This is a genomic window from Acinetobacter sp. YH16042 (genome assembly GCF_013417245.1).
GTDB lineage: Bacteria > Pseudomonadota > Gammaproteobacteria > Pseudomonadales > Moraxellaceae > Acinetobacter > Acinetobacter amyesii.
Genome location: NZ_VPEJ01000001.1, coordinates 173,015 through 287,277, shown reverse-complemented (window position 1 = coordinate 287,277; position 114,263 = coordinate 173,015). Strand labels below are relative to the sequence as shown.

Sequence of the window (114,263 nt, the reverse complement as noted above, 5' to 3'; positions counted from 1 at the left end):
TCATACGCAATATTTTATTACGCAAGACATTGGCTTGAATGGATTGGGTTTCTTGACTGGTCAATTCATCTGGAATTTTTAGCTTATCTGCATGATTAATAATGGTTCTGAAATACAGGCTAGCATTCATTGGGACACAGCCGCCGGTAGTGTGCCAAAGAGCCACGCGAGCATTTTCATCAGGCATAATCCGTGCAACCACTTTCGCTTGCAACGGAGAAAGTTTAGCTGAACTATTGGTCGTGCAATCACGTGTAGAGGTTTCTGGATATAGACCCGTGATATTGAGTGAATACCCTTCTAAACATTTACGTTTTTTACTTTTTAATGGGTCATAGGCGCAAACAGCAGGCACCATTTGCACATCCATCACATACCCTTTTACAACCGGTGCAGCCGAAAGCATAGACATACCAAAGCCTGCACCACTGCCGATGAGCAGTGATGTCAGTATTCGATAAGCAGGTCTAATGTCCATTTTCGGCATTCATCATTTACCCATATTGCGCCTAAAAACAGGCGCATCTTGCTTTAAAATTTATTGCGCATTCCGTAATGGAATCATTTGCATTCTTTTTTCAATCGATTGTGGCCCCTGACCCAATAAAAGGCCGTAATGGGTTGCATTGGTCATCACATGTTTTACATAGTCTCGAGTTTCCGTTAATGGAATCGATTCCGTATATTGGTCCGCTGCAATCGCTTGATACTCAGGCTGCCAGCGTCGAGCACGATTTGGACCCGCATTGTAGCCTGCAGTCGCTAATACTGGACTATTACTCAATTGACGTTGAATCATTGATAAATAGAAAGTGCCATAACGGATATTGGTATTCATATCCGTTAATGCAGCGGGGTTATAACTCTCCCCCATCTGACGAGCCACCAATTTTGCGGTGTCTGGCATAATTTGCATTAAACCACCGGCACCGACATGTGAACGTGCGCTAGTGACAAACCGACTTTCTTGACGCATCAAACCATAAGCCCATGCAGGGTCAATGCCGGCATTACGACTATGACTCACCACATAATTTTGATGCGGCATAGCATAACGTAAAGCATAATTATGCTGTTTGGTGGTTCGATCTGCCGCATAAATCGCCCGATCATACCACCCCATATCGGTTGCACGTTTAGCTGCGGCAAGAATCATGCCATCATCATGCTTTAAATAGGCTTGACGCACTGCCCAGTTCCATTCACGGTTAATATAGCTGTCAGATGCATTAATATTGCGCAATGCAAAGGCACGACGGAAGTGAATATCCTGACTGAGACGCTGCGCATCTTGTGACGAAGGCTGCACATTTGACGGAATATTGTTATAAGACTGACCAATTTTGTCACGTGCTAACAAATTATGGTAATCATCGCCAACGGCAAGCTTGCGATAAATTTCTTTTGCCGCACGTTTAGATGAGGCATCTCCACGTTGTTCAGATGCTCGTGCTAACCAATATTGCCAACGGTCTTCCTGCTTTTGCGAAACGCTCATCGCATCAATTGCACGAATGACACTTTCCCATGCGCCAAAACGAATGGCTTGTCGCGCATAAATCTCGGCTTCTTCTGCACTAAAAGGCAGTCCATAACTCAAATCAAGATAATTTAGAACTTCACGGTTGAAATTATTTTTCATTACCGTTGTACCACCGATATACCCGACACTACGGTATAGGGCTTTTTGCACATCGGCTGGTGTGCCTTCTGCTGCACGTTTCACCGAAGAAATCGCGCCATTTAAGTCGCTATCTGCCAAGCGACCCATCGCATAGATCAGGTATGCATGATCTTCAGCTGTGGCTTTGGGTGCAGACCATAAATAATTCAGTGGATTGGCTTGAATGGTGTTGAGTTGTGACAAATTAATATTTACGCCAATGGTTTGCGCAGTCGCAATCGCTTGTCCTGACTGACCCGCTCTTAACTGTCCCCACATCCGTTGATGGCGGTCATCTTGAGTCATTAAAGGACTCGACAGCATCATACGGCCCAAGCCCGTACACGAGTCAGGTTGTGAGTTTGTGGTCAACCATACATCTTTAAATTCTGCGTAGACCAGAGGGTCGCCCGACTTTGCGCGGACTTGAGCCATGGCACATGTTTCAGCACGGTCAGCATTAGTCACATATTGCAAGACAGGCTGTGCTGTAGCGAAATCAGCTTGTTTGACTTTTTCTTCAACATAATCTGCGGCTAATTTTTCTGCCATTGCCGAATTTGGATAGCGCTGTGCAAAATTAATAATGGCACTTGCTGGCTGTGAAGCCAAATTGTTATTCAGTAACCAATATTCTGGATAATAGCCCAAAACGTCATTTTGCATGGATGATTGGTATTGTTGTAATAAACTAATATTGCCTGCATTCGCAGCACGTAAAGCATCGTTAAACTGCTCATCTGCGGCTTGGGCAAACGCAGAAATTCCGGAGAGCCCGACACTCAAAGCAAGTAATTTAGCGTAATTTTTCTGTTTAAAATTATGTTTTAACATCCACTTGCCTTCTTTCATGTCATTCTGCTCAGTTACAGCACATCGAACTTTGTTTAGGAATTAGTTTAATAATTCTAAACTCTGCATTGTGTTCTGTTATGTAACCTTATGATTAGCCAATATTAATTTTCAAACATTTTTGCTTCATAAATCAATATGGCAGAGTTGTAATTTTAGGCTGTAAGTTTCTAGTAAATTACTGCTAAAATATTGCTCATTCTTAAAATCCCCTTTTTGACCTCCGCAGCTGCACAATTCAATTGATTGAATTGTCTGTCAGCCACGTATGGTTATTGATTTTCATAAAATTCCTTTAGGAGCCTACATGACGGTTCAAACCTTCATCCCGAATAGTGCCCAAGCTGCCCCAGATAACACTGTTACCCAGCCACAGCACACCCCAGCTCAAGATGGAGCAGTGAAAAAACTGTACATCGAAACGCAAGGGTGTCAGATGAATGAGTATGACAGTCAACGTATGGGCGACCTTTTAGGTGATTCTCACGGCTATGTGCTGACAAGCGATCCAAAAGAAGCGGATATTCTCCTGATGAATACCTGCTCTATCCGTGAAAAAGCACAAGAAAAAGTATTTTCTGAGTTAGGCCGCTGGCGCAAGCTGAAAGAAAAAAATCCTGACTTGGTGATTGGTGTTGGTGGCTGTGTTGCTTCTCAGGAAGGTGACAACATTCAAAAACGCGCACCGTATGTAGATATGGTGTTTGGTCCACAAACCTTACACCGTTTACCGCAAATGCTTGATCAACATACTGAGCAAGTGGTCAAACCAAAAAAAGAAAAAATTCAGTTGGTGGATATTTCATTCCCTGACATTGAAAAATTCGACTTTTTGCCGGAACCGCGTGTAGAAGGTTTTAAAGCCTTTGTCTCGATTATGGAAGGCTGCTCAAAATACTGTTCTTTCTGTGTGGTTCCTTACACACGTGGAGAAGAAGTATCACGTCCACTGGATGATGTATTGGCTGAAATTGCCACTTTAGCTGAAAAAGGCGTACGTGAAATTTCATTACTCGGCCAAAACGTGAATGGCTACCGTGGTGAAACCTTCGAAGGTAATATTTGCACCTTTGCAGAGTTACTGCGTTTAGTGGCCGAAATTCCGGGCATTGGACGTATTCGTTACACCACATCGCACCCGCTTGAATTTAACGATGACTTGATTCAATGCTACCGTGACTTACCGCAAATGGTTTCTCACTTGCATCTACCGGTTCAAAGTGGTTCGAATGACGTTCTACAAGCCATGAAACGTAACCACACGATTGATGTATATATCGATAAAATTGCTAAATTACGTCAAGTTCGCCCTGATATGCATTTATCTAGCGACTTTATTATTGGCTTTCCGGGTGAGACTGACGAAAACTTCGAAGAAACTTATCAATTTATCCAAGATATGGACTTCGATCATTCATACAGTTTCATCTACTCAAAACGTCCGGGTACTCCTGCCTCAGAACTTGAAGACACAACCCCTGAAGATGTGAAAAAAGAACGTCTTGCAAAAGTTCAACAATGGATTAAACAATCCAGTATCGATAAAACTGATGCAATGCTTGGGACCATTCAACGTGTCTTGATTGAGTCTGTTTCAGACAAAGATCCGAATTTGCTGATTGGTACTGCAGACAATACACGTTTGGTTAGCTTTATCGGTGATCCTGCATGGGTTGGGCGTTTTGCAGAGATTGAAGTGACCGATATTAAAACTTTGAAGTTTGTTTACGGTGAACTCTTGAATCTTGAGCCTGACGTGGCGTAATGTAAGCTTAATCGTCAGACCAATTTAAAGGAATTCTCTTGACTGCAGCGATTCGACGTACTGTAACTTTTGCTGGTATTCCACTTGACCGTTTACAAAGCATGCTCGGTGCCTATAACGGTCATCTCAAACAAATTGAACAACGTTTAGATGTCAAAATTTCTCATCGTGCAGATGCTTTTTTTGTCGATGGGGAAATCGATGCGGTAGAGAGAGCCGAAAGTCTCCTTCACCGTCTTTATGAAGAGTCCGAAACCAATCCACAGATTAGTGCGGACATTTTACACATGATGATTCAAGGCAGTCAGACTGACCGCGAAATTCAGGAAGACTTTTCTGAAAATGAGCACACCGGTTTAGATAATGTTTATCTACAAACCCGTAAAGGTCGGATCAACCCACGTGGTGCCAATCAAAAGCGCTACGTGCAACGTATTTTACAAAGTGATATTTCTTTCGGTATTGGCCCAGCGGGTACAGGTAAAACCTATCTCGCGGTCGCCGCTGCTGTAGATATGCTAGAACGCAACGAAATTCAACGCATTTTATTGGTTCGCCCTGCGGTTGAAGCAGGTGAAAAATTGGGTTTTTTACCCGGTGATTTGAGCCAAAAAATTGACCCTTACTTACGTCCGCTATACGACGCTTTGTATGAAATGCTCGGTTTTGAAAAAGTCGCAAAACTGATTGAACGTCAAGTGATTGAAGTTGCACCACTGGCCTACATGCGTGGTCGTACCTTAAATCATTCTTTTGTGATTTTAGATGAAGCACAGAACACTACCCCTGAACAGATGAAAATGTTCCTCACCCGTTTAGGCTTTGGTTCTCGAGCGGTGATCACGGGCGACATTACACAGGTCGATTTACCTCGTGGTCAACAATCTGGTTTGGCACATGCCTTACGTGTGATTGAAAAAATCAAAGAAATTCATATTACTCGCTTCCACTCTCGTGACGTGGTACGTCATCAATTGGTTCAAAAAATTGTTGAAGCCTATGAGGGATGGGACAGCGAACAACATCGCCTCACAGCTGAACAACGTGCGGAACGTAAAGTACGTCAGGAAGCCTTGGTGGCGGACAATGATGCTAAAGCTGATGGGCAGCATCAAGACGAAAACATTTAAGGATTCATTTTGAAACTTAATCTCTCTTTGCAGCAAAATTTTCAGTCACCTGAATTGGTGGTGAAACGTGCGCATATCAAAAAAGTCGTGGAAACGGCTTTACGTCATATCGATACACAAAGTGATTGTGAGATCGGTATTGCATGTGTGGACAATGATGAAAGCCACAAATTGAACTTGGAATATCGTGGTAAAGACAAACCGACCAATGTGTTGTCTTTTCCGAGCGATCTCCCGGATGAAATGGCGGCAGTTTTAGACTCATTTCCGATTGGCGACTTGGTGATTTGTATTCCTGTGGTTCTTCGTGAAGCACAAGAACAAAGCAAAGCACCCCTGACCCACTTTACGCATATGCTGGTACACGGTACGTTGCACCTCATGGGCTATGACCATGAAACCTCTGATAAAGATGCTGAAGAAATGGAAGCGTTGGAAATCGAGATTTTAGCCAAATTGGGGTTTGATAACCCTTATCTGGAAAGAGATTAAGAACAAAAAAAGCGAGCTACGGCTCGCTTTTTTTATCGTCATAAAAACCAAGGAAGGAAAGATATGCAATATGTCGTGATTTTTAAAGCACGCATTTGTACGCTTGATGAGCTGTATTTTTCGACTGCACAGCAGCTTAGAGACAAAGCCTTGGCACACTTTAACTGTCAACATTTTGAAGCGCTGACAGAGGGTAAGCATGAAATCGCCCTTTCCTACTGGAATACATTAGAAGACATTCGAGCTTGGCAACAAGATGCACAACATCTAGTGGCGCAGCAATTGGGAAAAAACCAATGGTATACGAATTTTAGCGTCGAAATCTGCGAAGTTTTGCGACGCTATCGCGACTGATTAACGCACCTCAAACTCTGCTTCTGCAGGATCGAAGCGCCAAGTACGCACAATACGAAGTTCTGAGATGTCTTTCATTTTGGCATCAAACAAACCAAAAGGTGCCGCCTTACGTACAGAGGTTTTTGCAGCTTCGTCCAATAAGTTTGAACCTGAACTTTCGATCAAACGAATGGCACGAATCCCGCCATTACTGTTCAAAATAACCATTAAGCGTACTTCACCGCGTAGCTGCTGCTGTTTTGCTGCTTCAGGATAATAACGGTTACCGTAAAATTCGACTTTTTCGCGAAATTTTTCCATGTAAGCAGCAGAAACATCTTGCTTGGCTTGAATACCATCAATGGTTTTAATTTTTTGCTGACGGCTAAAGTTTTGCTGGCGTTGTAAATATTGAGCTTCGATACTCGCCACCATCGCAGCCTTGGCCTGAAACTGACTATTCAACTCCTCAACGGCTTTTTTGCGACTGTTTTCTTCAGCTTGTTTTTGCCAACTCAAAGTTGTCATCAACACTTTATCTTCAAAACTGAGCTCTTTTTTTTGTTGCAGTTGCTCTAAAGCTTCACTTTTTTGCTCACCGGCTTTTTGTTCGATCATCGGTGCAGGCATGTCACTCGACATCCGATGTGACTCACGGAATGTCCCCGAGCCCTGCTGATCGGCTTGCGCTAAAAAGTCCGCATGTTCAATTTTTTCCGTCGTAGGACGTAAAGAAACTGCAATTTCTTTGGTGTTATAGTCAGCCTCTTGGGGCAGGGTAAATTGCATGGTTAAAAATGCCAAATGCAACACCGCAGCAAACGCCAACGCAGTTGCAAATATGGGATCTTTCCACCACTCTTTCATCAAGGGCATGAACGTTATTTTTTTCAGCATCTCATTAAACCGACAATTTGCCGCATTCCCCAAACTGCTTAAAACAGTATAAAATAAAACTCGTATTCATTTTTTGATGAAAACGAGAAATCCATCAACACATCGATAATGCACAATTAAAATCATGAAAATGGTGCAATTTATTTTGCTAAACTGCAAGATCAAAACCTTGTGTTTTTATAGAAATCGACAAGATACACATCGTCAAAAAACATAATTTGTCAGGATGCACTTCTTATGCAAACGCTAGTTTCCAATATCGCTAAACGTATACGTCAAGTGTACCAAAAAGCTGAAGGATTTATTGAAGATGAGCGTGAATTCCCAATGTCTCAAGTGTTTTTAAATGCGACATTTCAGCGCTTTGTGACCGATAATGTGAAAATGCTCAAAGACTTGCATGCTGACCTGCATGATGACTGGCTTCGACTGTATGCTACATTGGATTATAACGGGTTGATCATAACACTCTCTGTTGATTTAAAACTGGTACAGATGGAACTCAACAAACTAACGCAATTGATCGTATTTGAACAAATTAGTGATACACAAGTGATTGAAGCGAAGTATCCAAATGTTCTGTATAAGATGGGCGTGCGCATGGCGTTATGGTTCTATCAAAAAGTACTCAACCAAGATCCATTGGGTATGATTTTGGAAAAGCTCAATGTGATCAAAGTTAAAGATGATTTACTGTATTTAGACCTGAATCGCTGGCTCGGTAAAAGTCGATCGATTATCGACACACTGGGCAAAGTCCATGTCAACCATGCTGTTTTACGTGAGGCCGAATTGGTGGTGATTGGTAATGTTAATTTAACCGCATTGTTCACCAAGATGTCGCAAGAACGGATAGAAGACTGGGATGATTCAAATTTAAAAGACGATGAAGTCGCGCCAATTAAGCAAAAGGAAAGCTAGACTTATCCTGTACTTAGGCATCTTGAATCTATAAAAACGCTACACAATATATACATTAGGCACGGATTTGCGACGAGATTCTCCACAATCCAGCCGCATAATAAATATATCAGGTGGTTTAGCCCACCACACTTCTATTGAATAGGAAAACCATACTTATGGCACATTCACTTTTGAAAAATTTAGGTCTTGTTGCTGGGGTATCGACTACACTGCTTTTGACTGGTTTCTCAAGTCAGTCATTTGCCATGAGTCCATTCCAAGCCAACTACCAATTTAACTACAACGGCAAAAACTTGGGTTCTGCAACACGTACCCTAAAACAATCTGGGAATAACTGGACGTATGTTTTCGCAGCAAAAGCTGGTGCGATGGCCTCTGCAACTGAAACCAGTCGTTTTAGTTTAAATGGCAGCCAAATTCACTCGAACAGCTTTAGCCGCAGCAGCAAAATTTTGGTGCACAACAACACCATGAATATTAATTTTAATGCTGGCGCAAAAACCATTAATACCAAAAAAGATGATAAAGCGCGTTCATTTGCGTGGAAATCAGGTGTGTTAGATGAACTCAATGCTGAATTGCAAATTCGTGAAGATTTAAAAAATGGTGGTTTGAAATCGAATTACTACATTGCCGATGCCAAAGAGGTTGAAGCTCGTAAGTTCGTGAAACAAGGCACTGAAAAAGTGAAAACCACTTATGGAACTTTTGACACCGTGAAAGTCGTGATGCGTCATGACAAACCAGGCCGTCAAACGACTTTCTGGTTAGCACCAAAACTAGATTATCTACCTGTCAAAGTTTCCCACCAAGACAATAAAACCTCTTACGGTTTATTGTTAACGGGCTATAAAGGTGCAACAAATTAATTGATTTGATCAATTTCGCTTGCATTTTTCACGGTGCTTTTTAAAATACGCTTTTGCTTTAAAAAGCACCTGCCCCTCGAGGATTCTCCCGTGCACGCTCTGGAACAGAAAATCTTAGCTGAAGGTATCGTTCTCTCTGAAGAAGTTCTGAAAGTCGATTCTTTCCTGAACCACCAAATTGACCCTGTAATGATGCAGCAAATTGGTCAAGAATTTGCCCGTCTATTTAAAGATGCTGGCATTACCAAAATCATCACCATTGAAGCTTCAGGTATTGCACCTGCAGTTATGGCGGGTCTTGAACTTGGTGTTCCTGTGATTTTTGCACGTAAATATCAATCTTTGACCTTAAAAGATGATTTGTATCGCTCAAAAGTGTTTTCTTTCACCAAACAAACTGAAAGCACGATCGCGATTTCTAAAAAGCACATCAATGCTGAAGATAAAGTTTTAGTGATTGATGACTTTTTGGCCAATGGTCAAGCGGCTTTAGGTCTTGCAGATCTTATTCATCAAGCAAGTGCTGAAGTATTGGGTATCGGTATCGTGATTGAAAAATCATTCCAACCTGGTCGTGATATTTTGCTTGAAAAAGGTTATCGCGTTGAATCATTGGCACGTGTGAAATCGCTGGCGAATGGTACAGTTGAATTTGTTCGTGACTAGTTTGCGTTCAAAAGAAAAAAGAACACATCAGGTGTTCTTTTTTTTTCTAAAAATTTGCCATTAAGATGACATAAAGCGCACTTTTTAACGCTTTAGTTACAAGCAGACAAAACATCGGTGTGCAAAACTCGATAAAATTCAGGAAAATCGTCACATTTGATCGAATGGGTCAACTACTCATCTGTCAAATTACATTATGCTGCACCATAAATTCGGCCACTTTATTTTTTAAGGCTATGGAAAGTTATGAATACAGAAGATCAAAACATGGAACCGACAATTAAATGTCCAAAATGTGGATCAACCCATATTGAAAAGCGTAACCATGAACAAAACTTACAAAAAATTGGTGGTGTCTTACTCAGTGGTGCAGGAACTGCTGCAGGGACTGTCGGTGGTGCGGCATCTGGCGCATCTATTGGTGCTGCGATTGGTGGCGTGACTGCTGGCCCACTTGGCGTGATTATGGGCGGAACCATCGGGACTTTTGTTGGTGCAATTAGCGTCGGTATTACAGGCGGTTTTCTCGGACACCGTTTTGGTAAAAAAGCCGGCGTGATCGTCGATCAAAATATTTTTCTCGACTACCAATGTTTAGATTGCAAACAGCGCTTTGAAGTTGAGCAACAGCCTGAAGACGCTGCAAAGACTTCGGATCAAGACTAATTTGGATATAAAAAAAGAGCGCTTCAGCGCTCTTTTTTAATAGGTTATTGTTTTTCTAATATGTATTTCTAGTCTATTGAAATGCTATTCGAAAACCATGGCGAATCAATTATTTTGAAACATCAGTTAAAGATTTTGAGTCCACTTTAACTTGATCTTGTTTCGCTAAAAATTCTTTTTCTTCGACTTTTTCTTTTGCGGGAAATCCATACTGTATAAACTGGCATTGCCGTACACAAGGAAGATGCAGCCAATACGGAACACAGGAAAGTCATTAGAAAATTAACAATAGACATCACACACCCCAAAGAAGAAATTTAAATACAAATCATGTAATCAAAAAATAAAAATAACGCGCCCAAAGAGAGAGCAATATTCGACTCGAAACCATCACTGAGCAGGCTGTATTTAAAAACTTTCAATATATTGTTAATATCATTTATTTTTAATATTTCAGGAATAGTTCGACAGATTTTTTTATATTTTGGTCGGTATACAACGTCATAAATAAAAAGACGTCACACGTAAATAAAGCAAGAAAAGTGCAATATTTAAGCCTTTTCTTGCCCGTTCGCTACAAAGTTAGCGCAACTTCCTAGAGCAAGTAAGTATCAAATCAACTTTTTGACGACTTCGCCTAGGCGTTTACCCAGCTCTTCACACAAGTTACGCTCATCTTGACTCAATGACTGATCATGGCGTGGACCACTGACATGGCTTGCACCATAAGGTGTACCACCCGTTTTGGTATTTGATAATGCCGGATGGGCATTACTTAAACCCATAACCATCATTCCGTGATGAAACAAAGGCGGCAGCATGGTCAGCAAAGTACTTTCCTGTCCCCCATGCATTGAACCTGAACTGGTAAACACACAGGCAGGTTTGCCATGTAATGCGCCATTGAGCCAAAGCGCTGTGGTTTGATCCCAGAAATATTTCATTTCCGACGCCATATTACCAAAACGGGTCGGTGAGCCTAGAGCTAGACCTGAACAATGCGCTAAGTCATCTAAGCTACAGTAAATATCGCCTTCGGCAGGAATACTGGGCTGCACGTCAGTCACCACAGTAGATAAATTTGGAACGGTTCGTATTTTTACTGCCATTCCAGACGCTTCAATTCCATTGGCAATTAAATGTGCCATCTCACGTGTTGAACCATATTTGCTGTAATACAACACCAGTACATAAGCTTGCGTCATTTTTATAAATTCAATGAAAAAAGAAAACTATACGGTATTTTTCCTATTTTTTGGTTAAGCTAAGTGATGAAAATTGCATAAACATGACTAAAATAACTCGAGACTTGAAAGCATGATCGAAGCATTTTTAAAAAAACTTCCCTTTTACGACAAGAAATGGTTTCAGTTTGTTTTATTTGTCATTCGACGTTTTGAAGCCGATCGCTGCCGTGAACAAGCAGGATCATTAACCTATACCACCTTGTTTGCAGTAGTACCCATGTTGACCGTATTCTTGGTCATCATCTCCTCAATTAAAGCTTTAGAACCTGCTCGTCAACAGCTTCAACAATTGATTTATAGTAATTTTCTACCGAAAACGACGATTGCTTTCGATAAAGCACTGAATGCCTTCACCGATAAATCCAGTAACTTGACCGTGATAGGTGTGCTGTTTTTATTCATTACCACAGTCATGATGCTGACCAGTATTGAGACGGTATTTAACCGAATTTGGCGGGTGCGTGAGACACGTGGCGGCATAATTGGCTTCATGCGCTATTGGACTATTATCTCATTAGGCCCGATCTTACTGGGTAGCGCATTTGTTGTGTCATCTACCTTGGCCTCAATGAATGTCCTCAGCAATAATTTTGCCGGCTATGAACTGGATGGGGCTTTTCTGCTGTGGATCTTGTCTTTTTCATTGACCATTTTAGGTTTTTTCATTCTGTATTGGACGATTCCCAACCGTAGTGTGCCGATCAAGGCGGCGCTGATCGCGGGTGTCTTTAGTGCCGTGGTATTTGAATTACTCAAAAACCTTTTTGGTTTTGTCATGTCAAATTTCACCAGTTATCAAATCGTTTACGGTGCTTTTGCTGCGGTGCCAATTTTCCTACTTTGGATATTCCTTTCATGGAATATCGTGCTGATTGGGGTAGAAATTAGTTATGCACTGACCGCCTTTAATTCAGGCAAAGATCAAAAACGTCATCCTGTGATTATGTTGATGGATTTGCTGGAATTATTTTATAAAAAGCAAAAACTTGGTCAGAGCGTGACAGAAAAAGAAGCGCTTGAGGTTTTAGGGCGTGATGAAATTGGTCGCCTGCCGAGCTATATTTTATTATTTGAAAAGCAGCACCTGATTAAACGTACTGACGATGATCATTATGTATTGGTCCGTAATTTGACCCAAGTGGATTTCTGGAGTTTTTACAGTAAACTTCCCTATCCCCTCCCTAAACGCCAAGATTTAGGTCGCGTCGATCCAGATGATGTCTGGATGGAAAAAATTGGACCGCAACTGGTCGAATCGGATGATTATCTTGCGGCCAAACTCTCGATTCCGCTTGCGACTATTTTTGAAGAAAAATAACCTTAAATAAAAAGGAGAGCCGTAGCTCTCCTTTTTTATTTATGCATGTTCTTAGATCGCTGTACGCTGACGTCCCATCAATCTAGCTAACCATCGATGCAAGGTTACCGTCATCACCCCGACCATTACTAAGGCCGTCCCCAAGATAAAATTCAGCTCAATCGTTTCGTTTAAGATCAATACGCCAAAGACTAGACCAAAGATTGGAGTAAGGAATGAAAAAACGCCCAGACCATTGGCCAGATATTTACTTAACAGCCAAAACCACAACATCAGGCTAAAAAATGAAATAATGAGCACATGAAAAATCATGCTGCTGATGGACAGCACCGTCCAATGTACAGTCATTTGTCCTGTCAGCCATGCTACGGGTAATAAAAACACGCAACCACCGACTAACTGATAAAACAGCGTCTGAGTCGGAGGTGCATCAGAGAGTTTGGTGAGTCTTAATGAAATGGTGGTCAAGGCCCACATCACCCCAGCAAATAATGCCATCGCATCCCCCAACAGTGCTTGAGTGTTGACTGTAGTACTACTTTCACGTCCCATAAACGACAGGACAATACCTGAAAAGGCAATAAAAATACCGCCCCATTGGATTGCTGTGAGTTTTTCTTCAGGCAGTTTCCAATGTAAACCTAATGCCACAAAAATCGGTGCTGTATAGAGCAAGACAACAGTATGTGATGCAGAGGTATATCGCAGGGATTCTGCCACTAAAATAAATTCAGCTGAAAATAAAAACGCCAACTAGATACCCGGTAGCAAGTATTCGCGTGTATATAAATGTGTTCCCGGCTTGAGACGAATCAGTGGAAAGACCAACAGCGCAGCCAAACCCGATCGAATGGCAATTTGCATGATCGGCGCAATATCAACCGCGGCCAATTTCAAAATGATCTGTTGAATCCCTAAAATCATGCACAAAATAATCATCAGACCAGAAGCTTTTGCATCTAGCGCCTTACGCTGTTCCACACTCTTTACTCGACAATACGATAAGCAACACTATAGAACTGTCAGAAATAAAATATATACTTCAAAATAGACAAGTGATCTTCTTATTCAGGCAAAATTTCTCATGCGTCATAAAGCTCGTGCAGATCATACACAGTTCCAACAACTACCCACCAACGATGAAATTCAAGCAGCCCTGTGGATCAGTTTTCGTGATGATCCTGCACTGTCTGTTTATCCCGTCCACGGGCATGCTTGGGGTGAATTTGTCTATGCCTTTAATGGCGTGATGGAAATAAACATCAATCAAATAGACTATATTACCCCTCCACCTTATGGTATCTGGCTTCCCCCACATTTAGAACACAGTGGTTTAAATCGTACTGCGGTTTCACATGGAACCTTATATGTACATGAATCTCTATGCACCTACTTGCCGAAACAACCGGGGCTTTTACTCAGCTCACCTTTAGTTACAGCGATATTCAGCCATTTGCGTCTGTTGCATCAACATGCCGATCTCATGGAAAATACGGCCGAGTATCAACGCTTACTCCATGTGATCTTAGATCAACTGCGTCAAGCCAAACTGGTCAGTAGTTATTTACCGCATTCGGATCACCCTGCCCTCAAACAGCTGCTTGATTATTTACATCAACATCCTGCAGATCAGAGCACGCTTGAGCAATTGGCAAAGCGGATAAATATGACGGAACGTACTCTGGCGCGATATTGTCAAAAAGAACTCGGGATGTCACTGCATGAATGGCGACAACGTCTCAAAGTTATGAAAGCCATGTCCATGCTCAACGCAGGCCAAACCGTCGAAAATATTGCCTTAGAACTTGGCTATGCCAATGCCTCGGCGTTTATTAATATGTTTAAAAAATGGATGCTTTGCACCCCAGATCAGTTTAGAAAATCTGCCTTAAAGCCCTAAATTTGTTTAAATTTAGCTATAAGGGTCTCTATAAAGTGATTCAACAATCCGCTAAGATCAAAAAATCCACAAAGAATGATAATGACTCCATTTCGAATGAATAAAAAAACCATTTTAGCGCTGTGTTTATCTGCCGTATTTTTAACGGCTTGTAGTTCCAAAGAACAGCGTGAATTTAAATCTGCACTCAAAACCGCTCAAACGGGCGATGCGACTGCACAAATGAAAGTGGGTGATTTATACCTCAGTGGAACGGGCACAGAACAAAATATCGAACAAAGTGTACATTGGTACAAAGCTGCTGCGGATCAAGGCACTACGGACGCATTCGCATGGTTGATGACCCAAGCTTATCAAGGCAACCCGCATGCAGATCAAGTGATTCGAAAGATGCAGCAAGATGGCAATATTTTCCTTGCACACTGGGTGCTAGACCTTGCAAAAAAGACCCATGATCCTGCTGCTGAATATACCGTTGGTTGGATGTACGACACTGGAAAAGGCTTAATTCAAGATAAGCACCAAGCGCAAATTTGGTATGAAAAAGCAGCCAAACAAAAGAATGTCGAAGCGATCAAAGTCTTGGGAAATCAACATTATTTTTCTGAACATCCTTCGTCAACACCCGACAAAGCAGCTGAATATTTAAGCTATGCCGCAGAACAAGGGCAAGATGCTGACGCGGCGATGAAAATGGCACATTATTATCATTATGACATTCGAGATGGTGAAAAAGCGCGACAATGGTATGCCAAAGCAGGTGCATTGGGAGACACCGGCTCACAGCATATGGCCGACACCTATGAAACATGGAAAGACACTGGTCCTTTACAACCAAATGAGCCACCGCCATCAAGTAGCACTGAATAAATCAATCAAAAAAAGGCTGCATTAAGCAGCCTTTTTTGTATTTCTTTCACAGATTATTTGACAAAGGTTGTCCAGACATAGTCCTGATTTTTGCCTTTTAGGGTCATTTTCAACTGCTCACCTGACTGTAGTGCCGCGACACCTGCAGGCGTACCCGTCATGACCACATCACCCGCCTCAAGACTAAACACTTGGCTAATATCGGCCAACAAAGTACCCACATCAAAAATCAGCAAAGCAGTATCACCGTTCTGACACAATTCATCATTGACATGCAAGGTATAATGCACATCTTTCCAATCTTGAACCACCTCTTGGACATCGACCCAATCCGCAAGGATGCAAGAACCATCATAAGCTTTGGCACGCTCCCAAGGCTGACCTTTTTTCTTTAAATCATCTTGTAGATCACGTAAGGTCAGATCTAGGCCCAAAGTCACAGCTCCAACTGCTTCTAAGGCTTTGAGAGGATCAGTTTCAGCCGATAAAGGACGATCAATACGTAAACTTAATTCGCATTCATAGTGGCAACTGCCCCATGCAGGATTCCATGTGATGCCTTGCTCTAATGCGGTTAATGCACTTGGCGGCTTCATAAAAAGCACAGGACGGTCAGGAATTGCATTGCCTAATTCTTTGGCATGATCTGCATAACTACGACCGACGCAAACAATTTTAGATGGACGTGACTGCATACTACTCCCTGTTTTGTTATGAATAGATTGTCTTAGTGCTGAAAAGTATTGCTAAAAATCGCTTGGTCCGCAGTATCTTTAAATGCACTTTTCGGCACAATAATCACGGTTTTATTTTTCAGCTCAAGCATATAGGTCAATTTGCCTTCAGCAAAATTGGCCACTTCAGCATAATGGAAGATATTCTTACGACCATTGGCATGAATTTCTGCATAGTCTTGAAATAAATCAATACCTTGTTCACTTTTTCCTAATTGGTATTTTACAAACTGGCGTTTAAACATCATCGGTAAAAACCAATAACGCATGATACCTTGAAGAAGTAAAAAGAAAGCACCCAGCCCAACATAGTAGGCACCGACACCATTTACACCTAAGTAAAAACCCCAGATGATAATCCCAAGGCTAATGGCTGGCGTTAAAAAACGCGTAAATTGCTTTTTGCCAAAAGTAGCTAGTGCAAAACCATCCTGTGATTCTTCTAGATTTAAAAAATAGCGCAGCGATAATGCAGGTAGATTTTCAGACATAAGCGTATGAATATTTAAAAATGAATTGCGCTAAATACTACACCACAATTCAAACTTGCTTCATGCTTTTTAATGGTCGGTTGTAACACTTCACTACTTCCCTTCCACCTAGAAATACGTTAAAAACAGCAACAAATAAAAGATTGCATACGCAGGATGTGACATGCAGATAACAAAAATAATCATGGTGCTGGTGTTTCTGAGTGGACTGAGTATATCGACCAGTTGGGCCAAGTTCGTTCAATGGCAACCCCAGATCCCTAGTAGTTTGGACTTATTTAATGGCAATGCCAAAGCCTTGGCAAATCTTGCCGGTGATCACATCGTGATTTTTGCACATCCCTCACAGCAGATTAGTCTGCCCACGATTAAAGGAGGCCAAAAAGTCATTGGTAAATTTCAAAGTGCCGCCGTGGTTGTCCCAACCAACAGCAAAAATGTGGCGAGATTACTCAGTAATTATCCAAACTATGCCGGCTTATTTCCCACGCTAAAATCTGCTGAGGTTTTGCAACAGCAAGGTTCAACCAGCCAAGTTGAATATCGCATCCATATTCCAACACCAATTCCGGTTTTAAACTTTAAAGAAACCGTGGTGATGCAGCACCAAATTGATCACAACAGCATTAATAGTTTGATTCTAGAAGCACCAGTGCCCTTTGGTGCAGGAAAAATTGAATGGTTTGAGATCGATGCACAACACACCTTGATTAGTGTGACCCAATGGGGCGATTTAAATCAGCCCAAAGGTTTTTTGTTTAGCAAAATATTAAATGCCTTACCCGATGCCAAATTAGGGATTCCTGCGGGAACCAATGGTTTTTTACTCGAATCATTACAGCGCCGATTTAAAGCCTTTAGCAGTGAAACTCTCGCTGCAAATCAATTGCCTGAACTCAAATTGAATGCCTCTCAACTCGACAAAGTCACCCAATTAAGTCAAAGCTCGAAAGAACCTGTGTCCTTTATTTTGACAGCGCAGCGCGTTCCCTTTGGGCAAAATTATGAATTGATGCGCTTTAGCACCAGTTTTCAATATTATGCACAAGAGCCTTCGAGCTTACAGCGTTGGATTAATGTGTCTTCGTTCAAGCACTTATTTCCAAGACAAGTCAAACATATGCAAGTACAGAAAATTAATCCACACCTGATGGATGCCGACTATAAAATTTCGGTGGGTTTAGGTGTGATCAATATTCCCTTCGATTTTAAAATGCGTTTTAACTATCCCGATTTATTGCAAAATCAATACACCGCAACAGGTGGGGCCTTAAAGTTTGTCCGAGGTGCTATGCATATTCGCCCCTTACAACAAGGGTCGTTATTACAATTGACCAGTGCGGTGAAGATTGATGACAAAGCACCGTTTTTACTTCGCGCCATGCGCAGTATGCCGTATCACGACATGTTACCGGCTTTAGGGGGCAATACGGTCTTTGCACTCAAAGTTAAACAGAAGTTAAATTAGAACCTTAATTGATAAGCTGAATTTATTGTTTTTAGCTATATTTCAGACACAAAAAAACCGCAACATGTGCGGTTTTTTCAATCTTGATCAAGTTGGTGCGCTCAGAGAGATTCGAACTCCCGACCCCTTAGTTCGTAGCCAAGTGCTCTATCCAGCTGAGCTATGAGCGCGACGTCTTGATGAGGCTCATTATACGTGATTTTTATTTTTTGTTAAGAGCTTTTTCATATAAATTTAACTAAACGCACAGCAAATAAACAATTACTCTTTAAACACGTTCAAAATCATCCTGATTTACTTTTTTAATGGCTTTTGAATCACAAGTTTGAAATTTAAACTTAGCAATACTCACGTATAAATGCTCAAGATAGATAACAAATCTATCGCCATCATTGAATCACTGCTTTAACTCACTCAATTCTTTTTTAAACTTAGATTTAAAAAAATTGCATCACTATGAATATCTGAAAAAAGGGTTATCTATAGAAGATAAGCAAAATTGAAATTTACTGATGGGTAGTTTTATGAAATAGAACGCTTAATAGAATCCAAACAAAAGACAGCTATATCAAAGCGATAAATCACAAGCACAAAAAAACCGCAACATGTGCGGTAATTTGTTCAAGTTGGTGCGCTCAGAGAGATTCGAACTCCCGACCCCTTAGTTCGTAGCCAAGTGCTCTATCCAGCTGAGCTATGAGCGCGTAACTTGTGTCGTCTTAAAAGACTATGTTTTCAGATTTACTTATTGGTGCGCTCAGAGAGATTCGAACTCCCGACCCCTTAGTTCGTAGCCAAGTGCTCTATCCAGCTGAGCTATGAGCGCGACATAAGTAAATCGTGGCGGTGAGAGAGGGATTCGAACCCTCGATACAGTTGCCCGTATGCATCCTTAGCAGGGATGTGGTTTCAGCCACTCACCCATCTCACCGTAACGTGCCGCCATAATACAAAGATCATGATACGACTGCAAGCACAGTCGTTATATTTTTTTCATTTTTTTACTCAATTAGATATTTTTTAAACGATTTTCAAAAAATTAGTGCAAAATTAGTTCAGCACGCGCTGCTGTCCCCTACTTTTCAGCTTTAAACATTATAAAATATCGGCATAAAACACTTTATTGCAATCAATTGCGTGCAGTATCTGCTTGCATGACTTATGCTAATCCTAATCTTCTGATTTGAAGCCAAATACATATGAAAAACTGGGTCGACCCTGAAGCAAAAGCTGAAGCCGAACGTTATGACAATCCAATTCCAAGCCGTACTCTAATTCAAGAGACGATTGAACAACTGAAAACTGCAATGTCGCATGCCGATCTTGTAGAACATTTTGAAATTGCCGATCAAAAAAGTATTGATGCACTGAGTCATCGTCTGATTGCGATGGTTCGAGATGGTCAGTTGATGAAAGATGGATTTAAGTTCCAGCTTGCAGCTGAGCAACCGACTCATGAAGCAACGGTTTATATCAACTCAAAAGGTTTAGGCACAGCCAATATTAGCGGTGAAGATGACCTTTTACTTCCTGAACGTGAGTTGCGTCAGGTGTTTAATGGTGACCGTGTTAAAGTCCGCCAAACGTCGGTAGACCGTAAAGGCAAGGCATGGGGCTTTATTACTGAAGTTCTACAGCATCGTGTCAAAGAAATTATTGGTAAAGTGTCTGAGTATGAAGGTGAATATTTTATTCAGCCGGCAAATCCCAATGCACACCAACCGATTACTTTAGAAAAAGAATTAATCGAGCATGCCAAAGTCAAACTCGGCGACTCTGTGCGTATTGCGATTGACAGCTACCCAACCAAAGAAGAATTTGCGACAGGCCATATTGTTCAGTCGATGGCTGATAAAGTAGACACTGAAATTATTATTCCGCAAACCATTTTAGAGTTTGGTTTACCTTACGAATTCCCTGAAGCGGTACAACAAGAAGCTGACAGCTTTAAAGAACCCTCAGAACAAGACCGTGAAGATCGTGTCGACTTACGTGATTTAGCGCTTGTCACCATTGATGGTGAAGATGCCCGCGACTTCGATGATGCCGTGTATGCGGAAAAACGTCCGGGTGGTGGTTATCGTGTTGTCGTGGCAATTGCCGATGTCAGCCATTATGTACGTCCGGGTAAACCGCTCGATGACGAAGCTCAAGAGCGCGGTACATCGGTGTACTTCCCTCATTTTGTATTGCCGATGTTGCCTGAGGCGCTGTCGAATGGTTTATGTTCTTTGAACCCACACGTAGACCGTTTATGTATGGTCTGTGATTTAAACTTATCTCGCGCGGGTCGTGTCACTAAGTTTGAATTCTATCCGGGTGTGATGCATTCAAAAGCTCGTTTGACCTATACCCAAGTTGCCGAATATTTTGAGGGTAATAGTCAAGCCATTCCTGAAAACCGTGATGTGCGTAAATCGGTCAATACCCTATTCCAATTGTATCAAGTGTTGAAAGGCTTACGTGCTGAACGCCACGCGATGGAATTTGAAACCGTTGAAACTTATATGACTTTTGATGAGCTTGGCGGTATTAATGAAATCTTACCGCGTAGCCGTAATGATGCACATAAGTTAATTGAAGAATGCATGTTGTTGGCAAACGTCGCAGCGGCAGAATATGCATTAAAAAACGAAATTCCGATGCTGTACCGTGTGCATGAACCACCTGAGTTCTCACGTATTCAAAAGGTTCGTGATTTTGTGAAGTTATTGGGTCTTCCATTCCCTGAACAGCCGACTCAAGCTGACTATCAAGCCGTGATTGATGCCACTAAAGACCGTATTGATGCTCCAAGCATTCATGCCGTTTTACTCCGCTCAATGATGCAAGCTTATTATGGCGCGAACAATGCAGGTCACTTTGGCTTGGCTTATGAAGCGTATACGCATTTCACATCTCCAATCCGTCGTTATCCAGACTTGTTACTTCACCGTGCCATCAAAGCACAATTGAAGAAAAAGCCTTACCCAATTTCTGGTGCTTCGCTGGATGATGCAGGTGAACACTTCTCTGCGACCGAGCGCCGTGCTGATGAAGCTTCACGTTCTGTCACTACATGGTTGAAGTGCCATTACATGCAGCAGCATTTGGGTGAAGAGTTTGTCGGTACCATCAGTGCGACTGCTGAATTTGGCCTGTTTGTAACGCTCAAAGACTTATATGTTGATGGCATGATCCACGTCAGCCAATTGGGTGATGACTTCTTTGTCTATAACCAACCAAGTCAGAGCTTAATTGGTCAATCTCGAGGTCAAGTTTTCAGTCTCGGCGATGAAGTGAAAATTAAAGTTGCTGGTGTAAATCTAGAAGAGCGCAAAATCGACTTTGAATTGATTCAACAATTGAGCCATGCAGGTCGCGCTATTCGCGCACGTGCCCCTCGTGTTGCAAAACCTACAGCCAAAGAAGAAGTCTTTTCAGAACGTAAAACCAACGCTGCTGAAGATGGAGAACAGCCCATACGACGCAAAAAGTCGAAATCTAAGCCCAGTTCATTCGGTAAAAAGCCTGCTAAAAAATCTGCAAGCAAATCTGAAGCGAAGGCTAAAGATAAAGTGAAGAAAAAGTTAAAAGTAAAAAAGAAAAAATCCAATGCAAAATCATCTGCGGATTAAGGTTTAAATCAAGAGCGCTTCGGCGCTCTTTTTGATTCTTCAGGTCAGTAAAGGCTGAGTGACCTCTGCAGAAGATGAATAATTCCTGATTTAGTCTTGATTTAACCCGTAACAAACCCTACATCTATAAATAACTCAGGATTTATATGAAGTAGAAAATATGACTTTAGAAAAGGCAACTTTGCCCGTTCCTCAATTTGATCAAATTACCTTAGATCAACTCAAAGAAAAAATTCAAAATGCGATTCAACACGGTCAACAATTTCTAAATGAACTGACGGTTGTTCCAGATTCGGTACAAAAACAACTGAATACGTTAGAACAGGTCGATGATCTTGAAAACAATATGAGTGAAGCATGGGGCGTGCTCTCGCATCTAAATGCTGTGATGAATAATGCTGAAACTCGTGAACTCTACCAATCTTTATTACCCGGCCTGAGTGAATACTATACGCAGCTAGGTCAACACACAGCGTTGTATCAAACGTATCAGCACGTACATGACAACAGTGTATTTGACACGCTGCCTGCGGCACAGCAAAGCGCAATTAAACTTGCGTTACGAGACTTTAAACTTTCAGGCGTAGCCTTAGAAGGTGAAGCGAAAAAACGCTATGCAGAAATATCTGCACGCCTTTCACAATTATCATCAGACTTTTCCAACCACGTATTGGATGCCACCCAAGCCTACTTCAAACCTTTAACAGAAGCGCAGCTCAAAGGACTACCTCAAGGCAGCATTGAACTTCTGAAACAATACGGTCAGCAACGCGAACTCGAACAGGCTGTAGCAACACTCGACTTCCCGTCTTATATTGCCATTATGACCTATGCCGAAGACCGTGAAGTCCGTGAAGCACTCTATAAAGCCTATACCACACGTGCTTCTGATCAGGCAGACGCTGCTGAATTTGACAATACAGCAGTCATGGAAGAAATCTTGAAGCTGCGTCAGGAAATGGCTAGCCTGCTTGGTTTTAGCAACTACGCCGAATTGTCTTTAGCGAGCAAAATGGCACCCGATGTGGCAACTGTTGATCAGTTCCTAATTGAACTGGCAGAACATGCGCGTGCGCCAGCAGAGAAAGAAATCGCTGAACTGAAAGCCATTGCAGCGCAAGACGGTATCACTGAGTTACAACCGTGGGATGCCACTTTCTACTCAGAAAAACTCAAAGTTCAACAGTTTAATTTGTCACAAGAAGACCTGAAGCCCTACTTCCCTGCACCTAAAATTATTCAAGGCTTGTTCAGCATTGTAAATCGTCTCTATGGCATCAATGTGATCGAGCGTGAAGCGCCTGTTTGGCATCCTGATGCACGTTACTTTGAACTTGAAGATCAAGGCAACGTGATTGGCGGTTTTTACTTTGACCTATATGCACGAAGCGGTAAACGTGGCGGCGCATGGATGAGTGGCTTCCGTTCACGGATGCAAACTGAAAATGGTCTGCAAAAACCAATTTGCTACATGGTCTGCAACTTCACCCCACCTGTCGGTGAGCAAGCTGCTTTACTTACCCATGGTGAAGTAACGACGCTGTTCCACGAATTTGGTCATGGCTTACATCACATGCTCACTGAAGTCGACAACATTGCTGTTGCAGGTACACATGGAGTGGCGTGGGATGCAGTCGAACTACCAAGTCAATTCATGGAATTTTGGACTTGGGATCAAGAAAGTTTAGATTTACTCAGTGAACATATCGAATCAAAACAAACTTTACCAGCCGATCTGCTAAAAGCACTGCAAGATGCACGTTTCTTCCAGTCTGGGATGCAAACTTTACGTCAAATTGAATTTGCCATGTTTGACTTAAATATCCATAAGGCCAACCCTGCTTTGGACGCTGCAGGCATCCAACACACCCTAGATGATATTCGTCAAAACTATGCAGTTGCACCCACTACTTCGTACAACCGTTTCCAACATGGTTTCAGTCATATCTTTGCAGGTGGTTACGCTGCTGGTTATTATTCATACAAATGGGCAGAGGTTTTGGCAAGTGATGCCTTCGACCGATTCGAAAATGAAGGAATTTTTAATACTTCGACTGGCAAGTCGTTTAGACAATTTATTCTAGCAGTTGGCGGAAAAGATACGGCACTTGACGCATTTATCAATTTCCGCGGACGCGAGCCAAAAATAGATGCTTTGCTGCGTCATCAAGGTTGGACGAACGCATCTAAAAACGCTTAAACTAGGGACCTTAGTTAGATTCAAGGTAAGTATGATGACCATTAAACGACGCTTCATTGCAGGTGCAAAATGTCCAAAATGCCAAGCGATGGACCGGGTTGTCATGCTGACCTCTGGCGAAGACGAATGGATCGAATGCATTGATTGTGGTTACAGTGAAAATCGACCGACTCATGTCGATCAACCTGAACAACCTGCCGTGCCAGACGATATCGGTGTGATCCAATTTAAGCCACGTCAGCCTAAATAAAAATTAAGGTCACATAATGCTAGTAGATCAAAGAAATAATCCAAAACTGTTAGTTGGAATCATTGGGGGCTTAACGTTATTGATTGCTATCTTTTTTGCATATCAATGGTTAAGCAGCAGTACAGCTGATAAATCTGTACTTCAAGAAGAAATGGTCGCTGCACCGGCTAAACCGCCTGTTGCAGTCCCTGTCCAATCTGAAACTGAAGCATCAGTCCCTACCGCAGAGACTGACACCATTAAATTGGTCGAAGAAGACATTTTAGATGCAGCTGTGCCTGAAAATGCCTCTTTAGCCAAAGAAGAAATTGCCAAATTAGATGACATTCAACAGCAATTGAATGATCAGGAACAAAGCTTAAAACAGCAGCATTCAGATGCAGATGAGCTGATTAAACTGAAAGAAGAACAAATTAAATTACTCGAAGCCCAGTTAGCACAACAAGCAAAATAACCGACTTCTGCTACACCCTGCGTACTTATAGGCTAGAATATCATCAGATTTTTTAGCCTTTTTGTTATGTCCACTACTACACCACAGAATATCCCCAAAGCAATTGGCTTTCTCATGCTGTCAGCGCTGCTTTTTTCCATCATGGGGGTTTGTATACGCTACGCATCTCACACGGTAGATAATGCCACCATCGTATTTTTTCGAAATGCGGTTGGCTTATTGATCTTTCTCCCTTTGATCCTGCAAAAAGGGAGCACATTTTTTAGAACTGAAAAACTGTGGATGCATACATGGCGTTCAATCGTAGGCTTGGTGGCAATGTATGGCTTTTTTTATGCCATTGCACACTTAAAACTCTCCAATGCCATGGTCTTCACCTATTCCTCACCGATCTTTATCCCCTTAATTGCATGGTTATTTTTAAAAGAAAAAATGACCCTGAGTATGCTCATTGCCGCAGTCATTGGTTTAATCGGCGTGCTCTTCGTCGCAAAGCCCGATGCAGGAATGTTCAATCAGTTATCACTCATCGGACTGAGCGCAAGCTTCTTGGCAGCCATGGCATTTGTCACTGTCCGTGCGCTTACAGCAACAGAACCGCCTGAACGCATTGTGTTTTATTTCTGCTTTTTTGGCACACTTATTTCCATGATCCCAATGTTTTGGCTCTGGCGTCCCTATAGTTTAAAAGAGTTAGCTTTTCTGATTACAGCGGGACTTTTGGCCAATATCAGTCAAATTTTTATGTCCAATGCCTATAAGCTCGCACCCGCAGGTCAAATTGGCCCCGTGAACTATATCACGATTATTTTTGCAGGTATTTGGGGCTTTGTTCTTTGGCAGGAACTGCCAGACATTTACAGCCTATTCGGCTTTGCTTTTATATTTTTAGCGATTTTGCTCTGTAGTCCAATCCTACAAAATAAGTTTAAAAAGTCATAAAGATTCAAACCATTTACCATCAAATGCACAGCCCCTTATTCAATAAAAAAGCACCCGAAGGTGCTTTTTTAATGCTTCAAAATTAATTTATTGATACCAACCAAACAGCTTAAAGAAATACGGCAGATACGCAATAATCAACATTGCAGGGAACAGCACAATCAGCGGAAAAATCCAACGTTCATAACGGTAATAAAACGACAAGTGACGAACTTCAGCATCCGCTTCATTGACTTCAGCATCCCCTATCGACTGTCGGGCCAAGAGGTGGTTCAATGCAACTGGAGGCGTAACATAACCTAGCTCAAAACCAATGAGTGTAATCATCCAAAAATGCACAGGATGAATACCGTATTGATAGGCTACAGGAGCAATAGTTGCAGAAATTAAAATGACTGCGCCAAACGGATCCATAATCATACCCACAAAGACCATCAATCCGACAATCAATGTGATAACCAAAAAAGTACTGCTGATATCAGTTGGGAATAAACTCATGACTTCAGTACGCTCTAGCAATCCACCAACGCTTACCGAAAGCGCCATCAAAATAACCAAAGCACCGATATGTCCAACGGTTTCACTGGTCGAAATATGCATCGACTTCCAAAAACCAACTTGACGTAGAATCTGCATAGAGCTGGATTGAGCCACTGTATGATTCGCAGCCTGCCCATCATCTGTGCTATTGCCATGTAATCCTTCACGGTATTCTGCATGTGCAACCTGTGCGCCGGCTAAAGCAGGTTCAGCATTCGCACTATAATTTGCTGTTAGTGTTTCATCCCAATGCCCAACTGCTGACAATGGTGCTGGCTGATGACGTAATTTATCCACTAAAACGATCATCAGCAGAATAACAGGCATCATGACTGGTGCAGTAAATTCATTTAAATCTGTATTCAATAAATATTTATAGAACATCCAGATCAGCACGAAAATCACAATATAAGGAATAACGGCTAAGAAGGCACGTCCTGACTGCGGCGCTGCCACATTGGCTTGAGCAATACGGAACTTATGTTCTGCAAAAAATAACGACACAATTAAAAACATCGTAGATGTCAGCAAGAACGTATAAATACCATATTGATAAAGCAGATCCGTGGTCACTTCTTTATTTAGCGATGCAACAACCACAATCAATAAGCATGGACGTAAAACCACCCCAAGCGAACCGGACATTGCTGTTGCAGCCAAGGCAAATTGACGGCGTCCGCCAGCGTTCCACACTTCCTTATAAATAATCGCGCCTGCCGCAATGACAAAGATCCCCGATGCGCCAGTATAGGCTGTAGGCAATGCTGCTGCGATTAAAATCAGCCATGTTAAAGTCTCAGGAGCTAAGTTCCATGGGCGTAAAATATTCAAGAATAAATCTACGACACGGGTTTGCTTCAACAACATACCCGCCCAAATGAATAACGCTAGATTCAGGAAAATACTTGAAAACTCGACCAATTGCCCTAAATAGATGCCTTGCCCCATCGGGTAGTCCATAAAGAAGATAAAGGCGATACCTGTAATCAACGCCATATACGCATATAAAGGCACGCTTAGGAACGCGAAACTAAGACTACCGCCCTCTTTGGCATCTTTTGGCGGACTAAACAATTGCAAAACACTGATCAATGTCAGGATTGAGAACAGCGTCATCCACATCCAATAAATCAGTTCAGTTTCGGTGGTCATTGGAACTCCCGAATTTTTCACTGAATTGAATTGGCTGATACTTGAGTAGGTTAACAGTCCATTACCGAAGCTCATCATCAGGCTATAAACACGATAATCCTTCTTGGTTGCAGGACCGCGTAGACCAATATGATGAATTTTCAATGTCGCACTAATCGCAGCTATAACCACCATAAAAATCAACAAAATGGCGCGATTTTCAGTACCAAATTTAAAGATACCGAAGAAGCTTGTTTCAAAATTACGATAGGCGCGAATACTCGGATGCTTCTCCATATGTTGCATGGCTTTATCATAAAATTGATACTTTTCTTCACACTGCTGCACACTCGCTAAAATAGACGAACGAACGTCATTCTCAGATGCCGTACCAAAAAAATCAGCAAACTCATCTGCTGCATTGGCTTGCATTTGAGTTTTCACCAACGCATCGACATTCGGGTTACGGTCACATTCAGGCTTGGCAGGCTCAGCCCTTAAAAAAGAGTACTGCATACCTGTTGCAGGGTCACCATACAGTCGCTCTCCCATACGGAGCAACTGCCCATGGATCATCTCCCCTGTACCGATAATTAGTGTAAGCAGAAGCAAGATCAATACGACTAGAGTCGAAATCCATTCTGTCCAGACATAACGTAACAGACCAACGATGCTGGATATGTTTTGTGCATCATTTTGCATGAGTCTTCCTATTTTTATTTTGGAGCCTAGCTGGACTAAGCATCCTCTTCCTTATCGGTTCGAGAAGTTCCTTTCCCTGACCTAACTGTTTTATTATTACGTTTAAATTTGCATCAATATTCAAAACATTAAAATGACAATATGTATTTTCTTTTCGGTTTTTTTTGTCAACCCAATCACCTAAAGTGAGCTAACGATCCCAGAAATAATTGCCAACAAGATAGAACAAGGCGATGATAATGCCCCAAATCACCCCCAATAAATGTGCTTCGACTAAAATGGGGCTTCCAATTAATTCAGCCGTTCCCGTATTGCCCACGGTATTTTCCCACACCAATTTTGCCAAAATCAGCAACAATACAAAGGCTGCAAAATTTCGCTCCCGTCGATACATCAAATGCACACAAGCGACCGCGACATAGGCACCATGTAAGACACCAGATAATCCGGCATAGGCTTCAATATCGGGTAAGAAAAAATAGAAACTTAGACTGATTAAAGGAGATAAAATCAATAAAATGGCAACAAAATGCCATGTCGAAACTCGTGGGAAAATAAACGGTAAGCAAATAAAGGCCAATATATTTAAAACAAAATGAATCCAACCGACGTGAACCCAATGTGCGGTCCATAAGCGCCAAAAATCATGAAATAAGTCATCTTGCCAATAGATAAAATAATCTTTAAATACCTGTAGCGAGGCACAGATCGAAACGAATACGGCAAGAAAGACAATTTTCGGTATTAAAAATTGTAGTTTCATTTTCGCTCCTCCTGTACCTCACTTTTAAACGCTATTGCAAAGATTAATTTGCAGCTGTGCCACTGGTTTCAATATCACCACTAAACAAATCATCGAGTTCAGAACTATTGGCACTTTCATCCCAGAAATGTTCCATACCATCATCAGCCGTACGAACGCCTGTATGTTCAGTCCAATAACGATCTGAAATCCCTTTCACCATGGTTTCAGCCATGCTATCGATGAGCTTAAATTGTGGATTAACAGGTTTCTCATCGCTACGCGCTTGTGCAAAGGTACGTAAGGCATCACGGATTTTCGCATCATCGCCACTGGCCTGTGCAGCAACCGCATATAAAGCATGTGACAGTCTCACACCCTTTTGCTCACCAATTTGCGTAGATTGTTTCAATGTTTGGTATGGATCAGGTTTTCCATCACCTGCACCCGGCAATAACGTCCAGATCACAGCGCGGGTTGCATTTGGTGCGCCCCAGAATTTTTCATTATTCAGACATACCATACCGCGTTCAACAATCGCAGCAATGTCTTTTGGAACGTTTACCGCCCCACCTGAGTTAATATCATTGGTCATGGCCTGTAAGCCACTTAACATTCCCAACATATACACTGTTTGGTCAATGTCGCTGTTCATTTTTGGACAGCCTTCACCTAGACTTTTCTTATACTTCTTTTCAAAACGATCTTGAAATAATTGATAGCCGGTATATTGACGCTGTGCAGCAAGTGCCGCCCAACGCTTTTGCTCAACACGAGCATCCTGTGCTTCGGATACTTGGTTAGCTTTAGATGCACGTAAATAGCGTAACTCTGCATCCAAGGCTTTTTGTTCTGCACAAATCCCTGCTGCTGAATACATCAACACAGCCACACGTGTTGGGTCTGCGCCCATATCTTTGGTGGCCATAATGGCTGGAGTTAATGAATTACCTGAATTACACACCATTTCAGCATCTTCCATGGCTAAAATTGGTGGCACAATATGTTTTTCTGTAAATCCGAGTGCAACATTAGCACCGGTTTTTACAACCTGCGAACAACCCGCGAATAATGTACTTGTTATTGCTACAACTGCCACACCCTGGCATATTTTTTGGACGCTCGACATTTTCCTGTCCTCTATAATTGTGTTTATGTCCATCACGACAAACATATCAGAAGCAAAAAATGAATAAAAGAGTATTTGCTCTAATTTGCACGACACACTGTGCCATGAATCACGCTGAATGCAATTGACTGATTTTTTACAAAGACTAAATTTTAGGCAAAAAAAAGTAGCATAGCGACGGTTCGGCACATGCTACTTATTAACTGTGAAAGCGTTTGACTGCTTATTTTTGAGTTAACTGTTCCTTCAGCACTGTTCCTAGTCGTCCTATAACAATTGCTAACACAATCGCTATTACCAGAAACATCCAAGTTGGCATCATCATGATGATTTCCCTTAACGGCTGTTGGTAAGGCTAATATATAGGCAGAGAATCACCGCACAGCTTAAAATTGTCAGACAATTTAAATATTTTGCCAATAAATTTCAATCCTGTCAGACAAGATTATTTTACCCACAATATAAGATAATGAAATATGTGCATTTTATTGAATTTTAAAAATAAAGGCTGTCTAACAATTAGATCATTTTGGCCAATACTTTGAGTGATTTCCACTGTTTCAATGACAATTGATCGCGCCAAATAATCACTGGTTTTGCACGTGCATGCATAAAATACACCACAATATACATTTGATGATCCAAAATATGGCTTATTTGAACGCGTTGCACTGGGCGGTTGAGTCGTTGCAAAGACCAATCAGTTCCATCCAAATAATCTAGACTGGTGACGTGTAAATGCTTACGGAAAAACAATACATAAACCACCAGTCCAATGAGGAAAAATATCCCCCAAAGCATGGGTGTTAATAACTGATAAAGCAGCGTCATCAATACCGCAAAAATAAAAAACTGAAACGCATGCGATAAAAAACTGCGTTTCAGTTTGAATTGCCGATTATCCATGAACGTAATGTTTTAATTTTTGAATAAACGTTTTTAATTCAGGACGTGGCGGTTCACTAACTTCCATAAACCAATCCAACAAATCTGGATCTTCTGCAGCAACGAGTTCTGCAAACATGTCTTTTTCAGCTGCATCGGCTTGTAAATAGTAATTTTTGACGTAGGGATCAAAATAAACATCAATCTCTTTTAAACCACGACGTGCACGGTAGATCACTTTACGCTCTTCTAAGCTGATTTCATCAGTCATTGTCTTCCCCAATCGTTGAACCCGTCTAGTGTAACTCATCCACCCCATTGAAGTGGAGTGTTTTCACAGATTGACCGAATGCTTCATCGCATTTCCTGCTTTTGAATGTTCTGCACATTGAAGTCACACGCTGCATCTTATAAGTTGAGACAAAGCCATAAAAATGAATAGGATATTCAAAATGCAATCTGGAGCGATTCGCCCACTCAATAACATGCTGCCACGTCAATTATTTAATGCAGAACATGATGCATTTCGTGAAACAGTACGAAAATTTTATGAAAAAGAAGTTGTGCCCAATATCGAAAAATATGAAAAACAACAACATGTTGACCGTGACTTATGGAATAAAGCCGGTGCCATGGGCTTGCTTTGCCCGACCATGCCCGAAGCTTATGGCGGCTATGGTGTAGACCGACTCTATAGCATGATTCTGATTGAAGAGCAGGCCTATGCTATGGACTCCTCTACCGGCTTTTCACTGCACTCCGACATTGTGGCCAATTACATTCATAACTTTGGCAATGAAGAACAAAAGTTGCATTGGCTGCCGAAAATGGCTTCTGGCGAAACCGTGACTGCCATTGCAATGACCGAACCAGGCACAGGTTCAGACCTACAAGCGGTACGCACAACCGCTACAGAAGATGGCGATGACTATATTATTAATGGGTCAAAAATCTTTATCACCAATGGCTATTTATGTGACATGGCAATTGTGGTCTGCAAGACAGGTAATAGTGAAAAAGGTTCAGCTAATTTATCGCTAATTATCGTCGAGGCAGATCGCGTCGGTTTTAGCAAAGGCAAACCTTTAAATAAAATTGGCATGAAAGGTCAGGATACCTGTGAACTGTTCTTTGACAATGTCCGCGTCCCTAAAAGCAACTTACTTGGCATGCAAGGTATGGGCTTTATGATGCTGATGAAGGAATTGGCTTGGGAACGTATGTTGGTCGCGATTATTTGCCAAGCCGGTGCAGAAGCAGCCTTTGCGCACACTGTTCAATACACCAAAGAGCGTAAGGCATTTGGCAAGACCGTATCTAGTTTCCAAAACACCCGTTTTAAATTGGCAGAGCTACGCACTGAAATCGATTTTTGTCGAACTTATCTAGACCGATGTATGGAGCTGCAACTTGAGGAACAGCTCGGTATTGACGCAGCCGCAGCTGCTAAATACAAAATTTCAGAAATGTTCTCCAAAGTCGTGGATGAATGTCTGCAGTTGCATGGCGGCTATGGCTATATGCTTGAATATCCAATTGCACGGGCTTATATCGACAACCGTGCCAACCGTATCTATGCCGGTACCAATGAAATTATGAAAGAGCTGATTTCCCGTTCTTTATAACAACAAAGCCCATCATCGGATGGGCTTTTATATTCTTTCGATATCAACTTAAATCATTCACAAAATCACAGATGAGTGCAGCGACCAATGCGGGTTGCTCTTTGTGCGGCATGTGATGAAGCCCTTCCAAAATCTCTAGCTCTGCATCAGCTTTTATACCCGAAAAAAGTTTCTGAGCTTGTGCTGTCGTCCCGTATTCATCCAGTTCTCCATGGATGATCAAGCTTGGACACTGTACTTTTCCAACATAATCTTCGAGGTTCCATTGACGGAAACTTGGTGAAAGCCAAGTTTCCGTCCAAGCATCCAAAACCCATTGGGCTTTATCCCCATGGTATTTAGCCAAGCGTTCAAGCTGTCCCGGCTGCGCAAAACCTGTTTTGGCTTCACGTATACCCGATAATGTCAGTTCTTCCACTTCATACTGCGCAGCTATGGTAATCAGACCATGACATTGTTCAGGGTATGTAGTGGCAATGACGACTGACATTCCCCCGCCAACACTATGCCCCATCACGATAAACTGTTGAATGGAATAATGTTGAAGAAGTGCCTTAAAGCCCTGCCGCGCTTCAGCATAGACAAAATCTGTACTTAATAGATGAGGATTCGCTGACGATCGGCCAAAACCCAATCGATCATAGGCAATCACCGTTCTGCCAGACTCAGCAGCCAATTGCGCAGGAAAATCACGCCACAAATCCACACTCCCCAGTGAATCATGCATCAATATAATCGGAGCCAAAGTTGCATCATTATCTGCTATTTCAGGCTGCCAAGCTTTGGTATATAGCTCATAATCATTTAATTTTATAAATTCTGAATGTTCTTGATTCTTCACATTAACCCTGTGTGTTTTTCCTTGTTTTCAACATCATATATTTTTCAACAAATAAAGCGCATCAAATAAAACCCTAAAGTCACTCATTTAAAGCAAAAAAAGGAGCATCATGCTCCTTTTTTATGTAATAGACTTAAGAAACTAATCTGGGTTTAGCAGCCACTTGATCAGACTTTTTTTCAAATTTCAGCACTCCATCTTCAAATGAAGCATGCTTTAATTCTTTACGATCTGCCAAATAGTTATTGCTGACTTTCCACGGTGCATGTTTACCCTGTTTTGGCATCACATCTGCCGCACGTGCAATATAACCTGAAGTCAAGCTTCCCATTACTGTGTCTTCTAACAACTCGGTCGCATCGCCTTGTGGAATCACTTGGTTATAACCATTTTGATCCATATAGTTAATCAATTTACAGATGTATTCAGAAGCAATATCAACTTTTAATGTCCATGAAGCATTAATATAGCCAATAATCATCGCCATATTTGGTACATCACTGACCATCACGCCACGGTACAACATATGCTTAGAGGTATTTAATGGCTGACCATCGATTGTGGCACTGATGCCACCTAAAATTTGAATGTTGAGACCTGTAGCTGAAATCACCACGTCTGCATCAAGATGTTTACCTGATTTCAATTGAATGCCATTTTCAGTAAAACTTTCAATTTGATCGGTTTCAACAGATGCACGGCCTTCGCGTAAAATTTTAAACAAATCACCATCTGGCACCACACAAAGGCGCTGATCCCAAGGATTGTAATCTGGGGTAAAGTGCTTCATATCCACTTTACCTTTCAACTGCAACTCAATTGATTTTAATAAAAATTTACGGAGTAATTTAGGTTGCTTTTGTGCAACAGCATAAACAGCCCGTTGGACACCGATATTTCGTGCTCGGGTCAGTTTATAAGCAACATCTTCAGGTAATACTTTACGCATTTTGTCGTAAATGATGTCAATAGAAGGTACTGAGGCAATATAGGTCGGAGAGCGCTGTAGCATAGTCACATGCCCTGCACCGCCTTTTGCCATAGCTGGCACAAGGGTAATTGCTGTTGCGCCACTACCAATAATCACAACTTTTTTGCCTGCATAATTAAAATTTTCAGGCCAATGTTGTGGATGAATGAAGGTACCTTTAAAGTTTTCCTGCCCTTTAAACTCAGGTTGGAAACCTTGGTCATAATTATAATAACCCGTACAGCCAAAGACGAAATTTGCAACCCAGGTTTGTTGTTTCTTCTTCGCATCTTCAATAACAACAGACCATTTACGAGTTTGTGAATCGTAGTTCGCACTCACAACACGGTGCTGAAAATGAATTTTTTCTTTGATCTTATATTCATCAATCACTTCAGAAAGATAGCCTTTAATCGAAGACCCATCAGCAAGCACACTAGATTTTTTCCACGGCTTAAAATTGAAGCCAAAAGTTGACATATCCGAATCAGAACGAATACCCGGATATTTAAAAAGATCCCATGTTCCACCGAAACTTTCACGTCGTTCAATAATTTCAAATGAACGATTTGGACAATTTTTTGAAAGATGAGCAGCCAAACCTACACCAGAGATCCCTGCACCTACAATGAGAATATCAACTTGTTTTTCCATGTTGTTCTTTTAACCTATCTTAGATTTATATTTATTAAATCACATTTTTGACAATGCACAATGTCAAGTTTAAGCAAAAGGCGATTTATTTTTATCTTTTAAGGACAAATTGAATTATTGTCTAACAATATACAGCCAATACAAAACTGCAGGCATTAAAAAAGGTCGGTTAAAAACCGACCTTTTTTAGAACAACGTACGCTGCTCTTCACGAAATTAGTTAACTTCGCGATCTACTAGCTCAACGTAAGCCATCGGTGCAGCATCACCTGCACGGAAGCCCGCTTTAAGAACACGTAGATAACCGCCGTTACGTTCTTTGTAACGAGGGCCAAGAACGGTAAATAATTTACCAACAGTTGCAGCTGAACGAGTACGAGCAAACGCTAAACGACGGTTTGCTACAGAATCGACTTTAGCTAAAGTGATTAAAGGCTCAGCAACACGACGTAATTCTTTTGCTTTAGGAACAGTAGTTTTAATTAACTCGTGTTCGAACAAAGAATTAGCCATGTTTTGGAACATCGCTTTACGATGACTGCTTGTACGGCCTAATTTCACACCACTATTACGATGACGCATGGTGATAGTCCTACTTAATTAACGGCTACGATAAGCAAAGCGATCGTCCATGCGGAGGCTAGCCGGTGGCCAGTTCTCTAAACGCATGCCCAATTGCAAGCCTTTCGATGCCAGAACATCTTTAATCTCAGTCAACGATTTTTTACCTAAGTTAGGAGTTTTAAGCAACTCAACTTCAGTACGTTGAACAAGATCGCCAATGTAGTAAATATTTTCTGCTTTCAAACAGTTAGCAGAACGAACAGTAAGCTCTAGATCATCTACTGGACGAAGCAAAATCGGATCAACTTCTTCACGAGGTTCTTGAGCAACTGGTGCTTGATCTTTCTGAAGATCAACAAAAATTGCAATTTGTTGTTGCAAGATTGTTGCCGCTTTGCGGATTGCTTCTTCAGGATCAACAGTACCGTTGGTTTCAAGATCAATGATCAATTTATCAAGGTCAGTACGTTGTTCTACACGAGCGTTTTCCACTGTGTAAGACACACGTTTGATTGGGCTGTAAGAAGCATCTAATTGTAAACGACCCACTGGGCGAGTTTCGCCTTCAGGGAAGCGTGAATCAGAAGTCTCATAACCACGACCTTGAGAAACTTTCAGGCGCATTTTTAATGAGCCAGAAGCACTTAAAGTACCGATCAAGTGTTCAGGGTTAACCACTTCAACATTGTGTGGTAAACGAAGGTCAGCGGCTGTAACGTCGCCAGGACCTTGTTTTTCCAATGTCAGATAAGCTTCATTTTGATCGAACAGCTTAATAGACAATCCTTTTAGGTTCAGCAAGAGCTCGACGATGTCCTGCTGCAAGCCTTCCAAAGTACTGTACTCGTGCTCGACACCTTCAATCTCTACTTCAACCACGGCTGCGCCAGGTAAAGAAGACAAAAGGATACGACGTAAAGCATTACCAAGAGTATGACCAAAGCCACGCTCTAATGGTTCTAGAATAACTTTTGCCGAGGTCCCGCTTGCCGCTTCGACCTTGATCGCTTGCGGAGTTAGAAACTCATTTGCAGTACGCGTCATTATTGCTACCTCAAGGATTATTTAGAATACAATTCTACAATCAAGCTTTCGTTGATTTCAGCAGGTAAATCAGAACGATCTGGTGCAGCTTTGAACGTACCTTCCAATTTAGAATGATCAATTTCAATCCAAGCTGGAATGCCACGTTGAGTCGCTAACTCAACTGCGTTTTTGATACGCAATTGTTGTTTAGCACCTTCGTGAACTGCAACAACGTCACCAGCTTTAACTTGGATAGACGCGATGTTAACACGACGACCATTTAAAGTGATTGAACGGTGAGATACAAGCTGACGAGCTTCTGCACGTGTAGAACCAAAACCCATGCGATAAACAACGTTATCTAGACGGCTTTCAAGAAGTTTCAACAAGTTTTCACCTGTTGCGCCTTTAACACGAGCAGCTTCTTTGTAGTAGTTACTAAATTGACGCTCTAAAACACCGTACATACGACGTACTTTTTGTTTTTCACGTAATTGTAGTGAGTACTCAGATTGTTTGCCGCCACGAGCGCCACCATGTTGGCCAGGTGCTTTAGCAGCTTTTTTTGTTTTGACGTCAAATGGTTTAACGCCAGATTTTAATTGCAGGTCTGTCCCTTCGCGGCGAGAGAGTTTGCATTTTGGACCAATATAACGAGCCATGAATGTTTCTCCTTACACGCGACGTTTTTTAGGTGGACGGCAACCGTTGTGCGGGATTGGCGTCACATCGGTAATGCTGTTAATTTTATAACCCACTGCACCTAAAGCACGAACCGCAGATTCACGACCTGGACCAGGACCTTTTACAAGGACGTCCAAGTTTTTCAAACCGTAATCTAAAGCAGCTTTACCAGCAACTTCAGCAGCTACCTGAGCAGCAAACGGAGTTGATTTACGTGATCCACGGAAGCCTTGTCCACCAGAGGTAGCCCAAGCCAGTGCATTACCTTGACGATCGGTAATAGTCACAATGGTGTTATTAAAAGAAGCGTGAATGTGTGCAACACCTTCAGAGACGGTACGAGTGACCTTCTTGCGTGTGCGAGTATCTTTAGCCATCTTTTAGCTTCCAGAAATCTTATTTCTTAATAGGTTTGCGCGGACCTTTACGGGTACGTGCGTTAGTTTTGGTGCGTTGACCACGGACAGGCAAGCTGCGACGATGACGAAGACCGCGGTAGCAGCCTAAATCCATTAAACGTTTAATGTTCATGGAAATTTCGCGACGTAAATCACCTTCGGTAGGAACCTTAGTAACTTCTGCACGAATCGCATCAAGCTGAGCGTCATCTAATTCACGAATTTTAGTTGTTGGTGCAATACCAGCAGCAGCTAAGATAGCTTTTGCAGTGTGGCGACCAATACCAAAAATGTACGTTAGAGAGATAACAGCATGCTTGTTATCCGGAATGTTTACACCGGCAATACGAGCCATTCAATTTTCTCCAAAAAGGCAGTTAAGATAATCAACCGCCCGACAAAATCTTTGAGGGGCGGATAATAACCTAATTAGCCTACTGAAATCAACAGGTCTTGATCAGATTAACCTTGACGCTGCTTATGACGAGGTTCTGCGCTGCAAATTACGCGAATAACCCCATTACGACGGATAACTTTACAGCTACCACAAATTTTCTTTACAGAAGCTTGAACTTTCATAATGAAACCTCTAAGTGCGCTTATCCTTTCGGATGAGCAGTCGTTTTACGCATTAACGATTGATTGTCATATTGATGCGATGTGAGATGAGCTTGGAGCTGAGCCATAAAGTCCATCACCACCACCACTACGATCAGTAAAGACGTACCACCTAAGCTAAATGGAATACCAAATGAGCTTTGTAGAATCATCGGCATTAAACAGATGATTGTGATATAAACCGCGCCAATAAAAGTCAAACGATTCAAAATATGATCTAAATAGCGTGCAGTTTGCTCACCAGGACGAATACCCGGTACATAAGCACCACTACGTTTTAAATTCTCTGACACTTCTTTCGGACTAAATACTAGCGCAGTATAGAAGTAACAGAAGAAGATAATTAATGCACCAAATAGCACCAAATACATCGGTTGACCCGGCGACAATACGAGTGCCAAATCTTGTAGGCCACGTTTAATCACGCCAGCATTTGGGTCTGCACTGCCAACCCATTGCCCTAAGCTCGCTGGGAACAATAGCAATGAACTCGCAAAAATTGCAGGAATCACACCCGCCATATTAATTTTTAATGGCAAATGTGTTTGCTGAGCAGTAAATACACGACGACCTTGCTGTTTTTGAGCATAGTTTACTGGAATGCGACGCTGCGCCTTCTCAATAAACACAATTGCTGCTAACACTGCAACAGATAGCAATGCAAAGATTGCAAGACCAATTAAACTTGATTGGCCATTATCTACTGAGGTTAAAGATTGCAGAACCAAGTTCGGCAAACCAGCAACGATACCAGCGAAGATGATCATGGAAATACCATTCCCTACTCCACGCTCAGTAATTTGCTCACCTAACCACATCAGGAACATTGTACCTGCAACCAAAGAAGTTACAGCAGGAACGTAAAAAGCAAGTCCACTAGTCAAAGTAATATTTTGACTAATCAGACCTGCACACATCCCAACGGCTTGCACAAGTGCAAGAAACAATGTGCCTTGTCGCGTATATTGATTGATCTTACGCTTACCTTGTTCGCCTTCTTTCTTTAAAGCTTCCAGCGAAGGAACAACCGTAGACATTAACTGCACGATAATCGATGCAGAGATATACGGCATAATCCCAAGAGCAAGAATTGACATACGCTCTAATGCACCACCTGAGAACATGTTAAACAAACCAAGGATCGTACCTTGGTTTGCATTAAACAGATTCTCTAGTGCGGCATTGTTAATGCCCGGTACTGGAATATGTGCTCCCAGTCGAAAAACCAACAACGCCCCGATGAGGAACATCATACGGCGAATAATTTCACGATATTTCACATGAAAAGGTTGGCCTTTCATCATGTTAACATGACCTGTCGAACTAGGAGTCATAGACACTGGGGATTACTCCTCGACTTTACCGCCAGCAGCTTCAACAGCAGCTTTAGCGCCTTTAGTCAATGCAACACCTTGAACAGTGAATGCACGAGTAATTTCACCAGAAAGTACGATGCGTGCACGCAACATATCTTTACGTACAACGTTAGCAGCTTTTAAAGTTTCAAGAGACACGATGTCGCCTTCAACTTTAGCAAGTTCTGATAAACGTACTTCAGCAGTTTTCAAAGCCATTTGGCTAGTGAAACCGAATTTAGGTAAACGACGGTATAACGCAGTTTGACCACCTTCGAAACCAGGACGTGTACCACCGCTCTTACGTGAGTTTTGACCTTTGACACCACGGCCACCAGTCTTACCAACGCCAGAACCGATACCACGGCCTAAACGAAGGTTGTCACGCTTAGCACCTTCTGCAGGTGCAATTGTATTTAAACGCAGAGTCATGGCTTATTCCTCTACACTAACCATATAGTAAACTTGGTTGATCATACCACGGTTAGAAGGCGTATCTTGCACTTCAACTGTATGACCAATACGACGCAGACCTAAACCTTTAAGGCTAAGCTTGTGATTTTTCAAGCGGTGCGATGAAGATTTAGTCTGGGTAACTTTAATCGTTTTCATGATTGATTACCCTTGAATTTGTGCTACTGATAAACCACGTTTCGCAGCAACTTTCTCAGGAGAAGTCATATCACGCAAACCGTTAAAAGTTGCGTTTACTACGTTAGCAGCGTTAGTAGAACCATAACACTTAGTTAATACGTTACGTACACCTACAGCTTCTAAAACTGCACGCATAGCGCCACCAGCAATTACACCAGTACCTTCAGAAGCAGGTTGCATGTAAACGCGGCTTGCACCGTGACGAGCATTGATAGGGTGCTGAACAGTACCGTCAACAAGGTCAACAGTAATCATGTTGCGACGAGCAGCTTCAAGTGCTTTAGAAATAGCAGCTGGAACTTCACGTGCTTTACCACGACCAAAACCTACGCGACCATTACCATCACCCACAACAGTTAATGCTGTGAAAGAGAAGATACGACCACCCTTAACAACTTTGGCTACACGATCAACGGCAACCAGCTTTTCAACAAGACCTTCGTTTTGTTCAACTTTAGCCATGATTAGAACTCCAAGCCGTTTTCACGAGCAGCATCAGCCAAGGCTTTGATACGACCATGATATTTGAAACCAGAACGGTCAAATGCAACTTTAGTTACACCAGCCGCTTTAGCACGTTCTGCAATTAAAGCACCAACTTTCTGAGCCGATTCAACGTTACCAGTAGTACCAGCACGTAGAGTAGCGTCTAAAGTAGAAGCTTGCGCTAATACTTTGCCACCATCTGCAGAGATAACTTGAGCATAGATGTGACGCGGAGTGCGGTTTACACACAAACGAGTCGCACCCAATGCACGGATGTGCAAGCGTGTGCTTTTCGCACGACGCAAACGGGATTGTTTCTTTTCGTTCATAAGAACCTCGCGCCTTATTTCTTCTTAGCTTCTTTACGAAGTACAACTTCGTCAGAATAACGAACACCTTTACCTTTATAAGGCTCTGGCGGACGGTAACCACGGATTTCTGCAGCAACTTGACCTAATTTAGCTTTATCAGCAGATTTAAGTACAATTTCAGTTGCAGTAGGAGTTTCTGCAGTTACACCTTCAGGAAGGTTGTAGTCGATCGGGTGAGAGAAACCAAGGTTAAGGTTAACAATGTTACCTTTAACCGCAGCTTTATAACCAACACCGATAAGCTGTAACTTACGTTCGAAACCTTCGTTAACACCTTTTACAAGGTTGTTAAGCACAGCGCGAGCAGTACCAGCCTGCATCCAAGCATCTTTAGATTCAGCTTTAGGAGCAATAACTAGAGTACCGTCTTCCTGTTTTAGCTCGACCAGCGCATGCAGGTTGAAAGACAATGTACCTTTGCTGCCTTTCACTTCGACCTGCCGGCCGTTCTGAGTAACTGTAACACCGTTAGGTACAGTTACTGGGGCTTTAGCCACACGAGACATGAGGAATCACCTATTAAGAAACAAAAGCAATAACTTCACCACCGATACCTGCAGCACGTGCAGCGCGATCAGTCATGATGCCTTTGCTTGTAGAAACAATTGCAATACCTAAACCTTGCTTAACGCTAGGAAGTGCATCTTTACCGCGATATTGACGTAGACCAGGACGGCTTACGCGTTTCACAGTATCGATAACTGGTTTGCCTTCGAAATATTTTAAAGTAATCGTTAAAGTCGCTTTGCCTTCATTGTCAGCAACAGCTACATCAGCGATATAACCTTCTTGTTGAAGTACGTTAGCAATCGCAACTTTCAACTTTGAGTTTGGCATAGAAACAGTTTGTTTCTTTGCCATTTGTGCGTTACGAACACGTGTTAGCATGTCGGCAACGGTATCTTGCATACTCATTTATAGTGCTCCTTACCAGCTTGCCTTAACAACGCCCGGTACATCACCTTGCATTACTGTTTCACGTAATTTGTTACGGCTTAAGCCGAACTTACGGAAGTAACCATGAGGACGACCAGTTAAACCACAACGGTTACGTAGACGTACTGGAGACGCATTACGTGGTAATGCTTGAAATTTCATCATCGCTTCGAAACGTTCTTCGTCTGATGCATTAACGTTTGCGATAATTGCTTTTAATTCAGCACGTTTCGCAGCGTATTTAGCAACAGTAGCTTCGCGTTTCAATTCGCGATTAATCATACCTTTCTTAGCCATATCGACCTCTTATTTGAACGGGAAGCCGAATGCACGCATAAGCGCACGGCCTTCGTCATCGGTGCGAGCAGTCGTAGTGATGGTAATGTCCATACCACGAATACGATCAATCTTATCAAAATCGATTTCAGGGAACATGATTTGTTCCTTAAGACCCATTGAGTAGTTACCACGACCATCGAATGATTTCGCAGAGAAACCACGGAAGTCACGGATACGAGGGATCGCGATAGAGATCAAACGGTCTAAGAATTCGTACATACGTTCGCCGCGTAAAGTAACTTTACAGCCGATCGGCCAACCATCACGGATTTTGAAACCAGCGATAGATTTACGAGCTAAAGTAAGTACTGGTTTTTGACCAGCAATTGCTTGCATATCAGAAAGAGCGCCATCTAACAATTTCTTGTCAGCTGATGCAGCACCAACACCCATGTTGATGGTGATTTTTGTAATGCGAGGAATATCCATCACATTCTTAACGCCCAATGTTTCTTTTAATTGAGCCTTAAGTTCGTCGTTGTAACGCGTTTTAAGTCTGGCCATTGCCTAGTCAACCTATTACTTCGCTACCGCCACTGATTCACCATTAGATTTGAATACGCGAGTTTTCACGCCTTCAATCACTTGGTAACCAACACGGTCAGCCTTTTGGGTTGTAGCATTAAAAATTGCCACGTTAGAGATATGAAGCTCAGCTTCTTGAGTTACGATGCCGCCTTCAGCGCCAGTAGCTCGGTTAGGCTTTTGATGCTTCGTTACCAAGTTAAGGCCTTCAACCTTAACACGGTCATTTGAAACAGACAAAACAGTACCTTGTTTGCCTTTTTCTTTACCTGCGATCACAATTACTTGATCGCCCTTTTTAATCTTAGCCATGAGTGCCTCTTATAGAACTTCAGGAGCCAATGAAATAATTTTCATGAACTGTTCAGTACGAAGTTCACGAGTCACTGGTCCGAAAATACGAGTTGCAATCGGCGCTTTGTTGTTGTTCAAAATAACAGCTGCGTTATCGTCGAAACGAATAACTGAACCATCTGCACGACGGATGCCGAATTTTGTACGTACAACTACAGCATTCATCACGTCACCTTTTTTAACACGTGCGCGTGGAATAGCTTCTTTTACAGTAACTTTAATAATGTCGCCAACAGAAGCATAACGACGATGTGAACCACCAAGTACTTTAATACATTGTACGCGGCGAGCACCACTGTTGTCTGCTACGTCTAGCATACTTTCGGTTTGAATCATTGCCCTACTCCAAAACCGAGCATCACCGGTCGCAATTTCGAAAGGCTCAAAGAGTACTCGAAATTGACCGATGATGCAAGAACGTTTAATTACTCAGCAGCAGCTTCAACAACTTCAACTAAAGTCCAAGACTTAGTTTTAGAAATTGGGCGGCTTTCTTTGATGCTTACTACGTCACCAACTTTAGCAACATTGTTTTCATCATGAGCGTGTAATTTAGTTGAACGGCGGATTGATTTGCCATACAACGGGTGTTGAACGCGGCGTTCGATAAGAACAACGATAGACTTGTCCATCTTGTCGCTAACTACTTTACCGGTTAACGTGCGAACTGTTTGTTCACTCATTGTCCGTTCCCCTGTTTTTCGGTAAGGAGGGTCTTAATACGAGCAATTGTCTTACGAGTAAGCGCAACTTCGTGCGATTTACCCAATTGACCAGTTGCTTTCGCCATACGAAGACGGAATTGGTTAAGCTGTTGCTCATCAAGCAAAGCTGTCAACTCTTCTACCGACTTTTCACGTAGATCATTAGTTTTCATTACATTACCGTCCGAGTCACGATAGTGGTTTTAAACGGAAGTTTTGCAGCAGCAAGCGTAAACGCTTCGCGAGCAAGTTCTTCGTTAACACCATCAATTTCGTACAAGACTTTACCTGGTTTGATTTGGCAAACCCAGTATTCCACAGAACCTTTACCTTTACCCATACGAACTTCTAATGGTTTTTCAGTAATTGGTTTGTCTGGGAAAACACGGATAAAGATCTTACCACCACGTTTAATACGACGGCTGATTGTACGACGCGCTGCTTCAATTTGACGTGCTGTCATTTGACCACGTTCAACTGATTTAAGTGCAATAGTACCAAAAGATACTGAGCTACCGCGATGTGCTAGACCAGTGTTACGGCCTTTTTGCACTTTACGGAATTTAGTACGTTTAGGTTGTAACATGGATTATTCTCCTTTTTCAGCAGAACGATCATTGCGACGACCACGACGCTCTTGACCTTCACCACGACCACGGCCACGTTTAGCTGGACGTTCTTCAGCTGGAGCTGGGTTCATGACTTGTTTCATGCCGCCCAAGATCTCACCACGGAAGATCCATACTTTAACGCCGATCGTACCGTAAGTAGTCTCAGCACGCATAGTAGCATAGTCGATGTCAGCACGAAGAGTATGAAGAGGTACACGACCTTCACGATACCATTCAGTACGAGCAATCTCAGCACCACCTAGACGGCCTGAAACTTCTACTTTGATACCTTTAGCACCAGCACGCATAGAGTTTTGAACCGCACGCTTCATAGCACGACGGAACATTACACGTTTTTCTAATTGAGAAGCGATTGCTTCAGCAACTAAACGAGCGTCTAAATCTGGGCGATCGATTTCGTTGATACTTACTTGCGCAGGAACACCCATAATGGCTGTTAATTCGCGTTGTAATTTCTCAATGTCTTCGCCTTTTTTACCGATCACGATACCAGGACGTGCAGTGCTAATAGTTACTTTAGCTGCGCCTGTAGGGCGTTCGATAAGAATATTGCTTACCATCGCATTCTTAAGTTTTTTAGTTAAAAACTCACGAACTTGAAGATCTTTTAGCAAATATTCAGCATATTGTTTCGGATTCGCATACCAGTTAGCGTTATGACGTTTCACAACACCTAGGCGGATACCGATTGGATGAACCTTCTGACCCATATCAAACCCCTACCTTAACGGTAATGTGACAAGTACGCTTAGTAATACGATCTGCACGGCCTTTAGCACGTGGCAAAATACGTTTCAGGCTCATGCCTTCATCAACGTAGATCGTAGAAACTTTAAGGTCGTCTACATCTAAACTGTTATTGTGTTCAGCGTTTGCAATCGCAGATTCCAATGCTTTTTTAACTAAAACTGCAGCTTTTTTGTTGCTGAAGTTTAAGATATTCAAAGCATGCGCAACAGATTTGCCGCGAATTAGGTCTGCAACCAAACGTGCTTTTTGTGCCGAGATAGCGGCACCGCGTAATTTAGCAGTTACTTCCATCATAGCACCTATTAACGTTTAGACTTCTTGTCAACACCGTGACCACGATAGGTACGAGTTGGCGCGAATTCACCTAATTTATGACCAACCATATGCTCAGATACAATCACTGGAACATGGTTACGGCCATTGTGTACAGAAATTGTTAGACCAACAAAATCCGGTAAGATCATCGAACGACGCGACCAAGTTTTGATCGGCTTACGGTTATTAGCCGCGATAGCCGCTTCAACCTTAGCGAACAAGTGCGCATCGACGAATGGGCCTTTTTTCAGAGAACGAGGCATTGTCAGATTCCTTTACTTGTTACTTAACGCGACGGTCGCGAATGATCATCTTAGTCGTACGCTTGTTGGTACGTGTTTTGTACCCTTTAGCTTTTTGACCCCATGGACTTACAGGTTGAATACCTTTGTTACGTCCTTCACCACCACCATGTGGATGGTCTACTGGGTTCATCGCCATACCACGTACGGTAGGACGAACGCCACGCCAGCGTGATGCACCTGCTTTACCAAGTGAACGAAGGTTGCTTTCTGAGTTAGAAACTTCACCTAACACAGCACGGCATTCAACGTGTACTTTACGCATTTCGCCTGAACGAAGACGAATGATAGCGTAAGAACCGTCACGACCCAACAATTGAGCAGATGTACCAGCAGAACGTACTAATTGTGCGCCTTTACCGATTTTAAGCTCGATGTTGTGAAGAGTAGAACCGATAGGCATGTTGCGAAGTGGCAAGCAGTTACCTGGACGGATTGGAGCATCGTTACCAGACTGAACTTGATCACCAGCGCGAAGGCCTTTAGGTGCAATAATATAGCGACGTTCACCGTCAGCATATTTCAATAAAGCAATATGAGCTGTACGGTTTGGATCGTATTCAATACGCTCAACTACAGCTGGGATGCTGTCTTTGTTACGTTTGAAGTCTACGATACGGTAGTGCTGTTTATGACCACCACCAACGTGACGAGTTGTAATGTGACCGTTGTTATTACGACCGCCAGTACGTTTTTTAGCTTCAACCAACGGAGCATATGGCGCGCCTTTGTGAAGGTGGTTATGAACCACTTTCTCTACAAAGCGACGTCCTGGAGACGTTGGCTTACATTTTTGAATCGGCATAATTTTCGTCCTTATTCCGCTGCGTTTTCAGCGGTATCGCCCAAGTCAGCCATTTCAACATCTTGGCCAGCTTTCAGGGTGACGTATGCTTTTTTAACATCAGAACGACGTCCTAATGTTTTACCAAAGCGTTTAGTCTTACCTTTAGTGATCGTTGTGTTAACTTTAACAACTTGAACACCAAATAGTTGCTCAACGGCTTTTTTGATTTCAAGTTTGTTTGCATCTAGTGCAACTTTGAACACTTGAACACCAGCAGTTTCGCCTAAAACTTGTGCTTTTTCTGAGAATACAGGTCCTTGTAGGACTTGATAGATACGTTCGTTGTTCATCCGAGTTCTACCTCAATTTTCTTAGCAGCAGCAACAGACATAACAACTTTATCGAACGCGATCAAGCTAACAGGATCGATTGCAGCAGCATCAACCACATCAACGTGTGGAATGTTGCGAGCAGCAAGATACAAGTTCTCATCAACAGCATCTGTAACGATTAATGCACGAGGTGCATTCAAGTCGTTAAGTTTTGCAAGCAATTCTTTAGTTTTTGGAGCTGCAACAGCAATCTCTTCAACTAAAACAAGGCGATCTTGACGAACAAGCTCAGCCAGGATGCATTGCATAGCACCGCGATACATTTTACGGTTTACTTTTTGAGACCAGTCTTGTGGACGAGCAGCAAAAGTTTTACCACCGCCAACCCAGATTGGGCTACGAATAGAACCAGCACGAGCGCGGCCAGTACCTTTTTGACGGAAAGGTTTTTTACCACCGCCAGAAACGTCAGCACGTGATTTTTGCGCTTTAGAACCTTGACGACCACCAGCTAAGTAAGCTGTAACAACTTGGTGTACAAGAGCTTCGTTAAAATCACGACCAAACGCAACTTCAGATAACTCAACAGCAGAGCCGGAAACAGTATTTAAATTCACGTTATTTCCCCTCAGGCCTTGATAGTAGGACGAACAGTAACGTCGCCACCAGTAGCACCAGGAACCGCGCCTTTAACAACTAGAACTGAACGTTCTGCGTCGATAGCAACGATTTCAAGACCCTGTGTAGTTACACGTTCAGCACCTAAGTGACCAGGCATTTTTTTGCCTTTGAACACGCGACCAGGAGTCTGGTTTTGACCTGTAGAACCGATAACACGGTGAGATACAGAGTTACCATGTGTAGCGTCTTGAGTACGGAAGTTCCAACGCTTAACACCACCTTGAAAACCTTTACCTTTAGATGTACCAGTAACGTCAACGATTTGACCCACTGTGAACACATCTACACCGATAGTTCCGCCAACTTCACGACCTTCAAGATCAGCTTCTGTAGCGCGGAATTCTTGAACTAGACGACCAGCAGCAACACCAGCTTTCGCAAAGTGACCTTTCTGAGCATTAGTTACGCGAGATTCGCGACGTTCACCAGTAGTGATTTGAATCGCTTGATAACCATCAGTTTCAAGCGTTTTGATTTGTGTGATGCGGTTAGGATCAACCTCAATCACTGTTACAGGTACAGAAACACCAGCATCTGTAAAGATACGTGTCATACCGCACTTGCGACCGACTAAACCAATAGCCATGTGCATAAACCTCTAAAAAAGCGGCCTAATTAACTTAGAGCGTTAATTAACCGAAAGCCTTAACCCAAAGCGATCTGAACATCAACACCAGCTGCAAGATCCAACTTCATCAATGCATCAACAGTTTTATCTGTAGGTTGAACGATGTCGATCAAACGTTTGTAAGTGCGGATCTCGTATTGGTCACGCGCATCTTTGTTAACGTGTGGTGATGTTAAAACGTTAAAACGTTCGATACGTGTAGGCATCGGGATTGGACCACAAACTTGTGCGCCAGTACGTTTTGCTGTTTCTACGATTTCTTGAGCTGATTGATCAATAAGACGGTGATCAAAAGACTTAAGACGGATACGAATTCTCTGGTTAGACATACCAGTTAACTCCAAGCCAAATATATAAAGAATCACTCTTGACGCATCTCACCCCACTATTTTAAGGCAAGTGTCAAGAGCAGTGAAATATCACTAAGGTCACGATCGATGCCGCGACTGTCACGATGTTAACTACTTTATTCGTAGCTAACCCCCTTCATCAAAGGGTCGCCCATTATAGCTATTGTTTAATGCATAAGCAAATCTCTTTTGCTGTTTTTCTTATATTTTTCATTTTTTATGCAAGATCAATTGCTTAACTTTTAATCAATAGGCATTTTTTCTTAATACATACTCTATTGCTTGGTTTAGTATTTGATTTCCCTCAATAAATTTGTTTTTTGCGCTTTTCCGTAGATCATGTACTGGCTGTACATGTGTTCCTGAAAAAAATGCCACTTCTTCATCATTTTCCAAAAATAAATCGAGTACTTCTGGGGTAATTTCAGGATGAAATTGGAAGCCCAAAACATTTTGTCCGATTTGATACATTTGATTACGACATGCATCATTTTCCGCCAGTAATACCGCTCCTTTGGGAATTTCAAATGTTTCACTGTGCCACTGCATGACTTTAAACTCTTTCGGTAGTTTGAAACAGTCATGCGGTACGTTATCGACCTTACGGATGGTCGTCCACCCCAATTCTTGTTGTACATTTCGACTCACCGCCCCACCCAAGGCATTGGCAATCAATTGCCCACCTAAACAAAGCCCGATTGCGGGTTTACCGAGGGCTAAATAGCGTCGCAGCCAACGCTTTTCTATTTTTAACCATGGGAAATTTGCCTCATCATTTACGCTCATGGTTCCACCCATAATGATAAGTAAATCGACATCTTCAACATGCGGCAAAGCCTCGAGATCTAAGGCTTGATCGACAGGTAATGCAAAGAATTCTGTGGCCGTAATTTTGGCCTGATGCTGTTTTAAAAATTCATAACAACTGCCGAACCCTTCACCAGCAATATGCTGAAAATAATGTACTTTTAAATGCGACTTCATGCGCTAAACCTATTGTTGTTGCTCTGTTATCGGTTTTGCAAGAATGAAGCCAACTTTGCTTTTCACTTAATTTTCTATACAAAAGCATCGTAAATCCATGCGTTTTAGTCGTATTCTTTTGAACATTCATTATTATTTTGATCATTTCAGAGCGCCACGTGAAAAAGAATCCTCAAACCGAACTCATTCATGCACCAAGAAAGGCACCGCAATACATCAATAGTGTTCAACCTCCCCTGTTTCGTGCATCCACTATAATTTTCGAAAATACAGATGCGCTATTTAATCGCCATTGGACTGATGATTATGACTATAGCTATGGAACACATGGCACACCCACTACATTTACCCTAGGCGATCAGATTGCTCAGATTGAAGGTGGCTTGTATCACTTACTCGCACCAAGCGGTTTATCTGCAATTAATTTGGTCAATTCATGTTTTTTAAGTCAAGGGGATGAAGTGTGGGTCGCAGATAATATCTATGGCCCAAATATGGACCATTTACGCAATTTAGAAACCCGCTATAGCATCGTGGTCAAGGTTTATAACCCTATTGATGTCGATTCATTTAGCCCTTCAGCGCAAGCCAAGCTTATCTGGTTAGAAGCGGCGGGTTCTGTCACTTTAGAGTTTCCAGATTTAGTCGGCTTGGTCAAAAAAGCTCAAGCGCAGAACATTCTCACTGCACTGGACAATACGTGGGGCGCAGGACTTGCCTTTAATGCTTTTGATTTTAGTGCTGAGCACCTGGGTGTCGATATCAGTGTGCATGCCTTGACCAAATACCCAAGTGGCGGCGGGGATATTTTGATGGGTTCGGTAATTACACGAGATAAAAAGCTTCATCACAAACTGTTTCGTGCGCACGCCATTCAAGGCATTAGCATCTCTGGTGATGATGCCGCGCAAATACAACGCAGTCTGGCTTCTATACGCCTGCGCTATGAACACCAGTCACAAAGTGCTTTAACTTTATTAAATTGGCTAAAACAACAGCCAGCCTTTGTACAGGTTTTACATCCTGCTGATGAAGCTTCCGCAGGACATCAGTATTGGAAAGAAATTTGTACAGAACAACACAGTGCCGGTTTGGTCAGCGTGATATTTAATGAAAAATATAGTTTGCAAGATGTACGCCGCTTTTGCGATGCGCTGAAACTCTTTAAGCTCGGTTTTAGCTGGGGTGGCCCAGTCAGTTTAGTCATGCTATATAACTTAAAAGATATGCGTGTACTCGAACATTCACATATTCAAACCGGCTTACTGGTTCGCTTTTGTATAGGACTAGAACATCCTGCAGATTTAATACAAGATATAGAAAACGCACTACAACATTTAAATAAACAGCAACTCGAATAAATACAGGAACATCTATGGGTACACCAATTATTATTGGCAAAAAGACACAAGACACCACACAAGATGTGGTGCTTCATTCACAATTTGCAAACCGCCATGGTTTGATTGCTGGGGCCACAGGTACTGGTAAGACGGTGACGTTGAAGGTGTTGGCAGAAAGTTTTTCTCGGCTGGGTGTACCCGTATTTTTAGCCGATGCCAAAGGGGATGTTTCTAGCCTTGCCAAAGCAGGTGAAAGCAATCCTAAGTTTGACGAACGAATTAAAAGTTTAAATATCGAGAGCATTCCTTTTGCTGCCTCCCCTGTGGTGTTTTGGGATTTGTTTGGTGAACAAGGTCATCCCATTCGCACTACCATTTCTGAAATTGGCCCACTGCTCCTTGCCCGAATCCTCAACTTAAATGACACACAAGAAGGTGTGTTATCTGCGGTCTTTCGTATTGCTGATGATCAGGGCTTATTGCTCATCGACTTTAAAGACTTAAAAGCCATGATCAGCTACGTCAGTGAACATGCAGCAGAATTTAAAAATGAATATGGCAATTTATCACCTGCAAGCTTAGGTGCAATTCAACGTAATTTGCTCGCATTGGCCGATCAAGGTGGTGACAAGTTTTTTGGTGAGCCTGCGCTCAATATCATGGATTTCATTCAAACGGATGCACAAGGTCGTGGCAACATCAACCTGCTCGCCGCCGACAAGTTAATGAATACCCCTAAGCTCTATGCGACTTTTTTACTTTGGATGCTGTCAGAACTGTTTGAACAATTGCCCGAAGTTGGAGATATGGATAAACCCAAACTGGTGTTCTTCTTTGATGAAGCGCATTTATTGTTTGATAATGCCAGCCCTGCTTTACAAGAAAAGATTGAACAAGTGGTTCGTCTGATTCGCTCTAAAGGGGTCGGCATTTACTTTGTAACGCAAAATCCACTTGACCTACCTGAGAGTGTTTTAGGACAACTGGGTAACCGTGTTCAACATGCGCTACGTGCATTTACCCCCAAAGATCAGAAAGCTGTTAAGACGGCAGCAGATACTTTCCGAGCCAATCCTGCGTTTAAAGTCGATCAAGTGATTACGGAACTGGCTGTAGGTGAAGCACTGATCAGCTGTCTAGATGAACAAGGCACACCTCAAATTGTTGAACGTGCTTGGGTGATGCCACCCTACTCTTCATTTAGCCCAATTGCTGTAGAAGAACGCAAAGCTCTGATGGCAAATAGCGTTGTCGCAGGTGTGTATGACACCGAAGCAGATCGTGAAAGTGCCTATGAACTTTTACAAAATAAAGTGGCGGAGCGCCAACAACAAGCCGTCCAAGCGGAACAAGATAAAATAGAAGCCAAAGAACAAGAAGCGTTGGCCAAACAACAAGCCAAAGAAGCAGATGCACTCGCTAAACAGCAAGCGCGTGAACAAGAACGCCTTGCACGCGAACAACAAAAAGACGCTGAGCGCTCAGCCAAACAACGTGAAAAACTGATTCAAGACACTGTAGGAACTTTTGCAAAAAGTGCAGCACGCAGCTTGGGTGGGTCGACAGGTCAGAAAATTATCCGTGGCCTCTTAGGTTCTATTTTCGGCAAGAAATAATCTAAAAGCCCAATTAAAAAGTACAAATTTATGGAATCTTTTTATATTCCATAATTTTTTTATGGTTTTTACTAAAACATGTATTGCGCGGATGTATTTAAAAATGTATTTTAAATACATCTTATAAATAACAGCCATGAGAGATCAGCTATGACTCCGCAGCAAATTGACCTAGTAAAAGCAACTGTTCCTGTTCTACGTGAAAATGGTGTCGCGCTGACTGGTTACTTCTATAATCGTATGTTGGGCAATAACCCTGACCTCAAAGAAACCTTTAACATGGGACATCAGCGCAGCGGTGCTCAGGCACAAGCCTTGGCGGGTGCTGTATTGGCTTATGCTGAAAATATTGAGGACCCATCTGTACTTTTACCAGTTGTAGAATTAATTGCGCATAAACATGTGAGTCTTAACATTCAAGCGCCAGACTATAATATTGTCGGCGAAAATTTGCTGCACTCGATCAGTGAAGTATTAAGCATTTCAATGGAAGATCCACTGATTGCAGCTTGGGCAGCAGCATATGGACAATTGGCAGACTTGTTTATCAGCACTGAAAAAGCGATTTATGAGCAACATCAGCAAACTAAAGGCAGTTGGTTAGGTTGGCGTAATTTCAAAATCGCGAAAAAAGTGGCTGAAAGTGATGAAATCACCTCATTCTACCTTGAGCCTTCTGATGGTGGTGATTTACCAAAATATGAAGCAGGTCAGTACATCTCTGTACGTGTATTGGTCGATGAGCTGGGTCTAAAACAACCACGTCAATATACACTGTCTACCAGCCCACAAGACAACTACTTACGTATCTCTGTAAAACGTGAAGATCAGAAAGGTGACTTGGTTCCAGGTTGGGTATCAAATACACTGCATGGCTTGGAGATCGGTTCAGAAATCGAAGTGTCTGCACCAACAGGTAATTTCTTCCTGATTGATTCACAAAAACGCAATGTCTTTATCAGTGGTGGTGTAGGTCTAACACCAATGATTGCGATGCTGAATCAGTTGGTGACTTTAGACATGCCACAACCTGTAACCTTTATCCATGCCTGCCGTAGCAAACAAGTGCATGCAATGCATAAACACATTCAGGATTTGGAAGCAAAATACCCACGTCTTAGCACCTTTACAGCGTATGAGTTCCCTCATGCTAATGATAAGTTAGGTGAAGATTATGATGCTGCTGGTCGTCTAGACTTAGGCAGCATGGATACTGCACTGTTACCGATCAATGCGGATTATTACCTTTGCGGTCCAATGCCATTTATGGCTGAACAACAGAAAGCTTTAATTGCTCGTGGTATTCCTGCTAGCAATATTCACAGCGAAGCTTTCGGCACTGGTGGTGTAAAACACTAACTAAGCTATTCACCTGAAATACAAAGGGTTAGTTTAGTTATGCTAGACTAGCCCTTATTTATTTCTCTCAGACTCACAGTATTATCATGCAACTCAATAAATTCACCGATTATGCATTACGCATTTTGCTCTATATCGCACGTCCTCGTGATGTGCCTTATAACATTGCTGAAATTGCAGAAGACCTGCACGTTTCGCGTAATCACTTGGTGAAAATTGTGCATTTTATGGCAAAGCAAAACTGGTTAATCACCAGCCGCGGCAAAGGTGGCGGCATTCGCCTAAACCCTGAAGCACTTGACGCTCAGCTCGGTCAAATCGTACGGATTTTGCAAGGCAATCACCAGATTGTAGAATGCAATGACCCACCTTGCGTACTGCGCAGTCAATGTGGTTTAAAAAGCATTTTAGACCAAGCTTTAGAACAGTTTTATCAAAGTCTCGATCAGTACAAACTTGCCGATGTTTTACAACCAAGCAGCGCATCTAAATTTACAACACAATCTCCAATTCAAATGATCAATCTCTAATTTCACTTTGCCTGCGACAAAATTCGCTTGCCTGCCCGACTTCCTTTATAATGCGTGTTGTTAAATCAGTTATTGAAGTTGGGTTATGCATCAGCACAGAGGAAAATCACGAAACAGTAAGGCGGCCAATGCGCCGAAGCAAAAGATTACTTATGAGAAAAAAGTAGACTCTGCGATTACTGAATATGCTGTGCGCTCGCTCAACTGGCTACGCAAAGCTGAGTTCTTAATGAGTGCGCCTAAACTCAACCTCTGCGTTGAAGATACCGGCTATGAAATTGCCTTTGCTGGCCGCTCAAATGCGGGTAAGTCGAGTGCCATTAATGCGCTCACCAACCAAAAGCAATTGGCTCGTGCGTCGAAAAAACCGGGTCGTACCCAAATGATCAACTTTTTCAGTCTAGGAAATCCTGATCAACGTTTGGTCGACTTACCGGGTTATGGCTATGCCGCTGTACCTGAAGCGATGAAAATCGTGTGGCAAAAAGAGTTAGAAAACTATCTGATACACCGTGAAAGTTTACAAGGTCTTGTGCTGTTGATGGATATCCGTCATCCACTACAACATTTTGACGTCATGATGTTGGAATGGGCACATTCACGTAAATTGTTCGTGCATGTACTGCTCACCAAATCAGATAAATTAAACCGTGGCCCAGCCTCTAAAGCACTACAAGAAGTGAAAGCGGCATTGAAAAAAATGAAACTTAACTTCTCTATCCAATTGTTCTCATCATTGAATAAACAAGGTTTAGAAGAGTTAGCGAGTGTCATGGCGGGTCGTCTAAACTTCACTCTAGAGCAATCCACAGAGTTTGATCTCGACAGCATACCTGAAGCATCGGAAGATGATATTGAAATCGATGCAGATGCGGAAGCATTCGATGACGTCGACACTACATCTGAAGATTTACCCCAAGCTGAAGACAAAAAATCAGACCACTAATCCATTATTTTTAAAGTCAGCGCAAGGATGATTGTCTGACAAAAAGTATCATCTGAAGATAATGAAATGTCCTGTATTGCTAATCACAATGCAGGATTTTTTTTGGATACTGAATACATCAGATGTGTACTCGATCACATAAAAACAAGGATAGGTCATGAAATTACTCTCCCGCTTGAAAAACACAAAACTTGGATCATCAATCGAATATAAAATTAAACCACGTAAAGTGAAATTTGAGTGGCAAGATACCCAAGTTGACTGGGTGCCCAATCAACCTTTTGTCAGCTATTTTATTAATGAAATTAACATGATCTTACCGGCTGGTGAGTTTTGGTTTTGCCGTCTGTATAACAAAGTATTGCCACAAATTAGAGATGAAAAACTAGCCGAGGACGTTAAAGCATTTATCCGCCAAGAAGCTATGCATGCTCAGGCGCATAACTCTGCCAATAAAGAATATCTGTCTCAGCGCAATATCAGTATTCAACGCAACCTTGAAATCATGGATTTTCTCTTTGGCAAACTGCTTGCAGACCAACCTTTAGGGCTCAACGTACCCAAAGCTTTAGATCATCAATGGAATCTCTTTCGTTTAGGGGTGATTGCAACGGTTGAACACATGACCTGTGTACTAGGCAAATATGCTTTATATAATAAAGAGTGGGAACGCCTCGGTGCCGATCCGAATATGCTCGATCTAGTAAAATGGCATGGTGCAGAAGAAATAGAGCATCGTACCGTGGCCTTTGATTTGTATCGTCATCTCGGTGGGGGCTATATTTCTCGCTATTATCAAAGTGTGATCGTAATTGCAGCCGTACTTGGTCTATGGGTCGATGGTGCAGCACATATCATGCAGCAAGACTCGCGCTATGCATCGATTAAACCTGCCGTATATAAACCGTGGATTTGGCGTGAATGGGCGCGTATCGCGCAAAAAGATAATCGATTATTGCCACATCCACTTTGGTTAGTGTCGCAGCAATTGGGGTATTTAATGCCTTGGTACGATCCTGTGCATGAAGCAAAAACGGAAGATGCGATTGCATACCTCGACAACTCTCCTGCTGCAAAACGTGCCGCACTGAAAGTCGCTTAAACACCACTTTAAAATCTGTATTAAGCAGGGTTCGCCCTGCTTTTTTTGTGCTCACATCCATTACGCTCCGTTTTTTATTGAGCAATCAACACACTCAAGATGGAAAAGGTCATAAGTTCGAGGTTTAAAGTACAGTTATTCCGAGTTCCCTATTCTCTTTAAAATGTATTTATACTCAGTCTCATCCTAAAATAAAAATAAGCCATTCAGGAGCATCTCCATGCACGCTCACATCTCCGTCATTACACTGGCCGTGAAAGATTTACATGCTGCATTCGCGTTTTATCAGGAGGGTTTAGGTCTAAATAGCGCAGGGATTATTGGGACTGAGTTTGAACATAGCGCTGTGGCATTTTTTGATTTACAACACGGTTTAAAGCTCGCACTCTGGCCACAAGATAGCCTTAGTCATGACACCAGAATTAGTGCATCAGCGTTTTGTCCAACTTAAATGTCTCTGGGACATAACGTTAACAGTCCCGCAGCCGTCGATCAAAGCATGCAACAAGCCCAACGCGCTGGTGCAAAAACAATTAAGCCCGCACAGCCCACGTTTTACGGTGGTTAAGCAGGCTATTTTCAAGACTTAGATGGGCATCTGTGGGAGATCGTCTACAACCCACATTTTAGCTCTTTATCTGCTTAATTCGACAACATTGGTTCATCGACATCTCGCGTATGACGATCAACCACTACACTAATCATCATATCGCCCTGTACGTTCACCACAGTCCGTACCGTATCTAAGAGTCGATCTATCGGCAGTAAAATCGCAATCGCTTCTGCAGGGAGTCCGACTGATTGTAAAACCATAATCATTGTCACCATTCCAGCGCTTGGAATGCCCGGTGCGCCGAGTGACGCAATCATGGCGGTTGCACAGACAATTAACTGCTGACCCAAGGTTAAATCTAAGCCCATCAAGTTGGCAATAAATAACGCAGCAGCAGCTTCATACAACGCTGTACCATCCATATTTAACTGTGTGCCCAATGGAATCACAAAACCTGCCGTTTGAGGACGGACGCCTAAATTTTCCTGCGCACATTTCATCGACAGTGGCATCGTTGCTGAACTTGAACTGGTTGCAAAAGCAGTGATTAAGGCAGCTCGTGTTCCTCTAAAAAATGTCAGTGGACTCATTTTCCCAAAAATCCATAGCAACAGAGGCAACACCACTGCCCCATGGAAAATCGTCGTCCCAGTGACCACTGCAGCAAACTCCGCGAGGCGACTCAACACCGAAATATCTTCTGTAGCAATCAATTTAGCCAATAATGCAAAAATACCAATCGGTGCAAGCTTCATCACCCAACCGATGATCATCATCATGATGTCAAAAAATTGCTGACTGAGCTTTCTCACGCTTCGGAACTTTTCACCGCCTTTAACCAAGGCCACACCGAGAAATAGTGAAAACACCACGACAGCGAGTACATTGCCATCACTAAAGGCTTTAAACGGATTGATCAGTGTATTTTGAATAAAATTGGTAAAGAATGAACCTGCTGTGAGGGTGTCAGGGCTCTGATGCTGTTGCATTGCATCTTGGAACATGACGATGTCCACGCCCTGCCCAACTTTAAAAATATGCGCACATGCTAGACCCAAGATCAGTGCCAAAGTCGTGGTGGTGACACAGCACGCTAAGGTAATTTTCCACGTACGACTCAGCTGACCACCCGCTTGTAAATTCGATACCCCCACCACAATCGAACTAAAGATCAGCGGAACCAAGATCATTTTCAGCAAGCCAATAAAAATACTACTGGCAATCCCCAGGCCATACAGGCTGGCGGATAAAAACTGCGTCTCTGGAAACTGAATTAATAAAAAGCCAAATGCCACACCCAATATTGCGGCAATTAAAATCTGCGTATTTAAGCTCATTGTGCCTTGCATTTATCATCCTTTATTCAGGCACTATGCCATGCGCCCCACTGGGAATCGAGGAATTTTTTGTCACATATACTGCTACAATTCTGCAAAGCATGTATTCAACCCAATTCAATTTGTACTGCACCCCAATTAGATAACTCGAATCCGTGAGTAGATTCATACTAAAAATTGACGGCATAAAAAAACCGAATCAGGAGATTCGGTTTTTTCAATATTCAGCTTTTACGACTTAACACATAGTGCTCAAAGCTTATTGGGTTTCAATTTCGCGTAAACGAATCAAGCCTTCTTGTGTCGTACTACAGACCAACTCACCGTTTTGCCACATGCGACCGAAATTTAGACCACGTGAACTGGCACTGACTGTGGCATCCATGTCATAAAGCATCCACTCATCCACACGGAATGGCTTATGGAAATACATGGCATGATCAATACTCGCACACTGCAAACTTGGTGATAAATAACTTAAACCATGTGGGCGTAGTGCAGTCGTCATCAATGTAAAATCTGAATAGAATGCTGCAATGGCCTGATGTAAAGAGATGTCATCAACGTCAGCAGCAATTTTGTCATGGGTACGAATATAGTGTGCATACGATGGCGCAGCAGGCTGCGGTTGGTACGGGTTTTGCGGATCAATCGGGCGAATTTCCACATGGCGGTCGCGCATAAACGATGCACGGACGTTTTCAGGGATAAACTCCACCATCATTCGTTTTAGCTCAGCTTCAGATTTTAAATCTTCCACGGCTGGATATTCTGGCTCTGCAACTTGATAGTTCAACCCGTCTTCTTGCTCTGCAAATGACACCATACACATAAAAATCGTTTTACCATGTTGAATCGCACGCACCTGACGACTCACAAAACTGCGTCCATCGCGAATACGATCCACTTCATAAATGATCGGTGCATTGATATCACCGCCGAATAAGAAATAGGCATGTAAGGAATGAGCAGGTCGATCTGTCGTATAAGATGCCGCACGTAGCGCCTGACCTAAAACCTGTCCACCAAAGACACGTTTCCCGACCAAATTTCGGCTTTGCCCACGAAAAATATTTTCTTCTAATTTTTCAAGGCTGAGTAAATCAACCAACTCTTGTGTTAAGGCATTCATAACAAACCTATCTATCATTCGGGATTAAGCTAACGCAGGCAACATCAACAGATGTTTAAATATATTTTCCATTTTGCCATAAATCCAGACTAAAACCCTAAAGATTCGCTGACTGATCTGTCACCTTGCTGATGCAATATAACTGCTAAAAATACGTTTTTTAACGATAATATCTTACAATATCTATGCAATTTGTCAGAAAATGACATACAGTTTTTAAGTACAATTACGCAGAATAGATTCCCCTCAGAATCTCTGTGGTTTGGTCATGAAAAGTAGGAGTTTGTATGTCCAAGAGCGGCTTTGGTCAGATGTATCGAAAGCTTTCGAGTAAACTGCTTGACCTTGTGGTAACACCGCATGTTTTAGGTGAAGTCCCTGTAGAACCTGTAGTGACTGAAACCGATACAGATACCGGCGTACAGACAACGAAAATTACCTGCTACGTTCTGCAAAATCATTCACGGAGTAATGCTTTAATTGTCGATGGTGAAACCCGTCGTTTAAAGCTACACCCTGCACTCGACCCAATGACTGTGGGTACGCAAACAGAAAAAGCCTCTGTGGTGTTTTTACAACATCATGATGAAGACAACTTACTCAATCCACCGCCACATGCCTTTCCACCTCGTTTATTGCGTTTAATTGAGGTTTTGGAAAAAAATCCTGATGCGGATGTTGAGCTCGTTCCTGTAACCGTGCTGTGGGGTCGTGAACCCGATAAAGAAGATTCTTGGTTTAAATTATTATTTACCGATACATGGTCTACACCAAGCAAAGTGAAGCAGTTGGTGAATATTGGTTTGCACGGTCGTCAATCGTACCTCGAATTCCATGAGCCACAGTCTTTGCGTCGTTTGGTTGAATATGCCAAAACTACACATCCAAACTTGTCACCTGCGACTTATATTGTCAGCACACTGAATGATTATTTAGATGCGCAGCGTGAAGTGGTTTTGGGTCCGGATTTATCCGACCGTCGTAATGTGATGCACGGACTGATCAAATCTACGGATGTGCAAGATGCGATTCGTCGTGAAAGCATTCGCAGTAAAATCAGTATGGTTGAAGCTGAACGTCGTGCGATTGGTTATTTAAATGAAATCGTTTCTGACTATTCTGCATCAACAGTACGTTTTGCTGACTTAGCCCTGACTCGTCTGTGGACACAGCTTTATGATGGCGTCGAAGTGCATAACTTCAGTACCGTTCGTGAACTAGCCAAAGACTACGAGATCATTTACACCCCATGTCATCGTAGCCATATCGACTATTTATTATTGTCATATGTGATCTATAAACGTGGCTTAATGGTGCCGTACATTGCTGCGGGCGATAACTTAAACATGCCATTTGTCGGGCAAATTTTACGTGGCGGCGGTGCGTTCTTTATTCGCCGTTCATTCCGTGGCAATGGTCTCTACACCACCGTATTTAAAGAATACCTCTACAGTATTTTGGCGCGTAATACACCGCTTGAATACTTCATCGAAGGTGGGCGTTCACGTACTGGTCGTTTATTACCACCGAAGACCGGCATGCTCGCCATGACTGTCCATGGTCATTTACGTAATCCAGCCAAACCGATCGTGTTCTTACCGACCTATATCGGCTATGAGCGTTTAATGGAAGGTGCGACCTACGTTGGTGAAATGAATGGTAAGCCAAAAGAAGGCGAATCAATCATCGGGATTATGAAAACTCTGCGTAAGATCGAACGTATTTTCGGTAAAGTTCATTTGAACTTTGGTGAGCCGGTTTTCCTTGATGATATGTTGAAACAGCATAATGCAAGCAACATCAAAATCGAGAAAAATGACGACCCAATTCCGCCAGAAGTTTCGGATGCCATTAACAGTTCTGCACACGTGATTTTAGAAAATATTAACCGTGCAGCAGTGGTGAACCCGGTTTCATTGCTTTCACTGATTTTATTGGCAACATCTAAACATACTTTAGATGAAGAGATTTGCATTAAGCAGTTAGATACCTATCGCGATCTTTTAACTGCCTTACCTTACGATGAGCGCATGCAAGTGACACCGCTGTCAGGTAAAGAAATCATTGCTTATGGTTTAAAACTCAAGCTGATTAAACGTGTTCATCATGTCCTTGGCGATATTATTGCCATTGCTGATAATCAAGCGGTGCTGTTAACCTACTTCCGCAACAACATCCTGCACGCATTTATTTTGCCATCACTCATTGCCGCTTTGGTTGAACATAATGGTTCTATTCGCCGTGGTGATTTAATTAATGTCATTCGTACACTGTATCCGTTCTTAAAAGCTGAGTTGTTCCTTAAATGGAATGATGAAGAACTTAAAGATCAGATCTGTGCGTATGCAGAAGTACTGATCAAAGCCAAGCTAATTTCTGAAGATGCAGAAAGCAACCTGATCTCCCCTGCGCCTAACTCAGAGCAGCACAATCAGTTAGTGGTCTTAGCTGCACCCGTGATGCAAAGTCTTGAGCGTTACTACATGACTTTGGCCTTAATCACACAACGTGGTTCAGGCAATATCTCGACGCGTCAGGTTGAAGAACTCAGTCACTTGGTTGGTCAACGTCTATCTGTGCTGTATGAATTTAACTCGCCAGAGTTCTTTGATAAGGCCTTATTCCAAAGCTTTATTAAAGTCTTAACCCAACAAGGTTATATCAGTAACAATGAAAACAACGCCATTGTGTTTGATGAAAATTTCCAAAATGTTGCGCAATATGCCAACCTCGTTTTGGATGATGTGACACTCCAAATGTTGCAACACATTACGACCTTTAGTGATGAAGAGTTAAAAGAAGCACTAGATAAAGTAGCTGCGGAACAAGCCAAAAAACGCTTGAAACGTAAGAAGAAATAAACCGTTCTGATTTTTTTCGCCATAAAAGCGGAAGAATATGAGCAAAATCAGGGACAAGTTGTAAAAGGCTTGTCTCTGTTTTTTGGACTATACAAAAGTATTTAATATTTTCTTTTTTTAAATTAAGGTATGTACATGCCAAAATTTTGGAGTTCCATTGGCTAGCGGTTTATTGCCTTTAAATTCATCGATATAAATAATATCAAAGTCCGCATCAAACAATTGTTTAAGTTCTTCCTGTTCAAAACCTATAAACTTTTCAGAAAAATTATTTACCCAATCATCATCTTTTCCTAACAGTTGTATGAGTAAAATGCCTTGCTAACTTAAGAATTCCTGTATTTTCTTTAAAAACACTTTCAAGCGAATCCGTAGAACAAAAAAATAAACTGAATAAAGCAATAATTAAACTAGCTTTAGGAAAGCTATAGTCTTCAAAGGCCTGATTAGAAAATAAAAAATTCTTATTGTCTTTAAATTTACTTAGACAGATATTTTTAGCGTCAACAGATGGATCAAATGCATATACTTTAAAATTATGACGGAGTAGAAATGATGATTCATTTCCTGCACCACAACCACAATCAATCGCGATCTTTGGTAAATTCTCAAAATAACTCAAAGCTTTTTCCAAAATCGGTCTATGGGGTAAATTCTGAGTAAGTTCAGCAAATGATTTTGTCATTATTTAAATTTTATCCTTTGAGATCCATTCGAAAATTTGAACAATACATGTTGTAAAAGACCTATCTTATTCATTTATAGAATTTCTTTTAATACTCACAAAGCTGCACTGAATTTTATACGTCACGACAATTTTACACTGCACATCACAATCAATCGTGCGCTAACTTAAAACCACTCTTCGTCATCCGCGTTGCATAAAGCTTTTTACCTGTTTCTACTTCACTCCCTAAAACCAATTCGGGTAAATGCATAGCTCTTTGCAAATCCAAGATTCGCTCATGTAAAGGTTGAGGTTGGTTATTAGTACAAATATATGATTTTTCAGGATGTTCCACGTGAAGTAGATGACACAGAAATTTTGCCAAATCATCGATATGTATTCGATTTGACCAATGAATATTGGGATAGCAACGAGTCGTTTCTGCCAGTTTCTGTATTCGCGCTATCGATGTACCATAAATTCCAGATGGACGTACGATCATGCATTCGTTAGGAAATACTTGTGTGTAGCGATGCTCCATTTCCAGTAACAACATGCCCCGCTCATCGATCGGTTGTGGCACAGTGTCGTCATCAATCCACTCCCCTTCATGTTCACCATAGACACGTGTGGACGACACCACGATTAAACTTTGTATTGGATGATGTACTAATGCTTGAACAATTGGCTGTACAGAATCGACATAAGTGTGTCGGTAAGCATCCACAGCATTGAATTGAGCATGGCGTGCAGGAGCCAAAAGAACATAGACAGCATCAATCGGTTCAACCTGCGACAAATCCAGTTGATGAATATCTTGGATTAAATGTTCTGCAAAATCATCCTCTTTCGCACTACGACTCACTGTGGTAATTTGGTGACCTTGCTGAAATAATTGTTTAGCAACACGTTGCGATGTTTTACCATAACCGATAAATAGAATATGCATCAAACGACCTATTCTCAGAACTGATCCATTTAGATCATATAAACCGAAGTTGAGGGGACATGGCTGCCGTCCATCAATTGCAAGGGGTTGGCAATGCCGCCGCTGCTTTACTTGAAAAACTAAATATTTTCACGACAGATGATCTTTTGTTTCATCTGCCACGCGACTATGAAGATCGTAGCACGATCATCCCCATGAACCAATTAACCGTGGGCCGCAGTTATTTACTAGAAGGCACGGTCAAAAATATCGACTTCCCACCCGGTAAGCGTAAATCGATGGCCGCCCTACTAGATGACGACTTTGGCAAAGTTACTTTACGTTTTTACCATATCTACAAAGGCATTACTGATCGGGTAAAACCGGGAAATCGTTTACGGATTTTTGGTGAAGTCCGTGTTGGTGCTCGTGGCTTAGAAATGTATCATCCTGAACTACAGGTGATTACTGAACACACACCTTTACCACAAACCCAACTCACTGCGATTTACCCTGCAACCGAAGGCTTAACGCAGCCCAAACTGCGTGAATATGTCAAACAAGCACTACAGTTATATAGTGATGACTTACCTGAATTATTGCCGGAAAAATTCACCAATGGCTATGCACTAAAACAGGCTTTGGACTATATTCATCACCCCCCTGTCGATGCCAATATGTTGCAACTGAGCCAAGGTTCTCATCCTGCACAGCAACGTTTAATTTTCGAAGAATTGGTTGCCCATCAGGTCAGTTTGCTCAGCCGCCGTGCTTATATTCAACAAATCGAAGCACCGTCTTTCTCTGCAAGTAAGAACTTCACCAAACAACTTTTAAGTAGGCTGTCATTTGAAATGACCGGCGCACAAAAACGCGTATCCAAAGAAATTGCGGTCGATCTGAAAAAGAACAAACCTATGCTGCGACTCGTACAAGGTGATGTGGGTGCAGGTAAAACCCTAGTCGCAGGCGTGGCTGCCTGTCATGCGCTCGAGGAAGGTTGGCAAGTGGCCATGATGGCGCCAACAGAAATTTTGGCAGAACAACACTATCTAAATTTCAAAAAATGGTTTGAGCCTATGGGACTGACCGTGTCTTGGCTTTCAGGCAAGCAAAAAGGTAAAGCTCGAGCTGCAGCAGAACAAAGTATTCAAGATGGTTCAGCCCATTTAGTGGTCGGCACGCATGCTTTATTTCAAGACAATGTTCAATTTGCCAAATTGGGTTTAGTAATTATTGACGAGCAGCACCGTTTTGGTGTTGATCAGCGTTTAGCACTTCGAAACAAAGGTCTCAATGGCATGACACCGCATCAACTGGTGATGACAGCAACCCCTATTCCTCGTACCTTGGCGATGTCGGCTTATGGCGACTTAGACACCTCTGTCATTGATGAACTACCACCCGGTCGTACACCGATTCAAACAGTCACCATTCCACTTGACCGTCGTGAAGAAGTACTACATCGGATTGCCAGCAATTGTGCTGAAGGTAAACAAGCCTATTGGGTCTGTACCTTAGTGGAACAATCCGAAACCTTAGATGCTCAGGCCGCTGAAGCGACTTTTAATGAAATTAAAGAACGCTTTCCAGACCTCAATATTGGTCTGGTTCATGGCAAAATGAAGGCCGATGAAAAGCAAGCAGTGATGCAGCAATTTAAAAATAATGAATTGCAATTACTGATTGCAACCACAGTGATTGAAGTCGGTGTTGACGTCCCAAATGCCTCGATCATGGTGATTGAAAATGCAGAACGCCTAGGGCTTTCACAACTACATCAGCTACGTGGTCGTGTAGGGCGTGGTGCCAAAGCCAGTTTCTGTGCCTTGCTGTATAAAAATCCCTTGTCGCAAAATGGGCAAGAGCGTTTACACATTATGCGCGAGACCAATGACGGCTTTATTATTGCTGAAAAAGATTTGGAAATTCGCGGCCCCGGTGAGCTCCTCGGCACTAAACAAACGGGCGATATGGGCTTTCGTGTAGCAAAATTAGAGCGAGATGACCATTTACTCAATCAGGCTCACTATGTGGCTCAACAAGTCCTGAATGACTATCCTGCACAGGCTCAAGCGCTTTTAAAACGATGGCTGCCGGAAGCTCCTCGATACGCCTATGTATAATAATTATTAGGATGACAGATCGATCATCCTAATTATACAGATTGGCTTGAACCAATAAGCTTGTCGAACAGGTTGCTGTGGTGTTGTGATTGCACTTCACCACGAACTGTGCAAAATACTCAAAAAAGAATGATTAGAATAAAAACATGCTCCAATCTATCCAACACTTCATCCAAAAAGGAATACAGAGCGTTTCCCCTTGCCTGCTCTGCGGTATCGATCGACAACAACATCATTCGCTTTGTGCCGACTGCTGGGCACAACTGCCTTGGTTTAAACAAGCGGTTGATCGCCATGAACACAGCATCTCTTGTGCCTTTTACTATGATTTCCCTATAGATCGCATCATTCAAAGCTATAAGTATGAGCAACAATTGCACTATCAAAATTTACTGGCACAGAGCCTTTTAAGCTTGCGCTTAGCTAGGGTTCAAGCCATCGTCCCCATGCCTATTTCAGTAGAACGCCTTAAAGACCGTGGGTATAACCAAATGCTGCTCGTTGCACAGATGATGGCAAAGAAATTGCGCATCCCTGTTTGGCAACCGGTGATTCGTCAAGCACAGCACGCTCAAAAAGGTTTAAGTCGGCTAGAACGCCTAGAAAATATCGAACAACAATTTATTATCAACCCAACCGAAAAACGCCGTTTCCGTAAAGTCCTCATCATTGATGATGTGGTGACCACGGGGAGTTCAATCCATGCATTAAGTACGCTGTTACATCAGCTACATTGCACGCAGGTATATGCCGCATGCATTGCTGCGGCACAGCCTTAGTTTCAAACATCAACCACTATAAAGAAACTGAGCAAGCTAAGCGGTTTAGCTTACAGCAAGAGATTGTGCCTGCTGCTTCACCCAAGGAATCACCACCTCACGTGTTAACGGTGCGAGTTTTGTTTGTGTATCATCCAAGCTGACCCATTGCATTGCTGCAATTTCTGCATCAATTTTCGGTTCACCTTGCAACTGGACCAGATAGACATAACTCACAAGTATATGATTGGCTTCGTTCGCAGCGGCCGTTTCAAAACGACCAATGAATTGTTCAATCTGCGCAGCGCAGCCAATTTCTTCCTGAATTTCACGCAGCATGGTGATTTCAGGGGCTTCATTGGGTTCTAACTTGCCACCCACTTGCATAAAGAATGCCGTGTGTTTTTTACGAACCACTAAAAGTTCATGCTGTTCATTTAGAATAATTGCTGCGGCTACAGTAATAGTTTTCATCAATCTTGTTCCAAATCCGCGATAAAGGCTGTACGTTCAACCATGCCCCATTTCGGCTCTGGCGCAGTGAAATGTTGAAACTGCTCAACAATCGTTTCAATATTATCTTCTGCAATTAAGCCTTCGATAAAACGTGGATGGGTAAAGCCTTTTTCTGCGGTAGTTTTCAGAAAATTCAATAAATCGTCATAAAAACCATCTACATTGAGAAAGGCACATGGCTTTAAATGAATGCCCAATTGAGCCCACGTCCACTGCTCAAAAATTTCCTCTAAAGTCCCTGCTCCACCTGGAATCGCCACAAAACCATCCGAGAGTTCAGACATTTTGGTTTTACGTTGTTGCATATTTTCTACCACATGCAATTCGGTTAAATCTAGATGTGCCAATTCTTTATCGACCAAGACTTTTGGAATCACCCCAATGACTTGCCCGCCTGCACGCAAAGCACTATCTGCCACAACCCCCATCAAACCTGAACGACCACCACCATAGACCAGTGTGATGCCTTGTGCCGCCAAATGACGACCGACTTTTTCAGCCACCTGTAAATAGGCTGGATTGTTACCAAGGGCGGAACCACAGAAAATTGCGATAGATTTCATTTATAATCACCATCAGATCAGGAACGCTATGCTGGAAAAATCAACTTTAAACAGATTTTTTCATAAAATAAGCATTAGAACAGTGTTTTTCAGCAAATCCTTGTCTAAAATACACCCATTCATTTTTAACTTACTGCGCAAGGGGAAAAGACAACATGCTTGAAGCCTTTTACGCCACAGAGCGCGGTAGCCTGGAAGATGTCACCATAAATGGTGACTTCGATTTACATCAGGATTTAGTCTGGCTCGATCTCATTGCCCCGTCTCAGGAAGAGCAGCAATGGATTATGGATGCCTATGATCAAAATTTACCTACATTAAAATCATTAGAAGATATTTCGTCGAGTGCACGATTCTACCGTGATGACGACGGTATTTTGCACATCAGCACCTATTTTTTAACGAAAAATAAAAATTTTCAGGTCGATGGCGAACCCGAAGAAAATGCCAGCACCTTAGCTACCGTACAAACGGTTGCCTTTATTTTGCATAAAGAACGCTTATTCACTTTACGGGGTGAAAAGCTGGTGGCTTTCCGTGCCTTTCGTGCCCGCGCGCGTCGTAACGATTATGAAATTGACTATAAAGATCCAACTTGGATTTTATTGGGTCTTTTAGAAGCCAAACTCGATGAACTTGCGGATATCTTGGAAGATATCCACAAGGACTTAGAAAAGTATTCCACAGAAGTACTGAATAACCGTCATCGTGAGATGATTTTAGACTTAGATGACATGATTACCCGACTTGCGCATTTAGAAGATATGCTCGGGAAAGCTCAGCTGTGTCTGATCGACTTACGTCGTGTTCTCACCTTCCTGTCACGTCCTCGCGCCTTGGGTAGTCATATTTATGATGCCGACATCCGAGAACTCAGTGAAGACGTACGCTCACTTGTTGAGCATGATGCCTTCTTGTTCCAAAAGGTTCGATTCTTACTGGATACCACCTCTGGATTCATTAACACCGAACAGAATGATACGATTCGTCGCTTCTCGATTTTACCAAGTATGCTTGCGCCACCGATGTTAGTGGCCAGCGTCTATGGGATGAACACCGACGTACTACCCTTCGCACATGGTACAACCAGTTTTATCGTGGTCAGCTTAATCATCGTGGCATTCTTTATTGGCCCATTGATGTACTTCCGCTGGAAGAAATGGATTTAATCCTTTCCTATTGCGTGGACTTGCGAGAGCTTCTTATCGCACTGCAATAAAAAAAGCACCATATGGTGCTTTTTTTTAGATCAATTGCAAGTCATGCTCAAGATGACAGGCTTGAATAATCTTCATCATTTTTTCAGGGACTGCTTTAAACTGTAAACCTTGCGCTTTTGGCGTTTGACGTAACCAACGGACCAAAATAGCTAAAGCCAAAGTACTGCCATGCTCAAGCTCAGCAAGATTGACCACTAAGGGAAAAGCTTGCTGTTGTTGAATCAAGTTCAAGCCGTCTTGATAATACAATTCGGCATTGTTGTAATCGATTTTGCCTGAAACCATCAATTCTTGTTGATGAAGTTTAATCACACATCACCTATCTTATTTTTTCTTGTCTAATGCTGCATCAGCATCAGGTTTGAAGTTCGCAATTGCTTTATCAATGTTACCGCCATTACGTTTTACAGTCGCCGCAAACTGATTACGGAATTGTAGGCCTAGGTCGATACCCGAAACGTTGATATTACGGATTTTCCATTGTGAACCTTTATCCGCCAACTGGAAAGAGACTGGAATTTTTTCACCGTTGTTATGGAAATCAATCGTTACAACAGGATTCTTACTGTTCGATGCTTTATAAGGACGCATGCTATATGTTTGGTTACTAAACTTAGCAAAAGCTGAACCATAGTTTTCGATCAGTGTTGCACGGAAGTTTCGTTCAAACTGCGCACGTTGAGCCGCTGAGCTGTATTGATTCGTTGCATACGTACCCATCACGATACGTGTGAACGCTTGTGAATCGATGTACGGGTCTAAGTTTTGACGAACAATCGCTTTCACAGCCGCAGGGTTATTTTGTAGTTTTGCGTGGTCTGCTTTTAAACGTGTAATGAGGCCATCAGCCACTTTTTTTACAAATGCAGGTGGTGCTTCGCTTGGAGCAGCAAAAGCTGTACCTGCCATCATAGTTGATAAGATACTTGCTGTAAGCGTATGTTTTAACAATGTGTTCACTTAATTTCTCCTAAAAATTATTCAACAAATGCAGGTTCTTCTGCCGTTGTTGTGTCAGCAGCTTCTGTTTTTTGTTCAGTATCTGCTGTGCTGTCAGATTTGTTCCCTGCACCACCGGTCACAAATTTAGACACCAAATCTTCGATTTCCATCGTACCTTGGGTATTACCAATTTGGTCACCACGTTTTAAGAAGTTGACACCACCACCCGGTACAATTTTCAAATATTTCTCACCCAATAAACCATTGGTTGCAACCATAATGTAAGCATCTTCATCGATATTGGTGATGGATTTCATGTTAGCAATCAGTTGCTGTTCCATTTCTTTTTGTTTCGCAGGTGTTGCTGCTTCATAATCTGATGTGTAACGCAGCTCTTCGAGTGCATTCTTTTGCACTTCTTTTAATTGTTCTGCGTTATAAGAGGTTAATGAGCCATCCATAATCAGATGTGCTGTCACTAAGCGCGTCACAGGATCGAGTTTCAATGATTCCACTTGACCGACTTTGACACCACTTAAGGTAACTTTGGCACGGGGTTTAATCCCGTTTACATTTTCAAATGTCGCGGTCAATTCATAACTGTCTTCGATGTTATTGCCGACCAAACCACTCACACGCATCGCCAAGAAGAAAATAGCAATAGCAAAAAGAATGACAAAAAAACCAACGGCCAGTTCACTCGTACGTGATTTCATTAAATACCTCCGAACATGACCGCAGTCAACACGAAATCTGATCCTAAAACACACAACGAAGAATACACGACAGTACGTGTGGTCGACGTTGCAATACCTTCTGAAGTTGGGACACAGGCATAACCCTGATAGACCGCAATCCAAGTACAAATTAATGCAAAAACAAAACTTTTGATGATGGTGCCATTAAAGACGTCTTTAAAGAATTGCACACTGTTCTCGATGCCACTCCAATAAGAGCCTTCATCTGCACCCAGAAAATCAACACCCACCAATTTACCGCCCATGATGCCGACCGCAGCGAAAATCACCGACAACATTGGCAAGCTAAAAATACCGGCCCAAAGTCGTGGCGAGATCACACGTTTTAATGGATCGACCCCGATCATTTCCATACTCGACAACTGCTCAGTGGCTTTCATCAAACCAATTTCAGCCGTCAAAGCTGAACCTGCACGACCAGCAAAGAGTAAAGCTGCAACCACAGGTGCAAGTTCACGCAGTAACGTCAGTGCAACGGCGGTGCCGAGCATCGCTTCACTACCGAAAGTCGACAGAATGCTATACATCTGCAAACCCAGTACCGAGCCAATAAATAAGCCAGATACCACAATAATCAGTAATGAAAGCACACCAACACGGTACATCTGATAAATAAACAATTTCACGCCAAGTAAAGTCGGCATGGAAAACAGAATCTGCAGCAACATAATGGTTGCTACGCCGATTCCTCGAACACGTTCAATGACGCGTCTACCTAATGCGGCAATAGCATTCATGAACGAACCTCATGATTTAAATAGGGCTGATGACTGAATTGATAATCGACCGGACCTTCTACCGAACCCGTCAAGAACTGCTTCACAAAAGGCGAAGCATGTGCTTTTAACTGCTCAGGTGTTCCCTCGCCCTGCACTTTCCCTTCAGCCACAACATAGATGTAATCTGCAATTGATAATGTTTCAGCCACATCATGCGAAACAATAATCGTGGTTAGATCTAAAGCTTCACGTAGCGAACGAATCAAGCGAGTTAAAACCCCCATCACAATCGGGTCTTGCCCTGCAAAGGGTTCGTCATACATGATCAGCTCAGGATCGAGTGCAATTGCACGGGCCAAAGCCACACGACGATTCATACCACCTGAAAGTTCAGAGGGCATCATTTTTTCTGCACCACGTAAACCAACAGACTCTAATTTCAACGCAACAATTTCAGCGATCAAATGCTCTGGCAACTTGGTATGCGCACGAATTGGAAAGGCTACGTTTTCATATACCGACATATCGGTAAATAATGCGCCGCTCTGAAACAGCATCCCCATACGCGCACGCGCAGCGAAGAGTTCCTGACGTGACATCTGTGCAATGTCCTGCCCATCAAGCAACACTTCTCCATTATCGGGAGTCAATTGACCACCAATTAAACGGAGTAAAGTCGTTTTACCTGTACCAGATGGACCCATAATTGCAGTGATCTGACCACGACGAATTTTTAAACTGACATTGTCATAAATGACGCGCTCTCCTCGCTTAAAACTCAGGTTTTTCACTTCGATCAGTGCCTGAGTCTGAGAAGACGTTTGATTATTCATAGCTGAGGATTTTCCTGCATTTTTTTCAGCATGCATACTATAAAGGATTGAAGTTTAAAATGTTACCATTGCATGAGCGCATATCCCTGCATTCCATCAGGTAAATTGTTTTTTATTATTAATGCGATTTTATAAAGGGTGTTTTCAACCCAATAGAAGAATTTAGTTAAAATAATTGTATATATAGTAAACGATATTACACAATAAGAGTGTCAAACCGATATAAGGCATAAGTACCTCGATCATCACTGTACGCATATTTGCCAACGCGTTTCCGTTCATATTAATTATCATTAAACACATAAAGTTTGATCAAGTATACATTTTTCTAATTAAAAAGCTAATTTAAATCCATAAAAAAAACCGGTGTTTCCACCGGTTTTTTCGATATTTCTTTCGAAATTCAATTAGTCATTGAATTTACGACGTGGACGATCTTCACCGAAAGTGCGTTCGCCACGTGGTTTATCATCACCGAAACGCTTTGGACGGTCATCGCCGAAACGTTTTGGACGATCTTCACCAAATGAACGTTGAGGACGGTCACCGTTGAATTCACGACGTGGACGATCTTCACCAAATGAACGTTTTGGACGATCGCCATAACCTTCACGAGCTGGTTTGTAATCTACACGGTTACCACGGTTGTCATCGTTAGAACGACGGTCAAAACCACCTTCACGACGTGGACGATCGCTGTTAAATTCGCGACGTGGACGATCTTCAAAACCGCCTTCACGACGTGGACGATCGTTGTTAAATTCGCGACGTGGACGATCTTCGAAACCGCCTTCACGACGCGGACGATCGTTGTTAAATTCGCGACGTGGACGATCTTCGAAACCGCCTTCACGACGTGGACGATCATTGTTGTATTCGCGACGTGGACGATCTTCGCCACCAAATGATGGACGCTCACCACGAGGTTTATCATCATAGCTACGACGTGGACGATCATCACCGCCTTCACGACGTTTGAAGTTTGATTCACCTTCAAAACGGCGACCGCCACCGAAACCACCTCGACCACCTCGACCGCCATCACGACGACCACGACCGCCATCACGGCTACCGCGTGCAGGAGGTGGAGATGGCTCAAGACCTTCAATTTCAGATACATTTAAACGTGCATCTAAGAAGTCTTCTAAAGCACGGATTTTACCGCGTTCACGGTAAGTCGCTAAAGTAATCGCGTTACCAGTACGACCCGCACGACCTGTACGACCGATACGGTGTACATAGTCTTCGTTCTTCATTGGAAGACCGAAGTTAATTACGTGAGAAATTGTTGGTACGTCTAGACCACGTGCAGCAACGTCAGTCGCAACTAAGATTTTTGCACGGCCTTCACGAATGCTACGTAAACGACGGTTACGCACAGTTTGTGGCATAGCACCGTGAAGTGCTACAACAGAGTGACCTGCTTCAGCAAGTTCTTCAGCCAACATATCTGTATCTTCTTGAGTAGATGCGAATACAACCGCTTGATCTACAGACTCATCAGATAACCAGTGAGTAAGAAGTTTTTTCTTGTGTTCGAAACCGTCAGTCCAGTGAAGTGTCTGAGTAATATCAGTATTTGTAGAGTGACCAGTTTCAATCGCAATACGCTGTGGATCATTCATCATGCGTTCTGCAAGTGTAATGATACGCGGCGCAAATGTTGCAGAGAACATTAATGTTTGTTTACGGTTAGCAGCCAAGTCGCTGATCGCTTCTAGGTCTTCAGAGAAACCTAAGTCAAGCATACGGTCAGCTTCGTCAACGATTAACGCATCAACGTTGTCTAATTTAATTTGACGACGGTTAACAAGGTCAAGTAAACGACCTGGAGTCGCTACGACAACTTGTGCACCTTTAAGCTGTTGGATTTGTTTACCGAAAGGCATACCACCCATGATTGCAGCAATACGAACACCTTTCATGTGGCGTACTAAAACAATTGCGTCTTGGCTTACCTGTTGAGCCAATTCACGAGTAGGACAAAGTACAAGAATAGAAGGTGCAGTAACCGCTTTCATGCGATCTTTGAAAGACATCAATGTGTCTTGACCAGCTAATGCATTCACAGTTGGGAGTAAGAATGCAGCAGTTTTACCAGAACCTGTTTGGCTTGATACAAGAAGGTCTTTACCATCCAATGCAGCTGGAATTGATTGTTCTTGCACTGGAGTCGGAGTTGTAAAACCTAGACCTTGTAATGCTAGTTGTAAAGATTCATGTAAAGGAAAATCAGCAAAAGTTTTGCTCATAGAGTATTTCACCCCAAAAATGGGTGCTCCATTAAAAATATAAATTCAGATGGACATCGGCAAAAAGCGGCACAGCAAAAGACGCTGAAAATATAGAATCAGCGGCGATCCGAGAACGACGATGCGTATAACGCACACATGATTACAGCCGCAACCTGAAGGAATCGCTTAGCGATTGGGTGGGGCGCGAAATATCGTCCTCTCTTTGGACCGGAACGCGCATACACAATGATAGAAGAGAATGTTCAGGTAATGAACGAAATTTAGTGCGTGCGGGGATTATAACAGAAAGTTTTTAAATGTCACCTGTTTTAGTCAACTTCAGAATATTTTTTGTAAGAAGCTTTAAGTTATAGGTGTTTAAGCTATTATTTTTGACCGATTAGACAAAAATAAAGCCCTCATAAAGAGGGCTTTATTTCATTATTCTGTCAATAAACTCGAACTAAGCGTTCTATTATTTAGCAGCTTCGCCCCAAGCTGGAACTACAGCTTGCATAAGCGGTTTAAGCATTTTCATAGAACATGCAAGTACTTGACCATTGTCCATTGAGTCGTTACCACCACGAGCATCAACCACAGTACCACCCGCTTCTTTCACAATAAGTTCGCCTGCAGCGATGTCCCAAGGTTTCAAACCAAGTTCGAAATAACCATCGAAACGACCTGCAGCAACATATGCTAGATCAAGAGCAGCAGAACCTGAACGACGGTATTGAGCACCGGCTTCAGTCACATTTAACAATGAGTTGAAATGGTTTTTCGCATAAGAAACCACTTCGCCATTACGAATTTTACGATACGCATGACCCACTGAAAGGAAAGTGTTTTCTAAGCTGTCTTTTACATTTACACGAATACGGCGTTGGTTCATCATCGCACCGCGACCACGGCTTGCAGAGAACAACTCATCTTTCACAGGGTCATAAATAACACCGTGTTGAGTTACACCTTTATGTTGAACTGCAATAGAGATACAGAAATGTGGAACACCATTAACGAAGTTTAATGTGCCATCAAGTGGGTCGATGATCCAACACCAATCAGCGTCGTGACCTTTGCCTTCTTGAAGACCAAACTCTTCGCCTAGGAAACTGTGATTTTTATAGCTTTTACGTAGGGTATCGATAGTCAATTGTTCCAAATAACGGTCTACACGCGTTACTGGACCATCAATTCCTTTTTCTTCGACTTGTAGATCGAGTTTATGACGATTTTGATGCGCTTTTAAAAGCTCTTGACCAACTAATTGAGCCGCACGCGCAGCCATAACCACCATAGGTTCCATTGAACACCCACTACAAATTTGAAGATACTGATAAAGAATAATGCATAAAAGCCCTTATATCTTATCAAATATAAGGGCTTTTAGGGAAAAAATGTTTCTAAAAATTAGAAATTCAACAAACCACTGTTTGCTTATGTTTTAGCCAGCTCTGTGTCACTGAAGCGCCAATGCCTTCAGCATCCAGTCCAGCCTGATGCAACATTTGAGCATGTGTTGCTTGATGCATGAACTCGTCAGCCAAACCTAAATTCAGCACAGGCTTAACCACGCCTGCTTGGGCTAAATATTCATTTACTGCACTGCCCGCACCCGCCATGACTGCATGCTCTTCAACTGTCACAAACAGTTGCGTACTTGCCGCGATTTGATCAATCAACTGTGTATCTAAGGGCTTCACGAAGCGCATATTAATCACACGCACAGCCACATCTAGCTTTGTCGCTAAAGCCTGTCCTGCCTCTAGTGCCGCTTGAACACGGCTACCAAATGCCAGTATAGAAATGGTGTCCTCTTGCTGATCATTGAAGTTTGCAACAATTTCACCACGGCCAATTTCAAGCTCAGTCATCTCTTGCTGAATCTCAACACCCAGCCCATTACCACGTGGGTAACGTACTGCAGCTGGACCTTTATACAAATAAGCCGTATGCAACATTTGACGACATTCATTTTCGTCTTTCGGCGCCATGATCACCATGTTTGGCACGGTACGCATAAAGGCATAATCATATGCACCGGCATGCGTTGGGCCATCTTCACCAACCAAACCTGCACGGTCGATACCAAATGTCACATCAAGATTTTGCAAAGCGACGTCATGAATCAGCTGGTCATAACCACGTTGTAAGAAGGTTGAATAGATTGCAACAACCGGTTTTACCCCTTCACAGGCCATACCCGCAGCTAAGGTCACCGCATGTTGTTCTGCAATGGCAACATCAAAGAAACGCTCAGGGAACTGCTTGGCAAATTGCACCATGCCTGAGCCTTCACACATCGCAGGAGTAATCGCCAATAAACGATCATCCTGTGCAGCTTCATCACATAACCACTGACCAAAAACATCTGAATATTTCGGTGCAGTTGCCACTGCAGCAGGTGCATTCACTTTACTGATGGCATGGTATTTGATTTGATCTGCTTCGGCAGGTGCAAAGCCTTTACCTTTTTTGGTATAGACATGCACTAAACGTGGGCCTCTGCGTTTTTTTAAGGCTTCAAACACATGTGTCAATTGTTCAACATCGTGCCCATCAAAAGGACCAAAGTAGTCAAAGCCAATGGCTTTAAATAGGTTGTCTGCAGCATCGGTCGCAGCACAATGTAGGCGTGAGTTATACGCCCATTCAGGATGAGGTTGAATATAGGCTTCGCCATTTTCAGAAATATTCACCGATTGACCACTTTCCCAAATCGCAGCCAAATGCTTAGCAAAACCACCAGTACTGCATGAGATCGACATATCGTTGTCGTTCAATACCACCATGAGGTCAGCATTGTGTGCCACCGCATCGTTCATGGCTTCAAAAGCCATGCCCGCTGTCATCGCGCCATCACCCACGATTGCAACCACATGACAGGGATCTTGCTTGAAGCGACGTGCCAATGACATCCCAAGACCAGCAGAAATCGCTGTTGATGAATGGCCTACGCCAAAGGTGTCAAATTCAGATTCTTCACGGGCAGGAAACGCAGCCAAACCATCTTTGGCACGAATCGTCACTAATTGTTCACGACGACCAGTTAAGGCTTTATGCGGATAGGCTTGATGACCCACATCCCAAATCAGACGATCACGTGGCGTTTCAAAACAATAATGTAATGCCACGGTTAATTCGATCACCCCAAGATTGGCACCAAAATGCCCACCACTTTGTCCGGCCGCATACAAAATAAATTGACGTAACTCATCCGCCACTTGCTCTAATTGGCTGCGCTCGAGTAAACGAAGTTGTTGAGGATGGTTAATCGTATCCAGCAACGGTGTTACAGGGCGTTGAAATGGTATTTCTTTATACAGCATAATGTGGCAAAGCCTTCTAAAGCCTGGCAAATTCCTAAGCTCGGTCTAAATGGGTAACTCGATCATATCGTCGAATTGTATCACCTTACAATCAGCCAAACTTGTAGCGATGTAATTTTTAGCAATGATCTCGTTGGGGAGATTTTGAATGAGTCAGATTATCCTGAATAATCTTCCTATTTATCAACTATTATCGTTCGCTTTATACAAAAAAGAAAATGTTCTGCATAAATTCGTCGTTGCAATTCTACCAATGTCCAAGCATTACGCTATACTTTAGCCAATTTATAATCGAATAAACGGGTTAAGCAGTGCCTATAGAATTTGTCGCAACGTCAAGATTACCGACCGCTTTTGGTGAATTCAATATTACGGTTTTTCAGGATCCTGAAACCGGTGAAGAACACGTCGCACTCTCTAAAGGACTAGAACAAGCTCCCACTGAACCTGTTTTAGTTCGTATCCACTCCGAATGCCTCACCGGTGATGCCTTCGCTTCACTCAAATGTGACTGCGGCCCACAGCTTCAAGCGACCCAAAAATTAATTAATGAAGCAGGTCAAGGGGTGATTTTATATTTACGCCAAGAAGGTCGTGGTATTGGCTTGACCAATAAAATCCGTGCTTATGCCCTACAAGACCAAGGCCATGACACAGTGGATGCCAATTTATTATTGGATCTTCCTGCCGATGCACGTCGTTATGATATGTGCCCTATCATGTTGAATCATCTCAACATTACGGCTGTGCGTCTCATTACCAATAACCCATTAAAAATTGAAGCGCTCCAAGAGCAAGGCGTGAATGTCGTTGATCGTGTTCCGCTGACTGTGGGTTTAAATCCCTTTAACGAACAATATTTAAAAACCAAACATGATCGTATGTCGCATATGTATCAAAAGGACGATTTTTAAAAATCCTTTAAATTCTCCATAAATTAATCCCTCCAAACCTCCCTTTACAAAAGGGAGGCTTCCCCCTCTTTATTAAAGAGGGGTTAGGGGAGATTCAAATCGTCATCGAAAAAATACGATTTTCCGGCACACGGCGTTTTAACCTTAAGTCAAAAGCCATGCAGATATTACGTACAAAAGGCTTGCCTGCATCACTCACCTGAATGTACTGATCAAAAATTTCGAGCAAGCCATCTTCTTGCATTTCAGCCAATTGCGCTAATACTTCATCAAGCTCAGGAAATTGCATTTCTGGACCTGCCCAAGAGGTTTGGAAACTACACATCAAATTGAGAATATGCTTACGGATGATTAAGTCCTCATTTGTCAGCACATGCCCCCGATAGACTGGAATTTCATTCGCTTCTAAACGTGCATAATAGTCTTCAATTTTCTTTTCATTTTGCGCAAAGCTGTACCAACTATCACTGATCGAGGATAAGCCGAGTCCAATCATTACTTGGGTTTTCGATGCGGTATAGCCCATAAAATTACGGTGCAAACTGCCCTGCTGAAAAGCTTGATACATCGGATCTTGGGTTAATGCAAAATGATCCATCCCAATTTCATGATAGCCCTGCGCTAGTAGCTGTTTTTTACCTTCCTCATAGCATTGACGCTTTAAATCATCTTTCGGGACATCAACATCTTTAAAACCACGCTGACCATTGCCCTTAATCCACGGCACATGTGCATAGCTATAAAAGGCTAAACGATCTGGCATCAAACGATTGGTCTGTTCAATGGTATGCAACACGTCGTTTAAATCCTGAAATGGCAAACCAAAAACCAAGTCATGCGAAATAGAGGTATAGCCAATATCACGTGCCCACTGTGTCACTTGTTCAACATGTGCAAAGGGCTGAATACGGTGGATGGCTTTTTGCACCTTCTCATTATAATCCTGCACTCCATAACTTACGCGTCGAAAACCAACATCATACAAAGCTTGTAAATGCTCACGTGTGGTATTGTTCGGATGCCCTTCAAAGCTAAATTCATGTGTATCGGCAATATCAGCATGCACTAGAATGCCTTGAATCAACTGGGTGAGATGCTCAGGAGAAAAGAAAGTAGGCGTTCCCCCGCCCAAATGAATTTCTTTAATCATCGGTCGATCGACCAAGAGCTGACAATATAAGTCCCATTCTTTCAGCACCGCCTGAATATAAGGCAGCTCCATCTCATGTTTTTTTGTGACTTTTTTATGGCAACCACAAAACGTACATAAGCTTTCACAAAATGGCAGATGAATGTACAGACTGATGCCTTCGCTGTGATTGGTCTCATCAAATGAACGCTTTAATCCCTGTTTCCACTGTTGTAATGAAAACTCAGCTTCCTCCCAATACGGTACGGTTGGATAACTGGTATAGCGTGGACCCGGTACATTATATTTTTGAATTAAAGAACTCGCTTGCTGAGACATCGATGCACCATTTCAATCAATGAGATTCAATTTAAATCTACTTAATGATTATTGTGCTGGGCTTCAGAAGTGAATTCAACCTAGCAAATTTGTCGGAATAGTCCCAATTTCAGTCTGAGCAATTGCTGCTAACTTTGCATGATCTTTTGGTTTAATCACTAGATTTCCAGATTTAAAGTAAAGAGCCGATGCTGAGTATCGGGAAAAATGCCTTAAGTTTTCACCTAATTTATGCTTTGATGACACTTATCTTTAAATTATTTTAATAAAGGTCACCATGCAGAATCCAACTTCAGCCGATATACAACGTGTAGATGAATTCCTTCGCGATTTACAGGCACAGATTTGTGCCGCATTGGAACAGCAAGAACGTGCTGGTGGCGGAAGTGCCGAATTTGCGATCGATGACTGGGAACGCCCTGAAGGTGGTGGTGGTCGCTCACGTGTTCTTCAAAATGGAACGGTGATTGAAAAAGGCGGCGTGATGTTCTCGCACATTAACATTTCAAAATTACCGGCCTCAGCGACTGAACGCCATCCCGCTATTGCAGGTGCAAAAGCGCAAGCCATGGGCGTGTCACTGGTGATTCACCCGAAAAACCCCAACGTCCCGACCTCACATGCCAATGTGCGTTTATTTGTTGCCGAAAAAGAAGGCCAAGATCCGATTTGGTGGTTTGGCGGTGGTTTTGACCTCACTCCATTTTATCCAAATGATGAAGATGTCTTGTCTTGGCATCAAACTGCCCATGATCTCTGTGCCCCATTTAGCGATACGCTCTATGATGAACATAAAAAATGGTGTGATGACTATTTCTATCTAAAACACCGTGATGAACAACGTGGTGTCGGTGGTTTATTCTTTGACGACCTCAACCAATGGGACTTTGAAACCTGTTTCAAATATATGCAGGCCGTGGGTAATGGTTATTTAGAGGCAATTTTACCGATCTTCCAAAGAAACCAAGACAAAGCCTATACCGAAGCACAACGAGACTTCCAACTTTACCGTCGTGGTCGTTACGTTGAATATAACCTTGTCTATGACCGTGGCACCTTATTTGGCTTACAAACTGGCGGACGTATTGAGTCGATTTTAGTGAGTATGCCACCCTTGGCAGGCTGGTCGTATCGTCCTGAATGGGAAGAACATTCTGCCGAGAAAAAGCTCACCGACTTTTATTTAAAACCGCAAGATTGGCTTAATACGCTGAAATAAACTGATAAACATGTATTCACCCCCTGTCCGTCAGGGGCTTTTTATTGCCTGAGGATTAGAGTATTCATTTTAGGTAATATATTGACGCATAAATAATTTTTTTAAGCATTTACTTTGTAATCAGATTGCTCAACAATGACACATCTTTTAAACAGCTTTAAGCTATGTCATTGCACAATGTGTCAATAAACTTATGGCTGTAATTTTCTTGTACGGAGTACAACGCACATGACACATCAAACACTCAATAAAAAAGCAGTCAGTCTTACTGCATTGGTGTTTTGGAGCTTTGCTGTTGTGCTGATTAGCGCTATCAGTACCAATATTTTTTCCGAAACGTCTTTGAATGATAATTTGGCTATTGGCTTCATGGTGGTTGCCTTGATTGGTTTAGTCATCAGTGCAGCGAGCATCTTGATTCAAAGCGTCCTAGATATTTGTAATCCTTAATTTTCCGCCTTTATTTCACGATTTTAAGACTGCCCGAACTTTAGCCATCCTCGGTTTTGGCGTATATTGTCTGCTCTTTCACATCTACATGGACGCTGTGCAATGAGCAAACAATTTGCCGTGATTGGCAACCCGATTGAACAATCACGCTCACCTGAACTTCATCATGCCTTCGCTGAAAAAACAGGCCTCGACATTCAGTACAGCAAACGACTTGCGCCACTCGATGGTTTTCAGCACAGTGTCGAATCCTTCTTTGCCGAAGGTGGCATCGGTATGAATGTCACTGTTCCGTTTAAAGAACAAGCCTATGCACAATGTGCCGTCCTTACTGAACGTGCCAAAATTGCAGGTGCGGTCAATACACTATGGATGCAAGATGGCACACTCCATGGCGATAATACCGATGGACAAGGCCTAGTCGATGCCATCCGTGCCTTAGATTGGAATTTAGAACAGACCGATATATTGATCATTGGTGCAGGCGGTGCGACACGTGGCGTGATTTACCCACTGGTACAAGCTGGGGCCAAAAAAATCGTCATTGCCAATCGTACTTTAGCGCGTGCTGAACAATTGGTCGCTGACTTAAAAACTGCCGTACCGAATGCCGAACTTGCAGCCATTGCACTCACTGACTTAGCAGGTCAATTTGATCTGGTGATTAATGCCACATCGGCCAGCTTAACGGGTGATCCGCTAATTTTGCCTGAAGCATTACAATTCACGCACGCCTATGAAATGGCCTATGGCAAACCATCGACATTTTTGGATCAAGCCAAAGCACGCCATGTTCCAACCTCAGAAGGTTTTGGCATGTTGGTTGGTCAAGCGATTGAATCTTTTTCCATTTGGAATGGCGTCAAACCTGATCTAAAAGACTTTCTATAATTCAAAATGATTTGCTCAATTCACTTTCTGAGCAGTCTAAACACCTAAAAAAAGAACCTCAATTGAGGTTCTTTTTTTGATCCAACTTAGTTCTTGTGTTTTTGTATCGCCTTATAGGTCTCATAATAAGCCGATTGGCTGAACAACTCTTCGTGTTCTGCTGCTAGGCCTTGCAATGACGCTTCTGATAATTTTCCTTTGATATCATCAGCAAAGGCTTGCGCGTAGATTTTTGATGCTTTCACCAAATGCGCTTTTTCAGTTCCTTCCAGTTCATAGCTAGCTAAAAAGTTTTGTTGATATAAATGTGCAAAAATCGCCTGATCAGTCTTATAGGTTTTTTGCAACTGCTTCCATTCAACCTGAGCTTTGTACTCGCCAATTCCTGACTGTACATAATGGTTGACCGAAGAACCTAAGTCATCAAAGTCTTGATAGCGATGCAAAGCATGCTTATCACGTAATTGATTTAAACGCTTCAGCGCATTGCCTGTTGGTTCTTTTAAGCCATCAACAAATCGATATGCATAAACTTCTGCAATTTCATTCAAATCATTGGCTGAGTAATAACGCACATACTGAGCGCGATAGTTAGCAAATGCCACGACAAATGCCGCTTGATAGGCTTTCACTTCAGATTGATGACGTTTATAACTTTGCAATGCCACAGTACTGAGATATTCAGGAAGTTCGATTTCTTCATTTGCAGCACGGACATCATCGACCGATGCAGTTTCTGCTTCAGCAAGCAGAGGATCATTTCCCGTGATTGGCGCAAACAGGCCTTTCAACATATTTTCAAAGAGTGAATCTTTACTGACTTCCTCAATGGATTTTGCCTGTTTCATGGCTTGACGATCAATTTTAGTCGCATTGCCATAATTCAAGATTTGGTTGCTACTTTTCAGCTTTAATTGACCTAAACGTGGCTCATTAAAGGCCAATTGATAGTCCATTACTTGGACGCGGCCTTTGTGATCCAAGCCTACATCCATCACGACGTTCGAAGATGCTTTATCCTGTGCATTCAGCACCTGCGCAATTTCAGCTTGATGCTTTTGCCATAATTGCTGGAATTGTTTTACATCGACAAGTTGTTCACTTTGATATTGCTGGAATACTGGTTTTAACTGCTCAACAGCATCCGAAATCTCTGAATCTGTATTGGATGCGTCCGCAGCAGAGGCCGATGGTACAGAATCTTCTTGCAGCGGTATCACCCGAACATCTTGATAATCCTGACACAGTGTGACTTTACCAATCGGCACCTGTTTGGTGTTCATCAAGGCCTGACAGACTTCTTCAGATAAATTCGCTGTTTCATCATCTTCTTCGGAAACCGCATAAGCTTCGGTTACTTCAGTATCCGAACTATAGGTTTCTTCGTCATCAGCCGCGGTTGCCTCCGCATATGCACTTGCAGTATCAATCGCGTATTCAGCAGATTCAGCGGCAGAAGACGTTTGTTCTTCTTCAGTTTCGTGTTGGTGATACATCAGGCCATGCATTTTCGCATTGAGCAGCTCATTCACACGTTCTACAGATGCATAAGCCGCATCATAGTCTTCATCCTCAGCTGCTGCCGCTACTGCACCTCCCGCCGCTTCAGCCGCAGCCATCGCCTCTTCGGAAGCACTGAGATGCACAGCTGCATCCACAGATTCATCTTGCTCAGCGTCACTATTACGCTGACCTTTGATTTGCGTGGTGTAATAGTTGGCGTTCACAAAATCAAAAAGTTCAAGCTGGGTGTAAAGCGCATCGAGATCACCCACATAGCGGATTTTTTTAGTCAGCCCTGCATTTTTTTCATCACGTGTTAAAGCAATATTTTGCACTTGATTCGGCTCTGCCAAGACATAGGGCAAAGCATTCATTTGTTTTAAATAGTCAGCAAATTTTTTCAAATCGTACTGAGCAATCGTGTCTTTATGTTTTGAAAAATCCACATAAGCCAAGCTGCTTTGGCTTTCGCGATTCACCATAAACGGCATGAACGCAAAGTAGTTGGTATAAAATTTATGTTGATTAAAATCAATGATCATCGGCAATTGTGCATTGACCTGCAAGGTCGGTTTTTGATAACTCAATTGCAAGGTTAAGGCAGCAAGTTTTTCTCTAAAATGTACTGAACCGCTATAGCTAAACTGTAAATCATTCAATACATTCAGCAGTGATTGAGCAATTTTAGATTGCGGAGAAACGCCATCCTCTTCATCGCTATAGCGCGCTGATGGTGGGATCGATTCATTGGCAATGGCTTGATAGAGCTGTTTCTTTTCTTTTTGGCTAAACGGAATATTTTGGGTTTTAATCAACTGATCCAGTTGTTTTTTAAGTTTAGGATCCAGCTCTGGCTGTGTACTAGTTGCAGGCTTTGACTTGGTTTTAGGCTTTTTTTCATCGAACTGAAGATCTGTCTGAATTGAAAATTGCCCTTTCATATCATAACTGGCATTTTCAAACATTGCGTTTAAGCCTTGAGTGGCTTGTTGCCCGAGAGACTGATCCGTTGAATTGGTTTTTATGACATGTTGAGCACACCCAGTAATACTCAAACCCAGTAAACAAAGTGTTATATATTTTAATCGCATAATTGTACGAAAGACCTAAGTTCTTTATGATTTATTAAAAGAAAAAAATGATCAAAAGATCAACATCAAGTCTATCAGAAGTTTATTTTTCACATGTTGGTTAAATATTACAATTCGCCTTTCTGACATTTTTTAAGGGCGTATTCATCAATGTTTTTTAGATGAAATTATGAATAATCAAATCATCAATACAGATAATCCAAAAAAATTTAGATATTAGGATTAAGACTATGCCTGCATATAAAGCGCCTTTACACGATATTCGTTTCTTAATGAATGAAGTGCTCGATTACCCAGCACACTACAAAACTTTGTCTAATGGTGAAGCTGCTGATGCAGACACTGTCGACATGATTTTAGAAGGTGCAGCGGATTTTTGTGAAAACATCCTTTCGCCTTTGAACCAAACGGGTGATGAAGAAGGCTGTTATTTTGAAAATGGTGATGTGAAAACACCAAAAGGGTTTAAAGAAGCCTATGACCAATTTGTACAGGGTGGCTGGCAAGGTCTGTCTTTCCCTGAAGAATTTGGCGGTCAAAACTTGCCACAGTCGTTGAATCTCATCAAATCTGAAATGATGGGTACAGCAAACTGGTCATTCCAAATGTATCCGGGTCTCAGCGTAGGTTGTATCAACACCATTCTACAATTTGGTTCAGAAGAACAGAAAAACCAATATTTACCGAACCTTGTTGCTGGAACTTGGTCAGGCACCATGTGCTTAACTGAACCTCAATGCGGTACCGACTTAGGTCAGGTAAAAACCAAAGCGGAACCTCAAGCTGACGGTAGCTATGAAATTTCTGGTACAAAAATCTTCATCTCTGCGGGTGAGCATGATTTAACAGATAACATCGTGCATATCGTTCTTGCACGTCTTCCAGATGCACCTGCGGGCACCAAAGGCATTTCATTGTTCATCGTTCCAAAATTCCTTGTGAATGCAGACGGTTCAGTGGGCGAACGCAACCCTGTGACTTGTGGTTCGATTGAACACAAAATGGGGATCCGTGCTTCAGCAACAGCTGTGTTGAACTTTGACAATGCGATTGGTTACTTGATCGGTGAAAAACACAAAGGCCTACACGCAATGTTCACCTTTATGAACACTGCACGTATTGGTACAGCGATCCAAGGCATTGCACATGCTGAATTGGCATTCCAAGGCGCTCTTCCATATGCCAAAGAACGTATGTCTATGCGCGCACTTTCAGGTAAAAAAGATCCTGAAAAAGTAGCCGATGCGATTATTCACCATGCAGACGTACGTCGTATGCTTTTAACTCAAAAAGCGATCGCTGAAGGCGGCCGTTCAATGATTTACTATGCAGCTCAAATTGCGGACAAAATGACTGATGCTTTAACCCGCGGTGATACAGCAGCGTTTGAAGCACATGATGACCACTTAGGCTTCTACACCCCGATTCTCAAAGGTTTCTTAACCGAAATGGGTTATGAAGCTGCAAACCATGGTATGCAAGTATACGGTGGTCATGGTTATATTAAAGAATGGGGCATGGAACAAATCGTTCGTGACTCACGTATCTCTACTCTCTACGAAGGCACAACCGGTGTTCAAGCACTAGACTTGATTGGTCGTAAAGTTCTGTTGACCTCTAAAGGTAAAGTGATTCGTGACTACACAGCTGAAATCTTGAAGTTCTGTGGTCAACATGCACGTAACAAATACATGCGTCGTTTTGCGTGGGACTTAACGAAGCTTTGCGCACAGTGGAATGCATTAACGGTTCGTATCATGCTTGCAGCACGTAAAGACCGTGACATCGTATCTTCTGCTTCTGTCGATTTCTTAATGTTCTCTGGCTACGTGATGATGGCTTATTTCTGGGCACAACAAGCTGCCGTAGCTTCTGAAAAATTAGCAGAAGGCAATGGTGCAGAAGTTCCTGAGTTCTATAAAGCAAAAATCAAAGTGGCTGACTTCTACTTTGAACGTCTATTACCACGCTCACAAGGTCACGCTGAAGCAATGGTTAACCCATCGAAGACCATGACTTCTTTGGCTCCTGAACACTTTAGCTTTGACTACTAAGCTTTAAACCGAGTTAAATGACTCTATAAAAAGACCGCTTCGGCGGTCTTTTTTGTCTTCTCTTTTAATTTTGATCTATAGGAATTACGAGTAGTATTCTTAATTTCTTCATGAGGTAATAACAATGTATAAAGATGAACTTTATATGGAGAAATATTGTTGTATTTTTCAACAAAAATAGAACACCTTATCGCTAAAACATAATTTTATTTAATAAATATTAAATACTTAAAGTAAATTTAACTCCATAATTTTAGCTTTACATTTGTATCTCATACAACTTCATATCTTCTCCATAGCCTCCCCCTATGATGACTTCATTGATTCATAGAGAGCGTAACCATGAAAAAATTGATGTCTTCATTGATGATTGGTCTGATTGCAACAACTGCGACAATGTCTGCAATGGCAGCGCCTGCATTCGATCATAAAAATCCGCTACCTGCTGCACACTTCGATAAAAAACCTGTACCGCCTAAAGCAACACATCACAAACCTGCTGGGCAGCAAATGGTGAAAAAAGAGCATCAACAAGCTCATGCAAAATTTGCCAAACAAAATCATAAGGCAGTAGCTTTTAAAGGCAATCAACACAAACCTGCTTCGCAGCATAAATTACCGCCAATGCCACCGAAACATCGTTAAGCTAAATTAAAAAAAGACCGCTCATGCGGTCTTTTTTAATATTTACTTTGCTTTATCAGCAATAAATTCTTTAATCTCTATGGGTTTATCTTTTACCAACTCAACAGTGCCTTCATTCACACCATTAAAGTTCTTAAAGTGAATTGAAACACCTTGGTCGTTGGCAAGTCGTACACCACTTCCTGAAACTCCTCGTTTCAATTCATACACACGATCAGAATTATCAGTCAATTGTGCGGTTTCAAAATTATCTTTGGTTTTTAACTCAAGGCTAAGATCTTGTGGCCCTGTAAAGTGAATCACTTGCTCATCTTGAGATACTGCAACATCGTTTGTTTGTGCAGTTGCGGTCGTTGCCTCTGTTGCAACATTTTGTTCTGATGGTGCTTTTTTATCGGTGCAACCCACCAAAGCTATAGTTAATAACGTCGCAGTTAAAATATATTTCATTTTCTGAAGTTCCTTTATGCCATGTAAATTCAATTATCAACTGAATAATTTCATACACATTCTGCAAATTACATTCGGAATATGAAAAATTACTTGTCGCTCAAATTTTAAAACAAGTTTGACATAGCTTTCATTACAGGAATTCTTCCAATACTGAATTTAAAAAGATATGTCCCTGCTCGGTACAAGACAAAAGTGTTGGATCACTGACCATCAATTTACGTTCACGTAATGAGTTCAATAACTCGGCAATCGGCTCTAAACTTTCCCCTGTACGCTCGCTATATAGCTTGGCTTCCACCCCATGATTTAAACGAAGTGCATTCATCATAAATTCAAAAGGCATGTCGGCTGCTTCGATGCGCTTAAACTGAAGATGTTCAGCAGGTACTTTGGCTAAATAGTCTTTCGGCAATCGGGTTTTTTGGAAACGATACACCCCGTCTGGCATGGTCACTTTACCATGCGCGCCTGCGCCAATCGCTAAATAGTCACCAAACTGCCAGTAATTTAAATTGTGTGCCGACGGCTTTTCTTTACGCCATGCCGACACTTCATAATTGATAAAGCCTTGCGCTGTTAAATAGGCTTCGCCCTGCGCTTGAATCTCTTCAAGCACATCATCGACAGGCAGAATCGGCTGGGTGCGGAAAAAGACCGTATTCGGCTCAATCGTCAACTGATACCACGACACATGTGTTGCGCCATTTTCCACAGCCAATTTCAAATCCAAAAGCGCTTGCTCAATCGCTTGTTCAGGCAGGCCATGCATCAAATCGACATTCACCCGTTCAAAACCTGCTTCCCGTGCATGCTGAATGGCAGAAATGGCATCGTCATTCGAGTGAATCCGACCCAGTTTTTTCAGTTGCTCGGTATTAAAACTCTGCACACCGATAGATAAACGATTAATCCCTGCCTCTAAATAACCTGAAAAAGGATCGTGCTCAACCGTACCGGGATTGGCTTCCAAGGTAATTTCACAGCCCTTTTCAAATGGCACCAATGCTTTGAGCTGAGTAAATAACCATTGATAACCTTGGGCAGAAATCAAAGATGGTGTACCGCCACCAATAAATACACTATGAATCAGGCGGCCCTGAGCAAAATCGACTTGGGTTTTAAAGTCTTCAACCAACGCCTGTAAATATTCTTGTTCTAAGTCCAGAGACAATTCACCATTCGGCACCGCATGCGAATTAAAATCACAGTATGGACATTTGCGCACACACCACGGCATGTGAATGTATAAAGATAACGGAACAACTGCAGGATTTAATTCAGCCAAGGAAAATGCTCAAAAGGAACAAAAGAAGTAAGCGCATTTTAACATGACTGCATCAGAGCGCTTATGAAATCTCATCCACAATACAGTAGACTAATAAATTTAAGAAGAATTAGATGATTAGAAGATGAAAATAAGCAGCCATTTATTGTACTTACTGCCGCTCGCGATGGGTGTTGGTATCGCTATGACCATTCAAACAGCGATCAACAGCCAATTGCGTGAATATTTATATTCACCGCTGCAAGCTGCCCTTTTTTCTTTTTTGGTTGGTACAATAGTCCTCGCCTTTATGGTGTTTTTTCAATCGGCCGAAAAACCGGACTTTGCAAGTTTTGCTCAAATCCCTTGGTATTTATGGCTGGGGGGATGTTTGGGTGTTTATGCCATCAGTATCAGTATTTATACCGCACCGAAACTGGGTTTTTTATCCCTCTCCGGTCTGATTATTTTTGGACAGATCTTAATGTCGATGGTATTTGACCATTTTGGCTTGCTCGGCACTGAAAAAACCCCGATTAACTGGCAACGCTTATTGGGTGGCGTGGTGATTTTTATTGGTGTGCTTCTCACTTTCCAACGCTAAGACCTCATTCCTAAGCACCTCACAAGAAATGAGTACATTCTGTGTCTACTGTCACGGCTGTAACAAGCAGCAAGTATGAATTAAAACAACTGTTTCATTTAATGATCCCGATATTGATCACGCAGTTTGCGCAAGCGGGATTTGGTCTCATTGATACCATCATGGCTGGACACATATCTGCCAATGACCTTGCAGCCATTGCTATCGGGGTTGGTTTATGGATACCAGTCATGCTGCTATTCAGTGGCATTATGATTGCAACCACCCCATTGGTGGCCGAAGCCAATGGGGCACGTACACCTGAGAAAATTGCCACCATTGCCCGTCAGTCGTTATGGGTCGCATTATTTTTAGGGATCATTGCTGCATTAGTCTTACAAGCCATGCCGCTGCTTTTACCGTTATTTGGTGTTCCTGAGGCACTGCTGCCAAAGGCCAGTTTATTTCTACACGCCATTAGTTTAGGTATGCCTGCCGTCACCATGTACGCAGCTTTACGTGGTTACTCAGAAGCATTGGGGCATCCGCGTCCAGTCACTGTGCTGAGTCTATTGGCCTTAGTGGTGTTAATTCCACTGAACTTTATTTTTATGTATGGTTTAGGCCCAGTCCCTGAATTAGGTTCTGCAGGATGTGGTTTTGCCACCGCGATTTTGCAATGGTTGATGTTCTTTGCTTTGGCGATGTACGTTTTCAAAGGATCGGCCTATCAAAAAACCCAACCTTTCGCTGCTTTTGAAAAAATGAACAGTGAATGGATCAAACGTATTTTAAAACTCGGCTTTCCTATTGGCTTAGCCATTTTCTTTGAAGTCAGTATTTTTAGTACAGCCGCTATTGTGTTGAGTCCCTTGGGCGAAGTCACCATTGCAGCGCATCAGGTGGCCATTTCGATTACCTCGCAATTGTTTATGATTCCAATGTCACTGGCGATTGCGCTGACCATTCGGGTCGGTACCTATTATGGGGAAAAGAACTGGCTGGCTATGCGAAAAGTCCAGAAAGTCGGTATGTTTACAGGGACGGTATTTGCCCTGATTACCATGCTCTTGCTTTGGCTTTTACGTAATGAAATTGTGTCACTGTATACCAATGACTATGATGTGACTCAGCTTGCGGTGTACTTGGTGTTGTTCGCGATTGCCTATCAATTAATGGATGCATGGCAAGTCAGTGCCGCAGGATGCTTACGCGGCATGCAAGACACTAAAGGGCCGATGTGGATCACTATGATCGCGTATTGGATCATTGCCTTCCCTGTCGGGATCTATCTTGCACGCTTCACTACGACTGGTGCTGCAGGCGTTTGGGTTGGTCTAATTGTGGGTCTGACTGTCGCATGTACACTGCTACTTACGCGTTTATTTATGATGAATAAACGTTTAGCACATGCGGGATAAGCCCTAAAAAATCATCTAAAAAGTTACTTAAAAAAGACGGCTACGCTATGCAGAAGATTAATGCAAATTAACACCCTGCATAGCAACGCCATAAATAAAAAAGCACGAAGAAGAGGAAAATAAACATGTCCCATGTATTTCGCTCGATCAGTCTCTGTCTGAGCTTAAGCTTTTCCATGTCACTACAGGCTGAACAAACAATCAACCGACATGAATTTCCTTTATATCACGCACCCATCAAAGTTCAATCACAACCCGAATTTGATTACATCAATCAAGCACTTTGGACAGCCTTTCGCTTTTATCATGAACAACAAGCGGACTCATATACCACACGTTTAAAATTAAGTTGTCAGCAGACTGGTATGGCATATACCTTTCAGGACTTCATCAAGGCCAATCAAAAGTTTGCCTCTGCGGATGATCAGGATTTTATCGTGACGCAAAACCTTATCACCTTGAATGAAAATTTACACCATAATCAATGCAGCAAATATCTCAGTCCACATTTAGAACTCGAAAAAACTGAATCTAGCGAAGCAGCAAAAACCAACTAATTAAGCGCCTCGATGGCATTTTTTAAACCTTGTGGCACTTGGCTGGCATCTTCTACGTCTTTCACGATCACCTGCCCGACGATCACATCTGTCCCATTAAAACTCATGGTTGGTGAGCCATACAATTCATAGCCTTCATTTAAAGCTTTGGTCACACGGGCACAGAAATTGACATCATCTTTACCGGTTAAATAGCGATACACTTTCATCGTTCAGTTCTCTTCTAGCGACGCGATATTTTAAACCATTCAGCGCGTGGCTTAAATTTGCCTGAATTATTTTCAGTATTTACATTTTTGCCCATCATTTTATCAATGGAAATAAAGTCTTAACAATTTAAAGTAGGCAGTTTGTGTTTTGTCGCCTATGATCGGTATTAGATAATAAATGATGATCTTGAGGAACATCACATGGCAAAAACGGCTAGCACACCGGGTCGTCGCTTTATGAAACTTGCCAGTATGACGGCAAGCATTGCTACTAAAACCGTTTCCAATTCCATCCGCAATATCACTGCCGATGAAGAACAGAAAAATGCATCTCGCAGTAAACTTTTTCAGGACATCGGTCTGCAAATTGCAGACACTTTGGGTGAAATGAAGGGTGCGGTGATGAAAGTCGGACAAATTGCCTCGCAGTACAAAGACATTTTTCCACCTGAAGTCGCAAAAGCGATCAGTAAATTACAACGCCAAGCGCCAGCCATGCCTTTTGCTGAAATTAAGGCTCAAGTAGAACAAGAACTCAGCAAACCCCTCGCGCAAATTTTTAAAAGTTTTGAAGAACAACCTTTTGCCGCTGCATCCATTGGGCAGGTGCATAAAGCCGTGTTACCTAATGGTCAGCAGGTGGTGGTGAAAGTGCAATATCCGGGTGTCGAAGAAGCCTGTGAAAGTGATTTAAAACAAGTTCGGCTTGCCCTTCGTCTGATGGGCGTATTGAAAATTGATCGGAAGTTACAAAACAAGCTATTTCGTGAAATTCAGGACAGTTTGGACAACGAACTGAACTATGAAATTGAAGCGCAAAACTTAGATGTGGCCCGTGCGTTTCATAGTGCGCTGGATGACAAAATCATCATTCCACAGGTCTATAAAGATTATTCTTCACGTCATATTTTGACTCTAAGTCTAGAGCTTGGCGACAGTATAGAAACTGCCAGCACATGGTCACAAGAAACACGAAATGCCTTGGGAAGACGGTTATTCCGTGCCATTGGCCGTGAAATTTTCTTCCTTAAACGTTTCCACTGTGACCCACATCCGGGCAACTTCGCCTTTCGTGAAGATGGTTCAGTCATCGTGTATGACTACGGCGGTGTGAAAACCCTGTCTCCTGAAATCGTGTCACACTTTAAGCAATTGATTAATGCTGCACGCAAGCACGATATTCCACTGATGGAACAGCAACTCGATGCCCTACATTCCCTCAATGAACTCGGTAAATTCCCTGCGGAGTTGTATGAACAATGGCTTGAAGTACTGATGCGTCCACTGACCACACAATACGACTTTGCTGAAAACTCAGCGCACCATGACGGGGTAGAATTAATTAAACCTTCTCTTAAATACTGGGATGTGTTTAAACCGTCACCGGATACCTTGATGGTGAACCGGACTGTTTCAGGGCATTATTGGAATTTGATTCATTTGAAAGTGAATGACAATCTCAATGATCTCTTTGATGAGTTGGTCCCACCTAGCGCTTAAGGGAGCGTAAAGCGCTGATGATTGCCCGATGAATTTCGGGCAATATTTGCATTTTATATTGTTATGTTATAACATTTCTTTAATCAATAAGTTTAAGGAACAGAAGAATGCGTGCCAACATCCATCCCGAATACCGTGAAGTGCTCTTTCATGACACCAATGCCAATGCCTTTTTTGTCATTGGTAGTACTTTAAGCACCAATCAAACCAAAGAGTTTGAAGGCAAAACTTATCCATATGTGACGCTCGATATCTCAAGTGCATCACACCCTTTTTATACAGGTGAACAACGTCAAGTAAATAATGAAGGACGTATTGCGAACTTTAATAAACGCTTTGCACGTTTCAAACGCTCACAATAAGTTCAGTCTCGATTAAGTTTTTGCTTTTAAAATTAAAGCATTGAAGAAGTTCAGGGTTCCCCTCCTCCAGCCTGAGCTTCTTTTTTTTATGTCTGAAATTTTGTGGTTTTCAAGCGTTGTTTTAAACATCTATTTTTAAAATCGACTGAAATAAGTAATATCCCAGCCCCAATACGATGACACCAATTACCACACTAGAAATGGCATAACTAAATGCCAGCCCACTTTGCCCTTGTCTGAGCAGTTGAAAGGTTTCTAAGCCGAAACTGGAAAATGTGGTAAAGCCACCTAAGATTCCGACCATAAGCAATAAGCGTGCTTCATTTTGTAGAACCGGATATTTTTGGCTAAATGCAAAGAACGCACCTGCACAAAAGCAACCTAAAATATTCACCCACCATGTAGCCCACGGAAAGAGCACGGTTGGCTTGGCCAATAATAGTCCTGCCGCATAGCGAAGTGTTGCCCCAATTGCGCCGCCACATGCGACCAAAAGCCAGTTCATAGTTGTCCTACTTCAACATCATTGGTATCTACAATTTAGGCAACAGTCTGCCTAAGGTCGCCCTTCAATATACACGCATTTAATTTACGCAAATAGTGTTAAATGTTTGGGCCAAAGCTTGCTATAGTCTGCAACACTTTGCGGTATTTTTTATTGAAAGAGGACATTATGGCTCAGGAATTATTAGATCAACTTCAAGCAGGGACTGCGAAATTTTCAGATGTGATTGCATTTATTGAAGCGCGTTATAACCACACACCAACTGCTTTTACCAATGGCAAACAAGCCAATGCAGCGACTGAAAACCAAGGCAGTGCCAAAGTATTTTCTTTTGCCCAATTGAATGGTCTAAACCAAGCTGAAACCTTAAGTCTTTTTGCTGAACATTATGCTGCTGTTTTGGCGACACCAGACGCAACTGACCACCAAAACATTCGCCAATTTATGCAAAATGGTTGGGAAGGTATTCAATTTGACGGTCAAGCGCTCAGCGCGAAATAATACATACGTGGACGTTTTAAATCAGTTCGTCTGCAATAAAAAAGCCAGTATAAATACTGGCTTTTTTTATCGTTCATCATCGGTTCAAATCAAGACACTCGTACTCTACAAGTCCATTCAGCCATCGCGGTTTTTTCCCAAGCCCGTGCATGCTTCAAATGTAGTAATTCTTCACCCGCAGTCGTTGCAGTAAAACGATAAGTTTTTTGACCGCCTACGCCTAGTACTGGTGTCGTATCCGCAGCAGCTTGTTGTTGAGCTGACTGAAACACTTCTTCAACTTTAAAAAGTTTCGGTTGCTCAGCCAAAGACCATACATAACCAGTACTTGGATTTTCGTTTAACAGTACTTCCAAAGTCTGTCCACGATCCATCTCAAGCAAGGTCGGACAACTTTGCTGTTCAGTAAATACATGGGTTTTCCCATCTACAGTTGAACTCATACTGGTACATCCACCAAGCGCCAAACCACTCGCCATCATTAGACTCAAAATAAGCTTTTTCTTTATCGTCATTTTCATCATCAAATTATTTTACCTTGAATCTAATGCACACCGATTTCAATACGATCTCGATGCAATCGAAGTTTAGCCTTTGACTTTTTCAATCCACTGAATCGAACTGACACGAAAAACCTCACAAGCCCCATCACCCGTATCTGTTGGGGTCAAAGATGAAGTCCAAACCAAATCTTTGTCTTTCACCTCAACCAAATCCCCTTTTAAACGCACAAGATCGCCACGTTTCACTTGAGTAATTTGTTTCGCAATTTGCGGGTTTGCAGGAATGATGTGCATATTCGACACCATCATCATGGCTTGCTTTTGCGGTACAGGAACGCGATCCATTTTCCAATTTAAGAAACGGTCATATTGATTGACTGAAATCGTACGAGCTATTTCTGGCTCTGCAAATAAACCCCAACTGACCGCATAATCGATCGGAGAAAATTTTGCTTGTTCATCTGTTTGATAGGTTTTTGAACCTAAAATTCGGAAATCACCTTTAAATTCTTTCAAGGTAGAAATTGACTGGCCTTTGGCAACAGGTGCTAAGCCTTTGGCAATATTATAATCTGAAGACGCTTGGACACCGACATTCAATAAAAAGCCTGCAAGCACAGTACTTAATGCAATTCGCTTGATCATCGCGTTATCCTCTTACCCTGTAATACTTCACATTACTCAATTTTCATTCTGCAATTGAGCCGACTTCATCTATACATAATGCCCCAACCTGAACATGAGCTTAAAATCCCGTAGTTTGAGCGTGATGAATGTCGTTTTTACTAGTTGTAACTCTATATTACGCACACAGTCTGCATAAACCTTATGAACTTGGTAACAAAATGCTGTTATTCAGTCAATTGGTCCATATCCACGCCCTACCACATGATTTAAAATTAAAAAGACATGAATTACACTTTAAAAAAAGCCAACAACAATACCCGCTATGATTTATAAATTTTATCAACAACACATTTTTCCGCATCTTTTAAATCAAGTCATGCAAGTGCCGAGCCTGATGGATAAACGACGCGAACTCCTGTTAGCCGTATCTGGTGAGGTGCTCGAAATTGGCTTTGGTACAGGTTTGAATTTAGCGTTTTATCAAAATGTCGATACGGTTTTTGCCCTTGAGCCCAATCCTGATATTTTTCATTTAGCTGCTGAACGTGTACATGCTGCGCCCTTTGAGGTACAGCATATTTTAGCCGGTGCTGAAAAATTACCCTTTGCAGATGAAAGTCTAGATCATGTCGTGAGTACATGGACCTTATGCAGCATTGCCGATATTGAAACTGCGCTTGAAGAAATCTACCGTGTCCTTAAACCAACAGGGATATTTCATTTAATAGAGCATGTACAACACAATGAAAATCGGAAAATTAAGCAGTTACAACACCTACTGACGCCCATTCAAAAGAAAGTCGCGGATGGCTGTCATCTGGATCGTAATATGCAAAAGTTGCTTGAAGATGCCCAGTTTGAATGTTTTGAAACGCAGTATTTTGATGCTGAAGGCATTCCAAAAATTGGACAACGCATGTTGCTCGCCCGCGCACGGAAGTTGAGTTAAAGCGTCCAAGGCCATGTTTGAGCACAATCAAATCTAGATAAAATTACCTAGTCTTTGATTAGTCGAATGGCATTAATTTTTAGGATATGACAGGGCTTTTTATTCAACACATTATAGGTGTTATACGACTTCCCAGTTTTGGTGGAATGCACATCCACCCATTCACCCAAAATCTCCACGCGATCACCTGATTTTAAACGCCGAATACGATTTGAAACGTCTTCGGATTGAGCTATCACACTAACATTTTGCAATTCGGACTTGAGCTGTTCAATTTGTGTCGAGGGCACGTCTTTCGCTTGCACGCTAAAACAGCGGTTCTGCTGCGACCATTCAAGATGGTATTTTAAAGACTGGATATCATTTGCGCCTGAACTCAGTAGCAGATCAATATTGCTGACATAGGCCAAGTCTTGAAAGCCACCCACCACGGTCGGTACTGCCGGATGTAATGTACGACTACTGGCACTGTAGTAGCGTTTATCCAACAGCACATATTCACCGGAAAATGCCTGAGTCGGTGTGACCTGAAAATTTTTCAGCACACCAGTCTGCTCTAAATGTGGAATGGCACGAAAATATTCAGACCATATCCACAGCATGAGCGCAAAAACGGCTGCAGTCGCTAAGAGTTTTTCCATGTGGATATTCTGTCCTTATTACTTTTCGACGGTTCTGAGGCTGAGTCACGCGAGCTTAAATATGCTCAAAATCAATTCGGATGGTTTCAAAACGCACTCGCCCTTCGGCAATGGCTTGAGCAATCGCTTGTTGCCCTTTGGTCAAACGTGCGCCACCACTTTTAATATCAATCAGCACCACTTCGATGTCTTCAGCGAGGCCATCGCCATCACGAAAGTCGGTATAGCCATCAAAAACCACATAATCGATCGGGTCACCGAGAAACTTTGCATCGCTAGGTAAATACTGAAATTCAGGCATGATCGGCGCCATTTGTTCGGCCATTTTGCCTTTTAAAACAGCACGACTGGTATTTACACTGCGTTTTTGTGCATGGGCCAAGGCCTGCTGATGTTCCAATTCTAGTTCTGCAATATATTGCTCGTATTCTGCCTTAATCCTTCCATTGCGACTGCCACTTAAAATTAAGGTGGTCAGTACAATCCCAATACACGCGCCAATGAGCATGGCCATCCAGACAGACATTTAAAATTCCTAATCTTTTTAATATATTACAGCGAAACCTATAGAAAAAACTTAGACTTTGGTTCTTTGTCATATTCCCCGCATTAAACAATGATATGCTAGGGATGAGCAGAATAAAATCTATTTAGGTCGATGAAAACGATATTAATTGCCAATCAAAAAGGTGGTTGTGGCAAAACCATCACAGCAATCAGTTTAGCCTCTGCACTTACGCAAAAAGGTTATAAAGTGGCCTTGGCAGATGCTGACAATCAAAAGTCTGCACGTCAATGGCTCAAACAGCGCCCAGAGACTGCAGCCCCAATTCAGAGCCTAGATTGGCGTCATGAAAAGTCGATTGGTGATGTGCCGAAAGGGATTGAATATCTAATTATCGATGCACCGGGTGCGTTATCGGGTGAACATTCAGATCAGTTGGTCAGTGAAGCTCATGCCATCATTACCCCGCTACAACCATCTTTCTTTGACATCGACTCGACCCGTCGTTTTTTAAAGCATTTGCAAGAAATTAAACGGATTCGTAAAGGTAAAGTCCAAATCTTATTGTTGGCCAATCGCGTCAAACCCAATTCTGCTCATTCCAAAGAAATTCAAGATTTTTTCAATAAAGTTGAACAGCAGCCCGTTGCTTGGATTTCTGAACGTACCGCTTATGGTCAACTTGCCATGCAAGGTCTTTCGGTTTTTGACAAAACGCAAAAATTGTACCTCGGTATGCAACAACAATGGCAACCTGTGCTCAATGCCATTATTGAAGACGAAGCCGAGTGGTTTTAACCCATCATTCCACATTTTGTTGATATAAAGGCCAATCTTGCAAGGATCTAGCCTGAAAGATATTCACCATAAGTTAACAAGCTCTCGTTTTCGGGAGCTTTTTTTTCGGTTAAGATTGAACACAACATGATGAAAAAATCAGAGCACGCATTGCCAACGTTCGCACCTACATTACAAAAAGTCTTATTGTTCGGATTATTTTTTATCCTGATTTTTTTGAGCTTTAGCGTACTCAAATACTTTATTGTGCCCGTTGTTTGGGCAGCGATTATTGCTTATATGACTTGGCCGCTGTATCAATCGGTGCATCGTTTTTGTGGCAATCGTGCAAATCTAAGTGCGGCGCTGATGATCTTACTGGTGGTGCTCGTGGTAGGTCTGCCGGTGATTTTTGCGATCTTCTTGCTACAACATGAAGGCCGTAACTTGTATTTTGAATTACAAAAGCAAGTTTTCTCTGGTCATGTCAATGTGCCTGATTTTATTCGCCAACTGCCGTTTATTGGTAAAGAAGTCAGTCGTACCCTGCATGAGCTGAACAATGACCCAAACAGTATTATTCAATCGGTACAAATTTGGATTCAGGGGCATTTGAACTACGGTAAAGTTTTGGTCGGCGAAGTCAGTAAAAATATCTTTAAGCTGTGTTTTGCCGTGATGTCTTTATTTTTCTTCTATCGTGACGGTCAAACCATTTTAAGTCAGGTCAGTAAAGCCCTCGAAATGGTCATTGGGCCTCGTATTCATCATTATCTTGCCACCATCTCGGATACCACACGTGCCGTAGTATATGGCATCGGTCTTACCGCCATTGCCCAAGCTTTACTTGCCGGTGTGAGCTATTTTGTCGCCGATGTGCCTAACCCGATGTTACTAACCATCATTACCTTCATGTTGGCACTGATTCCGTTTGGACCACCAATTTCATATACCGCTGTGTCGTTGTGGTTATTTTCACAAGGTCAAACCATCGAAGCCATTGGCGTCATGGCTTGGGGTGTTTGTGTGGTGAGTACGGCCGATAACGTGATTCGCCCTTTAGTGATTTCAGGGGCAACGCAGATTCCATTCTTATTAATCATGTTTGGTGTTTTGGGTGGGATCGCCAGTTTCGGTCTTGTCGGTTTATTTATCGGGCCAGTGATCTTAGCTGTATTGTTAGCCATTTGGCGTGAATGGTTGCATGAAACCCAAATTGAACCCGTCATGATGCCCAAAGCAACATTGGCACATGACTTAGACAATATGGATGATAAGCCTGAACAACCTTAATTCAGGCTTGAATTCCTTAAACAAATATTACAATCAAATACTTAAATTATCTGTCATCCTGTATCCGCATCTGTTTCAATGGTTGAAATTCCATAAAAACAGACAGGATGCCAAACATGTCTTCACTATTTAAATTCGGTGCGCTTGCTGCGGTCAGTGCCCTGATGTTTACAGGCTGTGCGAGTACCTCGACTTCAACAGGTCTGAATGCAAAAACCGTGACGGTCAATGCCGTGACTGCTCAAGGTATTGGTCAAAGCATCGGTCAAATTAACTTGGTTGATAGCCCTGCTGGCTTGGTTATTCATACCAATTTAACCCAGCTTCCTCCGGGTCCACACGGTTTCCATATTCATGAAAAAGGCTCTTGTGCCCCAGCTGAAAAAGATGGAAAAGCGGGTGCTGCACTCGCTGCGGGTGGTCACTTTAACCCTAAAGCGGCACCTCACCACGGTACACCGTTAACCGGTCACATGGGTGACTTACCGATCCTTCAAGTTCAAACGGATGGCACAGCAAAAGTGAATTTAATTGCACCACGCTTGAAATTGGCGGATGTACAAGGCTTAGCCATCATGGTCCATGCTGGTGGTGATAATTACTCAGATGACCCTAAACCTCTAGGCGGTGGCGGTGACCGTATTGCCTGTGGTGTGATTCAATAATCGACCTTGCACATAGATTTGAATAAGCGGACTTTAAGTCCGCTTTTCTATTGAATAAAAATTGACAGTTCACAGAAAAAAGCTCAGTCTAATTTACAAAATCATTTAAATACTTCATAACTCTGTGAACACGCGACTCTCTTGGTTTCAACAGTTTCAATCCAGTGCAATCATTATGTATTGCCTGCAAATTTGTATTGTTTTGAGTGGCACCACGCTCGGATTATATTTTCTCGATTTTCATAGTTTTATTGTTCCCGTCACCTTAGGTGCGATTGCCACCGCACTCACCGACTTTGATGACCGGCTCAGCATCCGACTGCGTAATTTGTTCTATGTCTGCATACTCTTCTTTAGTGTCAGTAGTATTTTAGATTTTCTCTCTCCTTATAAGCTGCTGTTTATCTTGTATCTTTCACTGTCCAGTGCAGGGTTTATTTTATTGGGGGCTTTGGGGCAACGCTATGCCACGATTTCTTTTGGCACGATTTTACTATCGATCTACACCATGTTCGGCTTGGGCGAATATGACACCTGGTATTTTCAACCTAGTTGCTTTGTTCTAGGGGCCTTATGGTATGGCTTCACCTCGATTTTCTTTTACTTGATTAAACCCACCCTACCCGTACAAGACAATCTCTCGCGTTGTTTTCTACAAATCGCCGAAGTACTGAATGCAAAAGCACGCTTATTCGACCCAGATAATGTCGACAATGTAGAACACTTACTGTATGAATTATCGCTCAAAAACAGTGATGTCATCCCGAGTTTAAACACGACCAAAGCTTCTTTACTCACCCGTTTAAAAGCCTCAAGAGCAAATAAAAACACCATCTACTGGCTGAATTTATATTTCTTGGCACAAGATATTCACGAACAGGCCAGTGCGAATTATTTACACTACGAACAAATTCATCAAAATTTTAGCCGTACAGATTTAATTTTCCGTTTTCAAAAAAATATTCGATTACAAGCACAGGCTTGCCAACAGTTGGCCTACTGCATTTTGCATCGACAGCCCTATCAGCCTGATCCCATTACTGCGCAAGCACTGGCACATTTGCATGCCTCTTTGCAGGAGTGGATGGCCAATAATCCGCAAAATATAGAAGTGAAAAATCTACAGCTGATCTTGAGTAATTTGGACAGTGTGCAAGAACGTTTTTCGCATGTGCAGGATTTAGATCATTCACAGCAACAGGCCTATCAGCAGCATATCGACAACCTCAATTTACTCGACGACGACATTCACGGCTGGCATGATTTATGGCTCAAACTGAAACAGCATTTGAGTCCTGAGTCTGCCTTATTTCGCCATGCCGTTCGCATCGCCTTTGTCTTTGCTATGGGCTATGCCATTTCCCTCTTGCCGTTTGCCAAAAATGGCTACTGGATTTTATTGACCAGTTTATTTGTCTGTCAGATGCGTTATTTTGCGACCAAAAGTCGTTTAAAAATGCGGACATTGGGAACCATATTAGGGGTCTTACTTGGCATTCCTATTTTGTATTTTGTGCCGAGTGTCGAAGGTCAATTGCTACTGACGATTATTTTTGGCGTGTGCTTTTTCTATCTGAGTGCCAAAAAATATGCCATGGCGACCCTCATGGCAACCTTAATGGTCTTGCTGATTTTTAATTTAAAAGGCGCTGGTTATGCGGTCATTTTACCGCGTATCGTTGATACCCTACTCGGCTGTTTTATTGCATGGTTTGCAGTGAATGTCATCTGGCCAGATTGGGACTTTCGCAATATTTCCAAGACCATTCAAAAAAGCTCTGCTGCGACCTTGCATTATTTTGATGCCGTGGTTGAGCAATATCTCCATGGGAAAACCAATAGCATTGCTTATCGGCGCGCCCGTCGTTCAGCCCATAATGCTCAAACTGAATTGTCGAGCATGATTTCAAGTTTAAGTACCGAACCTGAACCCGACCAAACTTTGATTCAACATGCTTTTCGCTATTTGGTCTATAGCCATAGTCAGCTCAGTTATATTTCGGCACTGGGGAGCCACCGTGAACAAGTACAAGACCAACAAGTCCTTGAACTGCTGCAATGGTGTCAAAGCACCCTAGACGACGTCTTAATTCAGCAAAAACCGCTCAACCCTGAGAAAATTCAGCAAAAACTTTTCGAAATTCAAACACTCAGCACTGAAGAAATGCGGTCTAATCACCTACAACTGGTGCTCAAGCAAATCAGTTTATTATTAGAAACATTAGCCGAACTGATTCAGCTTCGAACACAGCTGATTCAGGCGGAAATTAAATAAAATCATTTGAGACTCATGATGAAAATGCTTAGTTTAGGTTTTAAACGCCTCATATTGCCTATGATTGTGGCGACCTCATGTTTAGCTGCGTCTTCTGTTTTTGCAGCACCGACAACACAAGATTTAAAACGTATTTTGGAATGTCAGGCCGATTACGACACCTACCATGACACTTTACTCGACTATGAAAAGGCTCTGGGCCAATTGGGTTGGAAACGCCATGATGACCCACATCAGCCGTTTATTTATATCTATAAAAATAAGCAGGCTGTAGAGTTTTTTGGCATGCCGACCCAAGAAATTGGCCTGTCTTCCAATGCAGTATTCGCAATCTATCGCCAAGCCGATGTGAAAAAACTTGCCCAAAAATATGGTATTGAACAACATCCGATGTTTGCCAATTTGCCGTTTTTCCGTGGTGAAAAAATCCTACGCACGGAAGCTGAAACGGATGATCTGCATGCCATCAATCACAAACTAAGCCTGTCTGAAATGACCGGAAAAAGCCCAATGATTTTACTCGGCTGTAACTATGAATTTGATCAGGGTTCAATTGAGGATGCCTTAGCGGATCTAGAAAATTAATCCGAGCAGATGACTCAGAATTAACTTTAAAAACACTTACTTAGACTCAATATGCGGATCAATTATTTCAACAGGAACGCTTCGTTCCTGCTGTGCTTTCAGGTACACTCAAGACTGAAATCACTTTGAATTTAGACTTCGCATGAATATCAAGACCTTACGCTTTGTGGGCCTACTCGAAGGCATCTCCTTTTTATTATTATTGTTCATTGCTATGCCAATGAAGTACCTGATGGATAATCCAATATTGGTCAAATACGTCGGTATGGGACATGGCGTCTTGTTTATTGCCTTCTTGGTGGTGCTATTTGTGGTCTGTGAAAAGCAAAAATGGTCGCTTAGCGTATTTCTAATGGGCTTAATTGCATCAATTTTGCCTTTTGGCCCGTTTATTTTCGATCGTAAATTAAAAAATGCAGAACAACCTGCAACATCAAATTAAGACGGTATACAACAAATAAAAAAGCCCAATGTTGTTCTACACAGCATTGGGCTTTTTCTATAATGGCATGAACTCGAATTTAAAATTCACCCGTCAATTTACGTTGTCGCATAATATCTCGCACCACCAAGCGTGGTAGGCTGAACCACAAGATAATGAGGGTAAATCCTGCCAAACTATAGGCCCAAAGGCCAAAGTTTTCATACAGCACGCGCACGATTTCAATCACGGCAAAGAACGTCAGCATCATGATCACAGACACTGCCGCAGCCACAGTGCCCTTCGACATTTCAGACGACATTAAGGCAAAACGATAGAGCACAGAAAAGCTAATCCCTTCACCAAAACTGACTAAAGTCATACCAAGAATGAGCAATGTCAGAAAATAACTTTCAGTCATCGTCCCAATCACCACGAGGCTCGTTCCGAGTAACATCAAAGGTAGCCCGATCATCACAGACTGACCTAGAGGCAATTTGTCGATGATTTTAATCAGGACAATATTACCGAGGATCAGACCGCCCAAAACGGGAAACTGCGCCATGCCGTATTGCATGCTAGTCAGTCCTAGCTGCTCCACCAATATCACTGGAGATAGCGCAATCCACAGCATCAGTGGCATAGCCACCATCGGTAGGCCCAGTGTCAACGCCAAAAAGCGTTTGTTTTTTAACACCTGTTTAAAGTCATCGATAATATAACCCACCGGTTGCTTTGGAATACTGATGTGCTGAGTCGGCATCTTGGCTTTTAAACCAAACCAACTCAGAAAAGATAGAAATGCGATTCCTATGAAGCCCCAATGCCATGACACGTGATCAATCATAAAGGCACCGAGGACGGGTCCGATCAGTGGCGCTAGTAATGAAATATTCGCCATGATCGCCATGACTTTGATGGCATCTCGCTCTTCAAAAGTTTCCTGAACAGCAGCATAGCCCACGGCAGAAATAACCGATAAGCCGAAACCTTGTAAAAAACGCAACGTTAAAAAGCTTTCGATATTATGCGTGAGCAATATCGCTAGACAGCATAAGCTAAAGAATGCCACACCACCCAACAGGACTTTTTTACGGCCTAATCGATCTGACAAAGGCCCTAATATCGCAGCGACACAGGCACCTCCTAATAAGTAAAATGACATCGACGAGGGTGCCCATGCACTACTCACGCCAAACTCTTGGGTAATCGCCAGCATGGCGGGTTGGACTAAGTCGTTGCCGATATAGACAGAAAATTCAAATAAAACCAGTGCCAAGGGAAACATTAAGGTGGCACGACTTAATTTTGTGGTTTGTACGTTTTGCATTGTTATCTACATATCAAATGTGTGCTGTCGAGCTTGAAATGACAAATAGGGAGAGACACTTCAGCCCAATGACGAGCACTGTAATATTAATTTTAAAAATGAATTTGCGGCGTATCCGCCATATGTGCGTCGTATTCACAAGACGCTAGATAGAGATAAAATGAACTTCAACGAACCGATCTGTCGGTTTGAGTCCGACTATTTTAACAGTGTTTGCTGGCGTTGTATTGGTCTTTTTACTTAGCCACTTTTATGGTTTTTCATTGTCTGCTTTTTGGATAAAGCGACCTTGTTTTAGGTCCTCATAGGCTTGCATGACTTCTGCAAAATGATTCATCACAAAATAGCCTCGCCCATAGATGGGTTCATTTAAAGGCTGCGCCGATAAATACAATATGTGGCTATCTTCGACTGCTGTCAATTCGACATTTTCACCTTGGCTCGACATGACTGCCATATGCTGTGCATTTAATAGTTCATCCGTTTCATTAAATTTCAGTTTGCCTGAGCGTAAATACACAAGTGTGGTATCCCCCTCTTGTGCAGGTAGTGTGATGCTTTGATTGGCACTGACAAAGACATCAAATACTTGCATAGGTGTATGTGTTTCTGCGGGGCCGTGGGCTGTTAAATAATGCCCTGCAATGACCCGTACATAACCTGCATCTTGGGCTAAATCGACCTTTGGAATATTGGCTTTGGCTAAGCTCTGATAGCGTGCAGGATTCATTTTATCTTTGGCAGGCAGGTTGACCCAAAGTTGCAAGATTTCAAATGCTCCGCCCCGCTGTGCAAAGGCTTGGCTAAACACTTCTTCGTGCTGAATGCCTGAAGCAGCAGTCATCCACTGTACATCGCCCTCACCAATGACACCACCGCCGCCAGTCGTATCATGATGTTCAAGTTCACCTTTAAACACCAATGTGACGGTTTCAAAGCCTCGATGTGGATGTTCCAACACGCCTTTTTTCAGTTTGGTTGGTTTCAGCACTCCAGGCCCTAAATGATCGAGCAATAAAAAAGGCGAAACGGTATTCCCCAATTCATAATGGGAAAATACTGAAGTCACTGGGGCAAAGTCACCTACAGCTGAGCCTGAGTCATTGACGTGAATAAAAGCGAGGGTTTTCATATTATTGTAAGCATACTTTTTGATGCTTTGATCTTAGCCTATCAAGTGAGGCTATTCGATAGGCTAAGTAGTTTTCAGTGTCGCAGTTTTAGGATGCTTCTTCTAAGTTTGAGTCAACTTCGAATTTCACTTCAGGATTAGGCTTAAACTCTAGCCATTTATTTTTCATCCACTGCTCTACTTTGTCTTTACCTAAAATAGCCAATAAATTATTGAGCAGTGAAAATTTGGCAGTTTTATCATAATGATATATCACTACCCTGACATTACGATCCATATCATCATTCAAACTGAACAAGTCAATAATGTAATCTTTATCAGAAATATCTAGCGAATGTCCCCAAATATAAAAATTTAAATCTAGCATAGTCTCACTGTTTTTAATTCTATTATTTAAAACATTTCTATAAGCACTTCTATTTTCTCCTTTAAGTTGTTCGTATAAATCGATCTGGCTTTTTCTATTAGATAATATTTTATTCTTGTACACATCTAAAAATAGATAATCTGTATCTTTAAAAAGTTTTTGATGATATTTAGTAAAACCATAAGCTTTTAGCTTTTTAAGTGCGTCATCGTCTAAGTCAGAAACACCGAGAACAATATTCTGCTTTTCACCATGGCTACCATGTAAGAATTCAACATCCGCATAATCATAAAGTCGTTTATAGGTATTTGTATAATTGAAAGATAAAATTTTGTCAGGATTTATCCAATAATCTAAAGGAGTTATTAATTGTCGCTTAGGTTCAAGACAAGTGACTATAAGCTCTAAATATTTATTAAATATCTCAACAAAATTTTCTAATTCTTGATGTAAGTTTGACATAATTTTATCAATTTTTACTTTATAACATCCATGCTGATATTGAACATTATCATTTGCGATATAAAATTTAAAATTTGCATCTTCATCGTCAGAATAGACTTCAGTCATTTGATAATATATCCCGAATTCTTCATCCAAAAATTCGCGCTGTGCATAATATCCACTTTTAGTAATTTTTAATAATTCAAGAATATGACAATTTTCTATTGTCAGAAAAATTTTGCCTAACGGTGCATCTGTACTGAAAAATATTTCTTTTGAAGATAAGCCTTGCTCATTCGATATTTTTTCTATTTGTAAAAGAAAACTTGCTAATACTTTTAAAACGTCATTTATTTTTAATTCAAAGTCAATCCAAGTTTTTATTTCTTGCACATGATTTTTAAAGTAGCTATACCAACTATTTTCTTTTAATAAATTTTTAAGATTATTTAACTGCCCTCCTTCTAAAGTTATTATTTCTGTTTTATAGAATTCCTTTGTTTTATTAATAAACCAATTTTCACGACATTTCGAAAATAACTCCTCAAAACTCATTGTGTCACCTGTATGAGTTTCAATAGCATCCATCACATCCATAAAATGATCATACTTCGTCGGCAAATAATGCGACAAATCAAAGCCGTTACCCACAATCAAAATATTCATTGTTCTTATTTACCCCAATAAAAAAGCGCATCAATCGATACGCTTTTTATGAGGCACACATGCCTAAATTTCAACCATAAATCAAAGATTTATTAAGGACATTTCGCCGATTGGAAAGTCTTGGTATTTTTACCACGTTGGCACTGATATTCCTTTTGCGTATTTACACGCTGCCAGTCACCATCCACCAATCTAAAACTATAAATGGTACGAACAGATTTCACCGAATCATCCATCAAACCTGTTTCCGTCACTTTCACCTGCCCCGCATTTGGCGACTCGACACGGTTAAAGTACTGACGAATTTCTACAGTCGACAGCTCTTTACGCAAATCAGGACGTTCTTTTAATACCTGATCGAGTGGCGTAGCAGAAGAACCGACTTTAGACACAATTTTCTGCGTTGTCGCACAACCCGCCAACATCCCCACACACAATGCAGACACAGCAATTAAACGATACATAGAAGCAACTCAAATTTATTATTCAGTCCTATCATGCCGAACATTTGTCCAAAACACTATTTAAGCAATGTAAAAGAAGTACCTCACTCCATAAAATCAACGTGCTGTTTCTCATCCATACGCAGCTAAAAAGGCGTGCTATAACCATAAAAAAAACGCATCCGAAGATGCGTTCTAGTACGTCTTTAAAAATTAAAGATCGAACAATTTACCTGGGTTCATAATTGCATTTGGATCGAATACTTTTTTCAATGCTTTCATATATTCGATTTCTTCTGCTGAACGTGTGTAATCGAGGTAAGGCTTTTTAGTCATACCCACGCCATGTTCTGCAGAAATTGAACCGTCATATTTTTTCACAGTTTCAAATACGTATTTGTTTACCACTTGGCATTTTGCAAAGAATTCATCTTTACTTAAATCCGCAGGTTTCAAAATATTTAAGTGCAAGTTACCGTCACCAATATGACCGAACCAGCAAATCTCAAAGTCTGGGTAGTTCGCTTCCACAATTGCATCAATTTCTTTAATAAATGCAGGCACATGTGTAATCAGAACTGAGATGTCATTTTTGTATGGCGTGAACGGTGCGATTGACTCTGAAATGTCTTCACGTAAACGCCATAAGCTGTGTACTTGGTCTAAGCTTTGGCTCATCACGCCATCCAGTACCCAACCTTGTTCCATGCAATGTTCAAAGATTTCCATTGCCGCATCCATGATCGGTTCAAATGGTGCTTCAAACTCAAGTAATACATAGAATGGACATGGTGTTTCAAACGGACGTTGTACATGACCATTGTCCAATACTTTTTGCATTGCAAGCTCACCAAAGAACTCAAATGCAGTCAGGTCGATTTTCTTTTGGAAGGCATGTAGAACAGGCATAATCGCATCAAAATCAGGCACACCGAGAACCAACACTTGTAAGTCATGTGGTTGGCGTTCAAGTTTGATTTCAGCTTCAGTCACTAAACCTAGCGTACCTTCACCACCAATGAATAAGTGTTGAAGCGCATAACCAGTCGCGTTTTTGATCATGCCTTTGTTCAAGCGCAGGATGTCACCTTTACCAGTAACCACAGTCATGCCCAACACCCAGTTACGTGTCATGCCGTATTTGATGACTTTAATACCACCTGCGTTAGTACCAATGTTACCGCCAATTTGAGATGAACCTGAAGATGCAAAATCAACTGGGTAGTACATGCCTTGTTCTTCAGCATAGTTCTGAAGTTGTTCAGTCACTACACCTGCTTGTACGCGAACCATACGGTCAGCTGGAAAGAATTCCAAGATTTGGTTCATCTTGTCCATGCTTACCACGATTTCACCGTTAGCAGCCACAGCCCCCGCAGACAAACCTGTACGACCGCCACTTGGTGTGATCGCTACATTAAATTGGTTCGCAAGTTTTACAATTTGTTGAACATGTTCTGTGCTTGAAGGGAAAACGACGACCGACGGGTTTGGATCGAAGTGCTTAGTATGGTCACGACCCCAATTTTGGAGACTATCCGCATCAGTTTTAATTCGGCTTTCGCCAACAATAGCGGTCAATTGGGTCAATAACTCTGGGGTTAAAGCGACTGGAGCATTCATCGTTTTCAGACCTTGCAAGAAGTAAACAAGTTTTTTAAAGGTCCAGACTTCATTCAGTCAAAACTGCGGTAACGCATATTTCAAGGGAAAAAGCCTGAAACAGAGCGCATCAAAATATCAGGAAATTGGTCATGATGATTTTGAGCGGCACCATTATAAGCTATAACTGGGCTTTTTTTGACAAAACCCAAAGAAAAACGTGATTTCAAAATGTCACGAGGAATATGACCAAGTTAATTAGACCAAATCTAAAAAATATTGACTCATCATTCGCCAAAATAGCCATGACGTCAGTCATAAAGGAAATGTATATCAGGCGACTTCCTATGCTATTATATGCGCACTAAATTTGGCCTTTGTAGCGGAGCCGTAATGAGCCAACATCTTTCTTTACCTAAAGATAAAATTCGTTTCTTGTTGTTAGAAGGCGTTCACCAAAACGCAATCGACACTCTAAATGCTGCTGGATACACCAACATTGACTACCGTAAAACTGCGCTTGAGGGTGAAGCGTTGAAAGAAGCGGTTAAAGATGCTCACTTCATTGGTATTCGTTCACGTACTCAATTAACTGAAGAAGTTTTTGAAGCGGCGAACAAACTGATTGCTGTGGGTTGTTTCTGTATCGGTACAAACCAAGTGAACTTAAATGCTGCAATGATTCGCGGTATTCCAGTATTTAACGCACCATACTCAAATACTCGTTCAGTTGCTGAACTAGTACTTGCTGAAGCGATTCTATTACTTCGTGGTGTTCCTGCAAAATCTGCTTCAACTCACCGTGGTGGTTGGAACAAGTCTGCAGTTGGTTCATTTGAAACTCGTGGTAAAACTTTAGGTATTGTTGGTTACGGTTCGATTGGCTCGCAACTTTCTGTACTTGCTGAAAGTTTAGGTATGCACGTAATTTATTACGATGCTGTAACTAAACTTCCGATGGGTAATGCACGTCAAGTCGGTTCTATGGGTGAACTTCTTGCCAATGCAGACGTCGTATCTCTACACGTTCCAGACGTTCCATCAACTCGCAACTTCTTCGGCAAAGATCAATTTGCTCAAATGAAAGAAGGCGCAATCTTCCTAAATGCTGCACGTGGTACATGTGTAATCATTGAAGACCTAGCTGATGCGATCAAATCTGGTCATATTGCTGGTGCTGCGGTTGACGTATTCCCGAAAGAACCAAAAGCAAACGGTGAAGAATTTGTTTCTCCACTTCGTGGCTTAGACAACGTGATTTTAACCCCTCACGTTGGTGGTTCTACGATGGAAGCGCAAGCGAACATCGGTCTTGAAGTTGCTGAAAAATTCGTTGCTTACTCTGATAAAGGTATGACTTTATCTGCAGTGAACTTCCCAGAAATCGCGTTACCGTTGACTGAAGGTAAACACCGTTTACTTCACATCCACAAAAACGTGCCGGGCGTTCTTTCAAAAATCAACAACTTGTTTGCTGAACACGGTATTAACATCTCTGGTCAGTCTTTAATGACTAAAGGTGATGTGGGTTACTTAGTGATGGACGTTGATGCAACTGCATCTAAAGAAGCATTGGATACACTTCACGAAGTTGAAGGTACCATCCGCGTTCGCGTATTGTTCTAATTTAATTAGACACTGAAGCCACAGCCTTCGGGCTGTGGTTTTTTTATTGTAGTAGACTTTTAAAATCTGGCTTTTGCCAATCTCCCGCTATTCGAGTCATCGAAACAAATTTAGTCTATGCCAAATTTTAAAATTACCCCTGCCCTACAAGCACCACTGATCTTGCTTATTGCAATGATCAGTATGCAAAGCAGTGGTTCTTTCGCCAAATACCTGTTTGGTCAGTTTCCCATCCTGACCGTGTCCGCGATGCGTTTACTGCTCGGTGCTTTGATTTTGGCGATTATTTTTAAAGTTTGGCAGATCAATTTTAAACAAGTGAAATGGTCGTCTATTCTGAGCTATGGCTGTGCGCTTGCAGGCATGAATATGCTGTTTTACTTGTCCATTGATCGCCTACCTCTCGGCATTGCCGTGTCTTTTGAATTTATTGGCCCTTTAAGTGTTGCACTATTGGCAGCAAGACGAAAATTCGACTTCGTCTGGGTCGGCCTTGCAATTCTAGGCCTAATTTTGCTGTTTCCATTTGATCAAGCAGCACAACGACTTGATCCCGTGGGCATTGCCCTCGCCCTTGGCGCAGGTGCCTGCTGGGCACTCTATATCGTGGCAGGTCAGAAACCCTCTGGCGTTTCAGGCAACCATACGGTTTGTTTAGGTATGTTTGTCGGCATGTGTGTTCTGATGCCCATCGCAATCTTTGCAGGTATGCCGGCACAGGCGTTTGAGCCAAGTAGTCTGCTGTATTTTATTGCACTTGCGATCCTAGCCAGTGCTTTACCTTTTACTCTAGAAATGATTGCGCTCCGCAATTTAACGGCGCTCAGTTTCGGAACGCTCATGAGCCTAGAACCTGCGATTGCAGCGCTCTCTGGTTTTGTTTTCTTAAATGAACAATTGCTGTGGACCCAGTGGTTAGCCCTTGCTGTCATCATCTGTGCATCGATTGGGTGTACCTATACCACGCAAAAAGCCAAAGTCATTTAAATTCAAAATCCATCATGATTTGGTCAAATGTTAAAATTCACTCAATTGTTAGCATTAACCGCTATACTGTACTGACTCAAAAATAGGGCTCAACACCGCCCAACAACTGTGTGCCGCATGCCAAATTCACAACTTCTCGCTGTTGTTTTCATGGTGCTCTCCATGATTTCCTATCAGATCAGTGCATCATTCGCCAAACAATTATTTTTGGTGCTTGATCCACTCAGTGTGACCATTTTACGACTCTGTTTTGCTTCAATTATTATTTGTTTAATGTTTCGTTCATGGCACATTTTAAAACGACTGTCGTTTTTAAAATGGCGTGATCTGCTCTGCTATAGCGCAGCACTGTGCCTCATGAATGTCTTGTTCTATATGTCACTGGGCAAACTCCCTCAAGGCATTGCCGTAGGACTCGAGTTTATTGGGCCGCTAGGTTTGGCACTGCTGTCGATTAAAAATCGTAGTGACTATATTTGGGTCTTTTTAGCAATCTTAGGGATTGCGTTGATGGTGCCTTGGGGACAAGCCCAAAGTGGTAATTTCTCAATATTTGGAGCAGCTTGTGCCTTAACTGCGGGGCTATGTTGGGCATTCTATATTTACTTTGGACAAAAAGTGGTACACCAAAATATTGGTATGCATGCACTGACCATCGCCATTAGTTTATCGGCATTGACCTTATTACCCATCGGCCTCTATAACAACGCATCAGCTT

Annotated in this window: 121 protein-coding genes, 4 tRNA genes and 2 pseudogenes (2 of these 127 running past the window's edge); 51 read left to right on the top strand and 76 right to left on the bottom strand. The window is 42.2% G+C overall.

Annotation, left to right across the window (positions count from 1 at the left end; genetic code table 11):
- Both FTV37_RS01455 and FTV37_RS01450 read right to left on the bottom strand, forming a co-directional pair.
- Window positions 1–412 carry the 5' portion of a ribonuclease I gene (locus FTV37_RS01455; protein ID WP_257224189.1) on the bottom strand. It extends 170 nt beyond the left edge of the window, so the window shows 412 of its 582 coding nt (coding positions 1–412); its start codon is at window positions 410–412; the stop codon falls past the left edge of the window.
- A 126-nt stretch (window positions 413–538) separates the two neighbouring features.
- Window positions 539–2,515 carry a lytic transglycosylase domain-containing protein gene (locus FTV37_RS01450; RefSeq protein WP_180010546.1) on the bottom strand — a complete coding sequence of 659 codons (1,977 nt, stop codon included), beginning with the start codon at window positions 2,513–2,515 and terminating at the stop codon, window positions 539–541.
- Window positions 2,516–2,822: 307 nt separating this feature from the next.
- Between FTV37_RS01450 and miaB the strand changes: the two genes are divergently transcribed.
- The 4 genes from miaB to FTV37_RS01430 all read left to right on the top strand — a co-directional run bounded on the left by miaB (window position 2,823) and on the right by FTV37_RS01430 (window position 6,256).
- Window positions 2,823–4,280: a tRNA (N6-isopentenyl adenosine(37)-C2)-methylthiotransferase MiaB gene (gene miaB / locus FTV37_RS01445; protein ID WP_180010545.1), complete on the top strand. Its 1,458-nt coding sequence runs from the start codon at window positions 2,823–2,825 to the stop codon at window positions 4,278–4,280.
- A 38-nt stretch (window positions 4,281–4,318) separates the two neighbouring features.
- Complete coding sequence (locus tag FTV37_RS01440) at window positions 4,319–5,410, top strand: PhoH family protein (RefSeq protein WP_180010544.1); 1,092 nt, start codon at window positions 4,319–4,321, stop codon at window positions 5,408–5,410.
- 9 nt (window positions 5,411–5,419) lie between these two features.
- Window positions 5,420–5,902: an rRNA maturation RNase YbeY gene (gene ybeY, locus FTV37_RS01435; protein WP_180010543.1), complete on the top strand. Its 483-nt coding sequence runs from the start codon at window positions 5,420–5,422 to the stop codon at window positions 5,900–5,902.
- A gap of 63 nt (window positions 5,903–5,965) precedes the next feature.
- Window positions 5,966–6,256, top strand: coding sequence for an antibiotic biosynthesis monooxygenase (locus tag FTV37_RS01430; RefSeq protein WP_180010542.1), 291 nt, complete (start codon window positions 5,966–5,968; stop codon window positions 6,254–6,256).
- On the opposite strand, the gene FTV37_RS01425 is transcribed toward FTV37_RS01430, so the two are convergent.
- The gene (locus FTV37_RS01425; protein ID WP_218947544.1) at window positions 6,257–7,114 is read right to left on the bottom strand and encodes an energy transducer TonB; all 858 of its coding nucleotides are present in this window, start codon (window positions 7,112–7,114) and stop codon (window positions 6,257–6,259) included.
- Between the two features lie 258 nt (window positions 7,115–7,372).
- Here FTV37_RS01425 and FTV37_RS01420 point away from each other — a divergent pair, with 258 nt between their 5' ends.
- The 4 genes from FTV37_RS01420 to FTV37_RS01405 all read left to right on the top strand — a co-directional run bounded on the left by FTV37_RS01420 (window position 7,373) and on the right by FTV37_RS01405 (window position 10,260).
- The gene (locus FTV37_RS01420) at window positions 7,373–8,056 is read left to right on the top strand and encodes a hypothetical protein (RefSeq protein ID WP_180062873.1); all 684 of its coding nucleotides are present in this window, start codon (window positions 7,373–7,375) and stop codon (window positions 8,054–8,056) included.
- Between the two features lie 158 nt (window positions 8,057–8,214).
- Window positions 8,215–8,928, top strand: coding sequence for a DUF3108 domain-containing protein (locus FTV37_RS01415; protein WP_180008408.1), 714 nt, complete (start codon window positions 8,215–8,217; stop codon window positions 8,926–8,928).
- A gap of 90 nt (window positions 8,929–9,018) precedes the next feature.
- Window positions 9,019–9,594: a xanthine phosphoribosyltransferase gene (locus FTV37_RS01410; RefSeq protein WP_078189246.1), complete on the top strand. Its 576-nt coding sequence runs from the start codon at window positions 9,019–9,021 to the stop codon at window positions 9,592–9,594.
- A gap of 267 nt (window positions 9,595–9,861) precedes the next feature.
- Complete coding sequence (locus FTV37_RS01405) at window positions 9,862–10,260, top strand: hypothetical protein (protein WP_180062891.1); 399 nt, start codon at window positions 9,862–9,864, stop codon at window positions 10,258–10,260.
- Window positions 10,261–10,871: 611 nt separating this feature from the next.
- On the opposite strand, the gene wrbA is transcribed toward FTV37_RS01405, so the two are convergent.
- Window positions 10,872–11,465 (bottom strand): NAD(P)H:quinone oxidoreductase, encoded by a 594-nt coding sequence (wrbA, locus tag FTV37_RS01400; RefSeq protein ID WP_180010538.1) that lies wholly within the window; start codon window positions 11,463–11,465, stop codon window positions 10,872–10,874.
- A 112-nt stretch (window positions 11,466–11,577) separates the two neighbouring features.
- On the opposite strand from wrbA, the gene FTV37_RS01395 reads away from it, so the two are divergent.
- Window positions 11,578–12,825, top strand: a complete 1,248-nt coding sequence (locus tag FTV37_RS01395; RefSeq protein WP_168379130.1) for a YihY family inner membrane protein — start codon at window positions 11,578–11,580, stop codon at window positions 12,823–12,825.
- Window positions 12,826–12,876: 51 nt separating this feature from the next.
- Here FTV37_RS01395 and FTV37_RS01390 read toward each other — a convergent pair.
- A pseudogene (locus FTV37_RS01390) lies at window positions 12,877–13,806 on the bottom strand (DMT family transporter).
- A gap of 103 nt (window positions 13,807–13,909) precedes the next feature.
- Between FTV37_RS01390 and FTV37_RS01385 the strand changes: the two are divergent.
- Together FTV37_RS01385 and FTV37_RS01380 are read left to right on the top strand one after the other, a co-directional pair.
- Window positions 13,910–14,725, top strand: coding sequence for a helix-turn-helix domain-containing protein (locus FTV37_RS01385; protein ID WP_180021632.1), 816 nt, complete (start codon window positions 13,910–13,912; stop codon window positions 14,723–14,725).
- A gap of 81 nt (window positions 14,726–14,806) precedes the next feature.
- Window positions 14,807–15,595, top strand: coding sequence for a tetratricopeptide repeat protein (locus FTV37_RS01380; RefSeq protein ID WP_180062872.1), 789 nt, complete (start codon window positions 14,807–14,809; stop codon window positions 15,593–15,595).
- Window positions 15,596–15,648: 53 nt separating this feature from the next.
- On the opposite strand, the gene FTV37_RS01375 is transcribed toward FTV37_RS01380, so the two are convergent.
- Window positions 15,649–16,290: a fumarylacetoacetate hydrolase family protein gene (locus tag FTV37_RS01375; protein WP_180062871.1), complete on the bottom strand. Its 642-nt coding sequence runs from the start codon at window positions 16,288–16,290 to the stop codon at window positions 15,649–15,651.
- 32 nt (window positions 16,291–16,322) lie between these two features.
- Window positions 16,323–16,820: a YcxB family protein gene (locus tag FTV37_RS01370; RefSeq protein ID WP_180008423.1), complete on the bottom strand. Its 498-nt coding sequence runs from the start codon at window positions 16,818–16,820 to the stop codon at window positions 16,323–16,325.
- Window positions 16,821–16,983: 163 nt separating this feature from the next.
- On the opposite strand from FTV37_RS01370, the gene FTV37_RS01365 reads away from it, so the two are divergent.
- On the top strand, window positions 16,984–18,288 hold the full coding sequence (locus tag FTV37_RS01365) for an SRPBCC family protein (protein ID WP_180062870.1): 1,305 nt from the start codon (window positions 16,984–16,986) through the stop codon (window positions 18,286–18,288).
- Between the two features lie 93 nt (window positions 18,289–18,381).
- Here FTV37_RS01365 and FTV37_RS01360 read toward each other — a convergent pair.
- The 4 genes from FTV37_RS01360 to FTV37_RS01345 form a co-directional block, all read right to left on the bottom strand.
- Window positions 18,382–18,458, bottom strand: a tRNA-Arg gene (locus FTV37_RS01360).
- Between the two features lie 457 nt (window positions 18,459–18,915).
- Window positions 18,916–18,992, bottom strand: a tRNA-Arg gene (locus FTV37_RS01355).
- 45 nt (window positions 18,993–19,037) lie between these two features.
- Window positions 19,038–19,114: transfer RNA gene (locus tag FTV37_RS01350), tRNA-Arg, on the bottom strand.
- Between the two features lie 15 nt (window positions 19,115–19,129).
- Window positions 19,130–19,219, bottom strand: a tRNA-Ser gene (locus tag FTV37_RS01345).
- A gap of 268 nt (window positions 19,220–19,487) precedes the next feature.
- Between FTV37_RS01345 and rnr the strand changes: the two genes are divergently transcribed.
- The 5 genes from rnr to FTV37_RS01320 all read left to right on the top strand — a co-directional run bounded on the left by rnr (window position 19,488) and on the right by FTV37_RS01320 (window position 25,751).
- A complete protein-coding gene (rnr, locus tag FTV37_RS01340; RefSeq protein WP_180062869.1) occupies window positions 19,488–21,905 on the top strand; it encodes a ribonuclease R in 2,418 nt (805 codons plus the stop codon).
- A 160-nt stretch (window positions 21,906–22,065) separates the two neighbouring features.
- Complete coding sequence (locus tag FTV37_RS01335) at window positions 22,066–24,105, top strand: M3 family metallopeptidase (RefSeq protein ID WP_180062868.1); 2,040 nt, start codon at window positions 22,066–22,068, stop codon at window positions 24,103–24,105.
- Window positions 24,106–24,145: 40 nt separating this feature from the next.
- A complete protein-coding gene (locus FTV37_RS01330) occupies window positions 24,146–24,355 on the top strand; it encodes a YheV family putative zinc ribbon protein (protein ID WP_171256675.1) in 210 nt (69 codons plus the stop codon).
- A 16-nt stretch (window positions 24,356–24,371) separates the two neighbouring features.
- Window positions 24,372–24,809: a hypothetical protein gene (locus FTV37_RS01325; RefSeq protein ID WP_111885422.1), complete on the top strand. Its 438-nt coding sequence runs from the start codon at window positions 24,372–24,374 to the stop codon at window positions 24,807–24,809.
- A gap of 66 nt (window positions 24,810–24,875) precedes the next feature.
- A complete protein-coding gene (locus FTV37_RS01320; protein ID WP_180008432.1) occupies window positions 24,876–25,751 on the top strand; it encodes a DMT family transporter in 876 nt (291 codons plus the stop codon).
- Between the two features lie 87 nt (window positions 25,752–25,838).
- Here the strand turns inward: FTV37_RS01320 and FTV37_RS01315 are convergent, their stop codons facing one another.
- The 5 genes from FTV37_RS01315 to FTV37_RS01295 form a co-directional block, all read right to left on the bottom strand.
- Window positions 25,839–28,124, bottom strand: coding sequence for a TRAP transporter large permease subunit (locus FTV37_RS01315; protein ID WP_180062867.1), 2,286 nt, complete (start codon window positions 28,122–28,124; stop codon window positions 25,839–25,841).
- A gap of 190 nt (window positions 28,125–28,314) precedes the next feature.
- Window positions 28,315–28,887, bottom strand: coding sequence for a rhombosortase (rrtA, locus tag FTV37_RS01310; protein WP_168379122.1), 573 nt, complete (start codon window positions 28,885–28,887; stop codon window positions 28,315–28,317).
- Between the two features lie 43 nt (window positions 28,888–28,930).
- A complete protein-coding gene (locus FTV37_RS01305) occupies window positions 28,931–29,995 on the bottom strand; it encodes a hypothetical protein (RefSeq protein ID WP_180021620.1) in 1,065 nt (354 codons plus the stop codon).
- 519 nt (window positions 29,996–30,514) lie between these two features.
- The gene (locus FTV37_RS01300) at window positions 30,515–30,901 is read right to left on the bottom strand and encodes a hypothetical protein (protein ID WP_078189263.1); all 387 of its coding nucleotides are present in this window, start codon (window positions 30,899–30,901) and stop codon (window positions 30,515–30,517) included.
- Window positions 30,894–31,151, bottom strand: coding sequence for a succinate dehydrogenase assembly factor 2 (locus tag FTV37_RS01295; RefSeq protein WP_078189264.1), 258 nt, complete (start codon window positions 31,149–31,151; stop codon window positions 30,894–30,896). The genes FTV37_RS01300 and FTV37_RS01295 overlap by 8 nt, the downstream gene beginning before the upstream one ends.
- 181 nt (window positions 31,152–31,332) lie before the next feature.
- Between FTV37_RS01295 and FTV37_RS01290 the strand changes: the two genes are divergently transcribed.
- Window positions 31,333–32,505, top strand: a complete 1,173-nt coding sequence (locus tag FTV37_RS01290; protein WP_180055988.1) for an acyl-CoA dehydrogenase family protein — start codon at window positions 31,333–31,335, stop codon at window positions 32,503–32,505.
- 43 nt (window positions 32,506–32,548) lie between these two features.
- Here FTV37_RS01290 and FTV37_RS01285 read toward each other — a convergent pair whose 3' ends face one another.
- The 31 genes from FTV37_RS01285 to FTV37_RS01135 all read right to left on the bottom strand — a co-directional run bounded on the left by FTV37_RS01285 (window position 32,549) and on the right by FTV37_RS01135 (window position 49,745).
- Entirely contained in the window at window positions 32,549–33,346 is a 798-nt protein-coding gene (locus FTV37_RS01285) for an alpha/beta fold hydrolase (protein ID WP_373683549.1), read from the bottom strand.
- A gap of 133 nt (window positions 33,347–33,479) precedes the next feature.
- The gene (locus tag FTV37_RS01280; protein ID WP_180062866.1) at window positions 33,480–34,970 is read right to left on the bottom strand and encodes an NAD(P)/FAD-dependent oxidoreductase; all 1,491 of its coding nucleotides are present in this window, start codon (window positions 34,968–34,970) and stop codon (window positions 33,480–33,482) included.
- 216 nt (window positions 34,971–35,186) lie between these two features.
- Window positions 35,187–35,552 carry a 50S ribosomal protein L17 gene (rplQ, locus tag FTV37_RS01275; protein ID WP_005012953.1) on the bottom strand — a complete coding sequence of 122 codons (366 nt, stop codon included), beginning with the start codon at window positions 35,550–35,552 and terminating at the stop codon, window positions 35,187–35,189.
- Window positions 35,553–35,570: 18 nt separating this feature from the next.
- Window positions 35,571–36,578 (bottom strand): DNA-directed RNA polymerase subunit alpha, encoded by a 1,008-nt coding sequence (locus FTV37_RS01270; RefSeq protein WP_004650465.1) that lies wholly within the window; start codon window positions 36,576–36,578, stop codon window positions 35,571–35,573.
- A gap of 17 nt (window positions 36,579–36,595) precedes the next feature.
- On the bottom strand, window positions 36,596–37,222 hold the full coding sequence (gene rpsD, locus FTV37_RS01265) for a 30S ribosomal protein S4 (protein ID WP_078189268.1): 627 nt from the start codon (window positions 37,220–37,222) through the stop codon (window positions 36,596–36,598).
- A gap of 12 nt (window positions 37,223–37,234) precedes the next feature.
- Complete coding sequence (rpsK, locus tag FTV37_RS01260; protein WP_001040166.1) at window positions 37,235–37,621, bottom strand: 30S ribosomal protein S11; 387 nt, start codon at window positions 37,619–37,621, stop codon at window positions 37,235–37,237.
- 19 nt (window positions 37,622–37,640) lie between these two features.
- Window positions 37,641–37,997, bottom strand: coding sequence for a 30S ribosomal protein S13 (gene rpsM, locus FTV37_RS01255; RefSeq protein ID WP_078189269.1), 357 nt, complete (start codon window positions 37,995–37,997; stop codon window positions 37,641–37,643).
- Between the two features lie 107 nt (window positions 37,998–38,104).
- Window positions 38,105–38,221: a 50S ribosomal protein L36 gene (gene rpmJ, locus FTV37_RS01250; protein ID WP_000867907.1), complete on the bottom strand. Its 117-nt coding sequence runs from the start codon at window positions 38,219–38,221 to the stop codon at window positions 38,105–38,107.
- 20 nt (window positions 38,222–38,241) lie between these two features.
- Window positions 38,242–39,561, bottom strand: coding sequence for a preprotein translocase subunit SecY (gene secY, locus FTV37_RS01245; protein ID WP_171263746.1), 1,320 nt, complete (start codon window positions 39,559–39,561; stop codon window positions 38,242–38,244).
- Between the two features lie 45 nt (window positions 39,562–39,606).
- Window positions 39,607–40,047: a 50S ribosomal protein L15 gene (rplO, locus tag FTV37_RS01240; RefSeq protein ID WP_078189271.1), complete on the bottom strand. Its 441-nt coding sequence runs from the start codon at window positions 40,045–40,047 to the stop codon at window positions 39,607–39,609.
- Window positions 40,048–40,050: 3 nt separating this feature from the next.
- Window positions 40,051–40,227 (bottom strand): 50S ribosomal protein L30, encoded by a 177-nt coding sequence (gene rpmD, locus FTV37_RS01235; protein WP_005012961.1) that lies wholly within the window; start codon window positions 40,225–40,227, stop codon window positions 40,051–40,053.
- Between the two features lie 6 nt (window positions 40,228–40,233).
- On the bottom strand, window positions 40,234–40,731 hold the full coding sequence (gene rpsE, locus FTV37_RS01230) for a 30S ribosomal protein S5 (protein ID WP_067762902.1): 498 nt from the start codon (window positions 40,729–40,731) through the stop codon (window positions 40,234–40,236).
- A gap of 2 nt (window positions 40,732–40,733) precedes the next feature.
- A complete protein-coding gene (rplR, locus tag FTV37_RS01225) occupies window positions 40,734–41,084 on the bottom strand; it encodes a 50S ribosomal protein L18 (RefSeq protein WP_067762903.1) in 351 nt (116 codons plus the stop codon).
- 14 nt (window positions 41,085–41,098) lie between these two features.
- Window positions 41,099–41,632, bottom strand: a complete 534-nt coding sequence (gene rplF, locus FTV37_RS01220) for a 50S ribosomal protein L6 (RefSeq protein ID WP_078189272.1) — start codon at window positions 41,630–41,632, stop codon at window positions 41,099–41,101.
- A gap of 13 nt (window positions 41,633–41,645) precedes the next feature.
- Entirely contained in the window at window positions 41,646–42,041 is a 396-nt protein-coding gene (gene rpsH, locus FTV37_RS01215) for a 30S ribosomal protein S8 (RefSeq protein ID WP_078189273.1), read from the bottom strand.
- 12 nt (window positions 42,042–42,053) lie between these two features.
- The gene (rpsN, locus tag FTV37_RS01210; RefSeq protein ID WP_067762906.1) at window positions 42,054–42,359 is read right to left on the bottom strand and encodes a 30S ribosomal protein S14; all 306 of its coding nucleotides are present in this window, start codon (window positions 42,357–42,359) and stop codon (window positions 42,054–42,056) included.
- Window positions 42,360–42,368: 9 nt separating this feature from the next.
- On the bottom strand, window positions 42,369–42,905 hold the full coding sequence (gene rplE / locus FTV37_RS01205) for a 50S ribosomal protein L5 (RefSeq protein WP_067762907.1): 537 nt from the start codon (window positions 42,903–42,905) through the stop codon (window positions 42,369–42,371).
- 15 nt (window positions 42,906–42,920) lie between these two features.
- Window positions 42,921–43,238, bottom strand: coding sequence for a 50S ribosomal protein L24 (rplX, locus tag FTV37_RS01200; RefSeq protein ID WP_078189274.1), 318 nt, complete (start codon window positions 43,236–43,238; stop codon window positions 42,921–42,923).
- Between the two features lie 9 nt (window positions 43,239–43,247).
- Window positions 43,248–43,616: a 50S ribosomal protein L14 gene (gene rplN / locus FTV37_RS01195; RefSeq protein ID WP_005012978.1), complete on the bottom strand. Its 369-nt coding sequence runs from the start codon at window positions 43,614–43,616 to the stop codon at window positions 43,248–43,250.
- 89 nt (window positions 43,617–43,705) lie between these two features.
- A complete protein-coding gene (gene rpsQ / locus FTV37_RS01190) occupies window positions 43,706–43,963 on the bottom strand; it encodes a 30S ribosomal protein S17 (RefSeq protein ID WP_078189275.1) in 258 nt (85 codons plus the stop codon).
- Window positions 43,960–44,157: a 50S ribosomal protein L29 gene (gene rpmC / locus FTV37_RS01185; RefSeq protein WP_005012982.1), complete on the bottom strand. Its 198-nt coding sequence runs from the start codon at window positions 44,155–44,157 to the stop codon at window positions 43,960–43,962. The genes rpsQ and rpmC overlap by 4 nt, the downstream gene beginning before the upstream one ends.
- Window positions 44,157–44,570, bottom strand: a complete 414-nt coding sequence (gene rplP, locus FTV37_RS01180; RefSeq protein ID WP_068909575.1) for a 50S ribosomal protein L16 — start codon at window positions 44,568–44,570, stop codon at window positions 44,157–44,159. Before rplP ends, rpmC begins: the two co-directional genes overlap by 1 nt.
- Window positions 44,571–44,573: 3 nt before the next feature.
- The gene (gene rpsC, locus FTV37_RS01175; RefSeq protein ID WP_078189277.1) at window positions 44,574–45,326 is read right to left on the bottom strand and encodes a 30S ribosomal protein S3; all 753 of its coding nucleotides are present in this window, start codon (window positions 45,324–45,326) and stop codon (window positions 44,574–44,576) included.
- Between the two features lies 1 nt (window position 45,327).
- On the bottom strand, window positions 45,328–45,657 hold the full coding sequence (gene rplV, locus FTV37_RS01170) for a 50S ribosomal protein L22 (protein ID WP_035265103.1): 330 nt from the start codon (window positions 45,655–45,657) through the stop codon (window positions 45,328–45,330).
- An 11-nt stretch (window positions 45,658–45,668) separates the two neighbouring features.
- Window positions 45,669–45,944: a 30S ribosomal protein S19 gene (rpsS, locus tag FTV37_RS01165; protein WP_004281508.1), complete on the bottom strand. Its 276-nt coding sequence runs from the start codon at window positions 45,942–45,944 to the stop codon at window positions 45,669–45,671.
- Window positions 45,945–45,963: 19 nt separating this feature from the next.
- Window positions 45,964–46,788, bottom strand: a complete 825-nt coding sequence (gene rplB / locus FTV37_RS01160; RefSeq protein WP_078189278.1) for a 50S ribosomal protein L2 — start codon at window positions 46,786–46,788, stop codon at window positions 45,964–45,966.
- Window positions 46,789–46,799: 11 nt separating this feature from the next.
- Window positions 46,800–47,120, bottom strand: coding sequence for a 50S ribosomal protein L23 (gene rplW / locus FTV37_RS01155; RefSeq protein WP_005012992.1), 321 nt, complete (start codon window positions 47,118–47,120; stop codon window positions 46,800–46,802).
- On the bottom strand, window positions 47,117–47,719 hold the full coding sequence (gene rplD / locus FTV37_RS01150; RefSeq protein WP_078189279.1) for a 50S ribosomal protein L4: 603 nt from the start codon (window positions 47,717–47,719) through the stop codon (window positions 47,117–47,119). Before rplD ends, rplW begins: the two co-directional genes overlap by 4 nt.
- 11 nt (window positions 47,720–47,730) lie before the next feature.
- On the bottom strand, window positions 47,731–48,369 hold the full coding sequence (rplC, locus tag FTV37_RS01145) for a 50S ribosomal protein L3 (RefSeq protein ID WP_078189280.1): 639 nt from the start codon (window positions 48,367–48,369) through the stop codon (window positions 47,731–47,733).
- 59 nt (window positions 48,370–48,428) lie between these two features.
- The gene (rpsJ, locus tag FTV37_RS01140) at window positions 48,429–48,740 is read right to left on the bottom strand and encodes a 30S ribosomal protein S10 (protein ID WP_000070912.1); all 312 of its coding nucleotides are present in this window, start codon (window positions 48,738–48,740) and stop codon (window positions 48,429–48,431) included.
- 267 nt (window positions 48,741–49,007) lie between these two features.
- A complete protein-coding gene (locus tag FTV37_RS01135; RefSeq protein ID WP_180062865.1) occupies window positions 49,008–49,745 on the bottom strand; it encodes a type 1 glutamine amidotransferase in 738 nt (245 codons plus the stop codon).
- A 158-nt stretch (window positions 49,746–49,903) separates the two neighbouring features.
- On the opposite strand from FTV37_RS01135, the gene FTV37_RS01130 reads away from it, so the two are divergent.
- The 7 genes and pseudogenes from FTV37_RS01130 to FTV37_RS01100 all read left to right on the top strand — a co-directional run.
- On the top strand, window positions 49,904–51,106 hold the full coding sequence (locus tag FTV37_RS01130; protein WP_180062864.1) for a PLP-dependent transferase: 1,203 nt from the start codon (window positions 49,904–49,906) through the stop codon (window positions 51,104–51,106).
- 14 nt (window positions 51,107–51,120) lie between these two features.
- Window positions 51,121–52,704: a helicase HerA-like domain-containing protein gene (locus tag FTV37_RS01125; RefSeq protein WP_180021612.1), complete on the top strand. Its 1,584-nt coding sequence runs from the start codon at window positions 51,121–51,123 to the stop codon at window positions 52,702–52,704.
- A gap of 150 nt (window positions 52,705–52,854) precedes the next feature.
- Window positions 52,855–54,063, top strand: a complete 1,209-nt coding sequence (gene hmpA / locus FTV37_RS01120) for an NO-inducible flavohemoprotein (RefSeq protein WP_078192460.1) — start codon at window positions 52,855–52,857, stop codon at window positions 54,061–54,063.
- An 86-nt stretch (window positions 54,064–54,149) separates the two neighbouring features.
- A complete protein-coding gene (locus FTV37_RS01115; protein ID WP_078189285.1) occupies window positions 54,150–54,593 on the top strand; it encodes an Rrf2 family transcriptional regulator in 444 nt (147 codons plus the stop codon).
- Window positions 54,594–54,678: 85 nt separating this feature from the next.
- The gene (yihA, locus tag FTV37_RS01110; RefSeq protein WP_180003454.1) at window positions 54,679–55,539 is read left to right on the top strand and encodes a ribosome biogenesis GTP-binding protein YihA/YsxC; all 861 of its coding nucleotides are present in this window, start codon (window positions 54,679–54,681) and stop codon (window positions 55,537–55,539) included.
- Between the two features lie 157 nt (window positions 55,540–55,696).
- Window positions 55,697–56,641, top strand: a complete 945-nt coding sequence (locus FTV37_RS01105) for a metal-dependent hydrolase (protein ID WP_180062863.1) — start codon at window positions 55,697–55,699, stop codon at window positions 56,639–56,641.
- 220 nt (window positions 56,642–56,861) lie between these two features.
- A pseudogene (locus FTV37_RS01100) lies at window positions 56,862–57,206 on the top strand (VOC family protein); the annotation flags it as partial.
- Between the two features lie 77 nt (window positions 57,207–57,283).
- Here the strand turns inward: FTV37_RS01100 and FTV37_RS01095 are convergent.
- Together FTV37_RS01095 and FTV37_RS01090 are read right to left on the bottom strand one after the other, a co-directional pair.
- A complete protein-coding gene (locus FTV37_RS01095) occupies window positions 57,284–58,543 on the bottom strand; it encodes a dicarboxylate/amino acid:cation symporter (protein WP_180062862.1) in 1,260 nt (419 codons plus the stop codon).
- Between the two features lie 247 nt (window positions 58,544–58,790).
- Window positions 58,791–59,663 (bottom strand): acyl-CoA thioesterase II, encoded by an 873-nt coding sequence (locus tag FTV37_RS01090; protein ID WP_180062861.1) that lies wholly within the window; start codon window positions 59,661–59,663, stop codon window positions 58,791–58,793.
- 287 nt (window positions 59,664–59,950) lie between these two features.
- On the opposite strand from FTV37_RS01090, the gene plsB reads away from it, so the two are divergent.
- The gene (gene plsB, locus FTV37_RS01085; protein WP_180062860.1) at window positions 59,951–62,524 is read left to right on the top strand and encodes a glycerol-3-phosphate 1-O-acyltransferase PlsB; all 2,574 of its coding nucleotides are present in this window, start codon (window positions 59,951–59,953) and stop codon (window positions 62,522–62,524) included.
- A 283-nt stretch (window positions 62,525–62,807) separates the two neighbouring features.
- On the opposite strand, the gene FTV37_RS01080 is transcribed toward plsB, so the two are convergent.
- Together FTV37_RS01080 and FTV37_RS01075 are read right to left on the bottom strand one after the other, a co-directional pair.
- Window positions 62,808–63,209: a class I SAM-dependent methyltransferase gene (locus FTV37_RS01080; RefSeq protein WP_373683548.1), complete on the bottom strand. Its 402-nt coding sequence runs from the start codon at window positions 63,207–63,209 to the stop codon at window positions 62,808–62,810.
- 151 nt (window positions 63,210–63,360) lie between these two features.
- Window positions 63,361–64,140, bottom strand: coding sequence for an NAD-dependent epimerase/dehydratase family protein (locus FTV37_RS01075; RefSeq protein WP_180062859.1), 780 nt, complete (start codon window positions 64,138–64,140; stop codon window positions 63,361–63,363).
- Window positions 64,141–64,199: 59 nt separating this feature from the next.
- On the opposite strand from FTV37_RS01075, the gene recG reads away from it, so the two are divergent.
- Entirely contained in the window at window positions 64,200–66,245 is a 2,046-nt protein-coding gene (recG, locus tag FTV37_RS01070) for an ATP-dependent DNA helicase RecG (protein ID WP_180062858.1), read from the top strand.
- A 146-nt stretch (window positions 66,246–66,391) separates the two neighbouring features.
- Window positions 66,392–67,024 (top strand): ComF family protein, encoded by a 633-nt coding sequence (locus tag FTV37_RS01065; RefSeq protein ID WP_180062857.1) that lies wholly within the window; start codon window positions 66,392–66,394, stop codon window positions 67,022–67,024.
- A gap of 45 nt (window positions 67,025–67,069) precedes the next feature.
- Here FTV37_RS01065 and FTV37_RS01060 read toward each other — a convergent pair whose 3' ends face one another.
- Together FTV37_RS01060 and FTV37_RS01055 are read right to left on the bottom strand one after the other, a co-directional pair.
- Entirely contained in the window at window positions 67,070–67,477 is a 408-nt protein-coding gene (locus tag FTV37_RS01060) for an NUDIX domain-containing protein (protein WP_180062856.1), read from the bottom strand.
- Window positions 67,477–68,082: a TIGR00730 family Rossman fold protein gene (locus tag FTV37_RS01055; RefSeq protein ID WP_180062855.1), complete on the bottom strand. Its 606-nt coding sequence runs from the start codon at window positions 68,080–68,082 to the stop codon at window positions 67,477–67,479. Before FTV37_RS01055 ends, FTV37_RS01060 begins: the two co-directional genes overlap by 1 nt.
- A gap of 155 nt (window positions 68,083–68,237) precedes the next feature.
- On the opposite strand from FTV37_RS01055, the gene FTV37_RS01050 reads away from it, so the two are divergent.
- A complete protein-coding gene (locus FTV37_RS01050) occupies window positions 68,238–69,251 on the top strand; it encodes a CorA family divalent cation transporter (protein ID WP_078189297.1) in 1,014 nt (337 codons plus the stop codon).
- A gap of 75 nt (window positions 69,252–69,326) precedes the next feature.
- Here the strand turns inward: FTV37_RS01050 and FTV37_RS01045 are convergent, their stop codons facing one another.
- The 8 genes from FTV37_RS01045 to dxs all read right to left on the bottom strand — a co-directional run bounded on the left by FTV37_RS01045 (window position 69,327) and on the right by dxs (window position 78,117).
- Complete coding sequence (locus FTV37_RS01045) at window positions 69,327–69,587, bottom strand: STAS domain-containing protein (RefSeq protein WP_218947543.1); 261 nt, start codon at window positions 69,585–69,587, stop codon at window positions 69,327–69,329.
- A gap of 39 nt (window positions 69,588–69,626) precedes the next feature.
- Complete coding sequence (locus FTV37_RS01040; protein ID WP_180003433.1) at window positions 69,627–70,262, bottom strand: ABC transporter substrate-binding protein; 636 nt, start codon at window positions 70,260–70,262, stop codon at window positions 69,627–69,629.
- Between the two features lie 17 nt (window positions 70,263–70,279).
- Window positions 70,280–70,960, bottom strand: coding sequence for an outer membrane lipid asymmetry maintenance protein MlaD (locus FTV37_RS01035; RefSeq protein ID WP_168379104.1), 681 nt, complete (start codon window positions 70,958–70,960; stop codon window positions 70,280–70,282).
- Window positions 70,960–71,739: a lipid asymmetry maintenance ABC transporter permease subunit MlaE gene (mlaE, locus tag FTV37_RS01030; RefSeq protein WP_078189301.1), complete on the bottom strand. Its 780-nt coding sequence runs from the start codon at window positions 71,737–71,739 to the stop codon at window positions 70,960–70,962. Before mlaE ends, FTV37_RS01035 begins: the two co-directional genes overlap by 1 nt.
- On the bottom strand, window positions 71,736–72,554 hold the full coding sequence (locus FTV37_RS01025; RefSeq protein WP_218947263.1) for an ABC transporter ATP-binding protein: 819 nt from the start codon (window positions 72,552–72,554) through the stop codon (window positions 71,736–71,738). Before FTV37_RS01025 ends, mlaE begins: the two co-directional genes overlap by 4 nt.
- 407 nt (window positions 72,555–72,961) lie before the next feature.
- Window positions 72,962–74,806 carry a DEAD/DEAH box helicase gene (locus tag FTV37_RS01020; RefSeq protein WP_180062853.1) on the bottom strand — a complete coding sequence of 615 codons (1,845 nt, stop codon included), beginning with the start codon at window positions 74,804–74,806 and terminating at the stop codon, window positions 72,962–72,964.
- A gap of 457 nt (window positions 74,807–75,263) precedes the next feature.
- Entirely contained in the window at window positions 75,264–76,094 is an 831-nt protein-coding gene (locus tag FTV37_RS01015; protein WP_078189303.1) for an inositol monophosphatase family protein, read from the bottom strand.
- 112 nt (window positions 76,095–76,206) lie between these two features.
- Window positions 76,207–78,117, bottom strand: a complete 1,911-nt coding sequence (gene dxs, locus FTV37_RS01010; RefSeq protein WP_180062852.1) for a 1-deoxy-D-xylulose-5-phosphate synthase — start codon at window positions 78,115–78,117, stop codon at window positions 76,207–76,209.
- 311 nt (window positions 78,118–78,428) lie between these two features.
- On the opposite strand from dxs, the gene ribA reads away from it, so the two are divergent.
- Window positions 78,429–79,031 carry a GTP cyclohydrolase II gene (ribA, locus tag FTV37_RS01005; RefSeq protein WP_168379100.1) on the top strand — a complete coding sequence of 201 codons (603 nt, stop codon included), beginning with the start codon at window positions 78,429–78,431 and terminating at the stop codon, window positions 79,029–79,031.
- Window positions 79,032–79,125: 94 nt separating this feature from the next.
- On the opposite strand, the gene hemN is transcribed toward ribA, so the two are convergent.
- Window positions 79,126–80,499, bottom strand: a complete 1,374-nt coding sequence (hemN, locus tag FTV37_RS01000) for an oxygen-independent coproporphyrinogen III oxidase (RefSeq protein ID WP_180062851.1) — start codon at window positions 80,497–80,499, stop codon at window positions 79,126–79,128.
- A 277-nt stretch (window positions 80,500–80,776) separates the two neighbouring features.
- Between hemN and hemF the strand changes: the two genes are divergently transcribed.
- The 3 genes from hemF to aroE all read left to right on the top strand — a co-directional run bounded on the left by hemF (window position 80,777) and on the right by aroE (window position 83,059).
- Window positions 80,777–81,718, top strand: a complete 942-nt coding sequence (gene hemF / locus FTV37_RS00995; protein ID WP_168379098.1) for an oxygen-dependent coproporphyrinogen oxidase — start codon at window positions 80,777–80,779, stop codon at window positions 81,716–81,718.
- Between the two features lie 228 nt (window positions 81,719–81,946).
- Window positions 81,947–82,168, top strand: coding sequence for a hypothetical protein (locus FTV37_RS00990; protein WP_078189308.1), 222 nt, complete (start codon window positions 81,947–81,949; stop codon window positions 82,166–82,168).
- Between the two features lie 102 nt (window positions 82,169–82,270).
- Window positions 82,271–83,059: a shikimate dehydrogenase gene (aroE, locus tag FTV37_RS00985; protein ID WP_180062850.1), complete on the top strand. Its 789-nt coding sequence runs from the start codon at window positions 82,271–82,273 to the stop codon at window positions 83,057–83,059.
- A gap of 86 nt (window positions 83,060–83,145) precedes the next feature.
- On the opposite strand, the gene FTV37_RS00980 is transcribed toward aroE, so the two are convergent.
- Window positions 83,146–85,653 (bottom strand): hypothetical protein, encoded by a 2,508-nt coding sequence (locus FTV37_RS00980; RefSeq protein ID WP_180062849.1) that lies wholly within the window; start codon window positions 85,651–85,653, stop codon window positions 83,146–83,148.
- A gap of 230 nt (window positions 85,654–85,883) precedes the next feature.
- Between FTV37_RS00980 and FTV37_RS00975 the strand changes: the two genes are divergently transcribed.
- Window positions 85,884–87,707 carry an acyl-CoA dehydrogenase C-terminal domain-containing protein gene (locus FTV37_RS00975; protein WP_180062848.1) on the top strand — a complete coding sequence of 608 codons (1,824 nt, stop codon included), beginning with the start codon at window positions 85,884–85,886 and terminating at the stop codon, window positions 87,705–87,707.
- Between the two features lie 342 nt (window positions 87,708–88,049).
- Window positions 88,050–88,352 carry a hypothetical protein gene (locus tag FTV37_RS00970; RefSeq protein WP_180062847.1) on the top strand — a complete coding sequence of 101 codons (303 nt, stop codon included), beginning with the start codon at window positions 88,050–88,052 and terminating at the stop codon, window positions 88,350–88,352.
- A gap of 42 nt (window positions 88,353–88,394) precedes the next feature.
- Here FTV37_RS00970 and FTV37_RS00965 read toward each other — a convergent pair whose 3' ends face one another.
- Both FTV37_RS00965 and hemW read right to left on the bottom strand, forming a co-directional pair.
- The gene (locus FTV37_RS00965; protein WP_180009514.1) at window positions 88,395–88,802 is read right to left on the bottom strand and encodes a hypothetical protein; all 408 of its coding nucleotides are present in this window, start codon (window positions 88,800–88,802) and stop codon (window positions 88,395–88,397) included.
- A 133-nt stretch (window positions 88,803–88,935) separates the two neighbouring features.
- Complete coding sequence (hemW, locus tag FTV37_RS00960; protein WP_180062846.1) at window positions 88,936–90,090, bottom strand: radical SAM family heme chaperone HemW; 1,155 nt, start codon at window positions 90,088–90,090, stop codon at window positions 88,936–88,938.
- Between the two features lie 124 nt (window positions 90,091–90,214).
- On the opposite strand from hemW, the gene FTV37_RS00955 reads away from it, so the two are divergent.
- The 3 genes from FTV37_RS00955 (at window position 90,215) to FTV37_RS00945 (ending at window position 92,630) form a co-directional block, all read left to right on the top strand.
- Window positions 90,215–90,673 carry a DMT family transporter gene (locus tag FTV37_RS00955; RefSeq protein ID WP_180003411.1) on the top strand — a complete coding sequence of 153 codons (459 nt, stop codon included), beginning with the start codon at window positions 90,215–90,217 and terminating at the stop codon, window positions 90,671–90,673.
- 41 nt (window positions 90,674–90,714) lie between these two features.
- Window positions 90,715–92,073: an MATE family efflux transporter gene (locus FTV37_RS00950; RefSeq protein WP_373683547.1), complete on the top strand. Its 1,359-nt coding sequence runs from the start codon at window positions 90,715–90,717 to the stop codon at window positions 92,071–92,073.
- Between the two features lie 125 nt (window positions 92,074–92,198).
- Window positions 92,199–92,630: a hypothetical protein gene (locus tag FTV37_RS00945; protein ID WP_180062845.1), complete on the top strand. Its 432-nt coding sequence runs from the start codon at window positions 92,199–92,201 to the stop codon at window positions 92,628–92,630.
- Here the strand turns inward: FTV37_RS00945 and FTV37_RS00940 are convergent.
- Window positions 92,627–92,839 carry a DUF1737 domain-containing protein gene (locus FTV37_RS00940; RefSeq protein ID WP_180062844.1) on the bottom strand — a complete coding sequence of 71 codons (213 nt, stop codon included), beginning with the start codon at window positions 92,837–92,839 and terminating at the stop codon, window positions 92,627–92,629. The two genes, FTV37_RS00945 and FTV37_RS00940, sit on opposite strands and share 4 nt — an antisense overlap.
- A 201-nt stretch (window positions 92,840–93,040) precedes the next feature.
- Here FTV37_RS00940 and FTV37_RS00935 point away from each other — a divergent pair, with 201 nt between their 5' ends.
- Complete coding sequence (locus FTV37_RS00935) at window positions 93,041–94,339, top strand: AarF/ABC1/UbiB kinase family protein (protein WP_180062843.1); 1,299 nt, start codon at window positions 93,041–93,043, stop codon at window positions 94,337–94,339.
- 107 nt (window positions 94,340–94,446) lie between these two features.
- A complete protein-coding gene (locus FTV37_RS00930) occupies window positions 94,447–94,701 on the top strand; it encodes a type B 50S ribosomal protein L31 (RefSeq protein WP_078189321.1) in 255 nt (84 codons plus the stop codon).
- Window positions 94,702–94,822: 121 nt separating this feature from the next.
- Here FTV37_RS00930 and crcB read toward each other — a convergent pair whose 3' ends face one another.
- Entirely contained in the window at window positions 94,823–95,206 is a 384-nt protein-coding gene (crcB, locus tag FTV37_RS00925; RefSeq protein WP_180062842.1) for a fluoride efflux transporter CrcB, read from the bottom strand.
- A 168-nt stretch (window positions 95,207–95,374) separates the two neighbouring features.
- Between crcB and FTV37_RS00920 the strand changes: the two genes are divergently transcribed.
- Window positions 95,375–95,707, top strand: a complete 333-nt coding sequence (locus FTV37_RS00920; RefSeq protein ID WP_078192490.1) for a HopJ type III effector protein — start codon at window positions 95,375–95,377, stop codon at window positions 95,705–95,707.
- Between the two features lie 89 nt (window positions 95,708–95,796).
- Here FTV37_RS00920 and FTV37_RS00915 read toward each other — a convergent pair whose 3' ends face one another.
- Window positions 95,797–96,231, bottom strand: coding sequence for a protease inhibitor I42 family protein (locus FTV37_RS00915; protein ID WP_257224179.1), 435 nt, complete (start codon window positions 96,229–96,231; stop codon window positions 95,797–95,799).
- Window positions 96,232–96,294: 63 nt separating this feature from the next.
- Window positions 96,295–96,855, bottom strand: coding sequence for a hypothetical protein (locus FTV37_RS00910; RefSeq protein ID WP_111884184.1), 561 nt, complete (start codon window positions 96,853–96,855; stop codon window positions 96,295–96,297).
- Window positions 96,856–97,159: 304 nt separating this feature from the next.
- On the opposite strand from FTV37_RS00910, the gene FTV37_RS00905 reads away from it, so the two are divergent.
- The gene (locus tag FTV37_RS00905) at window positions 97,160–97,786 is read left to right on the top strand and encodes a class I SAM-dependent methyltransferase (protein ID WP_180062841.1); all 627 of its coding nucleotides are present in this window, start codon (window positions 97,160–97,162) and stop codon (window positions 97,784–97,786) included.
- Between the two features lie 47 nt (window positions 97,787–97,833).
- Here FTV37_RS00905 and FTV37_RS00900 read toward each other — a convergent pair whose 3' ends face one another.
- Both FTV37_RS00900 and FTV37_RS00895 read right to left on the bottom strand, forming a co-directional pair.
- Complete coding sequence (locus FTV37_RS00900) at window positions 97,834–98,427, bottom strand: hypothetical protein (RefSeq protein ID WP_180062840.1); 594 nt, start codon at window positions 98,425–98,427, stop codon at window positions 97,834–97,836.
- A gap of 55 nt (window positions 98,428–98,482) precedes the next feature.
- Window positions 98,483–98,953, bottom strand: a complete 471-nt coding sequence (locus FTV37_RS00895; protein WP_078192492.1) for a Holliday junction resolvase-like protein — start codon at window positions 98,951–98,953, stop codon at window positions 98,483–98,485.
- A gap of 132 nt (window positions 98,954–99,085) precedes the next feature.
- Here FTV37_RS00895 and FTV37_RS00890 point away from each other — a divergent pair, with 132 nt between their 5' ends.
- From FTV37_RS00890 to FTV37_RS00865, 6 genes are all read left to right on the top strand, one after another.
- Window positions 99,086–99,730, top strand: a complete 645-nt coding sequence (locus FTV37_RS00890; RefSeq protein ID WP_180062839.1) for a ParA family protein — start codon at window positions 99,086–99,088, stop codon at window positions 99,728–99,730.
- Between the two features lie 150 nt (window positions 99,731–99,880).
- The gene (locus FTV37_RS00885) at window positions 99,881–101,002 is read left to right on the top strand and encodes an AI-2E family transporter (protein ID WP_180062887.1); all 1,122 of its coding nucleotides are present in this window, start codon (window positions 99,881–99,883) and stop codon (window positions 101,000–101,002) included.
- A gap of 116 nt (window positions 101,003–101,118) precedes the next feature.
- Window positions 101,119–101,667, top strand: coding sequence for a superoxide dismutase family protein (gene sodC, locus FTV37_RS00880; RefSeq protein WP_180026077.1), 549 nt, complete (start codon window positions 101,119–101,121; stop codon window positions 101,665–101,667).
- A 124-nt stretch (window positions 101,668–101,791) separates the two neighbouring features.
- Window positions 101,792–103,942 carry a YccS family putative transporter gene (gene yccS, locus FTV37_RS00875; protein ID WP_373683546.1) on the top strand — a complete coding sequence of 717 codons (2,151 nt, stop codon included), beginning with the start codon at window positions 101,792–101,794 and terminating at the stop codon, window positions 103,940–103,942.
- 15 nt (window positions 103,943–103,957) lie between these two features.
- Entirely contained in the window at window positions 103,958–104,527 is a 570-nt protein-coding gene (locus tag FTV37_RS00870; protein WP_180062838.1) for a hypothetical protein, read from the top strand.
- A gap of 142 nt (window positions 104,528–104,669) precedes the next feature.
- Window positions 104,670–104,969: a DUF3817 domain-containing protein gene (locus FTV37_RS00865; RefSeq protein WP_078189335.1), complete on the top strand. Its 300-nt coding sequence runs from the start codon at window positions 104,670–104,672 to the stop codon at window positions 104,967–104,969.
- 79 nt (window positions 104,970–105,048) lie between these two features.
- On the opposite strand, the gene FTV37_RS00860 is transcribed toward FTV37_RS00865, so the two are convergent.
- The 5 genes from FTV37_RS00860 to FTV37_RS00840 form a co-directional block, all read right to left on the bottom strand.
- Window positions 105,049–106,278: an MFS transporter gene (locus FTV37_RS00860; RefSeq protein ID WP_180062837.1), complete on the bottom strand. Its 1,230-nt coding sequence runs from the start codon at window positions 106,276–106,278 to the stop codon at window positions 105,049–105,051.
- A gap of 250 nt (window positions 106,279–106,528) precedes the next feature.
- Window positions 106,529–107,410: a pirin family protein gene (locus FTV37_RS00855; protein WP_180062836.1), complete on the bottom strand. Its 882-nt coding sequence runs from the start codon at window positions 107,408–107,410 to the stop codon at window positions 106,529–106,531.
- Between the two features lie 88 nt (window positions 107,411–107,498).
- Window positions 107,499–108,887, bottom strand: coding sequence for an AbiH family protein (locus FTV37_RS00850; RefSeq protein ID WP_180062835.1), 1,389 nt, complete (start codon window positions 108,885–108,887; stop codon window positions 107,499–107,501).
- A 92-nt stretch (window positions 108,888–108,979) separates the two neighbouring features.
- Window positions 108,980–109,351: a hypothetical protein gene (locus FTV37_RS00845; RefSeq protein WP_180004761.1), complete on the bottom strand. Its 372-nt coding sequence runs from the start codon at window positions 109,349–109,351 to the stop codon at window positions 108,980–108,982.
- 192 nt (window positions 109,352–109,543) lie between these two features.
- The gene (locus tag FTV37_RS00840) at window positions 109,544–110,953 is read right to left on the bottom strand and encodes an FAD-binding oxidoreductase (protein WP_180062834.1); all 1,410 of its coding nucleotides are present in this window, start codon (window positions 110,951–110,953) and stop codon (window positions 109,544–109,546) included.
- A gap of 372 nt (window positions 110,954–111,325) precedes the next feature.
- Here FTV37_RS00840 and serA point away from each other — a divergent pair, with 372 nt between their 5' ends.
- From serA to FTV37_RS00825, 3 genes are all read left to right on the top strand, one after another.
- The gene (gene serA, locus FTV37_RS00835; RefSeq protein ID WP_078192852.1) at window positions 111,326–112,558 is read left to right on the top strand and encodes a phosphoglycerate dehydrogenase; all 1,233 of its coding nucleotides are present in this window, start codon (window positions 111,326–111,328) and stop codon (window positions 112,556–112,558) included.
- A gap of 117 nt (window positions 112,559–112,675) precedes the next feature.
- Entirely contained in the window at window positions 112,676–113,545 is an 870-nt protein-coding gene (locus FTV37_RS00830; RefSeq protein ID WP_180062833.1) for an EamA family transporter, read from the top strand.
- 117 nt (window positions 113,546–113,662) lie between these two features.
- On the top strand, window positions 113,663–114,263 hold the 5' portion of the coding sequence (locus FTV37_RS00825) for a DMT family transporter (protein ID WP_180062832.1). 269 nt of this gene lie beyond the right edge of the window; the window shows 601 of its 870 coding nt (coding positions 1–601); the start codon lies at window positions 113,663–113,665; the stop codon falls past the right edge of the window.

What these genes read in the sequence shown, in the direction of transcription:
- dxs (WP_180062852.1), bottom strand. Translation starts at nt 78,117, where the DNA reads ATGCTGTATAAAGAAATACCATTTCAACGCCCTGTAACACCGTTGCTG.
- rplX (WP_078189274.1), bottom strand. Translation starts at nt 43,238, where the DNA reads ATGGCTAAGATTAAAAAGGGCGATCAAGTAATTGTGATCGCAGGTAAA.
- FTV37_RS01105 (WP_180062863.1), top strand. Translation starts at nt 55,697, where the DNA reads ATGAAATTACTCTCCCGCTTGAAAAACACAAAACTTGGATCATCAATC.
- rpsK (WP_001040166.1), bottom strand. Translation starts at nt 37,621, where the DNA reads ATGGCTAAAGATACTCGCACACGCAAGAAGGTCACTCGTACCGTCTCT.
- rplC (WP_078189280.1), bottom strand. Translation starts at nt 48,369, where the DNA reads ATGGCTATTGGTTTAGTCGGTCGCAAGTGCGGTATGACACGTATCTTT.
- FTV37_RS01425 (WP_218947544.1), bottom strand. Translation starts at nt 7,114, where the DNA reads ATGCCCTTGATGAAAGAGTGGTGGAAAGATCCCATATTTGCAACTGCG.
- FTV37_RS00860 (WP_180062837.1), bottom strand. Translation starts at nt 106,278, where the DNA reads ATGCAAAACGTACAAACCACAAAATTAAGTCGTGCCACCTTAATGTTT.
- aroE (WP_180062850.1), top strand. Translation starts at nt 82,271, where the DNA reads ATGAGCAAACAATTTGCCGTGATTGGCAACCCGATTGAACAATCACGC.
- FTV37_RS00895 (WP_078192492.1), bottom strand. Translation starts at nt 98,953, where the DNA reads ATGTCTGTCTGGATGGCCATGCTCATTGGCGCGTGTATTGGGATTGTA.
- rpmC (WP_005012982.1), bottom strand. Translation starts at nt 44,157, where the DNA reads ATGAAAACTAATGATCTACGTGAAAAGTCGGTAGAAGAGTTGACAGCT.
- rpsS (WP_004281508.1), bottom strand. Translation starts at nt 45,944, where the DNA reads ATGCCTCGTTCTCTGAAAAAAGGCCCATTCGTCGATGCGCACTTGTTC.
- FTV37_RS00845 (WP_180004761.1), bottom strand. Translation starts at nt 109,351, where the DNA reads ATGTATCGTTTAATTGCTGTGTCTGCATTGTGTGTGGGGATGTTGGCG.
- FTV37_RS00930 (WP_078189321.1), top strand. Translation starts at nt 94,447, where the DNA reads ATGCGTGCCAACATCCATCCCGAATACCGTGAAGTGCTCTTTCATGAC.
- FTV37_RS01320 (WP_180008432.1), top strand. Translation starts at nt 24,876, where the DNA reads ATGTCCACTACTACACCACAGAATATCCCCAAAGCAATTGGCTTTCTC.
- FTV37_RS01335 (WP_180062868.1), top strand. Translation starts at nt 22,066, where the DNA reads ATGACTTTAGAAAAGGCAACTTTGCCCGTTCCTCAATTTGATCAAATT.
- FTV37_RS01045 (WP_218947543.1), bottom strand. Translation starts at nt 69,587, where the DNA reads ATGGTTTCAGGCAAAATCGATTACAACAATGCCGAATTGTATTATCAA.
- FTV37_RS01065 (WP_180062857.1), top strand. Translation starts at nt 66,392, where the DNA reads ATGCTCCAATCTATCCAACACTTCATCCAAAAAGGAATACAGAGCGTT.
- FTV37_RS01270 (WP_004650465.1), bottom strand. Translation starts at nt 36,578, where the DNA reads ATGACGCGTACTGCAAATGAGTTTCTAACTCCGCAAGCGATCAAGGTC.
- FTV37_RS01305 (WP_180021620.1), bottom strand. Translation starts at nt 29,995, where the DNA reads ATGTCGAGCGTCCAAAAAATATGCCAGGGTGTGGCAGTTGTAGCAATA.
- FTV37_RS00870 (WP_180062838.1), top strand. Translation starts at nt 103,958, where the DNA reads ATGATGAAAATGCTTAGTTTAGGTTTTAAACGCCTCATATTGCCTATG.
- recG (WP_180062858.1), top strand. Translation starts at nt 64,200, where the DNA reads ATGGCTGCCGTCCATCAATTGCAAGGGGTTGGCAATGCCGCCGCTGCT.
- hmpA (WP_078192460.1), top strand. Translation starts at nt 52,855, where the DNA reads ATGACTCCGCAGCAAATTGACCTAGTAAAAGCAACTGTTCCTGTTCTA.
- FTV37_RS01050 (WP_078189297.1), top strand. Translation starts at nt 68,238, where the DNA reads ATGCTTGAAGCCTTTTACGCCACAGAGCGCGGTAGCCTGGAAGATGTC.
- yihA (WP_180003454.1), top strand. Translation starts at nt 54,679, where the DNA reads ATGCATCAGCACAGAGGAAAATCACGAAACAGTAAGGCGGCCAATGCG.
- FTV37_RS01405 (WP_180062891.1), top strand. Translation starts at nt 9,862, where the DNA reads ATGGAACCGACAATTAAATGTCCAAAATGTGGATCAACCCATATTGAA.
- FTV37_RS00890 (WP_180062839.1), top strand. Translation starts at nt 99,086, where the DNA reads ATGAAAACGATATTAATTGCCAATCAAAAAGGTGGTTGTGGCAAAACC.
- FTV37_RS00990 (WP_078189308.1), top strand. Translation starts at nt 81,947, where the DNA reads ATGACACATCAAACACTCAATAAAAAAGCAGTCAGTCTTACTGCATTG.
- FTV37_RS00855 (WP_180062836.1), bottom strand. Translation starts at nt 107,410, where the DNA reads ATGAAAACCCTCGCTTTTATTCACGTCAATGACTCAGGCTCAGCTGTA.
- rplW (WP_005012992.1), bottom strand. Translation starts at nt 47,120, where the DNA reads ATGAACAACGAACGTATCTATCAAGTCCTACAAGGACCTGTATTCTCA.
- FTV37_RS01090 (WP_180062861.1), bottom strand. Translation starts at nt 59,663, where the DNA reads ATGAATGCCTTAACACAAGAGTTGGTTGATTTACTCAGCCTTGAAAAA.
- rpsJ (WP_000070912.1), bottom strand. Translation starts at nt 48,740, where the DNA reads ATGTCTAACCAGAGAATTCGTATCCGTCTTAAGTCTTTTGATCACCGT.
- rpsD (WP_078189268.1), bottom strand. Translation starts at nt 37,222, where the DNA reads ATGGCTCGTTATATTGGTCCAAAATGCAAACTCTCTCGCCGCGAAGGG.
- FTV37_RS01055 (WP_180062855.1), bottom strand. Translation starts at nt 68,082, where the DNA reads ATGAAATCTATCGCAATTTTCTGTGGTTCCGCCCTTGGTAACAATCCA.
- FTV37_RS00965 (WP_180009514.1), bottom strand. Translation starts at nt 88,802, where the DNA reads ATGAAATATATTTTAACTGCGACGTTATTAACTATAGCTTTGGTGGGT.
- secY (WP_171263746.1), bottom strand. Translation starts at nt 39,561, where the DNA reads ATGAAAGGCCAACCTTTTCATGTGAAATATCGTGAAATTATTCGCCGT.
- FTV37_RS00955 (WP_180003411.1), top strand. Translation starts at nt 90,215, where the DNA reads ATGAAAATAAGCAGCCATTTATTGTACTTACTGCCGCTCGCGATGGGT.
- FTV37_RS01365 (WP_180062870.1), top strand. Translation starts at nt 16,984, where the DNA reads ATGCAGATAACAAAAATAATCATGGTGCTGGTGTTTCTGAGTGGACTG.
- FTV37_RS00945 (WP_180062845.1), top strand. Translation starts at nt 92,199, where the DNA reads ATGTCCCATGTATTTCGCTCGATCAGTCTCTGTCTGAGCTTAAGCTTT.
- FTV37_RS01115 (WP_078189285.1), top strand. Translation starts at nt 54,150, where the DNA reads ATGCAACTCAATAAATTCACCGATTATGCATTACGCATTTTGCTCTAT.
- FTV37_RS01295 (WP_078189264.1), bottom strand. Translation starts at nt 31,151, where the DNA reads ATGACTGATGAAATCAGCTTAGAAGAGCGTAAAGTGATCTACCGTGCA.
- FTV37_RS01290 (WP_180055988.1), top strand. Translation starts at nt 31,333, where the DNA reads ATGCAATCTGGAGCGATTCGCCCACTCAATAACATGCTGCCACGTCAA.
- rpmJ (WP_000867907.1), bottom strand. Translation starts at nt 38,221, where the DNA reads ATGAAAGTTCAAGCTTCTGTAAAGAAAATTTGTGGTAGCTGTAAAGTT.
- FTV37_RS01375 (WP_180062871.1), bottom strand. Translation starts at nt 16,290, where the DNA reads ATGCAGTCACGTCCATCTAAAATTGTTTGCGTCGGTCGTAGTTATGCA.
- FTV37_RS01450 (WP_180010546.1), bottom strand. Translation starts at nt 2,515, where the DNA reads ATGAAAGAAGGCAAGTGGATGTTAAAACATAATTTTAAACAGAAAAAT.
- FTV37_RS00905 (WP_180062841.1), top strand. Translation starts at nt 97,160, where the DNA reads ATGATTTATAAATTTTATCAACAACACATTTTTCCGCATCTTTTAAAT.
- rpsH (WP_078189273.1), bottom strand. Translation starts at nt 42,041, where the DNA reads ATGAGTATGCAAGATACCGTTGCCGACATGCTAACACGTGTTCGTAAC.
- miaB (WP_180010545.1), top strand. Translation starts at nt 2,823, where the DNA reads ATGACGGTTCAAACCTTCATCCCGAATAGTGCCCAAGCTGCCCCAGAT.
- FTV37_RS01035 (WP_168379104.1), bottom strand. Translation starts at nt 70,960, where the DNA reads ATGAAATCACGTACGAGTGAACTGGCCGTTGGTTTTTTTGTCATTCTT.
- FTV37_RS01395 (WP_168379130.1), top strand. Translation starts at nt 11,578, where the DNA reads ATGATCGAAGCATTTTTAAAAAAACTTCCCTTTTACGACAAGAAATGG.
- FTV37_RS01420 (WP_180062873.1), top strand. Translation starts at nt 7,373, where the DNA reads ATGCAAACGCTAGTTTCCAATATCGCTAAACGTATACGTCAAGTGTAC.
- FTV37_RS00840 (WP_180062834.1), bottom strand. Translation starts at nt 110,953, where the DNA reads ATGAATGCTCCAGTCGCTTTAACCCCAGAGTTATTGACCCAATTGACC.
- FTV37_RS00940 (WP_180062844.1), bottom strand. Translation starts at nt 92,839, where the DNA reads ATGAAAGTGTATCGCTATTTAACCGGTAAAGATGATGTCAATTTCTGT.
- rplE (WP_067762907.1), bottom strand. Translation starts at nt 42,905, where the DNA reads ATGGCCAGACTTAAAACGCGTTACAACGACGAACTTAAGGCTCAATTA.
- FTV37_RS00850 (WP_180062835.1), bottom strand. Translation starts at nt 108,887, where the DNA reads ATGAATATTTTGATTGTGGGTAACGGCTTTGATTTGTCGCATTATTTG.
- FTV37_RS01125 (WP_180021612.1), top strand. Translation starts at nt 51,121, where the DNA reads ATGGGTACACCAATTATTATTGGCAAAAAGACACAAGACACCACACAA.
- FTV37_RS01080 (WP_373683548.1), bottom strand. Translation starts at nt 63,209, where the DNA reads ATGACAAAATCATTTGCTGAACTTACTCAGAATTTACCCCATAGACCG.
- crcB (WP_180062842.1), bottom strand. Translation starts at nt 95,206, where the DNA reads ATGAACTGGCTTTTGGTCGCATGTGGCGGCGCAATTGGGGCAACACTT.
- plsB (WP_180062860.1), top strand. Translation starts at nt 59,951, where the DNA reads ATGTCCAAGAGCGGCTTTGGTCAGATGTATCGAAAGCTTTCGAGTAAA.
- rpsQ (WP_078189275.1), bottom strand. Translation starts at nt 43,963, where the DNA reads ATGAGTGAACAAACAGTTCGCACGTTAACCGGTAAAGTAGTTAGCGAC.
- rplP (WP_068909575.1), bottom strand. Translation starts at nt 44,570, where the DNA reads ATGTTACAACCTAAACGTACTAAATTCCGTAAAGTGCAAAAAGGCCGT.
- serA (WP_078192852.1), top strand. Translation starts at nt 111,326, where the DNA reads ATGAGCCAACATCTTTCTTTACCTAAAGATAAAATTCGTTTCTTGTTG.
- rpmD (WP_005012961.1), bottom strand. Translation starts at nt 40,227, where the DNA reads ATGAAAACGATTAAAGTTACCCAGACTAAATCTTCATCGCACCGCTTG.
- FTV37_RS01095 (WP_180062862.1), bottom strand. Translation starts at nt 58,543, where the DNA reads ATGCAAGGCACAATGAGCTTAAATACGCAGATTTTAATTGCCGCAATA.
- wrbA (WP_180010538.1), bottom strand. Translation starts at nt 11,465, where the DNA reads ATGACGCAAGCTTATGTACTGGTGTTGTATTACAGCAAATATGGTTCA.
- FTV37_RS00830 (WP_180062833.1), top strand. Translation starts at nt 112,676, where the DNA reads ATGCCAAATTTTAAAATTACCCCTGCCCTACAAGCACCACTGATCTTG.
- FTV37_RS00920 (WP_078192490.1), top strand. Translation starts at nt 95,375, where the DNA reads ATGGCTCAGGAATTATTAGATCAACTTCAAGCAGGGACTGCGAAATTT.
- rpsM (WP_078189269.1), bottom strand. Translation starts at nt 37,997, where the DNA reads ATGGCTCGTATTGCCGGTGTAAACATTCCGGATAACAAGCATGCTGTT.
- FTV37_RS00865 (WP_078189335.1), top strand. Translation starts at nt 104,670, where the DNA reads ATGAATATCAAGACCTTACGCTTTGTGGGCCTACTCGAAGGCATCTCC.
- FTV37_RS00910 (WP_111884184.1), bottom strand. Translation starts at nt 96,855, where the DNA reads ATGATCAAGCGAATTGCATTAAGTACTGTGCTTGCAGGCTTTTTATTG.
- hemN (WP_180062851.1), bottom strand. Translation starts at nt 80,499, where the DNA reads ATGTCTCAGCAAGCGAGTTCTTTAATTCAAAAATATAATGTACCGGGT.
- sodC (WP_180026077.1), top strand. Translation starts at nt 101,119, where the DNA reads ATGTCTTCACTATTTAAATTCGGTGCGCTTGCTGCGGTCAGTGCCCTG.
- FTV37_RS01280 (WP_180062866.1), bottom strand. Translation starts at nt 34,970, where the DNA reads ATGGAAAAACAAGTTGATATTCTCATTGTAGGTGCAGGGATCTCTGGT.
- FTV37_RS01380 (WP_180062872.1), top strand. Translation starts at nt 14,807, where the DNA reads ATGACTCCATTTCGAATGAATAAAAAAACCATTTTAGCGCTGTGTTTA.
- rplR (WP_067762903.1), bottom strand. Translation starts at nt 41,084, where the DNA reads ATGAACGAAAAGAAACAATCCCGTTTGCGTCGTGCGAAAAGCACACGC.
- FTV37_RS01370 (WP_180008423.1), bottom strand. Translation starts at nt 16,820, where the DNA reads ATGTCTGAAAATCTACCTGCATTATCGCTGCGCTATTTTTTAAATCTA.
- FTV37_RS01385 (WP_180021632.1), top strand. Translation starts at nt 13,910, where the DNA reads ATGCGTCATAAAGCTCGTGCAGATCATACACAGTTCCAACAACTACCC.
- rpsC (WP_078189277.1), bottom strand. Translation starts at nt 45,326, where the DNA reads ATGGGTCAGAAGGTTCATCCAATCGGTATCCGCCTAGGTGTTGTGAAA.
- FTV37_RS00900 (WP_180062840.1), bottom strand. Translation starts at nt 98,427, where the DNA reads ATGGAAAAACTCTTAGCGACTGCAGCCGTTTTTGCGCTCATGCTGTGG.
- FTV37_RS01300 (WP_078189263.1), bottom strand. Translation starts at nt 30,901, where the DNA reads ATGGATAATCGGCAATTCAAACTGAAACGCAGTTTTTTATCGCATGCG.
- rplQ (WP_005012953.1), bottom strand. Translation starts at nt 35,552, where the DNA reads ATGCGTCATCGTAATAGTGGTGTGAAATTAGGCCGTACAAGCAGTCAT.
- rpsN (WP_067762906.1), bottom strand. Translation starts at nt 42,359, where the DNA reads ATGGCTAAGAAAGGTATGATTAATCGCGAATTGAAACGCGAAGCTACT.
- rplV (WP_035265103.1), bottom strand. Translation starts at nt 45,657, where the DNA reads ATGGAAGTAACTGCTAAATTACGCGGTGCCGCTATCTCGGCACAAAAA.
- FTV37_RS01025 (WP_218947263.1), bottom strand. Translation starts at nt 72,554, where the DNA reads ATGAATAATCAAACGTCTTCTCAGACTCAGGCACTGATCGAAGTGAAA.
- FTV37_RS01020 (WP_180062853.1), bottom strand. Translation starts at nt 74,806, where the DNA reads ATGAGCAAAACTTTTGCTGATTTTCCTTTACATGAATCTTTACAACTA.
- FTV37_RS01015 (WP_078189303.1), bottom strand. Translation starts at nt 76,094, where the DNA reads ATGGAACCTATGGTGGTTATGGCTGCGCGTGCGGCTCAATTAGTTGGT.
- mlaE (WP_078189301.1), bottom strand. Translation starts at nt 71,739, where the DNA reads ATGAATGCTATTGCCGCATTAGGTAGACGCGTCATTGAACGTGTTCGA.
- FTV37_RS00935 (WP_180062843.1), top strand. Translation starts at nt 93,041, where the DNA reads ATGGCAAAAACGGCTAGCACACCGGGTCGTCGCTTTATGAAACTTGCC.
- FTV37_RS01315 (WP_180062867.1), bottom strand. Translation starts at nt 28,124, where the DNA reads ATGCAAAATGATGCACAAAACATATCCAGCATCGTTGGTCTGTTACGT.
- rnr (WP_180062869.1), top strand. Translation starts at nt 19,488, where the DNA reads ATGAAAAACTGGGTCGACCCTGAAGCAAAAGCTGAAGCCGAACGTTAT.
- FTV37_RS00975 (WP_180062848.1), top strand. Translation starts at nt 85,884, where the DNA reads ATGCCTGCATATAAAGCGCCTTTACACGATATTCGTTTCTTAATGAAT.
- FTV37_RS01075 (WP_180062859.1), bottom strand. Translation starts at nt 64,140, where the DNA reads ATGCATATTCTATTTATCGGTTATGGTAAAACATCGCAACGTGTTGCT.
- rplN (WP_005012978.1), bottom strand. Translation starts at nt 43,616, where the DNA reads ATGATTCAAACCGAAAGTATGCTAGACGTAGCAGACAACAGTGGTGCT.
- FTV37_RS00980 (WP_180062849.1), bottom strand. Translation starts at nt 85,653, where the DNA reads ATGCGATTAAAATATATAACACTTTGTTTACTGGGTTTGAGTATTACT.
- rplF (WP_078189272.1), bottom strand. Translation starts at nt 41,632, where the DNA reads ATGTCTCGTGTGGCTAAAGCCCCAGTAACTGTACCTAACGGTGTTACA.
- FTV37_RS01430 (WP_180010542.1), top strand. Translation starts at nt 5,966, where the DNA reads ATGCAATATGTCGTGATTTTTAAAGCACGCATTTGTACGCTTGATGAG.
- FTV37_RS00970 (WP_180062847.1), top strand. Translation starts at nt 88,050, where the DNA reads ATGAAAAAATTGATGTCTTCATTGATGATTGGTCTGATTGCAACAACT.
- FTV37_RS01325 (WP_111885422.1), top strand. Translation starts at nt 24,372, where the DNA reads ATGCTAGTAGATCAAAGAAATAATCCAAAACTGTTAGTTGGAATCATT.
- FTV37_RS01135 (WP_180062865.1), bottom strand. Translation starts at nt 49,745, where the DNA reads ATGAAGTCGCATTTAAAAGTACATTATTTTCAGCATATTGCTGGTGAA.
- FTV37_RS01415 (WP_180008408.1), top strand. Translation starts at nt 8,215, where the DNA reads ATGGCACATTCACTTTTGAAAAATTTAGGTCTTGTTGCTGGGGTATCG.
- rplB (WP_078189278.1), bottom strand. Translation starts at nt 46,788, where the DNA reads ATGCCGATTCAAAAATGTAAGCCAACGTCTCCAGGACGTCGCTTTGTA.
- rpsE (WP_067762902.1), bottom strand. Translation starts at nt 40,731, where the DNA reads ATGGCTAAAGTTGAACAAAACGAAGGTCTTGTTGAAAAGCTGGTTGCC.
- FTV37_RS01060 (WP_180062856.1), bottom strand. Translation starts at nt 67,477, where the DNA reads ATGAAAACTATTACTGTAGCCGCAGCAATTATTCTAAATGAACAGCAT.
- FTV37_RS00915 (WP_257224179.1), bottom strand. Translation starts at nt 96,231, where the DNA reads ATGATGAAAATGACGATAAAGAAAAAGCTTATTTTGAGTCTAATGATG.
- rplO (WP_078189271.1), bottom strand. Translation starts at nt 40,047, where the DNA reads ATGACTCTGCGTTTAAATACAATTGCACCTGCAGAAGGTGCTAAGCGT.
- rrtA (WP_168379122.1), bottom strand. Translation starts at nt 28,887, where the DNA reads ATGAAACTACAATTTTTAATACCGAAAATTGTCTTTCTTGCCGTATTC.
- hemF (WP_168379098.1), top strand. Translation starts at nt 80,777, where the DNA reads ATGCAGAATCCAACTTCAGCCGATATACAACGTGTAGATGAATTCCTT.